Annotated in this window: 100 protein-coding genes, 1 pseudogene and 1 riboswitch (1 of these 102 running past the window's edge); of the genes and pseudogenes, 63 read left to right on the forward strand and 38 right to left on the reverse strand. The window is 70.7% G+C overall.

Annotated elements, in window-relative coordinates; translation table 11 throughout:
• The 4 genes from ASH01_RS05750 to ASH01_RS05765 all read right to left on the reverse strand — a co-directional run.
• A partial coding sequence (locus ASH01_RS05750; protein ID WP_156415458.1) for a tyrosine-type recombinase/integrase occupies positions 1-836 on the reverse strand: 836 nt, incomplete at its 3' end.
• Positions 833-1,978 carry a tyrosine-type recombinase/integrase gene (locus ASH01_RS05755; protein WP_082619439.1) on the reverse strand — a complete coding sequence of 382 codons (1,146 nt, stop codon included), beginning with the start codon at positions 1,976-1,978 and terminating at the stop codon, positions 833-835. The genes ASH01_RS05750 and ASH01_RS05755, both read right to left, overlap by 4 nt.
• A gap of 146 nt (positions 1,979-2,124) precedes the next feature.
• Entirely contained in the window at positions 2,125-2,736 is a 612-nt protein-coding gene (locus ASH01_RS05760; RefSeq protein ID WP_056773025.1) for a hypothetical protein, read from the reverse strand.
• 117 nt (positions 2,737-2,853) lie between these two features.
• On the reverse strand, positions 2,854-3,423 hold the full coding sequence (locus tag ASH01_RS05765) for a GNAT family N-acetyltransferase (RefSeq protein ID WP_200961761.1): 570 nt from the start codon (positions 3,421-3,423) through the stop codon (positions 2,854-2,856).
• A 444-nt stretch (positions 3,424-3,867) separates the two neighbouring features.
• Between ASH01_RS05765 and ASH01_RS05770 the strand changes: the two genes are divergently transcribed.
• Positions 3,868-4,578, forward strand: coding sequence for an NADase-type glycan-binding domain-containing protein (locus ASH01_RS05770; RefSeq protein ID WP_056772798.1), 711 nt, complete (start codon positions 3,868-3,870; stop codon positions 4,576-4,578).
• Positions 4,579-4,642: 64 nt separating this feature from the next.
• Here ASH01_RS05770 and ASH01_RS05775 read toward each other — a convergent pair whose 3' ends face one another.
• On the reverse strand, positions 4,643-5,197 hold the full coding sequence (locus tag ASH01_RS05775; protein WP_056772801.1) for a hypothetical protein: 555 nt from the start codon (positions 5,195-5,197) through the stop codon (positions 4,643-4,645).
• A 561-nt stretch (positions 5,198-5,758) separates the two neighbouring features.
• Between ASH01_RS05775 and ASH01_RS05780 the strand changes: the two genes are divergently transcribed.
• On the forward strand, positions 5,759-6,037 hold the full coding sequence (locus tag ASH01_RS05780; protein WP_056772803.1) for a hypothetical protein: 279 nt from the start codon (positions 5,759-5,761) through the stop codon (positions 6,035-6,037).
• Between the two features lie 83 nt (positions 6,038-6,120).
• On the opposite strand, the gene ASH01_RS05785 is transcribed toward ASH01_RS05780, so the two are convergent.
• Positions 6,121-6,777: an alpha/beta hydrolase gene (locus ASH01_RS05785; RefSeq protein WP_056772807.1), complete on the reverse strand. Its 657-nt coding sequence runs from the start codon at positions 6,775-6,777 to the stop codon at positions 6,121-6,123.
• A 17-nt stretch (positions 6,778-6,794) separates the two neighbouring features.
• Positions 6,795-7,370, reverse strand: a complete 576-nt coding sequence (locus tag ASH01_RS05790; RefSeq protein ID WP_056772809.1) for an NADPH-dependent F420 reductase — start codon at positions 7,368-7,370, stop codon at positions 6,795-6,797.
• 203 nt (positions 7,371-7,573) lie between these two features.
• Between ASH01_RS05790 and ASH01_RS05795 the strand changes: the two genes are divergently transcribed.
• Positions 7,574-7,996, forward strand: coding sequence for a MarR family winged helix-turn-helix transcriptional regulator (locus ASH01_RS05795; protein WP_056773028.1), 423 nt, complete (start codon positions 7,574-7,576; stop codon positions 7,994-7,996).
• A 140-nt stretch (positions 7,997-8,136) separates the two neighbouring features.
• Here the strand turns inward: ASH01_RS05795 and ASH01_RS05800 are convergent, their stop codons facing one another.
• On the reverse strand, positions 8,137-9,348 hold the full coding sequence (locus tag ASH01_RS05800; RefSeq protein ID WP_056772812.1) for an amidohydrolase: 1,212 nt from the start codon (positions 9,346-9,348) through the stop codon (positions 8,137-8,139).
• Between the two features lie 430 nt (positions 9,349-9,778).
• Here ASH01_RS05800 and ASH01_RS05805 point away from each other — a divergent pair, with 430 nt between their 5' ends.
• Positions 9,779-10,300, forward strand: a complete 522-nt coding sequence (locus ASH01_RS05805) for a hypothetical protein (RefSeq protein WP_156415459.1) — start codon at positions 9,779-9,781, stop codon at positions 10,298-10,300.
• A 656-nt stretch (positions 10,301-10,956) separates the two neighbouring features.
• Here the strand turns inward: ASH01_RS05805 and ASH01_RS23835 are convergent.
• The 6 genes from ASH01_RS23835 to ASH01_RS23840 form a co-directional block, all read right to left on the reverse strand.
• Positions 10,957-11,079 carry a hypothetical protein gene (locus tag ASH01_RS23835; protein ID WP_255358395.1) on the reverse strand — a complete coding sequence of 41 codons (123 nt, stop codon included), beginning with the start codon at positions 11,077-11,079 and terminating at the stop codon, positions 10,957-10,959.
• 52 nt (positions 11,080-11,131) lie between these two features.
• Positions 11,132-12,232 carry a cation diffusion facilitator family transporter gene (locus ASH01_RS05815; RefSeq protein ID WP_056772821.1) on the reverse strand — a complete coding sequence of 367 codons (1,101 nt, stop codon included), beginning with the start codon at positions 12,230-12,232 and terminating at the stop codon, positions 11,132-11,134.
• Positions 12,229-12,615, reverse strand: a complete 387-nt coding sequence (locus ASH01_RS05820) for an ArsR/SmtB family transcription factor (protein ID WP_056772825.1) — start codon at positions 12,613-12,615, stop codon at positions 12,229-12,231. Before ASH01_RS05820 ends, ASH01_RS05815 begins: the two co-directional genes overlap by 4 nt.
• A 73-nt stretch (positions 12,616-12,688) precedes the next feature.
• A complete protein-coding gene (locus ASH01_RS05825) occupies positions 12,689-13,423 on the reverse strand; it encodes a GAF and ANTAR domain-containing protein (protein ID WP_056772827.1) in 735 nt (244 codons plus the stop codon).
• 64 nt (positions 13,424-13,487) lie between these two features.
• Positions 13,488-14,165 carry a GAF and ANTAR domain-containing protein gene (locus ASH01_RS05830; RefSeq protein ID WP_156415460.1) on the reverse strand — a complete coding sequence of 226 codons (678 nt, stop codon included), beginning with the start codon at positions 14,163-14,165 and terminating at the stop codon, positions 13,488-13,490.
• Positions 14,166-14,684: 519 nt separating this feature from the next.
• A complete protein-coding gene (locus tag ASH01_RS23840; protein ID WP_156415461.1) occupies positions 14,685-15,038 on the reverse strand; it encodes a GNAT family N-acetyltransferase in 354 nt (117 codons plus the stop codon).
• A 282-nt stretch (positions 15,039-15,320) separates the two neighbouring features.
• On the opposite strand from ASH01_RS23840, the gene serA reads away from it, so the two are divergent.
• The 7 genes and pseudogenes from serA (at position 15,321) to ASH01_RS23980 (ending at position 26,279) form a co-directional block, all read left to right on the forward strand.
• Entirely contained in the window at positions 15,321-16,523 is a 1,203-nt protein-coding gene (gene serA, locus ASH01_RS05835; RefSeq protein ID WP_056772833.1) for a phosphoglycerate dehydrogenase, read from the forward strand.
• A 195-nt stretch (positions 16,524-16,718) separates the two neighbouring features.
• Positions 16,719-17,390 (forward strand): response regulator transcription factor, encoded by a 672-nt coding sequence (locus ASH01_RS05840; RefSeq protein WP_156415462.1) that lies wholly within the window; start codon positions 16,719-16,721, stop codon positions 17,388-17,390.
• 77 nt (positions 17,391-17,467) lie between these two features.
• Positions 17,468-18,736 (forward strand): sensor histidine kinase, encoded by a 1,269-nt coding sequence (locus ASH01_RS05845; protein ID WP_056772837.1) that lies wholly within the window; start codon positions 17,468-17,470, stop codon positions 18,734-18,736.
• 534 nt (positions 18,737-19,270) lie between these two features.
• Positions 19,271-20,302, forward strand: coding sequence for an AfsR/SARP family transcriptional regulator (locus ASH01_RS05850; protein ID WP_056772840.1), 1,032 nt, complete (start codon positions 19,271-19,273; stop codon positions 20,300-20,302).
• Positions 20,303-21,764: 1,462 nt separating this feature from the next.
• A pseudogene (locus ASH01_RS05855) lies at positions 21,765-25,409 on the forward strand (peroxidase family protein); the annotation flags it as partial.
• A gap of 112 nt (positions 25,410-25,521) precedes the next feature.
• Positions 25,522-25,809 (forward strand): fibronectin type III domain-containing protein (locus tag ASH01_RS23570; protein WP_235509545.1); only part of this gene is annotated, 288 nt, incomplete at its 3' end.
• Positions 25,810-25,952: 143 nt separating this feature from the next.
• A complete protein-coding gene (locus ASH01_RS23980; RefSeq protein ID WP_369793481.1) occupies positions 25,953-26,279 on the forward strand; it encodes a fibronectin type III domain-containing protein in 327 nt (108 codons plus the stop codon).
• Positions 26,280-26,521: 242 nt separating this feature from the next.
• Here ASH01_RS23980 and ASH01_RS05860 read toward each other — a convergent pair whose 3' ends face one another.
• Positions 26,522-28,273, reverse strand: coding sequence for a copper resistance CopC/CopD family protein (locus tag ASH01_RS05860; RefSeq protein ID WP_056772845.1), 1,752 nt, complete (start codon positions 28,271-28,273; stop codon positions 26,522-26,524).
• Positions 28,274-28,410: 137 nt separating this feature from the next.
• Here ASH01_RS05860 and ASH01_RS05865 point away from each other — a divergent pair, with 137 nt between their 5' ends.
• Complete coding sequence (locus ASH01_RS05865) at positions 28,411-28,980, forward strand: hypothetical protein (protein ID WP_056772848.1); 570 nt, start codon at positions 28,411-28,413, stop codon at positions 28,978-28,980.
• 2 nt (positions 28,981-28,982) lie between these two features.
• A complete protein-coding gene (locus ASH01_RS05870) occupies positions 28,983-33,674 on the forward strand; it encodes a multicopper oxidase domain-containing protein (RefSeq protein ID WP_056772850.1) in 4,692 nt (1,563 codons plus the stop codon).
• A gap of 7 nt (positions 33,675-33,681) precedes the next feature.
• Here the strand turns inward: ASH01_RS05870 and ASH01_RS05875 are convergent, their stop codons facing one another.
• Positions 33,682-34,917 (reverse strand): helix-turn-helix domain-containing protein, encoded by a 1,236-nt coding sequence (locus ASH01_RS05875; RefSeq protein ID WP_056772853.1) that lies wholly within the window; start codon positions 34,915-34,917, stop codon positions 33,682-33,684.
• 86 nt (positions 34,918-35,003) lie between these two features.
• Here ASH01_RS05875 and ASH01_RS05880 point away from each other — a divergent pair, with 86 nt between their 5' ends.
• The 4 genes from ASH01_RS05880 (at position 35,004) to ASH01_RS05895 (ending at position 40,418) form a co-directional block, all read left to right on the forward strand.
• Entirely contained in the window at positions 35,004-36,143 is a 1,140-nt protein-coding gene (locus ASH01_RS05880) for a ferredoxin reductase (protein WP_056772855.1), read from the forward strand.
• Between the two features lie 42 nt (positions 36,144-36,185).
• Positions 36,186-37,349: a fatty acid desaturase family protein gene (locus ASH01_RS05885; RefSeq protein WP_056772858.1), complete on the forward strand. Its 1,164-nt coding sequence runs from the start codon at positions 36,186-36,188 to the stop codon at positions 37,347-37,349.
• Positions 37,350-37,584: 235 nt separating this feature from the next.
• Positions 37,585-38,886 (forward strand): COG4705 family protein, encoded by a 1,302-nt coding sequence (locus tag ASH01_RS05890; protein ID WP_156415464.1) that lies wholly within the window; start codon positions 37,585-37,587, stop codon positions 38,884-38,886.
• 62 nt (positions 38,887-38,948) lie between these two features.
• Positions 38,949-40,418, forward strand: a complete 1,470-nt coding sequence (locus ASH01_RS05895; RefSeq protein WP_056772863.1) for a sensor histidine kinase — start codon at positions 38,949-38,951, stop codon at positions 40,416-40,418.
• Here ASH01_RS05895 and ASH01_RS05900 read toward each other — a convergent pair.
• Complete coding sequence (locus ASH01_RS05900) at positions 40,370-41,068, reverse strand: response regulator transcription factor (protein WP_056772865.1); 699 nt, start codon at positions 41,066-41,068, stop codon at positions 40,370-40,372. The two genes, ASH01_RS05895 and ASH01_RS05900, sit on opposite strands and share 49 nt — an antisense overlap.
• Positions 41,069-41,239: 171 nt before the next feature.
• Here ASH01_RS05900 and asnB point away from each other — a divergent pair, with 171 nt between their 5' ends.
• From asnB to ASH01_RS05920, 4 genes are read left to right on the forward strand one after another with little or no spacing between them, the layout of a single operon-like run.
• Positions 41,240-44,143, forward strand: a complete 2,904-nt coding sequence (gene asnB, locus ASH01_RS05905) for an asparagine synthase (glutamine-hydrolyzing) (RefSeq protein ID WP_235509540.1) — start codon at positions 41,240-41,242, stop codon at positions 44,141-44,143.
• Positions 44,140-44,859, forward strand: a complete 720-nt coding sequence (locus ASH01_RS05910) for a phosphatase PAP2 family protein (RefSeq protein WP_056772868.1) — start codon at positions 44,140-44,142, stop codon at positions 44,857-44,859. Before asnB ends, ASH01_RS05910 begins: the two co-directional genes overlap by 4 nt.
• Positions 44,856-45,743 carry a polysaccharide deacetylase family protein gene (locus ASH01_RS05915; protein WP_235509541.1) on the forward strand — a complete coding sequence of 296 codons (888 nt, stop codon included), beginning with the start codon at positions 44,856-44,858 and terminating at the stop codon, positions 45,741-45,743. Before ASH01_RS05910 ends, ASH01_RS05915 begins: the two co-directional genes overlap by 4 nt.
• Positions 45,740-47,059, forward strand: a complete 1,320-nt coding sequence (locus ASH01_RS05920) for a YVTN family beta-propeller repeat protein (protein ID WP_235509542.1) — start codon at positions 45,740-45,742, stop codon at positions 47,057-47,059. Before ASH01_RS05915 ends, ASH01_RS05920 begins: the two co-directional genes overlap by 4 nt.
• A gap of 267 nt (positions 47,060-47,326) precedes the next feature.
• Here ASH01_RS05920 and ASH01_RS05925 read toward each other — a convergent pair whose 3' ends face one another.
• The 3 genes from ASH01_RS05925 to ASH01_RS05935 all read right to left on the reverse strand — a co-directional run bounded on the left by ASH01_RS05925 (position 47,327) and on the right by ASH01_RS05935 (position 49,677).
• Positions 47,327-47,941 (reverse strand): maleylpyruvate isomerase N-terminal domain-containing protein, encoded by a 615-nt coding sequence (locus tag ASH01_RS05925; RefSeq protein WP_056772871.1) that lies wholly within the window; start codon positions 47,939-47,941, stop codon positions 47,327-47,329.
• Positions 47,942-47,993: 52 nt separating this feature from the next.
• Complete coding sequence (locus ASH01_RS05930; RefSeq protein WP_056772872.1) at positions 47,994-48,491, reverse strand: pyridoxamine 5'-phosphate oxidase family protein; 498 nt, start codon at positions 48,489-48,491, stop codon at positions 47,994-47,996.
• 106 nt (positions 48,492-48,597) lie between these two features.
• Positions 48,598-49,677, reverse strand: coding sequence for a fatty acid desaturase family protein (locus tag ASH01_RS05935; protein WP_082619444.1), 1,080 nt, complete (start codon positions 49,675-49,677; stop codon positions 48,598-48,600).
• Between the two features lie 421 nt (positions 49,678-50,098).
• On the opposite strand from ASH01_RS05935, the gene ASH01_RS05945 reads away from it, so the two are divergent.
• On the forward strand, positions 50,099-51,796 hold the full coding sequence (locus ASH01_RS05945) for a SulP family inorganic anion transporter (RefSeq protein WP_056772880.1): 1,698 nt from the start codon (positions 50,099-50,101) through the stop codon (positions 51,794-51,796).
• Positions 51,797-51,830: 34 nt separating this feature from the next.
• Here the strand turns inward: ASH01_RS05945 and ASH01_RS05950 are convergent, their stop codons facing one another.
• The 3 genes from ASH01_RS05950 to ASH01_RS05960 form a co-directional block, all read right to left on the reverse strand.
• Positions 51,831-52,250 (reverse strand): DUF7144 family membrane protein, encoded by a 420-nt coding sequence (locus ASH01_RS05950; protein ID WP_056772882.1) that lies wholly within the window; start codon positions 52,248-52,250, stop codon positions 51,831-51,833.
• A 115-nt stretch (positions 52,251-52,365) separates the two neighbouring features.
• A complete protein-coding gene (locus tag ASH01_RS05955; RefSeq protein ID WP_056772884.1) occupies positions 52,366-52,599 on the reverse strand; it encodes a hypothetical protein in 234 nt (77 codons plus the stop codon).
• A gap of 104 nt (positions 52,600-52,703) precedes the next feature.
• The gene (locus ASH01_RS05960) at positions 52,704-55,235 is read right to left on the reverse strand and encodes a LuxR C-terminal-related transcriptional regulator (RefSeq protein WP_156415465.1); all 2,532 of its coding nucleotides are present in this window, start codon (positions 55,233-55,235) and stop codon (positions 52,704-52,706) included.
• Between the two features lie 297 nt (positions 55,236-55,532).
• On the opposite strand from ASH01_RS05960, the gene ASH01_RS05965 reads away from it, so the two are divergent.
• From ASH01_RS05965 to ASH01_RS06000, 8 genes are all read left to right on the forward strand, one after another.
• On the forward strand, positions 55,533-55,730 hold the full coding sequence (locus tag ASH01_RS05965; RefSeq protein ID WP_235509543.1) for a hypothetical protein: 198 nt from the start codon (positions 55,533-55,535) through the stop codon (positions 55,728-55,730).
• 38 nt (positions 55,731-55,768) lie between these two features.
• A complete protein-coding gene (locus ASH01_RS05970; protein WP_056772890.1) occupies positions 55,769-56,380 on the forward strand; it encodes an SHOCT domain-containing protein in 612 nt (203 codons plus the stop codon).
• Between the two features lie 108 nt (positions 56,381-56,488).
• Positions 56,489-58,027, forward strand: a complete 1,539-nt coding sequence (locus ASH01_RS05975; RefSeq protein WP_056772893.1) for an arylsulfatase — start codon at positions 56,489-56,491, stop codon at positions 58,025-58,027.
• 27 nt (positions 58,028-58,054) lie between these two features.
• On the forward strand, positions 58,055-58,990 hold the full coding sequence (locus ASH01_RS05980; RefSeq protein ID WP_056773046.1) for an HAD family hydrolase: 936 nt from the start codon (positions 58,055-58,057) through the stop codon (positions 58,988-58,990).
• Positions 58,987-59,976: a formylglycine-generating enzyme family protein gene (locus tag ASH01_RS05985; RefSeq protein ID WP_327191908.1), complete on the forward strand. Its 990-nt coding sequence runs from the start codon at positions 58,987-58,989 to the stop codon at positions 59,974-59,976. The genes ASH01_RS05980 and ASH01_RS05985 overlap by 4 nt, the downstream gene beginning before the upstream one ends.
• Positions 59,977-60,099: 123 nt before the next feature.
• Positions 60,100-61,698, forward strand: a complete 1,599-nt coding sequence (locus ASH01_RS05990; protein ID WP_056772896.1) for a phytoene desaturase family protein — start codon at positions 60,100-60,102, stop codon at positions 61,696-61,698.
• A complete protein-coding gene (locus tag ASH01_RS05995) occupies positions 61,695-62,141 on the forward strand; it encodes an SRPBCC family protein (protein WP_056772899.1) in 447 nt (148 codons plus the stop codon). The genes ASH01_RS05990 and ASH01_RS05995 overlap by 4 nt, the downstream gene beginning before the upstream one ends.
• A 137-nt stretch (positions 62,142-62,278) precedes the next feature.
• Positions 62,279-63,208, forward strand: coding sequence for a hypothetical protein (locus ASH01_RS06000; RefSeq protein ID WP_056772901.1), 930 nt, complete (start codon positions 62,279-62,281; stop codon positions 63,206-63,208).
• A gap of 27 nt (positions 63,209-63,235) precedes the next feature.
• Here the strand turns inward: ASH01_RS06000 and ASH01_RS06005 are convergent, their stop codons facing one another.
• Positions 63,236-64,525, reverse strand: a complete 1,290-nt coding sequence (locus ASH01_RS06005) for a hypothetical protein (protein ID WP_056772903.1) — start codon at positions 64,523-64,525, stop codon at positions 63,236-63,238.
• 112 nt (positions 64,526-64,637) lie between these two features.
• Complete coding sequence (locus ASH01_RS06010) at positions 64,638-64,937, reverse strand: hypothetical protein (protein ID WP_056772905.1); 300 nt, start codon at positions 64,935-64,937, stop codon at positions 64,638-64,640.
• Between the two features lie 55 nt (positions 64,938-64,992).
• A riboswitch (SAM riboswitch) is annotated at positions 64,993-65,105 on the forward strand.
• Positions 65,106-65,351: 246 nt separating this feature from the next.
• Between ASH01_RS06010 and ASH01_RS06015 the strand changes: the two genes are divergently transcribed.
• From ASH01_RS06015 to ASH01_RS06045, 7 genes are all read left to right on the forward strand, one after another.
• Complete coding sequence (locus ASH01_RS06015) at positions 65,352-65,909, forward strand: cysteine dioxygenase (RefSeq protein ID WP_056772908.1); 558 nt, start codon at positions 65,352-65,354, stop codon at positions 65,907-65,909.
• Positions 65,906-67,132: an LLM class flavin-dependent oxidoreductase gene (locus ASH01_RS06020; RefSeq protein WP_056772911.1), complete on the forward strand. Its 1,227-nt coding sequence runs from the start codon at positions 65,906-65,908 to the stop codon at positions 67,130-67,132. The genes ASH01_RS06015 and ASH01_RS06020 overlap by 4 nt, the downstream gene beginning before the upstream one ends.
• A 13-nt stretch (positions 67,133-67,145) precedes the next feature.
• Complete coding sequence (locus ASH01_RS06025) at positions 67,146-68,570, forward strand: NtaA/DmoA family FMN-dependent monooxygenase (RefSeq protein ID WP_056772914.1); 1,425 nt, start codon at positions 67,146-67,148, stop codon at positions 68,568-68,570.
• Positions 68,567-69,175 carry an NAD(P)H-dependent oxidoreductase gene (locus ASH01_RS06030; protein ID WP_056772915.1) on the forward strand — a complete coding sequence of 203 codons (609 nt, stop codon included), beginning with the start codon at positions 68,567-68,569 and terminating at the stop codon, positions 69,173-69,175. Before ASH01_RS06025 ends, ASH01_RS06030 begins: the two co-directional genes overlap by 4 nt.
• Positions 69,176-69,313: 138 nt before the next feature.
• On the forward strand, positions 69,314-69,976 hold the full coding sequence (locus tag ASH01_RS06035; protein WP_056772919.1) for a Type 1 glutamine amidotransferase-like domain-containing protein: 663 nt from the start codon (positions 69,314-69,316) through the stop codon (positions 69,974-69,976).
• A gap of 78 nt (positions 69,977-70,054) precedes the next feature.
• The gene (locus ASH01_RS06040; RefSeq protein ID WP_056772923.1) at positions 70,055-72,106 is read left to right on the forward strand and encodes an MDR family MFS transporter; all 2,052 of its coding nucleotides are present in this window, start codon (positions 70,055-70,057) and stop codon (positions 72,104-72,106) included.
• Between the two features lie 150 nt (positions 72,107-72,256).
• On the forward strand, positions 72,257-72,817 hold the full coding sequence (locus ASH01_RS06045; RefSeq protein ID WP_056772925.1) for a dihydrofolate reductase family protein: 561 nt from the start codon (positions 72,257-72,259) through the stop codon (positions 72,815-72,817).
• Between the two features lie 125 nt (positions 72,818-72,942).
• Here the strand turns inward: ASH01_RS06045 and ASH01_RS06050 are convergent, their stop codons facing one another.
• On the reverse strand, positions 72,943-73,866 hold the full coding sequence (locus ASH01_RS06050; RefSeq protein WP_056772928.1) for a hypothetical protein: 924 nt from the start codon (positions 73,864-73,866) through the stop codon (positions 72,943-72,945).
• A 275-nt stretch (positions 73,867-74,141) separates the two neighbouring features.
• Between ASH01_RS06050 and ASH01_RS06055 the strand changes: the two genes are divergently transcribed.
• The 7 genes from ASH01_RS06055 to ASH01_RS06080 all read left to right on the forward strand — a co-directional run bounded on the left by ASH01_RS06055 (position 74,142) and on the right by ASH01_RS06080 (position 80,326).
• Entirely contained in the window at positions 74,142-74,786 is a 645-nt protein-coding gene (locus ASH01_RS06055) for a TPR end-of-group domain-containing protein (RefSeq protein WP_056772932.1), read from the forward strand.
• A 41-nt stretch (positions 74,787-74,827) separates the two neighbouring features.
• The gene (locus tag ASH01_RS06060; RefSeq protein ID WP_056772935.1) at positions 74,828-75,361 is read left to right on the forward strand and encodes a GNAT family N-acetyltransferase; all 534 of its coding nucleotides are present in this window, start codon (positions 74,828-74,830) and stop codon (positions 75,359-75,361) included.
• 138 nt (positions 75,362-75,499) lie between these two features.
• Positions 75,500-76,072, forward strand: a complete 573-nt coding sequence (locus ASH01_RS06065; RefSeq protein WP_056772938.1) for a mycothiol transferase — start codon at positions 75,500-75,502, stop codon at positions 76,070-76,072.
• 151 nt (positions 76,073-76,223) lie between these two features.
• Positions 76,224-76,634, forward strand: coding sequence for a 4a-hydroxytetrahydrobiopterin dehydratase (locus tag ASH01_RS23890; protein WP_327191909.1), 411 nt, complete (start codon positions 76,224-76,226; stop codon positions 76,632-76,634).
• Positions 76,631-76,930 carry a VOC family protein gene (locus ASH01_RS23895; protein ID WP_327191911.1) on the forward strand — a complete coding sequence of 100 codons (300 nt, stop codon included), beginning with the start codon at positions 76,631-76,633 and terminating at the stop codon, positions 76,928-76,930. The genes ASH01_RS23890 and ASH01_RS23895 overlap by 4 nt, the downstream gene beginning before the upstream one ends.
• A 232-nt stretch (positions 76,931-77,162) precedes the next feature.
• Positions 77,163-78,251: a glycerophosphodiester phosphodiesterase family protein gene (locus ASH01_RS06075; protein WP_056772941.1), complete on the forward strand. Its 1,089-nt coding sequence runs from the start codon at positions 77,163-77,165 to the stop codon at positions 78,249-78,251.
• Positions 78,252-78,310: 59 nt separating this feature from the next.
• Entirely contained in the window at positions 78,311-80,326 is a 2,016-nt protein-coding gene (locus ASH01_RS06080) for a phosphocholine-specific phospholipase C (protein WP_056772943.1), read from the forward strand.
• 115 nt (positions 80,327-80,441) lie between these two features.
• Here the strand turns inward: ASH01_RS06080 and ASH01_RS06085 are convergent, their stop codons facing one another.
• Genes ASH01_RS06085 through ASH01_RS06105 form a run of 5 tightly spaced genes read right to left on the reverse strand, consistent with a single transcriptional unit; the run spans position 80,442 to position 88,605 of the window.
• Positions 80,442-81,680 carry an MFS transporter gene (locus ASH01_RS06085; RefSeq protein ID WP_056772946.1) on the reverse strand — a complete coding sequence of 413 codons (1,239 nt, stop codon included), beginning with the start codon at positions 81,678-81,680 and terminating at the stop codon, positions 80,442-80,444.
• Between the two features lie 28 nt (positions 81,681-81,708).
• Positions 81,709-82,458, reverse strand: coding sequence for a respiratory nitrate reductase subunit gamma (gene narI / locus ASH01_RS06090; RefSeq protein WP_056772947.1), 750 nt, complete (start codon positions 82,456-82,458; stop codon positions 81,709-81,711).
• Entirely contained in the window at positions 82,455-83,141 is a 687-nt protein-coding gene (gene narJ, locus ASH01_RS06095) for a nitrate reductase molybdenum cofactor assembly chaperone (RefSeq protein WP_056772950.1), read from the reverse strand. The genes narI and narJ overlap by 4 nt, the downstream gene beginning before the upstream one ends.
• Positions 83,138-84,829, reverse strand: coding sequence for a nitrate reductase subunit beta (gene narH / locus ASH01_RS06100; RefSeq protein ID WP_056772953.1), 1,692 nt, complete (start codon positions 84,827-84,829; stop codon positions 83,138-83,140). Before narH ends, narJ begins: the two co-directional genes overlap by 4 nt.
• Positions 84,829-88,605 (reverse strand): nitrate reductase subunit alpha, encoded by a 3,777-nt coding sequence (locus ASH01_RS06105; protein WP_056772956.1) that lies wholly within the window; start codon positions 88,603-88,605, stop codon positions 84,829-84,831. Before ASH01_RS06105 ends, narH begins: the two co-directional genes overlap by 1 nt.
• Positions 88,606-88,863: 258 nt before the next feature.
• Here ASH01_RS06105 and ASH01_RS06110 point away from each other — a divergent pair, with 258 nt between their 5' ends.
• The gene (locus tag ASH01_RS06110) at positions 88,864-89,631 is read left to right on the forward strand and encodes a helix-turn-helix transcriptional regulator (protein WP_056772958.1); all 768 of its coding nucleotides are present in this window, start codon (positions 88,864-88,866) and stop codon (positions 89,629-89,631) included.
• A 79-nt stretch (positions 89,632-89,710) separates the two neighbouring features.
• Positions 89,711-89,995, forward strand: a complete 285-nt coding sequence (locus tag ASH01_RS06115; RefSeq protein WP_056772962.1) for an ANTAR domain-containing protein — start codon at positions 89,711-89,713, stop codon at positions 89,993-89,995.
• Between the two features lie 52 nt (positions 89,996-90,047).
• Here ASH01_RS06115 and ASH01_RS06120 read toward each other — a convergent pair whose 3' ends face one another.
• A complete protein-coding gene (locus tag ASH01_RS06120; RefSeq protein WP_056772964.1) occupies positions 90,048-90,284 on the reverse strand; it encodes a hypothetical protein in 237 nt (78 codons plus the stop codon).
• Positions 90,285-90,324: 40 nt separating this feature from the next.
• The gene (locus tag ASH01_RS06125) at positions 90,325-90,771 is read right to left on the reverse strand and encodes a hypothetical protein (protein ID WP_056773051.1); all 447 of its coding nucleotides are present in this window, start codon (positions 90,769-90,771) and stop codon (positions 90,325-90,327) included.
• Positions 90,772-90,952: 181 nt separating this feature from the next.
• Here ASH01_RS06125 and ASH01_RS06130 point away from each other — a divergent pair, with 181 nt between their 5' ends.
• The 3 genes from ASH01_RS06130 (at position 90,953) to ASH01_RS22850 (ending at position 94,189) form a co-directional block, all read left to right on the forward strand.
• Complete coding sequence (locus tag ASH01_RS06130; RefSeq protein ID WP_056772967.1) at positions 90,953-93,298, forward strand: molybdopterin cofactor-binding domain-containing protein; 2,346 nt, start codon at positions 90,953-90,955, stop codon at positions 93,296-93,298.
• An 11-nt stretch (positions 93,299-93,309) separates the two neighbouring features.
• A complete protein-coding gene (locus tag ASH01_RS06135; RefSeq protein ID WP_056772970.1) occupies positions 93,310-93,786 on the forward strand; it encodes a (2Fe-2S)-binding protein in 477 nt (158 codons plus the stop codon).
• Between the two features lie 220 nt (positions 93,787-94,006).
• On the forward strand, positions 94,007-94,189 hold the full coding sequence (locus tag ASH01_RS22850) for a hypothetical protein (RefSeq protein ID WP_156023350.1): 183 nt from the start codon (positions 94,007-94,009) through the stop codon (positions 94,187-94,189).
• 149 nt (positions 94,190-94,338) lie between these two features.
• Here ASH01_RS22850 and ASH01_RS23335 read toward each other — a convergent pair whose 3' ends face one another.
• Positions 94,339-96,129 (reverse strand): serine/threonine-protein kinase, encoded by a 1,791-nt coding sequence (locus ASH01_RS23335; RefSeq protein ID WP_056772973.1) that lies wholly within the window; start codon positions 96,127-96,129, stop codon positions 94,339-94,341.
• Positions 96,130-96,333: 204 nt separating this feature from the next.
• Between ASH01_RS23335 and ASH01_RS06145 the strand changes: the two genes are divergently transcribed.
• From ASH01_RS06145 to ASH01_RS06160, 4 genes are all read left to right on the forward strand, one after another.
• A complete protein-coding gene (locus tag ASH01_RS06145) occupies positions 96,334-97,356 on the forward strand; it encodes a YihY/virulence factor BrkB family protein (protein ID WP_056772976.1) in 1,023 nt (340 codons plus the stop codon).
• A gap of 82 nt (positions 97,357-97,438) precedes the next feature.
• The gene (locus ASH01_RS06150; RefSeq protein WP_056772978.1) at positions 97,439-98,653 is read left to right on the forward strand and encodes an FUSC family protein; all 1,215 of its coding nucleotides are present in this window, start codon (positions 97,439-97,441) and stop codon (positions 98,651-98,653) included.
• 372 nt (positions 98,654-99,025) lie between these two features.
• Positions 99,026-99,421 (forward strand): MerR family transcriptional regulator, encoded by a 396-nt coding sequence (locus ASH01_RS06155; protein ID WP_056772981.1) that lies wholly within the window; start codon positions 99,026-99,028, stop codon positions 99,419-99,421.
• A gap of 75 nt (positions 99,422-99,496) precedes the next feature.
• A complete protein-coding gene (locus tag ASH01_RS06160; RefSeq protein WP_056772984.1) occupies positions 99,497-100,534 on the forward strand; it encodes an aldo/keto reductase in 1,038 nt (345 codons plus the stop codon).
• A gap of 51 nt (positions 100,535-100,585) precedes the next feature.
• Here ASH01_RS06160 and ASH01_RS06165 read toward each other — a convergent pair whose 3' ends face one another.
• The gene (locus ASH01_RS06165; protein ID WP_056773055.1) at positions 100,586-102,355 is read right to left on the reverse strand and encodes a hypothetical protein; all 1,770 of its coding nucleotides are present in this window, start codon (positions 102,353-102,355) and stop codon (positions 100,586-100,588) included.
• A 169-nt stretch (positions 102,356-102,524) separates the two neighbouring features.
• Here ASH01_RS06165 and ASH01_RS06170 point away from each other — a divergent pair, with 169 nt between their 5' ends.
• The 6 genes from ASH01_RS06170 to ASH01_RS06190 all read left to right on the forward strand — a co-directional run bounded on the left by ASH01_RS06170 (position 102,525) and on the right by ASH01_RS06190 (position 107,471).
• Entirely contained in the window at positions 102,525-103,178 is a 654-nt protein-coding gene (locus ASH01_RS06170; RefSeq protein WP_056772985.1) for an MBL fold metallo-hydrolase, read from the forward strand.
• A gap of 22 nt (positions 103,179-103,200) precedes the next feature.
• Complete coding sequence (locus ASH01_RS06175) at positions 103,201-104,007, forward strand: ABC transporter ATP-binding protein (RefSeq protein WP_056772988.1); 807 nt, start codon at positions 103,201-103,203, stop codon at positions 104,005-104,007.
• Positions 103,983-105,554 carry a hypothetical protein gene (locus ASH01_RS06180; RefSeq protein WP_056772991.1) on the forward strand — a complete coding sequence of 524 codons (1,572 nt, stop codon included), beginning with the start codon at positions 103,983-103,985 and terminating at the stop codon, positions 105,552-105,554. Before ASH01_RS06175 ends, ASH01_RS06180 begins: the two co-directional genes overlap by 25 nt.
• Positions 105,555-105,679: 125 nt before the next feature.
• The gene (locus ASH01_RS22855; protein ID WP_156415467.1) at positions 105,680-105,853 is read left to right on the forward strand and encodes a hypothetical protein; all 174 of its coding nucleotides are present in this window, start codon (positions 105,680-105,682) and stop codon (positions 105,851-105,853) included.
• Positions 105,850-106,542: a cytochrome b N-terminal domain-containing protein gene (locus tag ASH01_RS06185; protein WP_235508620.1), complete on the forward strand. Its 693-nt coding sequence runs from the start codon at positions 105,850-105,852 to the stop codon at positions 106,540-106,542. The genes ASH01_RS22855 and ASH01_RS06185 overlap by 4 nt, the downstream gene beginning before the upstream one ends.
• Positions 106,539-107,471 (forward strand): hypothetical protein, encoded by a 933-nt coding sequence (locus ASH01_RS06190; RefSeq protein ID WP_056772994.1) that lies wholly within the window; start codon positions 106,539-106,541, stop codon positions 107,469-107,471. The genes ASH01_RS06185 and ASH01_RS06190 overlap by 4 nt, the downstream gene beginning before the upstream one ends.
• Positions 107,472-107,551: 80 nt before the next feature.
• Here ASH01_RS06190 and ppgK read toward each other — a convergent pair whose 3' ends face one another.
• A complete protein-coding gene (gene ppgK, locus ASH01_RS06195) occupies positions 107,552-108,310 on the reverse strand; it encodes a polyphosphate--glucose phosphotransferase (RefSeq protein WP_056772997.1) in 759 nt (252 codons plus the stop codon).
• Between the two features lie 109 nt (positions 108,311-108,419).
• A complete protein-coding gene (map, locus tag ASH01_RS06200; RefSeq protein WP_056773000.1) occupies positions 108,420-109,295 on the reverse strand; it encodes a type I methionyl aminopeptidase in 876 nt (291 codons plus the stop codon).
• 112 nt (positions 109,296-109,407) lie between these two features.
• Between map and ASH01_RS06205 the strand changes: the two genes are divergently transcribed.
• A complete protein-coding gene (locus ASH01_RS06205; RefSeq protein ID WP_056773001.1) occupies positions 109,408-109,617 on the forward strand; it encodes a hypothetical protein in 210 nt (69 codons plus the stop codon).
• A 61-nt stretch (positions 109,618-109,678) separates the two neighbouring features.
• Here the strand turns inward: ASH01_RS06205 and panB are convergent, their stop codons facing one another.
• Positions 109,679-110,569 (reverse strand): 3-methyl-2-oxobutanoate hydroxymethyltransferase, encoded by an 891-nt coding sequence (panB, locus tag ASH01_RS06210; protein WP_056773003.1) that lies wholly within the window; start codon positions 110,567-110,569, stop codon positions 109,679-109,681.
• Between the two features lie 278 nt (positions 110,570-110,847).
• Between panB and ASH01_RS06215 the strand changes: the two genes are divergently transcribed.
• From ASH01_RS06215 to ASH01_RS06225, 3 genes are all read left to right on the forward strand, one after another.
• On the forward strand, positions 110,848-113,175 hold the full coding sequence (locus ASH01_RS06215; RefSeq protein ID WP_235509544.1) for an immune inhibitor A domain-containing protein: 2,328 nt from the start codon (positions 110,848-110,850) through the stop codon (positions 113,173-113,175).
• Positions 113,176-113,330: 155 nt separating this feature from the next.
• Complete coding sequence (gene glnA / locus ASH01_RS06220) at positions 113,331-114,668, forward strand: type I glutamate--ammonia ligase (protein WP_056758289.1); 1,338 nt, start codon at positions 113,331-113,333, stop codon at positions 114,666-114,668.
• 64 nt (positions 114,669-114,732) lie between these two features.
• Positions 114,733-115,343, forward strand: the 5' portion of a protein-coding gene (locus ASH01_RS06225) for a bifunctional [glutamine synthetase] adenylyltransferase/[glutamine synthetase]-adenylyl-L-tyrosine phosphorylase (protein WP_056773009.1). 2,422 nt of this gene lie beyond the right edge of the window; 611 of the gene's 3,033 nt are visible here — the first part of the coding sequence; the start codon lies at positions 114,733-114,735; the stop codon falls past the right edge of the window.

Here is a 115,343-nt window from a genome sequence, read left to right on the forward strand (position 1 = left end):
ATGCCGCGGTTGATGGCTTGGGTGGCCAGGGTGTGCCGGAGCTGGTGGGGGTGGATGTGGCCGAGGCCGGCCGCGGAGCCGGCTGTGTTGATGAACCGGGTGACGGCGTGCCGGTCCAGGGCCCTGCCGTTTTCGTAGGGGATGAGCAGTGGGTGTCCGGGTGGGACGTGCGCGGCGCGGTAGGTGTCGATGAGCTCGACGATGCGTGGGTGCAGCGGCAGGTAGCGGTCTTCGTGGAGCTTGCCGACCGGGACGTGGAGCCAATGGGTGTCGCCGATCAGGACGACCGCGTCGCTGGCCAGGGCCGTGTATTCCCCGACGCGTAGGCCGGTGCGTAGGAGGAACTCGACGGTGACCCCGACGAGCATCCGCTGGTCGGCTTGCGCGGCGCGCAGCAGCTTGGCTGCGCTCGGGTCATCGAGGGCCTTGGGCAGGGCGTGCTGTTGTCGGGGCACGTCGCCGAGGAACATCGGGACCCGGGGTGGGGCGTCGTCCCAGCCCCATTCATCGATCCGGGTGAAGAACACGCGCAGGGTGCCGAGGCGGTGGGCGATGGTGGCCAGGGTGACGCGAGCCTTGTTCTGTCCGGGCCTGGCCGCCACCCACGTCTTGAAGCCCTCGACCTGGGGACGGTCGATGTCCCGAACGCGTTGCAGGGCAGGGTGTTCCGCGGCGAGGTAGGTGGTGAAGGAGCGCAGCGCGAGGTCAGCGCCGGTGACGCTGCCCGGGCGTAGGACGCAGGCGACCTGGGCCAGGTAGGTGCGCATCGTGGCCACCACCTGCGGGTGGGTCGCCTCGAGCTGCTCCCAGGTCGGCAGCAGCAGCGGGCCGCTCACCGCAGCCTCCGGAACCCCGGGACCGGGGCTCGGTCTTGCCGGTCTGGATGGTCCCGAAGATGCGGCGGCACGAGTGGGACGGTCGACGCGCTCGGGCCTGTCGACGCAGGGGACGTGCCGGCGAAGACCTGGGCGTCGATGACTTCCGCGGCGCGGCGGTACTGGGAGGCGAGCCAGTCGTCGGCCAGGTGCAGATAGATCCGGGTCGACTCGATGGCGTGTCCGGCTTGGGCCTGGACGGCCTCCAGTGGCATCCCGGCCTCCCGCAGCCGGGTCAGGCAGGTGTGGCGCAGCTCGTGACAGGACGCGTGCGCCAGCCCGGCCCGGGTCCGGGCGCCGTCGAGGACCTCGTCGAGGCCGTACGCGCTCAACGGCCGGCCCCGCCGGGGGCGTTTGAGCACGAGGAACACGGCGTCGGTGTCGGCGTCCTCGGGTCGCTCCTGCTCGAGGTAGGCGCCCAGGTGCTCGAAGAACCGGGAGGAGATCGGCACGAATCGTTGGTGCCCGCCCTTGCCCTCGGCGATGAACAGCCGCCGCTCCGCGGCCCGGACATCCTCCAGGCGCAGCCCGAGGACCTCGCAGCGCCGCAGCCCACCGAGCAGCATCGCGGCGACCATGGCCCGGTCCCGGTGGGTGCGCAACGCGGTCGTCAGCGCGTCGACCTCGACCGGGGTCAGGATCCGCGGCAACGTCCGTCGCGGCGCCCGGATCAACGGCACACCCTGGGACGGCCGGTGACGTTCCCGCCGGGTCGGCAGCCCGCGTGGGACTGGGTTGACGGGCACGTCGCCTCGGGCGGTCAGGAACGCGTACAAGCCTGCGACCGTGGACAACCGGCGACGCACGGTCCGCAGCGACACCCCGACCATGTCACCGCCGACAGGGCCGAGCAGCGGGTCCGGAAGGTGCGTGGCGCCGCTGCGCTGGGCGGTGATGAACCCCAGAACGTCCGTCGCCGTCACCGCCTCGATCGGCTTGGCCACCACACGGAAGAAGACCGTCAGGTCGAACCGTGCAGCCAGCACCGAGTTCGGCCGACAACGCCCCGACAAGAACTCCAGGTAGGCATCCAACAGCGGATCACCGAACAGCTCCTGCCGAGGCGCAGCGGACGGAATCAGACACGACACAACGCTCGACATACGGGGCCTCCTCGAGGAGAACGGACACCCCAACGTAGGAGCGCCGGCGACCCCGAAGGATCACCCACATATCAAGCATGCACACCAATCCGTACCTGTCCTGAGTCTTCGCCGGCGAGGGGGGTACCGCCTCCGGATGGTGGTGGTCAGCGCGCAACTACCGTTCCGGGCCGCTCGAGCCATTGACCGAAGGGGTCGCCTTGCGGACCCTCTGTCCGGGTCCACTGGTCGGCAACCGCTTGAAGACCGAGTGCCACGACTCCGGTCTCGGCTGGAATGATGTCCCACCTTTCACGGCACCACGAGCGATAGGCAGCCAACCCCGGGTCGTCATCCTCCGGAGGACTGGCCCAGTCCTCGTTCCAACACGGCTCTGGGTAGCCGACCGCCAATAGGCGTAGGACGTGCAGGGCGGAGGGCAGCACCGCGAAGAGGATTGACCCCGAACCCGACCCGTGGTGGACCACCTGTTGCTGCCCCTGGTCATCCAGCCACAGGCACACTGAAGACCCATCTCCGCCCGTTCGGAGGACGAACCACAGTCGGTCCGGGCCGGTCAGATACCCGCTCCAGCCGACGCGAGCAGGGTCGCCGATCTCGACGAGCGAACGCCCGTCCTGGCCGGGGTCGACCAAGGAGCCGTAGCCGTTGCGCACGTACCTGACCCGCTCCGCCCACTCGGCGAGCTCCAGGAACTCCATCGGCATCTCGAAGTGCGCTGGCATTCCGGCCACGAGGTCCAATGCGGGCTGAGTCATGAGCACATCTTGGTGGTTCGAGTATGCCGATTGTCCGGTATTGACGACTGTCTGGCTGCAGGGTGGGACGTCCGTCCTCAACGCGGCTACATGAGCGTGCACCTGTTGAGCCCCGACTCAGCGAGTGTGAACCGGCTCGGAGGAGGGCTGCCAGTCCCGCCTGAGCAATCCGAAGACCCAGGAATCAGAGACCTCGCCATTCACGACGCAGTCTTCACGCAACCGCCCTTCGCGCACGAACCCGAGCTTCTCAAGCACACGGGCGGATGCGATATTGCGCGTATCTGCCTCAGCCTGGACACGATTCAGGTCCAGCGTGTCGAACGCCCACCCGAGCAGAGCACGCGCGGCCTCCATCGCGTAGCCGTGGCCCCACGACGCCTCGGTGAAGCAATAGCCCAGTGAGGCGCTCCGGTAGTCCGGATCCCACTTGCTCAGGTGGCACCACCCGATGAACGCTCCGTCGGAGTCGCGGTCCACGGCTACTCGCGCCCCCGTACCCTCTTCGGCCATCTGCCGGCAAGCCTCGATGAAACGCTCGGAACGCCCGCGATCGCTCCAGGGCGGTGAGTCCCAGTGGCGCAGCACAAACGCATTGCTCTGCAACTCGAAGAGGTCGTTGGCATCCGTGTCGTCGAAGGGACGCAGTCGAAGGTGACGAGTCAGCAGCGTCGGGGTCGGCAACATTTGCGTCAGGTCCCTCTCCGGTCGTTGGGCCAGTCCACCCAACATCTCGGGATGCCCGTTCGCAACGCATTTTCCCGGCCCAAGACAACGAGAGCGCTCATCGGAACGACCGATCGGCGGCATAAGCGCGTGTCTCGCCGTTGCAAGCAGATTTGCGTTGGCTGCGGGGCGTCCCGAGGCGTTCATGTATGGACTCGTTTGAGGCACATCGACACTACATCGGCATCTGAGAGGTGTCTGCATTACTCATGCGGGCCAAGACGCTGGCCCTGTGCACCTCACGACTGCATGCAAACGTGTCCGCGTTGATTCGTTCGTTCTGAGCGAGAACGAGCATCCCGATGCCAAGGTCTGCAGCACGCCGGATCGTGGATCCTCGAAGTTCGCGCAAGGTCGTTCGCCGCGTGCCATCCTGAGATAGGACCGGTTCCGAGGGATCATCAAATGGCCGAGGACAACCGCACGTGGCTCGTGCGAGCGATCGTGCAAGGGGTATTCATCACGCTCCTTGCCACCGCATTGGGCGCCGTCTTCAGCGCCAGAGTGACGGAGGCCATCGCTCCACCGACCTGCGATGCGACCAAGGACCTCGCTAGCCTCCGCCCAGCTGACCAAGAAGCGAGCTCGTCGCGCGACCCCGAACATGACTCGCAGGGACGAGAACTCACCTACGGAGCCGACCGGGTTGTCGATGGTGACACTGCGACCGGTTGGGCTGAGGGTGCCCCAGGGCTCGGGCTGAACGAGTCTCTAACCTTTCATTTCGACCATCCTGTGGCCTTGTCTCTGCTGTGCATCGTCAACGGATACGGGCAGTCCTGGCCCCTCTACACCCGCAATCCACGAGTTCGCGCCCTCGCCGTCACCGCGTCACAGGACGAGGATGTCCTTGCGGCCGCACCGGGACAGCAACGCGTGCTCCGAAACGTCCCAACCCAGGGTGGCGACACGACACCGGACGGCGCGGCGAACCGTCTGCTGACGCTCACCGATGCTGGGACTCAAGATCACGTCGCCGTATTCCAGACGGCGGAAGTCGACTTCACAGACGTGCGGACACTCACGCTGCGGATCGTGAGTGTCTACTCGGGCGTGACCGTGGACCGCTTTCCTGACACCTCGATCTCCGAGATCGAGTTCTGGGGATCGCCATGAAGGGCCCATGCCGGCAGACCGGGTGATTTTCAGAATAGGACGATCAGCAAAATCGAGAGCGCCATCACGCGGTGACGTGCGACCTGAGGTCAGCAAGAGCGGCTGGATTCGACTCCATGCCTCGGTCGAGGCGAATACTTCGAATCTGTTGCTCCAATGAGCGAGGGTAAGGCCTGAGGGCTTCCTTCCGTGCGCGCACCTTCTGGAACTCTTCGATAGCGCCGTCCACCTCCGCCGCCAGTTCCTTCGGAAGCACATTGGTGCGGTGGCTCGCGTGCATATGGTCCATCGCTCGACGCAGTCTCACCAAGACCTGCCCGTAGTCGCTGGCCAAGGCCGCGGACTGCTTCGAGCATTCTGCGTAGCCTGCCGTGCTGGGCCACATGGCCAGCCCGGCCGAGGCGACGGCCATCGCCGTGACGACGAGCTGAGCCACCACACCTTGCGACTCGCTCAACGTCGTCCACACAGCGGCGCCGGTCAGCGCACTCAGCAGTGCTGCCGCGAGCGCGAAACGGTTCGCGCGTCGCGCCATCTCACTGCCGTAGCCGCCGAGTCGCTCGCTCCAGAACAAAGCGCTGTGAATCTCGTACTCGATCGTCGTTGAGATCTGGCTCATCAGGATTCCTCCTGCCTTCCATCTCCATTCTCTCGCGGTAACAGTTCGTGGACCCTGTCTCGTTGGTCACGACATCTCCGTGAGCATGTCGCTGCTCCAGCGGTCATGACAGCGTCAGAGGCGGGGCGATCCTCGTCGACGCACGGCATGGTCGGAAGGGCGTCCTCAACTCGGCATCACCGGAAGACCTCCATCCGCGACGAGAAGTGGGCGAGCGGGCCTGGGTCGTGTGAGTGGCGGGGGAGTGCGCGACCCCGTCCCGTCCCGTCCCGTCCGAATCTAGTCCGCAAAAGTCCGCAACGTCTCCGAGCAGGGCCCTGACGAGCCATCGCACCCAACAGTGCCAAAAGCACGTTTGCGCAGGTCAGAGGCTTGGGACGCCACACGCAGCACGAAGCGATGGGGCCGTCTCAATCACCGGCGTATCGGCCGACTCATCCACTTTCGGCCTCTGACCTGCGGTGACGTCTCCGCAAATAGCGGAGGACTCCGGCCGTGGCTTTCGCCTCCCGACAGGGGCAAGAGGCATCCGGCCCCGGACTGCGGCCGCTACGTTGGCGTATGGCCACCTTCTACAGGTACAGCGACCGCATCGGCGAGATCACCGGCTACGCCATCTGGGCCCCGGCCTACCGACCCGAATTCGAGGTCGACGCCGGGGCCGCCGCCCAAGCACTGGACGTCGTCATCGGATCAGATCCGAGCGGTCTCTGCGCCATCTCCCCGGGCATGTTCCCTGGCTCGGCGCACGGCGAATGGGGCATCTGGGTGCCCGAGCAACTGCACCCAGCGTTCGAGACCGAGCTGGCGAAACACGGGCACGACGTCGTGGACGGCTGACACTGAGGGAGCCCATCTGCGGTTGGGCGTCCAGGGGCACGCAAGCCGCGCCTCGACGTGGAGGGTGGGCGCGCCGCCGTGGCTCACTCCGAAGGGGCTTCGGAGGGGTCATCCATCAGGGTGACCAGCCAGTCACCCAGGGCCGCCAGCGTCTCCTGGGTGATGGTGTGGCCCCCCGCGTCACGCCGGGAGACGACCACAGCGCCGGACTCGCCGTGGAGGTAGGCCCACGTGCGGTCGAGGAGGTCCCTCGGGATCACGAAGTCCTGGTCACCCTGCGCGACGAAGATCTGTGTCCCGTCGAGGCCGTGTGCGGTCACGGGTACCCCGGCCTCGAAGGGCAGCGTCCCGAGGAGGATCGCTGCCCCCGCGTACCGGCGCGGGTCGGACAGCACGAGACCGCCGGCGAAGGCGGCCCCGCCGCTGAACCCGACGAGGACGACCGGGCGGCCTTCCGGCGCGACGGAGTCCAGCCACGCGGTGAACCAGGTGAGGGTCTCGGAAAGCGACTCCGCCACGGGCCGGCCGATCCCGCGGTTGGCGAACCAGGCGAAGCCTCCGCCCTCCACGATCGGTGCCCGGACCGCGGCGTAGGTGGGACCGGTGGGTAGGTAGGGCACCAGCGAGAGGATCGAGGACTCGTCCGAGCCTCGTCCGTGCAGGAGCACGACGAGCGGTGCGTCCGGGTCTGCGGAGCCTGTGGTCACCGCGACGGGACGGCCGAACTGGGTGGAAGGCATCGTCTGTCGGAGGTGGGTCAGGCGATGACGGCGAAGCCGGCCGACCAGGAGACCTTCTCGCTCGCTGCGAGGGAGATCTGGAGGAAGCCGAGGGCCTCGAGCTCGCGGGCGCGGGCCAGTGAGCCGGCGTCGATCGCCTTGAGGCCACCAGCGGCGATCGCGTCGGAGAGCTCGGACTTCGCGTCGGCGTCATCCCCGGCGATGAGAACGGTCGTCGTGTTCGGCCCGACGACACCCGAGGCCAACGTGCCAGCGAAGGTCGTGTTGAACGCCTTGAGCACCGTTGACCGGGGGAGTGCCCGTGCGATCTCGGCGGTCGCGGAGCTGTCTGCCGGGACGACGAGGGAGTCGAACGTCTCGAAGTTCACCGGGTTGGTGATGTCCACGACCGTCTTGCCCGCGAGGCTCTCGCCACGCTCGGCGACGATGGCCGGCACCGCGGCGTAGGGCACCGCGAGGACGACGATGTCGCCGGTGACGGTCGTGGAGCCGTCGCTCTGGCCGAGCAGCTGTACGGAGTGGCCGCCCTTGCCGAACACGCCGGCGATGGCCTGACCCATGTTGCCGGTCCCGATGATGCTGATGTGCGCCATGGCTGTCTCCTGAAGTGATTGGTTGATGCTTCAACCAAGATGACAGTGATTACTTCATGTGTCAAGTAATCGGCTATGCTCGGTTCATGCGATCCCCATCGAGCTCCGAGGCCCAAAGCAGCCTCCTGCCCTCCGGGGGGCCCCTCTCGACGGGTTCATGGCTCGACCCCGAACAGCTCGTGGCCTGGAAGCGCCTCGTCGCCATGGTCGAGCTGATTCCGGGAGTGCTGGATGCTCAGCTGCGGCGTGACTCGGGGCTCACGCACTTCGAGTACTTCGTCCTCGCCATGCTGTCCGAGGCGCCCAGCTGGACCCTGCGCATGACCGCCCTGGCCCAGCAGACCAACGCGTCCCTCACGCGTCTGTCGCACGTCGTACGACGACTTGAGGAACGTGGGCTCGTGACGCGGTTTCCCTGCCCCGAGGACGGCCGCGCCACGAACGCGCGGCTCACCGACGACGGCCACCAGGTGCTCGTCGCTGCGGCGCCGGGGCACGTCTCCACCGTGCGTGAGCACGTCATCGATGCCCTGACTCCCGAGCAGGTCTCGGAGCTGTCCGAGATCGCTGGTGCGATCCTTCGTCGCCTCGACCCTGCCGGCCGGCTGGCCATCGCGGCCGGTTGAAGAGCCTGGACCACGCGCCATCTCGTGGAGAGCGACTGAGCCAGGGGGCTCTGCGTCAGGCGCTGCTCTCGACGACGGGAGCCGGCTCACTCGGTGTACGGCTGCTCCCTCTGGGCCGCGGAAGCCTTGGTTCAGCCGGGCTACTTCGCGAGATAGGTCAGGGCCGCGACGACGAGCGCAGACGTGCCCGTGTCGAGCGTGGGCTGGATCAAGGGTGCGAAGTAGGGGGAGTGGTTCGGTGGCGCTGCGGAGGCGTCGGCGAACCCACCGACGCCCCAGTAGGCATACGGCGTCCCGAAGGCGTCCGGGATCCGGCTGAAGTCCTCACTGGCCGTCACCCGTCCGAGGTCGACCACCCGGTCGGCGAAGTGCTGCTCGAAGGCGCTGCGCACCCTCGCACCGACCCGGTCGTCGTTGCTCGTGAGGGGGTACTGGTCGTAGTAGTCGAACGTCGGTGCCTGCGGGGATCCGGCAGCGTCGCACTCCGCCCGCACGATGCGTTCGATCGCCGCAAGCACCTGAGCGCGGACGTCGTCGTCGTACGTGCGGACGTTGAGCAGCAGCACGGCTCGGTCGGCGATGACGTTGCTCTTCGTGCCGGCGACGCTGCTTCCGACCGTCACGACGGCGAACTCTCCGGGTCTGGTCTCACGGGCCACGATGGTCTGCAGCCTGACCACGATGGATGCTGCGAGCACGACGGGGTCGACGCTCAGGTGTGGCATCGAGCCGTGTGAGCCGACCCCGGAGACGGTGATCCTGATGCTGTCGCCTGCTGACATCACGGGACCGATGGTCGTTGCGACGGTCCCGGCCGGGAGGTCCAGGACGTGCTGGGCGAAAGCGACGTCGGGTCGTGGGACACGTCCGGTCAAGCCGGCATCGAGCATTCCTTGCGCGCCCGAGGCCGTCTCCTCGGCCGGCTGGAACAGGGCGATGAAAGTGCCGTGCCACAGGTCGCGTCGACTCGCGAGCAACTGGGCAGCACCGAGGAGGCAGGTGACGTGGACGTCGTGTCCGCAGGCGTGTGAGACCCCGACCGTTGCTCCGGTCTCGTCCGTGGCTTTGGCCGTGGACGCATACGGCAGGCCGGTCAGCTCGGTGACCGGCAGCGCGTCCATGTCGGCCCGGCACAGCACCGTCTGTCCGGACCCGTTCGGCAGCACGCCGACCACTCCACCACCGAGCTCGTGGATCTCGAAGCCCCACCCGGTGAGCCGCTGGGCGACGGCCGCGGCTGTCTCGGACTCGCGTCCGCTGAGCTCCGGATGGGCATGCAGGTCGCGGTAGAAGTCCTCTTGCCAGGCACGCGTGTGGTGCAGCTCGGCCAGCACCTCGTCGGCGGATGTCATTCGGCGTCACCCCTCGTGGACTTCGAAGTGCCGGTCCCACGGCGAGGTGACCGTACCCACCCACGCTGTGAGATGGCTCCGAGGGCCACTCGCCCGCTGTGAGTGGCCGCTGTCTCCGACGGTTCCGCAGACCCCTGGGCGCGGGTACGTCCTCAGTCCGGCCATGACTTCATCCCTCCGCGGCACGGGAACTGATCGTCCTCGGGACATGACCAGCGCCATGCGCAACCGACCCCTAAATCCCTTGACCCATAGGGGAATCCACGGGCGGGAGTCCCGTCCGGGCGGCTCTGACCGCCTCGGCGCCTACGTGCTCGGAAGAGCCGAAAACAGAGCTTCCCGAGTCATTGACAGCCGACTATGCCGTCGAAAGGATGACCTCGTCGCCGCGCCCGGTCAGGGCGTCGGGACAACAAGACGGGGAGAATCTGTGGACGTTATCAGTGGTTCACGCAAGGGCCTGATGGCCAAGGGGCTCACCCTGCTGCTCGCGGTTCCCGCGGCAGCCGTGGTGACGGCTCCGTCCAGCTACGCCGCCTGTGCGGAGGTCGGCAATGTCTACTACACGACGACTCAGTCGCCCACCTACCGCGGCGACTCGGACACCCGGACGTACGGGCGGAGTGGCGGCACCCTGACCATCGCTCTCGGCGAGTCGGTGACCACAGGGGGATCCATCACCGGAACCACGTCGGCAGAGGCGGGCGTCATCTTCGCGAAGGCAAGCGTGTCGGTGGGCGTCACCATCAAGAAGGACTGGACGAGTTCGGTGACCCGTTCGTACTCCTGGAAGGTCCCCTCGACGCAGTCGACCGGCTGGATCGAGGCGGGGCACCACGCATACAAGGTCAGCTACACGAAGAAGACCCTCATCGCTCCGTGCACCCTCCGCACCGACAAGACCGGGACGATCGTGGGCAACACCAGCGCCATCGAGTTCACGCACTCCTGAGTCGTCTCGGTGGTCCAGACACACATCATCACTGCAGCCCCGGCCGGACCGACCGGGGCTGCAGTGCCCTCGTCACGACCCGAGCGAGGACGGTCACGGCGCGGGGGATACCTCTCGGTTCTCGTGGCTGTCCTCGTCGCCTCTACCGCGGCGTGCTCGACCAGCCCGACGCCGGCCACGGGCAACGGACCGGCTCGCGCTTCCGTCGGGGCAACGAGCGTTGCCCCGAGTTCGAGCGGTGCGTCGACCCCCGGCACGCCGGCCGTCGCTGCGGCGCCTACTGACCCGATGAATGATCTGAGGGACAAACATGGGCCCGCGGTGGGCCCCAGTCCGCTGTTGTCCGAGCGCGGGACGACGACGGCGACGTACTCGTTGAAGGCGCCACCGGGCTCCGAAGCCTTCGTCTCAGTGAGCTGTCCGGGTCCGGGTCGATACACCGTCACTGGTGACGATGAGGTCCTCATCAGCAGCGTGTGTGCAGGAGCAGCCGCAGCAGACATCAGACTGCCGCTCGCGAGCATCGGCACAACGCTCTCTGTGCAAGCTCCGGGACCCTTCTGGCTGGTCATCGCACCTGTCGACTGATGTGCCTCGGACGCACTTTCGCTGCTCGGCAAGGACCCACACCCTGCGTGAGGGTCCGTCGGCCGACACTACGAACGCGGCTGCACCGACACCGGACCGGCGTCGGCGGACATGACGCGCTCCTCGAACCATTGCAGGGTCAGCAGAAGACCGAAACCCAGGACGGGCGCAGTCAGGGCCAGGGCAATCACGGCGAGCTCCTCGCATAGGGAAGTCGTGCCGACACGCCGCCCCGCCGACGCATCACACTGGTCCGTCACCTACCCGGAACAGCCCCGTCTGCGACACACGTTCTCGTGACCCGCCCTCCTGGTGCGCCGGGTAGGCGTGGACCACAGCCGTCGTGAGCCTGGCCGTGGTGCGCACGAGCTCGGCCTCGGCGCGGTGGGCGACGGCGTGGGCAGCGACCAGGCTCGTCGTCGCCTCGACGTCGAGCTCGGCCTCCGCGTGGATCTCGTGGCCGATCCAGCGCATCCGCACGCTGCGCACTGCGGTCACGCCCGGTACGCGGGAGAGGGTGTGCTCGGCCGACTCGACGAGCGAGGGGTCGATCCCGTCCATGAGCCGACGGAGGACGTCTCGGGCCGCGGTGCGCAGCACCAGGACGATGGCGACGGTGATGACCAGGCCGATGACGGGGTCGGCCCAGTTCCAGCCGACCGCGACCCCGCCTGCGCCCACGAGCACCGCGAGGGAGGTGAAGCCATCGGTCCGTGCATGGTGGCCGTCGGCCACGAGGGCCGCCGAGCCGATGGCCCGGCCCTCGCGGATGCGGAAGAGCGCGACGGTCTCGTTGCCGATGAAGCCGACGAGTCCCGCCACGGCGACCCATCCCACGTTGTCGACCGGCGCCGGGTGCAGGAGGCGGTCGACGGCCTCCCATCCGGCGAGCACGGCCGACAGGGCGATCATGGCGATGACGAAGAGTCCGGCGAGGTCCTCGGCGCGGCCGTAGCCGTACGTGTAACGGCGGGTGGCGGCGCGCCGGCCGAGCACGAAGGCGATCCAGAGCGGCACCGCGGTGAGCGCGTCGCTGAAGTTGTGGATCGTGTCGGCGAGCAGCGCCACCGACCCGGAGACATAGACGACGCCCAGCTGCGCGAACGCGGTGACGCCGAGGACGACGAGGCTGATCTTCACCGCGCGGATGCCGCGGGCGCTCGACTCCAGGGCCGAGTCGATGGAGTCCGCGGCGTCGTGCGAGTGCGGGGTGACCGCGTGGCGCAGCCGAGCCCACGGGCTCGCGTGCCCATGGGCGTGCCCAGGGTGCGGTCGGGCGCCGTGCCGGTCGTGCGGGTGGTCGTGCTCGTGGTCATGCTCGTGGTCATGGGGAGACGTGTTCACCGGGACTGCTCGTTCCTGCCGATCGGGGTGATGCTCGAGCCGGCCGACCGGTGGTGTGCGGGGACGCCGTCCGACGCGTGCTCGGCGTGGTGGATCGCGTCACGGACGAGGCTCGCCACGTGGTCGTTCTCGACCCGGTAGAAGACCTGGTTCCCCTCGCGCCGGGTGCGCACCATGTGGGCCATCCTCAGCTTGGCGAGATGCTGCGAGACCGAGGGCGCCGCCTTGCCGAGGGCCTCGGCGAGCTCGTTCACCGGACGCTCGACGTCGCGCAGCGCCCAGAGCAGCCGGATCCGCGTGCCATCGGCCAGCATCCGGAAGACCTCGACGGCCAGCTCGACCTGGTCGTCGGGTAGCGCATCAGTCTGCCTATCTGCATCCATACGCAGATTGTAACGCTGCCTCCACGGACCGGGAGGGGGGAGGGCCGACAGGCTCGCGGGGTCGACCCACCGGTCACCTCGGGGGTCTGGTGAGCGTGGGGTGGCGGTCGGGCTCGTTGACGACCTCGCTCGCGACGGCGCTCAGACCGAGGCCCGCGCCTCGTGCGTACGAGCGCAGGAGGGAGAAGGCGTCGTCGACGCCGATGCCGTGGATGCGCGAGAGGATGCCCTTGGCCTGCTCGATGCTGATCCGGCTGACCAGGGCGTACTGCAGCTGCTCGGTGAGGACGCCGCTGGCCCGGATGGAGCGCTCCTGCAGGATGCCGATCGTGGCGATGTCGGCGACGGCCTGCACGACGCGTACGTCCGCGTCCTCGAGGGGATGCGCGTGGACGCTGAGCAGCGTCAGTGCACCGATCGCGGTGCCCTGGTGCCGCAGCGGCAGCGCGTGAACCGACTGGTAGCCCAAGGAGGTGGCGAGCCTCGCGAACGCCGGCCACCGGCGGTGTGCCTCGGTGTCACGCAGGTCGGTGTTGACCACGGGCCCACCGGTGTGGAAGCAGTCCTGGCACGGACCGCTCTCGCTCTGGACGGCAAGCGCCTCGAGCAGCCGGACCGACTGCTCGGAGGCTGCCACGAACTGGAGTCGCCCGGTCGGGTCGCCCAGGACGATCCCGGCCGCGCTGGCCGCGCTGATCGTCGCTGCCTTTTCAGCGACGAGCTCGAGGAACTCGATGATGTCGAAGTCGGCGACGAGGGTGTCGGCGACGGCCACGAAGACGTCGGTGAGCTTGTCGAGGGCGATCACGAGCGGTCAGCTCCTTTCGGCAGGCGCGCGTGTGGGCGCATGGTCCGCAGACGGTGTCGAGGCGTCATGGGTGCTCCCCGGGATCGTGAGGGGGAAGGTCCCGCTGCAGATGGAGTATGCCGTCGATGACGTCCCGGGCCACGGCAGCGATGTCCTGGCCGGCCGCGAAGGCGTGTCCGCGCAGGCGTGCCATCGCCTCGGCGGGCTTCACCCCCAGGTCGACCATGACCATCCCCTGCGCCTGGTAGACCTCCATGCGGTGGGCGAGGACGTCGTCCAGCCCCTCCGGAGCCCGGCCCTCGGAGGCCCCAGCCTGCTCCTGGAGCAGCAGCCGGAGCGCGACCTCGGCGAAGCCGTAGCCCGACGCCAGCGCCTCGGCGGAGAGCGGACCGGGCTGCCTGCGGTAGATGTCGAGCACCCCCACCCGCGCCGAGCCGATCTGCAAGGGAAAGGCGAACACCGCGCCGACTCCGAGCTCGGCCGCGCGCGGGCCGTAGATCGGCCAGCGGTGCGACCCGGCTCCCACGAGGTCGGGCTCGAGCATCGGCCGGCGCGAGGCATGGGCGTCCAGACAGGGACCCTCGCCCAAGGTGAACTGCAGCTCCTCGAGACTGCGGCTACGAGGACCCGCCGCGGCGGCGATCCCGGCCGACCCGTGTCCCTCACCGACCAGGCTGATGCCTGATCCCGACGCCGGGAGGTGACGCACCAAGGCGGCGCACAGCCGGGTCAAGGTGCTCACGAGTCCGTCCGCTCCCGCCGGGAGAGGCTCGTCGGCGAGCTGCAGCAGGATCCGAGCCACTGCTGGGTCCGGCCGGGACGTCGTCACGGGCAACCTCGGTTCTGGGGCATGAACCACAAGCCCGCCGCCGAGGTCCGGGGTCGACCGGCCTGAGATGGCTCCACCCTACGCCTCGTCCGCCGGACGACCGTCGTCCTGACGAGGCAGGAAGGCGCAGCCCGCTCGGGTGGGGTGAGCGGGCCGCGCCGGGTGCACCAGCAGCAGGGGGGTTGCTGCTGGGGCGTGGGCGCGCCCGCCGAGACAGGGGAGCATCGACGGGCGCGCGAGAGTGAGAGTGCCACAGCAGGCTGAGCGAATCCTGCACGCCACGCCGACGGGAAAGCGCGTCATGATCCGGGCTCTCGATCGTCTTCCTGATGACGACGGTTCACCCCGAGTTGCCGACGTCAGGGGTCCCGGGTCTGCTCATGGAGGGGTGCCTGGGACCCCATCCCTCGCAGGTGCCGGGCCATCGCGACGTCAGGTGCGCAGCTCCATCGGGCGCTCCGGCGGCTCATCGATCGGCCACCCCTCCGGGACTCCGGTGTCGACGAACCCGGCCCGTTCGTACGCCGTCCGCGCCCGGACGTTGTCGTTGCGGACCATGAGATAGGTCGACATCCCCTGGGCCGCAGCCCAGTCCGCCACCGCGCTGATGAGGTGACCCGCCAGTCCGGGGCATCGACCCAGTCGGCGTACCGCGAGCCGAAGGCTTCCGGTGACTCGGACAACGACGCGAGCCGCGCCGATCGGAACCGCTCCCAGTCGTCTGCTCCGATGCGCGTGATCTCCACGCGGCGAACCTAGCAAGTGCGCCGGCGCCCACGCGGTCATGGCGTATGCGTGGCGCTGGCTCCGGGGTGACGGCCCGTCACCTCGTCGCTCGGGTCCATCGCAGAAGCCCGTTCCGGTCTTGCGTCCGAGTCCTCGGGACTGGCGACTCCCTCCTCCACCATGCGCATGACCTCGAGGTTTCCAACTGGTGGCCACGTGAGCCCGACCGGAGCATGCGTGACACCATCGAGTCGGTCGACCCCGGTGTGGCAGGCGCGCTCGAGCCGCAGCCCACCGACCCGCTAGCACCACAAACCGTCCTGCCCGGACAAGGAGGCGCCCGTGAAGGTCCTGCTGCTGGAGAACGTGCACCCCGTCGCCGTCGAAGCGTTTCGAAGCAACGGCCACGACGTCGAGGTCCGGTCCGGATCCCTCACCGAGGGCGAGCTCATCGACGCTCTGGTCGGAGTCTCGCTCCTGGGTATCCGGTCCAACACGAAGGTCACCCAGCGGGTGCTGGCAGCGGCCGACGACCTCCGCGCTGTCGGGTGCTTCTGCATCGGGACCAACCAGGTCGACCTCGCCGCGGCAGCCGCGCACGGGGTCCCGGTCTTCAACGCCCCCTTCTCGAACACGAGGAGCGTCGTCGAGCTGGTCATCGGCGAGATGCTCGCCCTCGCCCGTCGTCTGCCCGAGAAGACCCAGCGCATGCACGACGGGATCTGGGACAAGTCCGCGCGCGGGAGCCACGAGACGCGTGGTCAGACCCTCGGGATCGTCGGCTACGGCAACATCGGCACCCAGCTGTCCAACGTCGCCGAGGCCATCGGCCTCCACGTCGTCTTCTACGACACCGCGGACCGACTGGCACACGGGAACGCCCGGCGCCTGAGCTCGCTGGAGCAGCTGCTCGCCGAGTCCGACATCGTCAGCCTCCACGTCGACGGTCGACCCGGCAACGCGGGCCTCTTCGGCGACGAGCAGTTCTCGCTCATGAAGCCCGGCTCGGTGTTCATCAACGCCTCGCGCGGCATGGTGGTCGACGACCAGGCGCTGCGCGCGCACATCCTCTCCGGTCACCTCTCCGGTGCGGCCATCGACGTGTTCCCGTCCGAGCCCAAGGCCCAGGGCGACCCGTTCGAGTCGCCGCTGCGAGGTCTCGACAACGTCATCCTCACCCCGCACGTGGGTGGCTCGACCCAGGAGGCGCAGGAGGAGATCGGGTCCTTCGTCGCGGCCAAGCTGCTCGGGTTCGTGCAGTCCGGTGTCACCTCGCTGTCGGTGAACCTGCCCGAGGTGTCGGCGCCGCCGGCCGACGGCGGCGGCTTCCGGGCCGGCTACCTCCACCACAACGTGCGCGGGGTGCTGGCGTCGATCAACCAGACGCTCTCCGAGGCAGGTGCCAACATCACCGGGCAGTCGCTCTCGACCCGCGGTGAGCTCGGCTACGTCATCACCGACACCGACGTGGCCCTGTCGGACGAGACCCTGGAGCGGCTGCGGCAGCTCGAGGAGACCGTCTGGCTCCGGACCTGGGCGACCTGACGGACGGCTCCGAGCCGGGGCCACAGAGCTCGGTGACTCCGGCAGCCTCAGAGACAGAACGAACTACCGTCCCAAGTGCCCGAATCGTCCCGGTCTGAGCCTCTGACCTGCGGATTCGTGAGACGCGGGCCCCTGCCGTCCGCATAATTTCTCAGTGAGGGGCTCGGGGGAGCCCGGAACGTGGGGGTGGGGACGATGAGCGTGACACTGGGAGTGGGGCCCGGGGTGGGGGCACTCGAGGACTACGTCCGCGTGCTCGTGGTGGACGACCACCAGGCCGTGGCGTCGGCGATGGCGCTGGCGATCGGCCTGCAGGCCGGGCTCGAGTGCATCGGATCGGCGAACTGCGCTTCAGAGGCGCGCGCGTCCGTCGCCGCTCTGCGTCCCGACGTCATCGTCATGGACGTCAACCTCGGTGACGGGGACGGCATCGAGCTCTCTGCCGAGCTCATCCGTGAGGACCCGCGACTGCGTGTCGTCGTGCTCACGGCCGACGTCGACCAGACCCTGCTGCGCCGCGCGGCCGATGCGGGCGCGAGTGCCCTGCTGCTCAAGGACGGCACGCTCACCGAGCTCTTCGAGGCGTTGCGCGGCTGCAAGGGAGACGGGTTCGTCGTGCATCCGCGGGTCCTGCGTGACCTCCTTCGCTGCCCACCTGTCTCGAACCACACGCCGCTGACGGTCCGGGAGACCGAGGTGCTGATGCACCTCTCGGAAGGACACAACGTCGCGACGATCTCCGGACGTCTGGGGATCACGCGCCTCACGTGCCGTGGCTACGTGAAGAACATCATGGTCAAGCTCAACGCGCACTCGCAGCTCGAGGCGGTCGTGACTGCTCGACGGTTCGGACTGATCGGCTCCTGACCGTGCGTCTGCGACCCCGAAGGTGGTCGATGGGGGACTCTCGAACCGTCCGCGGCCGAGCCGTTCGACGCTTCCTGATGTGGAGCCTCATCGCGTTGACGGTGTGCGCCGGCGGCGTGAGCCTCGCCGTCAAGGCGGCAGCCCGCGACATCGCGGTCCGCGACGCCAGCACGCACGGGATCTCCTTCGCGCGCGACGTCGTCGCGCCGCTCATCAGTGCGGCCGTCCGCCGGGGCGACCCCGGCTCCGACCGCATCCTCGACGCCGTCGTGGGCAGCCCGCTGCGTGACGACTCCCTGGTGCGGATCAAGGTCTGGGGCGTGGGCGGCCAGGTCATCTGGTCCGATGTGCACGAGCTGCACGGCGAGACCTTCACCCTCGAGCCCGAGGAGGTCGCCCTCTTCGGGACCACCTCGTCGGTGGCGTCCCTCTCGGACCTCTCGAAGGAGGAGAACCAGCACGAGCAGGGGTACGACGAGCTCCTCGAGGTGTATGCCGGGGCCGTCGACTCCGAGGGCAAGCCGATCCTCGTCGAGTCGTACTGGAACAGCGACCGGATCGTCCGCGACGAGATCGTCATCTCGACCCGCATCCTGCCGCTGGCGATCGGCGCCCTCGTCCTGTTCATCCTGACGGTGATCCCGTTGGCCCTCTCCCTGGCCCGGCGCGTCGACCAGGCCCAGGCAGAACGGTCGTCACTGCTGCGCCACGCGCTGGCCGCCTCCGACGTGGAGCGCCGCAAGATCTCGCGCGAGCTGCACGACGGGCTCATCCAGGACCTGACGAGCCTCGGCTACTCGCTGCCCGCTGTCGCGGCGGAGCTCCCGGCCCAGTCGACCTCGGCCCGCGGGGTGCTCGAGTCGGTGGGCCGTCGGCTCCAGAGTGACATCGCCTCGCTGCGAGGGCTGCTCACCGACCTCTACCCGGTCGGTCTGGCCCGCGAGGGGCTCGAGGCCGCCGTCGAGCAGCTCGCGCAACCCGTCCGTGCCGAGGGGGTCGACGTCACGATCGACGTCGACGGACGCCTCAAGGAGATCTCGGCCGAGTCCACCCAGTTCGCCTACCACGTCGTGCGGGAAGGCCTGCGCAACGTCGTGAAGCACGCCCACGCCCGGACCGTGTCCGTCGTCGCCACGGTCGACGGCAGCGACGTCGTGGTGACGGTCGACGACGACGGGGTGGGAGGCCCCTTCCCGGCGCCGGCGAAAGGCCACCTCGGACTGCGCCTGCTGCAGGACGACGTCGCCGACATCGGCGGCGAGGTCAGCCTGAGCGCCCTGCCGGGTGGGGGATCGCGGCTGCGAGCCCGCTTTCCGCAGAGGTTCGCCTGGTCCTGGGCACCCTGAGGGCGTACGCCCCCGGGTCGCGGGCTGCCGGTCAAGGTGCACCCCCCAAATAGGGGGTTGACGGCACCCCCAAGGAGGGTCGCGCGCAGCCCCCTCTTCGGCACTGTTGTGGCACAAGGGTGCTCAGCACCATGGATGCATGGGGAAAGAGCAGTTCGGGTGGGGGCACCGACAGGGGAGCGGACGACGTCGACGTGTCGCGGACGACACGTCGCCGATCCGGCGGCGGTGCGCGTGCCGACCCGATCTCGCGAGGGAGTGCCCAACCATCACCGAGGAGTCGGTGCCGTCGTCGGCGGTCGCCGTTCTCCTGTTCGTGACCGCGGGCGCGCCCGCGGTCAGAGTCGTGACTCTCACGGCAGACGGCGTTGCGACGACAGACGGCTCGAACTCCCCCGTCCGTCCCGGGCGTGCCGGTCACGTCACGCACTGCGCCGATGCAACCCCCTCGTGGGAGTCCCGCGGCGGCCGGTCAGGTCGGCGGTGTGGCCGTCGGCCTGACCGTGCCGCTGTCACCGTCGACGAGGCGCGGACATGAGCATCCACGTGGCGCGCACCGTCACGGTGGCGCCGACCGGCCGACGTCCGGGCACGGCCGCGGTGCAGGTCAACCTGCTCGGCGGCCTGCACGTGCGCGTCGGAACTACAGTCCTCGGACCGCGTCAGCTCGGCGGCGTCAAGCCCCGCCACCTGCTCATCGCGCTCGCGGTCGCCCGCGGCGTCCCGGTGTCGAAGGAGGCGCTGGTCTCGATCCTGTGGGGCGACGACCGGCCCACGGCGGCGACGGCGACCCTCGAGTCCTACGTGTGCGTGCTGCGCAAGCACCTCCAGGTCCCGGGCGCACCGCGGCAGGGGACGATCATGACCCGCGCCGGGTGCTACTCGCTGGACCTGGACCAGGTCGACCTCGACGTCGCGACGCTGGCCCGTGACGTCGGACGAGTCCTGCACCCGAGCGTCCGACCCGAGGTGGCACTGCCCCTGCTGCGCCGGACCCTTGCCGTCGCCAGGACCCCATTGCTGCCGGACGAGGCGAGCGCCCTCTGGCTGGACGCGGCGCGCGCAGAGCACGAGCGGATGACGAGCGAGTGGCTCGTCGCCGCGGCCGAGAAGGTCGTGGACCTCGCGCCCGGCGACGCGACCCGCTGGGCCCGTCAGGCCATCGAGGCCGACCCGCTCGACGAGGGTGCCTGGTACGCCTACCTGCACAGCAAGGACGTGTCCGGGCACCATGCCGAGGGCCTCCGGGCGTATGCCCGGTGCCGCAGGGTGTTCGCCGACGAGCTCGGGTGTGCGCCCGGGCCGCGGCTGCAGGAGATGTACGGGCGGTTGCTCGGAGGCCCCGACACGGGCGACTCCGAGCTCGAGGGCCTCATCGATGCCGTCGTCCGCCTTCACCGGGTCTCTCGCGGCGGGTTCGCCGTCGGGGACGTCCCCGACTCCGGCCCCGACTCCGGGACCGGCAGGCGGGGCCCGGCTGCCGACGAGGCCCGACGCACGCTCGCCGCACTCGTGCGGTGCGCGTCCTCGGCGCCATCACGACCGATCCGTTCGGCCAGCGCATGACGCCCGGGAGCCCCGGGCTGCAGCGCTCTCCGGGAGTCACGCCGAGCCGGCACGCGGTGCCGACACGGCGCACTTCCAACCCGTTCCACACGCACTCATCGGGTCTGCACAGGACCACGTCGGGGACACCAACAACAACTCACGAGGCAGGTGTGCAATGAAACGCTCAACCGGCAAGTCTCCCGGGCGGATTCACGCCCGGATCTTTGACGTGGACGCTCGTCGGTCCGCGCACCGGGCGGGGCCGCAGTCACTAGCGGTCCGGTTCCGGTGGGTGGCGGCGAGCGTCGCGTTCGTCGTGCCCTTCGCCATGGTCGTGCCGCTTGCGGTCACGTCCGCGCAGGCAGCGCCCGCACCCGCGGGCAACGGCTTCGTGGTGACGGCCTCCGACATCGCCTACATCCTCAAGCAGATCAAGATCGCCGAGGCGCACTCGGCGACGCAAACCCCGGCGAACCGCTGCGGCACTCTGGTCGGCCCGGGTGTCGACCAGGTCCCCGACCGGCTCACCTCGTACGGTCTTCGCACCGTCGACGGCTCGTGCAACAACCTCTTCACCAACCGGGAGACGTTCGCGGCGGCCGACCAGCCCTTCCCGCGGTTGACGACCCCCGACTTCCGGGCGGCCGAGACCAACCCGTCCCTGTTCGGGCCGCCGGTGGCGTCCTCCTACGCCCAGAAGAAGGGCAACGTCTTCGACACCCAGCCGCGCTTGGTCAGCAACCTCATCGTCGACCAGACCTCGACCAACCCTGCCGCCATCCAGGCAGCAGAGTTCCCGCTGCGGGCCCAGGGCGGCAACAAGGTCATCGCCTGCACGACCGACCCCACCCCGGCAGTCCCCCTCGGGGTGCCGGCGAACTGTGTGCCTTCGCACAAGACGCTCTTCATCGAGAACGTCACGACGGACGTCGGGCTCTCCCCGCCGTTCAACTCGATCTTCACGTTCTTCGGCCAGTTCTTCGACCACGGAGTCGACCAGACGGTCAAGGGCGGCGGCAACGTCTTCGTGCCGCTGCGTGCCGACGACCCGCTCCTCACGGTGGGTCCGGACGGCATCGCCGGCAACGGTGACGAGGTCCCGGCGAACCAGGCCTTCATGGTGCTCACCCGCGCCCAGAACCAGCCCGGACCCGACGGGATCCTCGGCGACAACCCGGCAACGCCGGCGGACGAGTCGGCGGATGACGTCCAGAACGCCAACAACACCGACAGCCCCTGGGTCGACCAGTCCCAGACGTACACCTCGCACAGCTCGCACCAGGTCTTCCTCCGCGAGTACACGAACGTCGGTGGACGGCCTGTCTCCAACGGCCGCTTCCTCGATGGTGGACCGGTCGGAGAGGCCTACCCGGGCTCGCCCGACGGCAGCGGCGGTCTCGCCACGTGGGCCGGCATCAAGAAGCAGACGGCCGACCTGCTGGGCATGCGCCTGGTCGACAAGGACGTCTTCAACATCCCGATGGTCGCCGCCGACCCCTACGGCAACTTCCTGCCGGGTCCGGCCCGAGGGCTGCCGCAGTACGTGACGACCACCGGTCTCGTCGAGGGCTGCCGCGCCGCGACCGTCGGATGCACGGGACCCGTCCCGGTGCCGGCCAACGTGCTGCACTTCGACACGCCGTTCCTCACGGACATCGCGCACAATGCCGAGCCCACGGGTGCACTGACGCCCGACACGGACACCGTCCCCTCGGCCGACTTCGCGAACCAGCCCGCCGGCACCTACGACGACGAGCTGCTCAACTCGCACTTCATCTGCGGTGACGGCCGGTGCAACGAGAACATCGCCCTGTCGTCCATCCACCAGGTCTTCCACTCGGAGCACAACCGCCTGGTCGACGACATCACCAACACGCTGAACAACAACCCGTCCCTGCTCGCTGACTACCTGGCCCCGCACACCGTGGGTACGGCAAACATCAGCTACGGGTTCGGCGGTCGCCTGTTCCAGGCCGCGCGCTTCGTCACGGAGATGGAGTACCAGCACCTGGTGTTCGAGGAGTTCGCACGCAAGGTGCAGCCGGGCGTCCGGCCGTTCCACGTCTACTCGCCCGACATCAACCCCGCCGTCCAGGCGGAGTTCGCCCACGCGGTCTACCGTTTCGGGCACTCCATGCTCGATGACCAGGTGGCGCGCACGACGACAGACGCGGCGGGGGTCAAGACCGACAACTCGCTGCCGCTGCTGACCGCCTTCCTCAACCCGCCGGAGCTGTTCGCCAAGACGCACGGGGCGAGTCCGACGTTCTACACCGCGCAGGAGGGCGCGGGGGCCATCTTCATGGGCTCCTCCGACCAGGCCGGCAACGAGATCGACGAGTTCGTCACCGAGACCCTGCGCAACAACCTGCTCGGTCTCCCGCTCGACCTGCCGACCATCAACATGGCGCGTGCCAGGGACGCGGGCATCCCGCGGCTCAACGACCTGCGCCGACAGATCAACGCGCAGACCAATGACGGCCAGCTGGCTCCCTACACCGACTGGACCGACTTCGGCCAGCACCTGAAGCACCCCGAGTCGCTGGTCAACTTCGTGGCCGCCTACGGTCTGCACCCGTCGATCACCGGCGCCACGACTGCAGCCGCCAAGCGTGCGGCAGCACGTGCGATCGTCAACCCCGCCGTCGGGGACGTCCCGCCGGCAGACGCGGGCGACTTCATGTTCGGCACCGGCGCCTGGGCCAACGCAGGCGGACGCACCATCACGGGCGTCGACGACATCGACCTGTGGGTCGGTGGCCTCGCCGAGATGACCAACCTCTTCGGAGGCCTGCTCGGCTCGACGTTCAACTACGTCTTCCAGACGCAGCTCGAGAGCCTGCAGGACGGCGACCGCTTCTACTACCTGCTCCGGACTCCCGGGATGAACCTCCGCACCCAGCTCGAGGGCAACTCCTTCTCCGAGATGATCCAGCGCAACACCGAGGGGACGAACACGCTCAAGGCCGACGCCTTCGCCACGGCTGACTGCAAGTTCCAGATGTCGTTCCTCAACAACCCGCTGAACGCGCCGAACACGCTGGTGCGCGCAGCGACTCCCGACGTGCCGGCAAGCCTGACGGGCCCCGGAACGGTCAAGGACGACCCGAGCACGGCCGACTGCGACGAGAACCTCTTGCTGCTGAAGAAGGCCGACGGCGCTATCGCCTACCGTCAGATCAACACCGTCGACCCCTCCGGCATCAACGGACAGTCGGTCTACAACGGCACCGCCGCCGTGGACCGGATCATCGGTGGCAACGACAACGACACCTTCTGGGGTGGCCTCGGCAACGACGTCATCGAGGGCAACGGCGGAGACGACGTGGCGCTCGGCGGCGAGGGCGACGACATCCTCACCGACCTCGGTGGTGCCGACGTTCCCAAGGGTGGTCCCGGCGACGACGCCATCGACGCCGGCATCGGCGACGACATCCCGATGGGCAACGACGGTCAGGACTTCATCAACGGCGGAGCCAACGACAACGAGACCTTCGCGGGCCCCGGCAATGACTTCGTGATTGCCGGCCAGGGTGCCGACGCCGTCTTCGGCGACGGTGGCGACGACTGGATCGAGGGCGGCTCGGGGCAGGACCTGCTCCAGGGCGACCACGGTGCACCGTTCTTCGACGACCCGGCCCAGACCGCACCCGGCAACGACATCTTCGTCGGCCAGGTCGGTGAGAACGACTACGACGCCGAGGGCGGAGACGACCTCATGTCGCAGAACGCGGCCGTCGACCGCAACGCTGGCGCCGGCGGCTTCGACTGGGCCTTCCACCAGTACGACACCGTGGGCGGTGACGACGACATGGAGATCAACAACAACCTCGTCGGAGTCCCGATCCAGCTCGTCGTGAACCGCGACCGTTGGCAGGAGACCGAGGCCGACTCGGGCTCGAACTTCAACGACGTCATCAAGGGTCACGAGGTCGCTCCGTCGACCTTGGGCGGTGCCGGGTTCACCGGGTGCAACGCACTCGACCCGACCGGTGTCGCACGCATCGGCGGACTCAACCGCCTGGTCTCGACCTTCCCGAGCCAGCTGGCACCCATCGTCGCGGCCTCCGCCGCCGGCTACTGCCCACTCACCGGACAGGCCGGCACGGTTGCCGGAACCGGGACGGTCTGGGCCGAGGGCGACATCCTGCTCGGTGGCGGTGGCAGTGACACCATCACCGGTCGGGGCGCCGATGACATCATCGACGGCGACCACGCCCTGTCCGTGCGGATCAGCTACCGCACCAACCCGGCCGACCCCACCACCCAGACCGGCACGACGGACCTGATGGAGAACAAGGCGGTGCCCGCGACCACCACGAACCCGTGGGGAACCGGCACCACCGGCATGACGCTCCAGCAGGCGGTCTTCGCCGGACTGGCCGACCCGGGCAACCTGGTCGCGGTCCGTGAGATCACGGGCATGGGCACCACAGCAGCCACCGGCGCCGCAGGTGACTGCGCCCTCGGAGCTGCCGCGGTCAACTGTGACGTCGCCGTCTTCACTGGGACGCTGGCGTCCTACACGATCACGCCGAACGCCAACGGCAGCATCACCGTCGACAGCAACGGCGGAGCCGACGGCATCGACACCGTGTGGAACGTCGAGCGCCTGCAGTTCAGCGACGCGAGCCTGCCTGTGGCAGTGCCCGCCGCGCCCAGCATCACGAGCCTGGTCGCAGGCAACGCCTCGGTGACGGTCAACTTCACCGGGCCTGCCACCGCGACGAGCTTCACGATCCGGGTCTTCACCGGGACGAACACCACCGTCGCTCCGGTCCAGACCATCACCGGGATCTCGCGCACCGCGACCTCCCGCCTCGTCACCGGTCTCACCAACGGCACGCTCTACACCTTCCAGGTGGCCGCGGTGAACCAGTTCGGCACCGGTCCGTCGGCATCGGGGACCGCGACACCTGTCGCCCCGACCGCACCGGCTGCCCCGACGATCGGCACGGCCACACCGGGCAACGCCTCGGCCACCGTCCGATGGACTGCGGGAACCAACGGAGGCTCGCCCATCACCGGGTTCTCCGTGCGGGTGGTCAACGCTGCTGGAACCCAGGTGGGTGCCCTTCGCCCAGCGGGTGCGGCGGCGACCAGCCTGGTCGTCACGGGGCTGACCAACGGGACGGCGTACCGTTTCCAGGTCGCTGCGGTGAGCGGGTGCGGCGGCGACCAGCCTGGTCGTCACGGGGCTGACCAACGGGACGGCGTACCGTTTCCAGGTCGCTGCGGTGAACGCCGTCGGCACGAGCGGCTTCTCGGCTCTGTCGAACTCGGTCACGCCGGCGACCGCACCGGCTGCCCCGACGATCGGCACGCCCACCCGAGGCAACGCCTCGGCCACCGTCCGGTGGACTGCGGGAACCAACGGAGGCTCGCCCATCACCGGGTTCTCCGTGCGGGTGGTCAACGCTGCTGGAGCCCAGGTGGGTGCCCTTCGCCCAGCGGGTGCGGCGGCGACCAGCCTGGTCGTCACGGGGCTGACCAACGGGACGGCGTACCGTTTCCAGGTCGCTGCGNCCAGGTGGGTGCCCTTCGCCCAGCGGGTGCGGCGGCGACCAGCCTGGTCGTCACGGGGCTGACCAACGGGACGGCGTACCGTTTCCAGGTCGCTGCGGTGAACGCCGTCGGCACGAGCGCCTTCTCGGCTCTGTCGATCGCGGTGACGCCGGCAACCGTTCCCGGCGCTCCCGTCATCGGGACCGCCACGGCCGGAGTCGCCGGTGGTGCGATCAACGCGACAGCGCGGTGGACGCCTCCGGCAGCGACTGGTGGTTCGGTCATCACCGGCTACCGGGTCTCGGCGCTGCGCATGAGTGCAGCGGGAGCGGTCCTCGCGACCACCGTCTCAGCGGTGCAGCCGAGCACGGCCCGGTCGCTCGTGATGACACTGCCGGTCGCCGGTAACTACCGGTTCACCGTCCAGGCCGTCAACGCGGTGGGAGGCGGGGCCCAGTCGGCCCGGTCGAACCTCGTGGCCGGCCGGTAGTCCGGTAAGCAAGCAGGAGGGTGGTGGCCCCGCAGGGGTCACCACCCTCCGTCGTGTGGGGGCGTGAGTGGTCCACGCGATGTCGTGCCGCCGGCCCGGCCGACGCCGCGACTGCCCACCGAGGGCGTATGCCGTCCGCCGGGCTCCCCGGTGCCGGTGCCGGTGCCGGTGCCGGTGCCCGTGCCGGTGCCGGGGGGCGGGTCGGGGCCGGTCGGCGCCGGTCGGCGCTGGGGCGCCGGGCCTCAGGCGTCGGCCGCGATGGGCACGGTGAAGACGACCGTGGTCGGTGATCCCGAGGTCGGGGTGAGCACCAGACGGACCGACCACGGGCCGACGTCGTCGAAGGTGAGGCCGACCTCGGTGGCGCCGTCGGCGCCGGACCCCTCAGGGCTGACCGGGAGCCGGACGGCGGCCGCGGTCACCCCGGGACGGCTGACCGATCCCGTCACCGACGAGATGGAGCGGCGGCCACCCGGGGCCGCGACCGTCACGAGCGCGACCGTGTCACCGACGCGGGGGCGGGGCAGCTGCACCGAGACCGTCGCGCCGTCGGCCGTGATCACCCTGCTCCACGGCTCGACGTAGTCCGAGCGGGCCGGGACGATGACGACGAGCGCCGTGGTCAGGCCGAGCACGACGCCGGCCGTGAGTGTCTCGCCGGCGAGCCCCGCCCGCAGGCCCCTGGCCCCGACGGCGGCCGCCGGGACCGTGGACTCCGGAGCCCCGGCCTCTGCTCGAGGAGGCGTTGGTATGCGGTGTCGCTCGACCCACACCCGCGCGCTGTTGCCGAGGGCGACGAGGACGAGCACGCCGCCGACCTTCGCGAGGAGCACGCGTCCGTAGGCGGTGGGCGTCAGGGCCGAGACGGTGCCCACCTCGGACCAGGCCAGCAGGACTCCGGTGACCACGAGCGTCGCGACGCACGCGAGGGCCACCGAGGAGAAGCGGGGGAGCGCCCGGGCGAGGGCCGCCTGCTGTTCGGGCTCCCCGGACCCGACGAGCAGGCCGACGAGGCCACCGAGCCAGACGACCATGGCGAGCAGGTGCACGACGTTGAGCGCCACGGTGAGCGCGGGGTGGGTCGTGGCCGCGGAGTGCCCGGCCAGCGGCCACGTCACGGCGAGAGCGAGGGTCACGGTGACGGCGGCGGACCGCAGGCCGAGCAGGAGGCGCCCCGTCGCTCGCGGCCCGAAGCTCAGGGCGGCCACGAGCAGCGCGACGAGGGCGACGAGGAGGAAGGCCCGCACCGAGTGGACCGTGTCGAAGGTCCGGGAGTGGGTGTCGAGGGAGCCGGGGTCGGCCCAGAGCGCACTGAACGGCTCGCCGCTGGCATAGACACCCTGCACGACCATGCTCCCCACGGTGGCCGCAGCGAGCAGGCCCGCACCGATGCCGAGGAGGCGACGGGTCCGGGGTGACGAGAGCCCCTCGGGCCACAGCCACAGGACCATGAGCAGCAGGCCGGGGGCGAGGACCATCCCGGCGTACCCGAGCCAACGCAGGGGGCCCAGCACCGCTCCCGCGAGGTCGTTGTGGCTGTCGTCGGGTGGAGTCCCCTGGACCGGGGTCGGGGCGCCGACGGAGAAGCGGAACGACCCGGTCACGGGATGGGTGTCGGCCGAGCTCGCCTGCCACACCACGACATACGTGCCCTTGGTCAGTCCGGGTCGCAGCGGGACCCGGAGCGAGTCCGACGTGCCCTCGACGGCGAGAACCTGACCCTGGTCGACGCGTTCGTAGTGGTCGTCGTAGACGTGCGCTGCCCCGTCCGCGGCCGCCACGGGCTCGGCGAAACGCAGCGTCACCGCCGTGGGCGCCGTGGCGACGACCGAGCCGGCAGACGGGTCCGAGGACCGAAGGCGCGTGTGGGCGCCGGCCGGGCCGGACGTGACGAGGACGACGGCAAGGGTCAGGAGGGCGACGAGCGCTCCGCGCCGACGTCGTCCCGGGCTCCCTCCGAGGCCCCCGCGCGAGCGGGGCCTGCCCAGCGTCATGGTCCGAGAGTAGGCGGGAGCTGTTGCGCCCGGGGGAGATTGGAGTCGGTCGCCCGTGAAAGGCGTGGCCGTGCTGTGCAGTGGGGGCGGTGGCGGACCCCAAGGTAGGTCGAAGGTCGCCCTGCGACGCTGGTCGGATGAGAAGCCTGCGCCCGGAACCGCGTCGGGGACGCACCATCGTCCTCGCGCTGCTCGTCGCCGTCGGGCTGGTCCTCGGGGGGTGGCACACCCGTGCCGTCCTCGCCGGGCCGCCCGACCCGACGGTCCTCACCGTGGGTGGGGTGTCGTTCAGGGTGACGGGCGCCGAGGAGGTGACCGGCCTCTCCGACGCCGACCTCGGGGGGATGTCCCACGGGGTGAACGGGCTCGTCACCAGCGACAAGGCCCTCGTCCGGGTCGTGCTGACCGTGACGGCGGGCGACGTCGACACGACGTACGACGCGACCGCCCTCAGGGCGATCGCCTCGGGACAGCCGTCCGGGGCGGCCCCGCTGGCCGGGTCGCTGCCGCTCCGGGGCCGTCTCGCGGCCCACGCCCACCTCGAGGGGTCGCTGTCCTACGTCCTGCCCCGTGACGGCTCGCACGTCGTGCTCGGCGCCGGCCCGGGCACGCCACGGGTGCCCCTGCTCTACATGTCGACTGCCGGCGGCTCGCCGGGCGACACGCACGACTCGCACGTCGCGCCGAAGCCTTCCCAGAAGGAGTGACCATGGCCATCCCGTCGCCCACCACCCGAGCGAGCGCGAAGCGGCACGTCACCGTGGCCGACCTCGTCACGGCGCTGGCGATGGGGGTGGTGGGCGGGCTCTGGCTGTCCTGGCTCGACCTGCACGACGTCGGAGCGGGCGTCGTCCAGGGACCGGTGGGTCACTCGACCACCGTCGTGGCGTTCACCGTGCCCCTCGTGCTCGTCGTCCACCCCGTCCTGGCGGCGTCGCTGCGCCGAGGGCTGCGCGAGTCGGCGGTCCTGGCACGGTGCATCCTCGCGGTGGCGGCCTCGGTCGCGGTGGGCAACCAGCTGCGGCTCGTGGCCCTGGACGAGCCCCGGGGCGGCCTGCCGGTGATCGGCCTCTTCGGGGACGCGACGACGGTCCTGATCGTCGTCGTGCCCGTGGTCGTGGTGGCCTCGTCGCTCCGGTCCCTCGCCGGGACCCGGCGCCACGGGGGCCTCTCGCGGTCCCACCGTCGTGCCCACGGGGCACGTCTGCTCGCGGTGGTTACCGGGGTCATCGGCGTCGTCGCCGTGCTCGCCCTCGCACCCGTCGCCGAGGCGTCGTCGCCCACCGTGGCCCTCGCCGGGACGCCCGGATGCCTGGACGGGGGGACCGTGAACCGCTCGTACGACGTCACGGCCATCGACGTCAACATCCCGCTCAACCGGTTCGGCGACCACGACCCCAAGGGCAAGATGTACGTCCTCACCTCTCGGCTCGCCGCGGTCCGGGCCCAGGAGACCTCGCAGAAGGTGTCCGTGGGCCTGCGCGACGACGCGATCCAGCCCCTCGTCATCCGGGCCAACGAGGGTGACTGCGTCTCGATCCGGCTGACCAACGCGGCATCGGGCGGGCCCTACGGCCTGCACATCGACGGGCTCGAGTTCGACATCAGCTCGTCGGGCGACGAGGTGGGCCAGAACGACCCGTCCGACGTCGCGGCGGGGCAGAGCCGCACCTACCGTTTCGCCATCCCGCTCGACCGTCGCCTCGAGGGCGGCCACTACATCCACCCCGGGCCCGGCTACCGCGCCGCGGTCGCGCACGGGCTCTTCGGCGCGCTCGTCGTCGAGCCGCCGGGGTCGACCTACTGGAACGCCTCGGTCGCCGGTCGCCAGCTGGAGTCCGGCTGGGAGGCCATCATCAAGCCGGCCTCACCGAGTGCCGCCTGCGTCCCGACGAGCGCGATGCCGACGTGCGGCTTCCGCGAGGGCGCCCTGCTGCACCACGAGATCGGCAACGACAACGAGCTGATCAAGAACGCCGCCGGCGCCGACATCCCGCTCGTCGACTCGACGACCGGCTCCTACCGGCCCGGCGCCTTCGCGCTCAACTACCGGTCGGAGCCGTTCCGCAACAGGCTCCTCGCCTTCCCGAAGGAGAAGTCTCACGCGTACAGCTCGTACACCTTCGGCGAGCCGGCGACGCCGATGATGCGCGGCTACCTCGCCGACCCGACGAAGATCCGGCTCATGCACGTGGGCAGCGAGAAGTTCCACGTCTTCCACCTCCACGGCGGGGGTGACCGGTGGCGCTTCAACCCGGTCGCCGACACGTCGTTCAACTACGCCGACACAGGACTTCGCAAGGACCCGCCCACCGTGCTGTCGCCGTCGCAGCGTCTCGACTCCCAGTCGATCGGCCCCGGTGAGTCCTACGACCTCGAGATCGAGGGCGGCGCGGGCGGCGTCCAGCAGTCCGCCGGCGACTTCCTCTTCCACTGCCACATCGCCAAGCACTACAACTCCGGCATGTGGGGCCTGTGGCGCGTCTACGACACCCGCCAGCCCGACCTCGTGCCGATCGCCGACCGAGCACTCCCGCCGACCGCCGTCGACTCGCGCGGCCTCATCGGGCGCACCATCAACGGCACCCTGATCACGGCCACCAACCTCGACTCCTGGGTCCGCCCGCAGCTGCCGCCGGCCGGGGTGCCGCGCAACGGACAGGACGCGACCGTCTGGAACTGGAAGGTGACGGGCACGGGGTCGCAGCAGCTCTACCTCGGAGCCCCGGCCGACCCCACGGTCTTCGCCGACTCCCCGAAGGTCGTGTCCGGCCAGCCGAACCTCCTCGCCGTCGACGTGGGGCGCATCGTGACGGGACGACCGACGATCCTGTTCAACCCGCGCAACGGTCGCCCGGCCTACCCGCTCTTCCGCACGAACATCGGTAAACGACCACCCTTCACCCCAGCCGGTCACAGCGGGACACCATGGCTCGGGGCGACGACGGGCCAGACCTCCGCGAGCACCAGTCCGTGGACCAACCGCTCGGATGCCTTGTGCCCCAAGGGGAGACGGGTCCGCACCTTCAACGTCGTCACCATCGGCAAGTCGATCCAGCGCACGCCGACGCAGGTCGACCCGGACGGCAAGCTGTTCGTCCTGGCCAAGGACAAGCAGGCAGTCGCGAGTGATCCGCGCCGGTCCGACCCGCTCGCGATCCGTGCCAACCAGGGCGACTGCGTCGCGATCACGCTGACCAACGAGATCCCCGACGCGTCCGCCTTCGACAACTTCTCCAAGAGCTCCATGCACATCCACCACGTCCAGTTCGACGTGCAGGGGTCCGACGGGGTGAGTGCGGGCTACGCCTTCGAGCACTCCGTCCGGCCCTACCGTGTGGTCGACCCGCGCCTCAGCACGGCGGCCGCCAAGGGGTCCCGGACGCTCGTCCTCAGCAGCGTGGCCTCGCTCGTCGGCGTCGACGCCGGCGGCAAGGCCACGAGACCGTGGATCGCCGTCGGTGAGGGCCTCGAGTCCATCGAGACCCACCAGGTCGTCGCCGTCAACCAGACGACCCGCACCGTGACCCTCGACTCGGCGCTGGTCGCCGCCCACGCGTCCGGGGAGTATGCCGGGAGCGAGTTCATCCAGTACCGCTGGTACCCCGATGCCCTGCTCGACAACGTCTTCTGGCACGACCACGTCGACGGGATCCACGGCTGGGGCCACGGCCTCGTCGGCCAGCTCGTCGTCGAGCCTCCCGGCTCGACCTACCATGATCCCGTGACCGGGGCCGAGGTGGACTCGGGCACCCTCGTCGACATCCACACGACGAGCGCCCTGTCCCCGGGACTCGTCAACGGCAGCTTCCGTGAGCTGGCGCTCTGGACGATCAACGACAACGACGCAGGGGCGTACTCCACGCTCAACCTCAAGGCGAACCCGCTCGCAGACCGCCCGGACACGGCGCACCAGTTCAGCTCCTGGACCTACGGCGACCCGGTGACACCCCTGCCCCGGCTCTATCCCGACGACCCGCTGGTCGTGCGCACCATCAACGTGTCACCGACCGTCGACACCCTGCACCTGCAGGGGGGCCGCACGCTGCTCGAGCCGCGCTACACCCACGACGACGGGTCGGGCCCGAGCCCGGCCGGATCGATCATCGACACGATCCACTACGGCGTCAGCGAGAAGTTCACCCTGGTCTTCAACGGCTCGGCGCCCGACATGCGGATGAGGCCGGGTGACTACCTCTACGCCAACGGCGTCGAGAAGCACACCCAGCAGGGCGCCTGGGGCGTCGTGCGGGTGCTGCCCGGAACCGTCGACGACCTCCAGCCCCTCCCGGGGGTGGCGCCGCCGAGCACCGCCTACGTGCCACCGGTCGCCACCGGTGGACCGCCTCCGGCAGCCGAGCCCCAGGACAGCCCGTGCCCGCCGACGGCGCCGACGCGCAGCTTCAACCTCAGTGCCGTCGACAAGTCGCAGACCCTCAACGGTGCCCGGACGGCGTTCGTCCCCGACGGTGACGTCCTCAGCATCAAGAAGGGCCTGAAGAGCCCGGTACCGCTCGTGCTGCACGTCGTCGCCGGCGAGTGCGTCTCGGTCCGCCTCACGAACACGCTGACCACCGCAGTGGGGTTCTCGGTGGGCAAGCTCGACCGCGCCTCCGACTCGGGCGGCGTCGACGTCGGCTTCGCGCCGGAGCAGAACGTGGCTCCGGGGGCCGTAGGCACCTACACGTACTACGCCGCCACCGACCGGCTCGGCACCGCCGTCATCTCGGACCTGGCCTCGCCGGGCTCGGCCAAGAACGGTCTCTACGGCGCGATGGTCGTCGCCCCCGCGTCGAGGGTCGACGGTCTGCGCACCGAGTTCAGCGACCCCGTCACGGGACTGGCCAAGGACATCGGCGCCCAGGTGATCGTGCACGTACCGGGCGGCGACGTCACCGACTACCGCGACTTCACGGTGCTCCTCGCCGACGACGACACGCAGATCGGGCAGGACTTCATGCCCTACCCGACGAACGCCCGGGCGGGACGGTCGCTGCTGAACTACGCGGCGGCTCCGGCCGGTGACGGTCCCGGCGCGTTCCGTGACCCGGGGCAGGTGCCCCTGCTGACGGCGTACGCCGGCGACCCGGAGGTCGTGCACGTGGTCGTGACGCCCGGGAGCGAGAGCGCCCACGTCTTCGGCCTCGGCGGGCTGCACTGGCCGCAGGACCCTCACATCGGTGACTCGGACTCGACGACCGCGCAGGGCATGGGGCCGTGGGAGTCCTTCGACCTCGACGTCGTCGGCGGCGCGGGCGGCACGAGAGTGGCACCCGGTGACTACTTCTACGGCGACCTCAGGAGGCCGTTCACCGCAGTCGGGGTCTGGGGCCTGCAACGGGTGCTGCCTTACACGTCCCCGACGTGTCCGATCCTCCGCGTCGACGGGAGCACGTGCTGACGGGGGCTCAGGACCCGTCCGCGGTGGGAGCCGAGAGCGCCACGACGAGCTCGCGCACCGCGGACGGGTCGAGGAGCCGGTCGCCGTAGAGCTCGCGCACCTGGCCCATCCGGTAGCGGACGGTCTGCGCGTGCACGTGCAGCTCGGCAGCGACCGCGTCCCGACGTCCCTGGTGCAGCAGCCACGACAGGAGCGTCTCCGCCAGCCGGTCGCGGGTGCCGGGAGGCAGGTCGGCGAGGGGAGCGAGGACGTGGTCGCGAAGGTCGGCGAGCGCGTCCGGGTCGGCCGTGAGGACGAGGTCGGTCAGGTGCCGCTCCGTGTCGACGGGGGCCCCGCTGCGTGACGGCCGGACGAGTCGCGCCGTCCGCGCGGCGCGGTCGTAGGACGCGCGCGCGTCGTCCCACGGGCGCGGCGGCCCGACGACGGCATGGCGGCCGGCGAGCACCCGCAGCACGTGGACGCGGCCCGGCCCGTCGGCGTCCGGCACGAGCAGCAGCGTCAGCGGGTGGTCCGGGTCGACGTCGTCGATGCCCGGCAGGTCCTCGCCGACCTGGAGGGTGTCGGCCCCGAGCGAGGCGAGGGCGCGGCGTCCCTGCGCCGCCGGCAGCAGGACCGCAGTCAGCGTGGCCGGGGGAGCCCACTCGGCGCGGGCGGCCGCCGCGGTCAGCGTGTCGATGCCGGCTCGCGCCAGCAGGTGCTGACCGAGCCGTTCGCGGTAGCGGTCTCGCACCCGGCCACTCGTCGTCAGCTCGTCGGTGTGACCCGCGACGCTCGCGGCCGACAGCTCGTCGATGTAGGCGAAGAGCAGCTCGGCGAACTTCGCCATCGTCGCCGCCGGCAGCCCGGCGTCTCCCGCGGCCCGGGCGAGCTCGCGCCACGACACGCGGGCACCGACCCGGTATGCCGCGAGCAGGCTGTCCATCGACCGTCCCCCGCGCGCCTCGCCGCGTCCGAGGGCGTAGGCCCCCTCGCGGGTCGGGCCGAGCGGGGTGCTCGGATCGACGTCGCTCCCGCTGCCCGCGAGCTTGAGGAAGCCGGCGATGGCCATCTGCACGGCGCGCTCGATCGTGTCGCCGGCGACCCCGCCGAGGGCGCCGCGGTAGTCGGGGACCTCGTCGACGACGGCGGTGACCGTCGTGGACGCGATGGCGGGGAGCCGCTCACGCAGCACCCTGAGGACCGCGTGGTCCAGCTGCAGGTCAGCCGCGCCACGGACCGTGGCGCTCGTTGCCTCTGAAGCCATCGACTGTTCCCTCCGCACAAGAGTTCCCGAACACTTCACGCCCTGTGGTCAGGATCTTACCCTTGGGTGTCAGTCATGCTGGGGGCATGAGCCTGACCGCGCCCTCGAAACCCTCGACCCGAGCCGCCCGCCCGTCCTTGCGACGCCGGTTCCTCCAGCTCGCCGAGCGCGCGACCTCCCCGCTGCTGCCCGCCGACTACCTCGACCTCTTCGACCCGTTGCGCCCAGGCGCCGACCTGCGCGGACGCATCGTGGACGTCCACCCCGAGACGGCCGACGCGGCCACCATCGTCATCCGCCCCGGCGCCGACTGGGCCGGCCACGTGCCGGGACAGTACGTCCGCATCGGTGTCGACGTCGACGGCATCCGCCAGTGGCGGGCCTACTCCCTGACCCACGGCCCGCGCGCCGACGGGAACATCTCCATCACCGTGAAGGCCGTGCCGGACGGGCTCGTCAGCACGCATCTCGTGCGCGAGTCGCGACCCGGCACCCTCGTGCACCTCGAGCAGGCCCAGGGCGAGTTCGTGCTCCCCACCGACGGCGGGAAGTTCCTCTTCGTCACCGCGGGGTCCGGCGTCACCCCGGTCATCGGCATGCTGCGCAACCTCTTCCCCGTGGCCGACGACGGCGTCGTGCGCCTGGCCCGCTCGGCGGCATACGACATCGTCGTCGTGCACGTCGCCCCGAGCGAGCCCCACTCGATCTTCATCGACAACCTCCGCGCCCTCGACGAGGCCGGGCTCATCCGTCTCGTCGCCCGCTACGACGACGAGCACGGTGTCCTCGACGTCGCCGACCTCGAGGCCCTCGTCCCCGACCTGCCCGACCGGACGACGCTCGCGTGCGGTCCGGGCGGGCTGCTCGACGCGCTCCAGCGCCACCACGACGAGCGCGGGCTCGACCTGCTCACCGAGCAGTTCCGCGCCACGACCCTCGTCGTCGGCGAGGGCGGCACGGTCGACTTCACCGGCTCGGGCACGACCGTCGACGCCGACGGCGCCACCCCCATCCTCGACGCCGCCGAGGCCGCCGGCGTCCTCATGCCGTCCGGCTGCCGTATGGGCATCTGCTTCGGCTGCGTCCTGCCCCTGCGCGAGGGAGCCGTGCGCGACCTGCGCACCGGAGCCGTCACGACCGCGACCCCCGGCGAGACCGAGGGCCAGGGCGTCCCGATCCAGACCTGCATCTCCGCAGCCGCCGGCGCCTGCGTCATCGACCACTGACCTGATCCACAGACCCCAGACCCCCTGACCAGAGGAGTCATCATGACCGTCCTGCAGAAGAAGTCCCACAACCCGATCGGGCACCTGACGCCCGAGGACGTCGAGCAGATCGGCGTCGAGCTCGACGCGATCCGCCAGTCCGTCATCGACACCCGCGGCGCCGACGACGCGGCCTACATCCGCAAAGTCATCGCCACCCAGCGCAAGCTCGAGCTCGGTTCTCGCGCAGTCCTGCTCGTCTCGATGTTCCCGCCCGCCTGGGTCGTCGGCACCGCCGGCCTCGCGGTCGCCAAGATCATCGAGAACATGGAGATCGGGCACAACGTCATGCACGGTCAGTGGGACTGGATGCGCGACCCGAAGATCCACTCGACGACGTGGGAGTGGGACAACGCCAGCCCGTCGGAGCAGTGGAAGCACTCGCACAACGAGCTGCACCACACGTACACGAACGTCATCGGCAAGGACAACGACCTCGGCTACGGCATCATGCGCGTCGACGAGGACCAGCGCTGGGTGCCGCTCTACGCCGCGCAGCCGCTGTGGAACTTCGTCAACGCCTGCTTCTTCGAGTACGGCATCGCGGCCTACGACCTCGAGCTCGGCAAGAACCTCGCCACCAAGGAGCGCCGCCAGGACCCCGACTTCCGGGCGCGCGCCAAAGTGACGCTGAAGAAGATCCGCAACCAGATGACGAAGGACTACGTCATCCACCCGCTGCTCTCGGGCCCGTCGTTCCTCAACACGCTCGCCGCGAACGCCACGGCCAACCTCATCCGCAACCTGTGGACCCACTCGGTCATCATGTGCGGCCACTTCCCCGAGGGCGTCGAGACCTTCGAGCGCCGGTCGATCGTGGGGGAGACCCGCGGCGAGTGGTACCTGCGCCAGATGCTCGGCTCGGCCAACATCAGCGGCAGCAAGGCCATGCACTTCATGACCGGCAACCTCAGCTTCCAGATCGAGCACCACCTCTTCCCCGACCTGCCGAGCAACCGCTACCAGGAGATCGCCCCGCAGGTGCAGGACCTCTTCCGGCGCTACGGCCTGACCTACACGACCGGCTCGCTGCCGCGCCAGGTCGCCTCGGCCTGGAAGAAGGTCGTCCGGCTGTCCCTGCCGAACGACTTCCTGGGCCGCAACAAGGGCGCGTCCGTCACGGACCTGCCGACGCCGGAGCCCGCACGGGAGCACGCGGCCGCCTGAGGTCTCGCCGTCTCGTGTCGACGTGCGAGCACGAGTGATCCTTCTCAGCGTGTGCTCAGTGCCGCTGCGACATCGTCGTGAGGCCGGGAGACCCCCTCCCGGCGTCTCGACGTCCTGACCCGCGCGGCCACCGACGGCCGCGTCACCCGCTCCACGAGGGCCGACCGACGGCGCCACGCCAGGTCACCCGGGCCGGCAGGACGGTGGAGGCAGCTCTCTTCGTGGAGGATCCTGCATGTCTGACGCCCTGACGTCCACCGTCCCGGGGACGGTGGCGCACGACGCGCGCCCCCCTGTGGCCGCCCAGCTGCTCAACAAGGTGCCGGCCATCACGGCCACCTTCTGGCTCATCAAGATCCTGTCGACGACGATCGGCGAGACCTTCGCCGACTACCTCGCCGTGCAGGTCGGCCTCGGGACGCTCGTCACGGACGGGGCCATGATGACCCTCCTGGTCATCGCCCTCGTCGCCCACCTGCGCACGCGGCGCCTCGTGCCGTGGCTCTACTGGCTGACGGTCATCCTCGTCAGCATCGTCGGCACCCAGATCACCGACTTCTTCACCGACACGCTCGGCGTCAGCCTCTACGTCAGCACTGCGGTGTTCGCCCTGGTGCTGGCCGCGGTCTTCACGGTCTGGTGGCGCCAGGAGCGCACCCTGGCGATCACCGCGATCGACACGCCCCGACGCGAGCGCTACTACTGGGGCGCGATCCTCACGACGTTCGCCCTCGGCACGGCGGGCGGTGACCTCGCCACCGAGGCGCTGTCGCTCGGCTTCCGCAACGGCGCGCTGATCTTCGGCGGCCTCATCCTCGCCGTGTGGGTCGCCCGTCGTGGCGGCCTCAACGCGGTCCTCGCGTTCTGGATCGCCTACGTCCTGACGCGACCGCTCGGCGCGTCGCTCGGTGACCTGCTCACGCAGAGCCGGGCCTTCGGTGGGCTCGGCCTCGGCTCCAGCCTCACGAGCCTCGTCTTCCTCGCCGTCATCGTCGTGCTCGTCGCCCGCGAGCAGGTCAACGTCAACCGCCACGGCATCCGCGCCAAGGGCGAGGCCCCGGCCGTGCACCCGCGCCGCGACTACGCGTGGGCCGCCGCAGGTGCCGTGGCCGTCGTCTCTGCCGCGACGGCCCTCGCGCCCTCGCCGACTCCCGCAGCGGCCGTTTCCACCAGCACGTCCTCCGGCGCGTCCTCGGGTCCCGCGGGCAGCGCCACGCGGGCCAACCCGTTGGAGACGGACGCCACGTCCCCCATCGGGGACCTGCGGCCGTTCGCTGTCATCGTCGACGACGTCGCGGCGAAGACCCGGTCGGGCGACCTGTCCGCAGCGACGACGCGCATCAAGGACCTCGAGGTCGCCTGGGACGACGGAGAGGCCGCGATGAAGCCGGCATCCCCGGATGACTGGCACACGATGGACTCCGCGATCGACGGTGCGCTGACGGCGCTGCGGTCGACACCGCCCTCCAAGGCGGACAGTGCCGCCGCGCTCCACGCGCTCCAGTCGACGATCGGCTCGCTGGAGAAGAAGGCGTAACAGCCCGATCGGGCAGAATCGTGGTGGCACCGACCGTGCCTCCTCGGACCGGAAGGAGACCGATGACGGCCCGCTTCCGACTGCCCACGGGAGTCCGGGGGCAGGCGACGGTCGCCGCCGCAGCCGTGGTGGCCGTCGCCCTGCTCCTCGGCAGCGCCGTGCTCGTCCTCGTGCTGCAGGGGGCACTGACCCAGACGCTGCAGGACAGCGTCACCTCCGTCGTCGACGAGGACGCCGCGGTGCTGTCCGTCGACGGCACCGCGGGTCTCGCGCGAAGCGAGCGCGACGAGGGTCCCGACAACGTCCTCGTCCAGGTCATCGGGTACGAGGGGGGAGCGGCGCACGTGGTCTACACCTCGAAGGCGTCGCGGACCGAGCCGGTCACCGACGCGCGGCCTGCGGCCGGCCAGACCGTGGTCACCGGTCGCTCCTCGCTCCCGCTGCCGCTCGACCTGCGGGACCCGCTCGTGGTCGCTCGCGGGGTCGAGGTGGGCGGTGACACCTACGTCCTCGCGGCGCAGGCGTCCCAGGAGGCGCGTGAGCAGGCCGTCCGGACCACGGCCATCCTCCTGGCGGTCGCCCTGCCGTTCCTCGTGGCCCTCACCGCCATGATCACGTGGTGGCGGGTCGGGCGCGCCCTCAGCTCCGTGGAGGCGATCCGCTCCCACGTCGAACGCACGAGCGCCTCCAGGTTGCAGGACCGCGTGCCCGTGCCGCCCACCCACGACGAGATCGCGCAGCTGGCCGTGACGATGAACTCGATGCTCAGCCGACTCGAGGTCTCGCAGCGCGCCCAGCGCCGCTTCGTCTCCGACGCCAGCCACGAGCTGCGGTCGCCGCTCGCGACGATCCGGGCGTCGCTCGACGTCGTCAGTCCCGACGATCCCGAGACGTCGTGGGAGCAGCTCGACCCGATTCTGCGTGGCGAGTCCGAGCGGATGAGCCGGCTCGTCGACCACCTGCTCCTGCTGTCGCAGGCCGATGACCACGCCCTCACGGTGAGCCGCCGCGACGTCGACCTCGACGACCTCGTCGACCGTGAGGTCCGGCGACTGCGCCGGCTGACCCCGTTGACCGTCCGTCTGACGAACGCCGCCGTGCGGGTCCGCGGCGACGAGCACCAGCTCGAGCAGGTCCTGCGCAACCTGCTCGACAACGCCGCCCGGCATGCGGTGGGCACCGTGGACGTCACCGTCGAGCGGGGTGGCGGCAGCGCCGTGGTGCGGGTCGAGGACGACGGACCCGGCATCCCCGTGGCCGACCGAGCGCGCGTGTTCGAGCGCTTCGTGCGGCTCGACGAGAGCCGGTCACGCCACTCCGGGGGAGCCGGCCTCGGTCTCGCCATCGCCCGGGAGCTCGCTGTGGCACACGGCGGGACGCTCTCGGTGCGCGAGTCACCGTCCGGTGGCGCCTGCTTCGAGCTGACGCTGCCGCTGCCCTCCTCGGCGCCGGAGCCACCGACCGGCGGGTCCGGGGCCGGGGATCAGGCCGGCTCGACCGGCGCGACCGGCTCGGCCTCGAGCATCCGGTAGCCCACGCCCCGCACCGTCTCGATGCTCGCCTCCGCGAACGGGGCGTCGATCTTGCGGCGGAGGTAGCCGACGTAGACCTCGACGATGTTGACGTCGCCGTCGTAGGCCGGATCCCACACGGCGTCGAGGATGGTGGCCTTCGTGACGACCTCACCCGCGTGCATCATGAGGAAGGTCAGGAGCGCGAACTCCTTGGGGGTCAGGGCGATCTCCGATCCGTGTCGCAGCACGCGCCGTCGCACCGGGTCGAGCGACAGCGAGCCGTTCGTGAGGACCACAGGACGTTCCGGGGCGCCCCGTCGGATGAGTGCCCTGAGCCGGGCGACGAGCACGACGAAGCTGAACGGCTTCGTGAGGTAGTCGTCCGCACCGAGGTTGAACGCCTCGGCCTGGTCGTGCTCACCGTCGACGGCGGTCAGCATGAGCACGGGCGTCCACACGCCCGCCTCGCGCAGTCGTGCGATCACCTGGTAGCCGTCGAGCCCGGGCAGCATGATGTCGAGGACGATGACGTCGTACGCGGACTCGGTGGCCGCCCACAGCCCGTCCTGGCCGTCGTGCATGACGTCGACGACGAAGCCTTCGCGTGTCAGACCGCGTCGGACGACCTCCGCGAGGGACGTCTCGTCCTCGACGACGAGCACGCGCATCCCTCAGGCCTGCCGGGCGTCGAGGCCGGGGCCTGCGGGTTCGCGGATGGCGCTCATGGCTCCGAGGGTAGGTCGGCGAGCCTGAACAGCGGCTGAGAACCGGCCTCAGGGTCCTCTCAGCGGCGTCGTCGCACGATGGCGGGTCAGACGACCGTCGTCGGAGGGATGCGCATGTGTGGAATCGCCGGGTACTTCGGCCTCGAGGAGGACCGTGGGCTGCTGGACCGGATGAATGCGGCCCAGCGCCACCGTGGGCCCGACGACTCGGGTACCCACGTCGACGGCCCCGTCGGGCTCGCCCACCAGCGCCTGTCGATCATCGACCGCGAGGGCGGGAGGCAGCCGATGGCCACGCCGGACGGCAGGTACGTCCTCGCGTACAACGGTGAGGTCTACAACTACCGCGCGCTGCGGGACGAGCTCGCTTCGGCGTCACGGACGTTCGTGACGCACAGCGACACCGAGGTCGTCCTGCAGGCGTATGCCGCGTGGGGACGTGAGGCGTTCGACCGCCTCAACGGGATGTTCGCGATCGCGGTCTGGGACCGCGACGAGCAGACGCTGACCCTGGCCCGCGACCAGTTCGGCATCAAGCCGCTCCACGTGAGCCGGGTGTCGGAGGCGCACGGAGGCCGAGGCGGCCGCGGAGGCTCATGGCTCTTCTCGAGCGAGATCAGGCCGATCCTCGTCAGCGGCCGCCACGACCGAGCGCCCAACGAGCGCAGCCTGTTCCGCTATCTGCGCCATCGGGTGCACGACGACGGTGCCGAGACCTTCTTCGAGGGCATCGAGCGCCTGCTGCCCGGTGAGATGGCGACGATCAGCGCTGACGGGTTCGAGCGCCGGCGCTACGGCACCCTGCAGCACGACCTCGAGCGCGCTCGTCCCGCCGCGACCGGTGCGGGCGCGGAGGAGGTCGCGGCCCTGCGCGACGGGCTGACCGACTCCATCGCGCTGCGGCTGCGCTCGGACGTGCCGGTGGGAACGTCGCTCTCCGGTGGGCTCGACAGCTCGACCATCGCCGTCGGGATCGACCGGCTGCTCACCACGCACGACACGTCGGCCGAGGCCGTCGGGCCCCGGCAGCAGACCTTCTCTGCGGTCTTCCCCGGCTACCGCAACGACGAGGAGCGCTGGGTGGATGACGCCGTCGACGCGTGCTCGGGTCCCGTCCAGTCGCACCGGATCCGGCCGACCTCCGACGACCTGCTCGCCGACCTCACCGACTTCGTGCGCACCCAGGAGGAGCCCGTCGTCTCGACCGGACCGTACGCGCAGTACCGCGTCATGAAGGAGGCGAGCCGGCACGTCACGGTGATGCTCGACGGACAGGGCGCGGACGAGATGCTGGCGGGATACGTCCCCCAGACCGTCACGCACCTGCGCAGCCTCGTCTCCCGGGACCGACGCGCCGGCCTCGCGGAGATCATCGCCAACCGTGACATCCTCGCCGGCCAGGTCCGCTCGCGGCTCCGGACCCGGCTGCAGGGCGGGGGATCGGTGAGCCTGCTCCTCCGACGGGACTTCAGGGCCGCCCACGCCGAGGACACCTACGCCGTGGAGGGGGCGACCCTGCGACAGCGCCTCGTCCACGACCTCTTCGTGGCCTCGTTGCCGGCCCTGCTGCGCTACGAGGACCGCAACTCGATGCGCTTCTCCGTCGAGGGCCGGGTGCCCTTCCTCGACCCCGACCTCGTGCGCACCGTCTTCGCGATGCCCGACGACGCGATCATCCGGGACGGCTGGAACAAGCACGTCCTGCGCGATGCCGAGGAGCACGTCCTTCCGGCCTCGATCACCCGACGGCGCAACAAGATCGGCTTCACGACCCCGCAGAACGAGTGGTTCCACGAACAGCGCGAGTTCATCTACCGGGTGTTCCTCTCCGAGTCGTTCGCGAGCCGCCCCTACTTCGACCGGACCGAGGTCCTCAACGCCTTCGAGCAGTGGCTGAGCGGCCGGGGCTCGCTCGACTCCATGGCCGTCTGGCGCATCCTCAACGTCGAGCTCTGGCTTCGAGAGTTCTTCGACGCGCCAGCCGAACCCGCCGCCGACGACAGGTCCGACGCCCGGTCCGACCCGGCCGACGACGCGAGGTCGGGCGCGGCCGGCCCCACGGGCGGAGCGGTCCGTGGGGCAGGCTCCCTGACCGCCCCCGCCACCAACGAGGGGAAGGACCTCGACATCGAGCTGCCCGACGGCACACGGGTCCGTCGCCTCCCGGTGCGCACCCCGCAGGTGGCGGACACCGACGACCTCGTGGCCCTCGTCGTGGACCGGGCCCGCGCGCACGTGCACGCGCTCGGTGACGGCCGATCCGTCGCAGGAACGGGGTTCAGCCGCTGGTACGTCTTCGTCTCGGAGAAGGTCGTCGCGATCACCCAGCACCGCTCGTTCTTCATCTGGGACATCCCCGTCAGCCGAGCCGCGCGCGTGCTGAGCCGTCACGTGACGCGGACCCCCGCGGGCATCGGTCTCGGGTCACCGTTCACGATGCAGCTGGCGATCGACGAGGCGGGTCTCCCGCGTGTGCTGCTCGCCGCGGCCGCGGGAGCCGCGGGAAAGCTCGTCGGACGCCGGGGCCTCTTCTACACCGTCGTCGGGGGCGACGTGCGCGCCATCGACGGGCCGACCGAGTACTCGGTCCACCCGGCCAACCTGTCGGCCAAGCTCGCCCCCGAGGATCCTGACCGCGTCTGCGCGACGATCTCCGCGGCGATCCGGACGGCGCTGCCCCAGGGCCTTGCCGACACCTTCGGCGGCACCGTCGTCATCGACGCGAACGACCTCGGCTGCAACGTCCTCGGGACCGATGCCGCGGGCGACCGGACCCGGATGGAGCAGATGTTCGCAGACAACCCCTTGGGCCAGGGGTCACAGCGCACCCCGGTGGCGCTCGTCCTCGACGACCTCAGACTCCTGGACCCGAGCCCGCCGACGAGCCCCGACACGAGCGCCGACACGAGCCCGGCCACGAGCCCGGCCACGGACCCGGCCACGGACCCGGCCACGGACCCGACGCCGCTCGTGACGGCATACGCGGCTCCCGCCCGGGCGAGCGGACGGTCCGCATGACCACCGTCGTGACCTCCGAGCCGGCCTCGGCGGAGCGCCGGCGGGCACGTCGGCGGGCCTGGGTGGTCTGGGGGATCGCGCTCCTCGGCGTCGGTCTCGCCTTCGGCTTCGCGGTGACGGCTGCCGGCGCCTCCCGCACCGGCGAGCTGGGGCTGGACGTGCTCCTCTCAGGGCACCGGGACCGTCTGCTGACCGCGGCCGCCCAGGTCGTCGACGTCGGCCTCGGCACAGGCATCGCCCCGGTCCTGCTGCTCGTGGGCTGCGGACTCGTCTGGACGAGAGACCGGTTCGCCGCCGTGACCGTCGGGGTCCTGACGGTCGTCGGCTGGCTCTCGGTCGAGGTCGGCAAGGTCCTCGTCCACCGGCCCCGGCCCCCGGCCGCCGCCGTCCACGCCCTCGTCGCGGAGACCGCCGCTGACAGCTACCCGAGCGGACACACCGCGTTCGCCGCAGCGACGGTCTTCGCGGTCGTCGCGGCACTGGTCCTGACCGGTCGGTCCACCCGGGTCGCCTGGGTCGTCGGCCTGCCCATCGTGGCCGTCGTCGCCCTCTCGCGGCTCTACCTCGGGGTCCACTACCTCACCGACGTGGTCGCCTCGGTCGTCTTCGCCGGCGCATCCGTCCTCGTGGTGACGGCTCTCGCCGCGCCCGCACTGCCGTCGCTGCGGACACGGCTGCGTCCTCGCGCCGGCGAGTCGGAAGGGAGGGATGCATGACTCCACAGGAGCCGGCCGCCGACCGGCCCGACGTGGTGCCTGCCTCCCGCCGTGGCACGTCTCGGAGAGCCGTGCTCGCCGCGGCCGCAGGCGCTCTGGGGACGGCCGGTGTCGCCGCGTGCTCGCCGGCCCCGGAGACCCCGCCGCCCGCGGCGCAGGGAACGCTCCGGGCGACCCACGCACCCACGCCGACCTCCGGCGTCCCCGGCTCGGCACCTCCGGTGGCGACCGGGTCATCGCCGGCTCGCACCACGTCGACCGAGGCCGACACGGTCCTCGGGTCCGTCGGCCCCGACATCCGGTCGGGCTCGTCCGGCCGGCACGAGGTCGCTCTGACCTTCCACGGCGCCGGACCTGCCTCCCTGACGGCGACCGTCCTCGACATCGCCCGCGCCCACGGAGCCCGGGTCACCGTGTTCGCCGTGGGCCAGTGGCTCCATGCCAACCCGGCGCTGGGCCGCGCGGTGCTCGCGGGAGGCCACGACCTGGGCAACCACACGTGGAGCCACCGACCCATGCGCAGGCTCACCGCCGCCGAGGCCGATGCCGAGGTGAGCCGAGGGGCGGCCGAGGTGGCTCTCGTGCGCGGCTCGGCCGGGCTGCTCTTCCGGCCGTCGGGGACTCCGACGAGCACCGCCGTGATCCGGGCGGCCGCGCGCGCCTGCGGCTACGCCCGCTGCATCTCCTACGACGTCGACCCCCAGGACTACCTCGACCCCGGGACGGCCGCCGTGCGCGAGCGGACGCTCGCCGACGTCCGGGCCGGGAGCATCGTCAGCCTCCACCTTGGTCACGCCGGCACCGTGGCCGCACTGCCCGGCATCCTCGCCGGAATGCGTGCCCGTGGCCTCCGGGCGGTCACGGTCAACGAGCTCCTGGCGTGAGCGCGTCCCGCGCTCGTGTCGCCGTGGGACCGCTTCGCGGCGTCGTGGTCCTGCTGGCCCTCACGGTCACGACGAGCGCGCTGCTGGCCGACTGCTCGACGTCCCGGACCGCCGCGGCCGGTGCGCCGAGTCCGTCGTCGGGGGTCGTCGCCGCCCTCGGACCGGGCCCGACGGCCCCTGCGCCGACCTCCTCGGGGTCACCCTCGGTGCGTCCGTCGGGGACCACGCCGCGGGACGCCGGGACGATGCAGCCGTATGCGTTCACCGGCGCGGGGAGACTCGCCGCGGAGGCCCGCCGGGCGCGTCCGCTCGTCTACGTGCCCGAGCAGCTCGCCGGGACGGTGCAGGTCATCGACCCGAGGACGTATGCCGTCATCGCAACCCGACGCGTGCCGCGTTCGCCCGAGCACGTCGTGCCGTCCGCGGACCTGCGTCGCCTCTGGGTCAACAGCGACGCGGGCAACGCCCTGACGCCCATCGACCCGCGCACCGGTGCCGTCGGCACCCCCGTCCCGGTGCGCGACCCCTACAACCTCTACTTCACCCCCGACGGGAGGAGCGCGCTCGTCATGGCCGAGCGGCTCCGTCGGGTGGACGTCCGTGACGCTCGCACCATGGCCCTGCGGCGTTCCCTGCCGGTGCCGTGCGCTGGGCTCAACCACGCCGACTTCACGGCCGACCTGACGAGGATGCTCGTCAGCTGCGAGTTCAGCGGTGACCTCGCCGAGCTCGACGCGTCCGCCACCCGGGTCGTCCGGATCGTCGACCTGAACCACGTCCGGACCCCGGGAGCGACCCGCCCGGCCGATGCCCGGTCGATGGGCGGTCCCGCGGCCATGCTCGCGTCGGGCGCGACGTCGATGCCCCAGGACGTGCGTCTCTCTCCGGACGGCCGGTCCTTCCTCGTCGCCGACATGCTGCGCAACGGCATCTGGGTCCTCGACGCGACGACCTTCCACGTGACGCGGTTCGTCAGGACGGGCCTGGGCGCGCACGGCATCTATCCCGCCCGGGACGCGCGACGCGTCTTCGTGAGCAACCGGGGTGAGGGGAGCGTCAGCGTCCTCGACGGCGGCACCCTGCGCCGGCTCGCTACGTGGCGGATCCCCGGCGGGGGATCCCCCGACATGGGAGGGGTGACGGCCGACGGGAGCGAGCTGTGGTTCTCCGGTCGCTACGACTCCTGCGTCTACGTCCTCGACACCGTGACGGGCCGTGTCACCCACCGCATCCGGGTGCGACCGGGGCCACACGGCCTGCTCGTCTGGCCGCAACCGGGCCGCTTCTCGCTGGGTCACACGGGCAACATGAGATGACCTCGTGGCCCGACGTCGCGCGGTCCGGAGATCCGCTGAAAAACCGTGTCATGAAAACGCAGGCCGATCGTCTACAGGGGGAAGGGACGCCCCCGGGCGTCCTGGCAGCAGCCTCGGGTGTTCGTGGAGGGGTACCCCAGGCTGGCCCGTCGGGGACGGGCAGCACCGAACAGAGCCCCCGCTCGCCCACCTGAGCGGGGGCTCTGTGCTGCCCCGGCTCTCGGGTCCACCTGCGGCGCGGTCGGCGACTCGAGCGACTCGAGCGACTCAGCTTCGCACCGTCGGGTCCCAGCGCCACGTCTCGAGACGGGGCCGGTCCGCGAGGGCGCCGCGACCGCAGCACCACAGCAGGACCTCCGTCGGGTCCCCGTCAGGTGCCTGCGGGAAGAGTCGCGCCAGCGCGCCGGCCGTGAGCTCCTGGGGCGGCACCCAGTCGAGCCCCAGCCCGCGGGTGACGTCGTGGGTGTGCACGAGCACCTCGACGACGCCCATGGCCGCGAAGCCCTCCGCGTCCGCGACGCCGGCCGGGTGCCAGGCCCGCAGCCCGGCCGGCGCGGCCCGGCAGGCCAGGTGGAGCAGCTCCGCGCACGTGACGACCGAGGCGACGAGACGGTCGGGCGTCGCGGCGTCCTCGACCACGAGCTCCATCGGCAGGTAGGCCGCGTCCGGCTGCGCGACGACCTGGCCGGCATACGAGAAGAGCACGTCGGCCACGTGCGCCGCGGTGCGCCGGCACGACCACTCGAGGTCACCGGCCGGCATACTCCACTTGCGGTCGACGGCGGCGTCGAGGACGCGGCGGCACTCCGCCGCCACGGAGGGGATGAGATCGGTGATCGGGCGCGGATCGGTGAGAACCCCGGGACTCGTCGCTGTGGTCATGACCCGACCGTGCCACCAGATCCGGACGGTCCCCGACCGGGAAGGCACGGACTCAGGCGCGTTGCCGGCGCTCGCGCTCCAGGACCAGCTCCTCGACGGCGCTCGGCAGCGTCGTCTCGAAGTCGATGAGCTTCGCCCACGTCGGGGTCACGACGATCCGGACCATCCCGTCGTAGAGCGAGCGGACCTCCGCCTCCCACCCGACCCGCTGCTCGGGCGTCATCGTGTACGTGCCGTTCATCTGGAGATACTCCTCCGGGATGCCGTCGACGACATCGAGCTCGGCCGTGCCGCGGACGAGCAGCATCGTCGGCGGGTGCACCTCGGTGTCGATGGTGAGCGCGACCACGGGGTCGCGACGCAGGGCAGGCAGCTTCGGGGCGTTCTTCGTGGTGCACATGACCAGCTGGGTCCCGTTCCAGGTGAAGGCGATCGGGATGACGCGCGGTGTGCCGTCCGTGGCGACGTAGGCCAGGCGGGCCACATCGCGCGTGAGCATCTGCTGGCTCCCGGGCCGGTTCAGGACCTCGGTGATCTCGTTCGGTTGCACGGTCGACCTCCGTGTTCAGGTGGGCCTCCGGGGTGGCTGCCCGTCACGGGTGGGACGGAGCCGGCCCGCGGGTCTCGACATCGGACCGCTGGCGAGACCGTGACCGTCAGGTGGCATCCGTCACGGTCACCGCCCGTCGGCTCGCGACGAGCGGGCACAGGAAGGGGTCGTTGTCCTTGAGGCCGACGGCATTGAGGTGGCTGATGACGCTTCCGTATGCCGTCCAGAGCGTCGTCTGCGTGTAGCGCACTCCCTCGGCCGCGCAGTAGGCGACGACGAGCGGCTGCACCCGCCGCAGGTGGGGCCGCGCCATCGACGGGAAGAGGTGGTGCTCGGTCTGGTGGTTCAGCCCACCGAGGAGCACGGACATCCACCGGCCGCCACTGATGTTGCGGCTCATGAGGACCTGGCGGTTGAGGAAGTCGAGCTTGAGCCCCGGCGCGACGAGGGGCATGCCGATGTGGTTCGGGGCGAAGGAGAGGCCCATGTAGAGGCCGAACAGCGCGAGCTGGACGGCGAGGACGGCGACGACCTTGGCCGGCGACATGACGAGGAGCAGGAGCACCGGCAGCCCCGCGAGGCGGGTCGTCAGGAAGGCCAGCTCGACCCACCGGCGCTCGACCCGACGACGGCCGGCGACCCGGTGGATGCCCTCCCAGTGCAGCGACAGTCCTTCGAGCAGCAGCAGCGGGAAGAAGTACCAGCCCTGGTGGGCCACGAGCCAGCGCACCAGTGGTCGATGGGAGCGGCGGCCCTGCTCGGGGGTGAAGGCGAGCACCCCCGGCGCGATGTCGGGGTCGTAGCCGACCTTGTTGGGGTTGCCGTGGTGACGGGTGTGCTTGCTCTGCCACCAGCCGTAGCTGATGCCGACGAGCAGGTTGGCCACGACGAGACTCACCCAGTCGTTGAGGCGTCCGGAACGGAACATCTGGCGGTGCGCGGCGTCGTGGCCGAGGAAGGCGATCTGGGTCATCAGCACCGCGAGGACCGCAGCGGGCGCGAGCTGCCACCAGCTGTCACCGATCCACACGACGATGAGCACCCACCCCGCCATCGCCACGACGGCGCCGACGAGTCTGGTCCAGTAGTAGGCGTACCGCCGACGCATCAGCCCGAGGTCGTGCACCTGGCGGGTGAGCGCCGTGAACGTGCTCCCGGTGGTCTGGTCATGGTGGGTGCTGGTCACGGCGATCGATCTCCTTGGGCCACGGTGTTTCCCGTGTCTCCGGGCGTTCGCGAGAACGGCACGGGGGTGCACGGGCATGTGAGGAGTGACCGGCGCGGAGACGGCGGTGCCGGACGATGCGCGACGTCACGTTCACGGGAGGGACGCGACCGGGGTCCAGGGACTCGCCTACCAGCCCGAGTGTACGCGTCCGGAGCGGCCGGCCTCGCGGTCGACCACCCTGTCGCTCGTCATGTCGAGTGACGCCACGACCTCACACGGGGCGGATGAGCCGGAGCCGGTGGGCCCGGGGCTGTGAACGCGTACGCGGCTCGCGACGCTCACCCCGAGGAGGTGGTGTCCCGGGAGAGTCCCTTCGGTACAACGGAACGAGCGCTGGGGACAGCGTCCCGTGAGACGTGCTGGAGCGAGAGGGTGGCGGATGGCGAGGACGCTGGTGCCGGGGCTGACCCGGGAGAACGTCGGGTCCGAGGCGCTCGCCGGGGTGACCCTCCTCGCGATCGCGGTGCCACTCAACATCGGCTACGCCCAGATCGCCGGGTTGCCTCCGACGGCAGGGCTCTACGCGCTCGTGCTTCCGGCGGTCCTCTATGCGCTGACGGTGTCCTCCCGGCAGCTCGTGGCCTCGCCCGATGCCGCCGCAGCAGCGCTCGTCGCCTCGTCCATCGGCGGTCTGGCTGCGGCGGGGAGCCAGTCCTACGCGTCGCTCGCCCTGGCCCAGGCGATCATCAGCGGCCTCCTCTTCGTCGCGTTCGGACTCCTGAAGCTGGGCTTCATCGCCAACTTCCTCTCCAAGCCGATCCTCATCGGCTTCGTCGGCGGCCTCGCCCTCGACATCCTCGTCAGCCAGGTCGCCAAGATGCTCGGGGTCAAGATCGACAGCGGTGGGGAGTTCGTCGAGAAGGTCGGCGACCTCGTGACCGGGCTGGCGAAGCTCAGCGTGGTGTCGGTCCTGCTCTCGGCGGTCGCTGTCGCCGTCCTCATCGGTGGTCGACGCCTCGCCCGGACGGCGCCGTGGGCCCTCATCGTCCTCGTCGTCGCGACGGTGGTCACGGTGCTGGCTCACCTCGACGAGCACGGTGTCTCGGTGCTGGGAGAGGTGCCGGCGGGACCACCCACCTTGACGTGGCCCGAGCTCGATCTCGGCCAGTGGTTCGCGGTCGTGCCGTCGGCCATCGCCCTGACGCTCGTGACGACGGCGGAGGGGCTCCTCGTGTCACGCAGCTACAGCGAGCGGCGGGGCTACCCGATCGACGCGAACCGCGAGCTCGTCGCGTTCGGCGTCGGCAACGTCTCGGCCGGACTCACGGGCGGCTTCGCCGTGGGGTCGTCGACCTCGCGCACGGCCTTCATGGACTCGGCGGGGTCGCGGACCCAGCTGCCGAGCATCGTGGCCGCGGTCTTGACGCTGCTGCTCCTGCTCTTCGGCACCGGGCTGCTCGCCGACATCCCGTCCCCGGCCATCGGGGCCATCGTCGCCGTGGCCGTCGTGCCCCTCCTCGGGATCGGCGAGCTGCGCAGCCTCTGGACGAAGGACCGGTTCGAGTTCGGGGTGGCGGCTGCCTGCTTCCTCGGAGCCCTCCTCCTCGGCCCGATCCCCGGAATCCTCATCGCCTTCGTGCTCGCGCTCGTGAACCTCACCCGACGCGCGGCCAACCCGGCAGTGGAGGTGCTCGGCACCACGGGCGACCCGGATCAAGCCCTTCCCGTCCTCGGCGACGCCACGGAGAGCGAGCCCGGAGTCATCGTGCTGCGCTTCTCCGCCCCGATCTTCTTCGCGAACGTCGGCCTTCTGCGCGACCGCGTGCATGCCGTCGTGGAAGAGGCGGAGTCCGCGGGCTCGGGGGCGTCGAGACCCTCCGGGGAGGTGTCGGGTGCGGAGCCGTCACCGGTCGTGCGCCACGTGGTGCTCGACATGGAGGGCGTCACCGACATCGACGTCACCGGTGCCGAGGGGCTCGAGCAGCTGAAGTCGTGGCTCGAGGGTCGAGGCACGCGCGTGCACTACAGCCGGCTCCGCCCGGCCGTGGCCGACCGGCTGCACCACTTCGGCCTCGACGAGGGGACGTCGGCGTTCGGCACCAACCGTGCAGCGCTCGAGGCACTGAGGCCGCGATGACTGATCGACGTGTGCCCGAGGGGCGCGGCCGGCGTCAGTAGGTGACGTCGTCGGCGAAACCGGCGGTGCAGAGCGCCCAGAGGACGATGGCGTTGAGGGCCAGCAGCACGATGGACCAGAACGGGTAGAGCGGTATCGAGGCGAAGTTGAGCACCATGGCGAGGGACACGGGGACCAGGCCGAGGATCCGGCCGATGGGGCGCTCTGCGAGGATGAGTCCGCCCACGACGACCAGGACGATGCCCCAGACGAGGTGGATCCAACCCCATGCCGTCGTGTCGAAGGCGAAGATGTACTTGGGTGTGCTGACGTAGAGCGTGTTGTCGAAGAGTGCCGACAGGCCCCGGAGGAACTCCAGGATGCCGGAGATGAGCAGCACCGTTCCGGCGAAGAGCACGGTGCCGTACCTCCAGCCGTGCGGGCGGGTCGGAGCGGTGATGGGCGAGGTGGTCATGCGTCCTCCCGTGCTAGGCGATGCCTCATCGTCGGTCGGGCGGGTGTCCACCGTCGTCACCCGGTCGGCATGAGATCGCCAGGTCGGCGAGGGGCTGCGCGGAACGGGACGTTCGTCAGACCACGGCCAGGGTGGAGGCACCCTCCCGGTCGACGCGACGGACGCCGACGAGCTCGAGGGCGAGCGACTGCACCTTCAGCAGGATGCCGAAGAGCGCCGACTGGTCCAGCTCGCCCTCGAGGGAGGTCCGGCTGCCCTCGGTCGCCGTGATGGTCATCCCTCCGAAGGCGGCCCGTGCCGCCGTTCCGAGACGACCTTCGACCGTGATGACGTATCGCACCGGCTTCACCTCGGGGGCCTCCTGCTCCGCGCTCTGGGCGAGCGCCGAACTGCGCTGCGCGCCTCGGAAACCATACGTACCCGCCCGCGTCGCGGATCGGTCCGAGGCGCGCCTCACAGCAACCGGAGCTCGCGCCCCGTCGCCACGGCGTCACGTCGTCGCGCGACACCGAGCTTGCGGTAGACGGCCGCGACGTGCGTCTTGACGGTGTTCGTGGAGACGCACAGCTCGTCGGCGATCTCGGCCACCGACATCATGGTCGTGAGCCAGCGCAGGACCGACAGCTCACGATCGGTGAGCGACTCGGGAAGGCCGGTCCGGGGCGTCGGGTGTTCGGCGGCCCTGTCGTGCAGCGGGACCGGCCACCGCTCCGCGAGCGTGTCGTGGCGGGTGATGAGGGAGAAGAGCCGGGGAGCAGCCTCGACGAAGGGCAGCACGACGTCCGCGCTCCGGCCGAGGTCGATGGCGTACACCGCCTGTTCGACGGCGCGCCTCTCGTCGCCGGCCGCCAGGGCCACCTCGGAGCCGACGAGCACGGCCTCGACGAGCGCCGGCAGCGCGGGTGCCGGCGCGCTGGCGGTGATGACCCGACGCACGAGGCGTTCGGCGCTGCGGAGGTCCCCGTCGGCCAGCTCCGCCCGCGCTCGGGCGATCTCGAAGAGGTTCGACAGGTGCTCGTTGGGGTCGGTGGCGGCCGGGTCCGAGGGTCGTTCCGGCCGCCCGGACAGACTGGCCAGCTCCGCCGCCATGGCCTGGGCGACGGCCACGAGGTTGAAGGCGCCGGGTGACGACAGGGACCGGTCTCCGACGAGGAGCGACCGCGCCGGTCCGTAGCGACCGGCCGCCTGGAGCGCCTTGGCGCGCAGGAGCGTCACGGTGCCCCACAGCGCGGGGTCGGCCTCGGGGTCGAGCGCCCGCGTGGCGCGGTCCGTCGCCACGTCGAACTCGTCGATCCGACCGCGGGTGACGGCGACCTCGGCGGCGGCGACGAAGTGCGCCGCCGTGTGCCGACCGGTCAGTCGTGGGTGTTCCCGAAGCAGCCGGTCGCCGTATGCCACGTGGTCCTCGGCCCTGGCCACGCGACCCAGCGAGCAGTGCTGGATCCCGAGCAGCCCCGTGCACTCCAGGGCGAGGGGCGTCATGCCGAGACGTCGAGCGTCCACGAGGGCGGCTGTCAGGTGCTCGACGGCGGCGTCCTCGTGCCCTCGCCAGACGGCCGACGCTCCGATCCGGCTCCGGGCGAAGACTCCGAAGGGCCCGTCCGGGTCCGTCGCCAGCATCCGTCCGGCCACCACGTCGGCGGTGTCGACGTCCCCGTCGCACGTGGCGAGGACGAGTCTGGCGAAGTCGGCCAACAGGTCGGTGTCGCTGGTCACCTCCGCCGGATGCCAGGGCCCGAGCATGGCCCTCAGTGAAGCCACGTCGCCGGTGGCGGCGGCGACGGCGGCCCGGGCCGCGGCCTTCGAGGAGCCGGCAGGGCCGTCGTCCACCGGCTGAGACCACGGGGCGCGGAGGAGGCCGTGGAGGTCGCCGATGGAACGTTCGCCGTCGCCGAGGAACAGCCGCGCAAAGGCCCCGCGACGCAGGAGGTCGGCCGCGAGCGACCAGTCGTGTGCCCGGAGCGCGTGGTGCATGGCCTCGATGACGTTGCCCTCCCCGTCGTGCCATCGTGCGGCTCGGGCGTCCACCAGTCGCCGCGCATCGAGGGTCTCGCTGGACAGGAGATGGACGAGGACCTCGCGCATGAGGGGGTGGTACCGGTACCAGCCCACCTCGTCGGGCAGCGGGGACACGAACGAGTTGGACTGCGCGAGCCGCTCGAGGACCAGGGCGCTGCCCGCCTCGGCACAGACGGCGTCGGCCAGGGAGCCACAGATCACCTCGCACGCACTCGTGCGGATGAGGAGGCGTCGGGACCGGGCGTCGAGCGTGGCGAGCACCTCCTCGAGGAGGAACTCGCCGATGCTGCCGCGGTCCATGGCGAACGCCGTCACGAAGGCCTCCGGCTCCTCGGCGGCCTCCATGCGGACCATCGAGAGGCGCAGTGCCGCCACCCAGCCCTCGGTGCGCTCGACCAGGAGCGTTCGGGCGGACGGGGCGATGTCGAGGGCGTGCGTCCGCAGCAGGTCGTCCACCTCGCTGACGGTCATGGCCAGGTCGACGGCGCGCAGCTCGGACAGTCGTCCGTCCATCCGGTACCGGTGGAGCGGCAGGATGGGGTCGCTGCGTGCGGCCAGGAGGATGTGGAGCCCGGGAAGCGGGTGGCGGACGAGCGCGTCGAGCTGGCCGATCAGGCCCAGGTCGGCGAGGACGTGGGCGTCGTCGAGCACGAGGTACAGCGGCTCGCGGTCCGACACGGTGGCAGCGAGCAGCTCGCGCACCTCGTCCGCCGGCGGTCTCTGCACGCCGGCCGAGCCCGGTTGCCCGGCGAGACCGACCTCCTCGAGCGACTCACCGACGAGCGCCCAGAAGGCCGCAGGGGTGTTGTCGTCGCGTTCGAGCGACACCCAGGCCGTGCGTTCCCCACGATGTCGGACCCATTCGCTGAGCAGCACCGTCTTGCCGGACGCCGCTCCGGCGGCGACCACTGTCAGCGGTCGCTCGAGGGCGGAGTCCAGGGCCGAGACGAGGCGTGGTCGTGGCACGTGTCGGGAGGGGAGGGGCGGCACGACGAACCTGCGCGCCCGAAACTTCGAGTACAACCCACCACCCCCGACCCTGTGTTGGTGGACACGGCGCAGCCGGTGGCACGACCGGTTGCCTGTCAGCAGCGTAGGCCACGCGGCGCCGTTCGGCCCGTCGAGAGACCTCCCGCAGTGGCCGCGGAACCGGCGGCTCATGCCGCAAGGGTGAGCCGGTCGGGGCTGCGCTGGTCCACGCTGACAGGTGCGCGACGTGGAGGAGGTCGAGCCGTGGGTCTGTCCAAGGACTACGAGGTGCGCGTGGCCGGCACCATCGGGCCGGCAGCACGCGAGGCCTTTGCCGACCTCGAGATCACGGTGGAGCCCGGATCGACCGTGCTGGCGGGCGAGCTGGACCAAGCAGGTCTGCACGGCGTCATCGAGCGCATCGCCTCGCTGGGCCTCGAGCTGGTGGACATCCGGCGAAGAACGGCCGACGGCGAGTTCCCTTGGCCCTGAGACCCGCTCGCGGGTCGTCACACGAGAACGAGGACAACATGGGACCGATCCACTATGTGATGGTCGCGTTCGACCAACCAGACTTCCACGGCCGCCTGGCGCAGGAGCTCGCCGTGCTCGTCGACGCCGGGGCGGTGCGACTGCTCGACCTCGTCTTTGTCAGTCGCGCCGCCGACGGCGCGGTGTCGATCCTGGAGGTGGATGCGCTCCCGGTCGACGCAGACGCGTACGACGATGTCGAGGGCGAGTTCGGTGGCCTCGTCAGCGACGCGGACCTCGACGAGGTGGCCGACCTCCTCGAGCCGGACACCGCCGGTGCGCTCCTCGTCTGGGAGAACACGTGGGCCGAGCGGTTCGTCTCGGCTCTCGCCGAGACCGGCGGCGTCGTCGTCGACGAGGGCTTCGTCCCCGTCGAGACGATGGAGACCGCACTGATGCGCCGCCGGGCCCGGATGGGCCAGCAGGAGCAGGAGGCCGGCGCCTACGAGGCACAGGCGATGGCCGCCGCGACGCCGCCACCTCCCGTGTCGCCGACCACCGGCGCGCCGAGCCTCATCGACCAGCTCCGCGAGCTCGGGCAGCTGCGGGACGACGGCGTGCTGACGGAGGAGGAGTTCGCCGTCCAGAAGGCTCGCCTGCTCAACGCGTGATCGGTCCGCCGCGTCGACGAGGGCGCCTCATCCCGGTCGGGTGAGGTGGCGGGTGCGACGCCACCGGATCGTGGTCACAGGTCATCCATCAGCCGAAGGAGTGCCGCCATGCCCGACTCGAAGCCGAACATCCTCGTCATCTGGGGTGATGACATCGGGATCACCAACCTCAGCTGCTACAGCGACGGGCTGATGGGCTACCGGACCCCCAACATCGACCGGCTCGCCGACGAGGGAATGCGCTTCACCGACTCCTACGGCGAGCAGTCCTGCACCGCCGGCCGGGCGGCCTTCATCACCGGGCAGAGCGTCTACCGCACGGGCATGAGCAAGGTCGGCGTCCCGGGCGTCGACGTCGGCCTCGCGGCGGAGGACGTCACGATCGCCGAGGTCCTCAAGCCGCTGGGCTACGCCACGGGTCAGTTCGGCAAGAACCACCTCGGGGACCTCAACAAGTACCTCCCGACCGCCCACGGCTTCGACGAGTTCTTCGGCAACCTCTACCACCTCAACGCGGAGGAGGAGCCGGAGCTGCCCGACTTCCCGAAGGAGGAGGACTTCCCCCGGCTCTACAACCTCCAGCTCCCGCGAGGCGTCATCCGCTCATCGGCCACGGACGAGGACACCGGCGAGGTCGACCCGAAGTTCGGTCCGCACGGCAAGCAGCAGATCGAGGACACCGGCCGACTGACGAAGAAGCGGATGGAGACGATCGACGACGAGACGGCGGACGCCTGCATCGACTTCATCCGGCGCCAGCACGAGGCCGAGACGCCCTTCTTCGTCTGGATGAACTTCACCCACATGCACCTGCGCACCCACACCAAGCCGGAGAGCATCGGTCAGGCGGGGCGCTGGCAGTCGCCGTACCACGACACGATGATCGACCACGACCGCAACGTCGGCCAGCTGCTCGACCTGCTCGACGAGCTCGGCATCGCCGACGACACGATCGTCATCTACAGCACCGACAACGGCCCGCACGGCAACACCTGGCCCGACGGAGCCACGACCCCCTTCCGCAGCGAGAAGGACACGAACTGGGAAGGTGCCTTCCGGGTGCCCGAGCTGATCCGGTGGCCCGGGCACATCCCGGCCAGTGTGGTCTCCAACGAGATCATCCAGCACCACGACTGGCTGCCGACGTTCGCCGCCGCCGCAGGTGAGCCCGAGATCGTCGAGAAGCTCAAGCAGGGGCACGACCTGGGCGGGACGACGTTCAAGGTGCACATCGACGGCTACAACCTGCTGCCCTACCTCACGGGCGAGGTCGACAGGAGCCCACGCCAGGGCATGATCTACTTCTCGGACGACGCCGACGTGCTCGGCATCCGCTTCGACAACTGGAAGATCGTCTTCATGGAGCAGCGGGTGGGCGGCACCTTCGCCATCTGGTTCGAGCCGTTCACCGAGCTGCGCATCCCGAAGCTGTTCAACCTGCGCACCGACCCATTCGAGCGGGCGGACCAGACGTCCAACACGTACTACGACTGGTTCATCGACCACGACTTCATCGCCGCCTACGGCACGGCCATCGCGACGGTCTTCCTCGAGACGTTCAAGGAGTTCCCGCCGCGGCACGAGCCCGCGTCGTTCACCATCGACCACGCCGTCAAGAAGCTGCACGCCTTCCTCGGCAGCAGCTGAGCGCGCCAGGACCCGGTGGGAGTCGACGTGCCCCTCGAGAGCTGGCGTGACGGGACGGCCCGGTCCGCGATCACGGACTTCGTGGACCGGGTGACGACACAGGGGGGTCCCGACTTCGTCGAGCCCGCTGCGCGCGTGGCCGTCTTCGACAACGACGGGACGCTCTGGTGCGAGAAGCCGATGCCGATCCAGCTCGACTTCACGATCCAGCGACTGGGTGAGATGGCCGAGGAGGACCCGTCACTGCGCGACGAGCAACCCTTCAAGGCCGCCTGGGAGAAGGACGTGCACTGGCTCGGCGCGGCGATGGTCAAGCACTACCACGGTGACGACGGGGACCTGCACCTGCTCATGGGTGCGGTGACGCGGGCCTTCGACGCGGTCACCGTCGAGGAGTACGACGCGCGGGTGCTGTCCTTCTTCGACCGGGCCAGCCACCCGACCCTCGGGCTGCCCTACCGCGGCTGCGCCTACCAGCCGATGGTGGAGCTTCTCGAGCACCTCGAGGAGCACGGGTTCACGACCTACATCGCCTCCGGCGGTGACCGGGACTTCATGCGCCCCGTCGCGGGCGACCTCTACGGCGTGCCGCCGGAACGTGTCATCGGCAGTGCCCTCGGGCTCACCTACGTCCCCACGGGCCCGACGACGAGTCTCGTCTACAAGGCCGCGATGGACTTCTTCGACGACGGCCCCGAGAAGCCGGTGCGCATCTGGAGCCGCATCGGTCGTCGCCCGATCCTGTCGGTCGGCAACTCGAACGGTGATCTCCCGATGCTGGCGTTCGGCGGCACGGCCGAGACGTCAACGCTCCGGCTGCTCCTGCTGCACGACGACGACGAGCGGGAGTTCGACTACGTCGCAGGCGCCGAGCAGGCGCTCGAGACGGCCAGGCAGCAGGATTGGACCGTGATCAGCATGAAGGACGACTGGGCCGAGGTCTTCGCGGGAGCCGGCCCGTGACGGTGGATGTGGAGATCGGGCTGTCCTGGGTCCCGTCCCAGACGTATGCCATGGGCTCAGACGAGCACTACGCCGAGGAGGCGCCGTCCCACCCGGTCACCGTCGACGGTTTCTGGATCTCGCCGACCCAGGTGACCAACGCGTCGTTCGCCGCGTTCGTCGACGCGACGGGCTACGTCACCGTCGCCGAACGACCGCTGGACCCGGCCGACTTCCCGGGCGCACCGCCGGACAACCTGCGGGCCGGGTCGATGGTCTTCACCGGGACCCCGGGCCCGGTGGACCTGCGGCACATCAACCTCTGGTGGACCTGGACCCCGGGCGCCTGCTGGCGGCGGCCCGACGGGCCCCACTCAGGTCTGGACGGACTCGAGGACCATCCGGTGGTCCACGTCGCCCACGAGGACGCGGAGGCGTATGCCGCGTGGGGCAGTTCGGCGCTGCCCACCGAGGCCGAGTGGGAGGCCGCGGCCCGCGGCGGTCTGGACGGCGCGCGTTTCGTGTGGGGGGACCAGCCCGAGCCGGCAGGGGAGGCCCTGGCCAACTACTGGCACGGGGACTTCCCTTGGCGCGCTGAACCGGGCTACGGCACGACCCGACCGGTGGGCTCCTTCGCGCCCAACGCATACGGCCTCTACGACCTGGCTGGCAACGTGTGGGAGTGGACGTCTGACTGGTACGCGACGGGGCACGCCGGTGAGCCGGACCCGAAGCCGTGCTGCGTGCCGCGCAACCCGCGCGGGCCCGACGTCGAGGCGAGCTTCGACGCGAGGCAGCCGCAGTTCCGCATCCCACGCAAGGTGATCAAGGGCGGCTCGTTCCTCTGCGCCGACTCCTACTGTCTGCGCTACCGCCCGGCGGCACGGCGGCCGCAGATGGTCGACACCGGCATGAGCCACATCGGCTTCCGCGTGGTTCGGCGTCAGCCGGCTGTCCCCGAGTCCGGACGGGCGATGCTGCCGCTCGCAAGCCCGACGGCGCCGTGAGGGTGGCCGACGTGGCCCCGTGACCTCGTCCGGTTGGGCCGGTGGTGCGCCGGTCCGTGCCCGACTCGGGTTCGTCGGGCCCTGCACGGGGTACGACGAGCAGGAGGCGGACGAAGGGGCAGCGTGACGACGACGGATGCAGTGGTCATCGGCAGTGGACCCAACGGGCTCGTGGCGGCCAACCTCCTCGTCGACGCCGGATGGTCGGTCGTCGTGCTCGAGGAGCAGGACCGGCCGGGGGGAGCGGTGTCCAGCGACGACGCCGTCGCGCCCGGACACGTGCACGACACCTTCAGCTCCTTCTACCCCCTGGCCGCTGCGTCGCCGACGATCCGCGGGCTCCGTCTCGAGGAGCACGGGCTCGAGTGGTCGCACGCCCCGTCCGTCCTCGGCCACTCCTTCGGTGACGGCCGGTGGGGGGTGCTGCACCGGGACCGGGCGGCCACCGCCTCGGCGCTCGACGAGGACGCACCCGGCGACGGCGAGGCGTGGCTGGCCCTCTGCGAGACGTGGGACCGTGTCGGCGACGACGTGCTGCGTGGACTCCTCAGCCCCTTCCCACCCGTGCGCGGCGGCGCGGGTCTGGCCCGTCAGGTGCTCCGACCGGGCGGCCTGGAGCTGCTGCGCGAGATGACGATGCCGGCCCGCAGCCTGACCGAGCGGCTCTTCCGCGGGGAGGCGGCACGGATGCTCGTGGCCGGCAACGCCGGACACGCCGACATCGGTCTCGAGTCGCCGGGTTCGGCGGCCATGGGCCTGCTCCTCGCGCTGCTGGGCCAGTCCGTCGGCTTCCCCGTCCCACGCGGCGGGGCCGGCCGCCTGGCGACGGCCATGGTGGGTCGGCTCGAGTCGCAGGGAGGCGAGCTCTGCCTCGGCGAGCGAGCCGAGGGCGTACGCGTTCAGGGCGGTCGCGCGGTCGCGGTGCGGACCGCGTCGCGCGAGATCCACGTACGCCGCGCCGTCCTCGCCGACGTGTCGGCGCCCGCCCTCTACGGGGGGCTCGTGCCGTGGGGTGTCCTGCCGTCACGACTGCGCCACCGGATGGCGCGATTCGAGTGGGACCCCTCCACCGTCAAGGTCGACTGGGCGCTCGACGGACCGGTCCCGTGGCAGGGCGCACCTGCTGCGGCTCCCGGCACGGTCCACGTCGCGGACTCGATGGATGAGATGACGCTGACCGGGGGACAGGTGGCTGCCGGGCTCGTGCCCGACAAGCCCTTCCTCCTCGTCGGCCAGATGGGCGTCGCCGACGCCTCGAGAGTGCCGACCGGGGGAGAGGCTCTCTGGGCGTACACCCATGTGCCCCAACGGGTTCGGGGTGATGCGGCAGCCGGCCGGCCTAGGGTCCGCGAGGTGCGCGGCACGTGGGACGAGGGTGACCTCGAGGCGATGGCCGAACGCATCGAGCAGCGCATCGAGGACCGGGCACCCGGGTTCCGTGACCGCATCACGGCGAGACGGGTCCTCGGCCCGCGCGAGCTCGAGGCCCGCGACGCCAACCTCGTCGGGGGAGCCATCAACGGCGGCACTGCGGGACTCCAGCAGCAGCTCGTCTTCCGGCCCGTCGCCGGCTCCGGACGTGCCGAGACACCGGTCAAGGGCCTCTACCTCGCGTCCGCCTCGGCCCACCCGGGCGGCGGCGTCCACGGTGCCTGTGGCGCGAATGCCGCACGGGCCGCCCTGTGGCACCACAAGATCCAACTGCCCTGGAGGCGCACATGAGCACCACGACACGGACCGTCCACGGCACACCGGAGGCGGTCTTCGACGTCCTCGCCGACGGGTGGAGCTACAGCCAGTGGGTCGTCGGCGCCTCCCGCGTGCGCGACGTGACTCCCGGCTGGCCGGCACCGGAGACGCACATCCACCACTCCGTCGGCGCCTGGCCGCTCCTCATCGACGACACGACGACGGTGCGGCGCTGCGAGCGGCCAGACCTGCTCGAGCTCACGGTGCGTGCGTGGCCGTCCGGTGAGGGCGTCGTGCGGATCACCTGCCGCGCGAGCGGGGCCGACACCGAGGTGACGATGGAGGAGGACGCGACGAAGGGGCCCGCGCTGCTCGTCCCGAAGCCGGTCCGTGACGTGCTGCTCGACCGCCGCAACCGGGAGGCGCTCCGGCGTCTGGCGATCCTCGTCGAGCGAGCCCAGGCCGACCCTGCCTGACGGTTCGGGGGGTTCGGCGTGGGGGCAAGAGGGTGTTTTGCGAAACTTGCGGCAATCTTGCGAAACGCCTGCGCGAGTCTTGAGCAATCCGGACAATTCGGAGGGCTGGTCCCCGCCCTTCGTCCCGGAGCTCTCACATGTTCAGCACCCCTCGTGCCCGCGCCACCCGCCTCGTCGCCGCGGCTCTCGCACTGGCGGGCTCGGCTGCCGCGCTGGTCGCCATGGCTCCCGTCGCCGCGGCAGCTCCCCAGGCCGGGACGGTGACCGCCGTCGCGTCCGCGGCCCAGGACACTCGGGCCATGTGGGTGTGGGACACGAGCACCCCTGCGGCCACCGTCGACCTCGCCGTGAGCGCCGGCATCGACCAGCTCTTCGTCGCCGTCCCGCCGAACCTCACCACCTCGAGCCAGCTGCCGAACATCAAGGCGCTGAGCGACCGGGCCCGCGCTGCCGGCATCCGGGTGGACGCGCTCGGGGGCGACCCCGGCTGGGTCTACAACCCGACGTGGGTCGTCACCTACTGGCTCAAGCCGGCCAAGAGCTCGGGCCTCTTCACGGGCATCCACGTCGACGTCGAGCCCTACTCGACCTCCGCCTGGGGGACCGACCAGGCCACCGTCGTCAGCAAGTACCTCACGCTGCTCGACAAGCTCAAGGCCAATGCCGGCACCTACCCCATCGAGGCCGACATCCCCTTCTGGTTCAACACGGTCCACGCCGTCGCCTCCACGGGGGCGGCCTCGACCCTCGACCGGGAGATCATGAAGCGCACGGCCGGCGTCACGGTGATGTCCTACCGCAACACCGCGGCCGGCACGGACGGGACTCTCGACGTCGCGACCCCCGCGCTCGCCGCCGGCGCCGCGCTCGGCAAGCCCGTGCGCCTCGGCCAGGAGACGAACTATCTCGGCGCGACGGCCGTCGACACGAAGCAGACGTTCTACGGCTGGACCCGCACCGCCATGGAGGCCCAGCTGGCCCAGGTGAACTCCGGCGCGAGCGCCTCTGCGACGTACGCCGGGCTGGTGATCCACGACGCCACCGGGTATGCCGCGATGGCCCCCTGACCGGGACCGGAGCAGGAACGCGACGGCTCAGCCGCCACCGATCCGGCCGGCGATGATGCTCGTGACGATGACCGACGTGATCGTCACGGTCGAGAAGCCGGCGACGATCATCTTGGGCAGGATCTCGTTCTCGATCGCGGCCACCTCCTCGGGGGTCTCTCCGGCTCCCTTGGCGGCCTCCTGGGACAGGATCATCGTGCCGGGGAAGCCGTAGAGCGAGGTGAGCCCGATCGCCACGGACATCGACACGCTGTAGCCGAGCAGCTTGCCGACAAGAGCCGAGAAGCTCGCGATCCCGACGATCCCGAAGGCGAAGGCGATGAGCAGCGGCACGGCCAGCGCTGACACGTCGCTGGGCTTCACCGTCGCCAGGGGTCCGAAGACGAGGATCATGATGGCGATCATCATGAGACCGAAGGCGTCGATGCCCGACAGGACCGACGGCTTGAAGATCCCCGTCGTGCGCAGGCCGATGCCGAAGAGCAGGGCCACGACGAACGTGTTGAGGATGCCGTCGGTGACGTTGTTGATGCCCAGACTGATGAGCACGACGACCCCGACGATGAAGAGGGTGCCGGCCGTCGTGCGGAGGGCGCCGGGCAGCTTCGTCTCCGGCACGGGCTCGGCGGGCGGCGTGGCGCCGTCCCCGCTGCTGCCGGCGTCGCCCTTGCTGCCGCCGCCATCGCCCCCGCCGCTGGCGGCGGCGGCCCCCGCGGCCACCACCGGCGCCAGCGTGCCCGCTCGGTACTCCTCCTTCAGCCGGGCGGCCTCGCGGCGCAGGATGATCGAGGTGAGCGGGAAGCCGATGAGCCCCTGGAGCGCGGCGATGAGGACGGGGAAGACGGCGATGCTCGTCAGGCCGACGCCGAGGGCCGCCTCCTGGACGATGAGGACCGAGATGGTGCCCCCGCTCAAGGCGCCGGTGCCGGCGATCACGAAGTCGAGAGCCTGCGCATAGCCGTCGGCCGCGGAGCCCGTGATCCGAGGCCCGAAGATGAATCCGGCCAGCAGCAGGGCAAGTCCGATGCCGATGACAGTGGCGATGCCGACGAGCAGCGTCTTCCACTGCTTCTTGAAGTCGTCGAGGCTGATCATGGTGCCGAGGTGGACGATGACGAAGCCGACGACGACGCCGGCGAGCGCGAGCAGGCTCGAGCTCGCGAGGAGGTCCTCGGGGAAGATGTCGGTGAGGAAGCCGACGAAGAAGATGATCGAAGCGACGAAGAGCGAGGACAGCAGCGACCTCGTCTTCTTCGCGACGAGGTCGCTCACGGTCCAGACGAGCATGACGATGACGAACGCGAGCACCGGGTTCACAGCGGCCTCATCTTCCTCGTGGTGGCGGGCTGGTCGTCTCCCGATCGTGCCGGGGGAGCGGGGCGTGCCGATTCCCCCTCCGTGGGTGATCGGCACCGATCTGCAGACCCCCTCAGCCCTGCTGCCAGGCGGGGTCGCAGGAGAGCTCGACGTTGATCCAGGTGGCCACACTCAGGTGGCGCAGCCGCTCGGTGACGGCCTGACGGGCCGGGTGCTCGATCTCGGGGGGAGGCCTCATCTCGAGCAGCTCGCGCAGCATGGTCCGGACGAAGCCGACCGGGGCCGGGAGCACCATGAGTGACACGACGATGACGAGCACCGGGTCGACGAGTTTTGACGCGGTGTCCTTGACGTCACCAGCGGGCAGCACCGTCACGACGAGGAACCCGACGGTCCGTGGCCTCGGTGGCATCTCAGGGAGTGGTCGCCCGCTATCCCTACCAAATAGGTATGTTATCTTCTCTGCAGGTCATGAGTCCCAGCGACAAGCCCCGGCTTGCTGGGCGGCAACCCTCCTCCGCGGTGGGGTGCCCCGGGTGAGGACCAGGCGTCGACCCCTCGGTCGACGCAAGCGCGGGCTCGACGAGGGCCCCACGGACACAAGGGTTCCCATGACGCACACCACCGAACGGCGATCCCGCGGCCACGCCCTGTGGGCTCACCGCCGCCGGCACGTCGACCTCTCCCGGGTGAGCAGCGCCCTCTGTCGGGACTGACGACCAGACGACCGCATGCGCAGTGTCGGCAGCCCCACTGGGTCCTGCTGTGGCGCGCGGCGTCCCCGTAGTCCGTCTCGACCCACCCGCACACCTTCAGGAGCCTTGCCATGCCTCTGCGCACCCGCCCCGACCGGACCACCGCCCTCACCACGCTCTCTGCGCCCGGCACCGGGACGCCATCGACGTTCGCACCACGGACCGCCGTCAACCTCGCGGAGACGGCTCGGCGCCTCGCGGGCGACCGTGCCCTCTGGGCCGGCCTCGTCGACTTCGACCCCATCAGCCGCTACTACGCCCGGATCGCCGCCGAGCCCGACCACGAGGCCTGGCTGCTCACCTGGCTCCCCGGCCAAGCGACGGAGTGGCACGACCACGGGCAGAGCGCCGGCTCGTTCGTCGTCCTGCAGGGACAGCTGAGCGAGCGCGTCGCCGATCTGGACGGTCCCGACCGGACCCCGCAGGTCGGTGTGGACGTCGGCCGGCTGCGGCCCGGCCAGCAGCGCACGTTCGGACATCGCTACGTGCACCACGTGAGCAACGAGGGCCCGGACCCGGCGGTGAGCCTGCACGTGTACTCCCCGCGCCTCACCGAGATGACCACGTACGCGCTCACCGGCACGAACCTCCGGCCGATCGAGCTGCAGCAGAAGGGAGTCGACTGGTGACTGGCCTCACTCCGAACGCCACGCCGATCCACCTCGCCGTCGCCCTCGACGGTGCGGGATGGCACCCGGCAGCGTGGCGCGAGCCTGGTGCGCGGCCGGACGACCTCCTCACCGCCCGCTACTGGGCCGACCTCACCACCACGGCCGAACGCGGCCTGCTCGACTTCGTGACGATCGAGGACAGTCTCGATCTCCAGTCGGCGGACCCCTTCTCCGACGACGTCGACACGCGCACCGACCAGGTGCGCGGGCGGCTCGACGCCCTCCTCGTCGCAGCCACGGTCGCGCCCCTGACGCGGCACGTCGGCCTCGTCCCGACCGTCACGACGACCCACACCGAGCCGTTCCACGTCTCCAAGGCCGTCGCCACCCTCGACCACGTGAGCCACGGTCGTGCTGGCTGGCGGGTGCAGGTGGGTGGCACACGCGGCGAGACCGGCAACGTCGGTCGTCGCACCCTCCCCCCGATCCGACGGGACCTCGCCTCCAGTCCCGAGGGCCGCGCTGCCGTGCGCGAGCGCTTCGACGAGGCTGCCGACCACGTCGAGGTCGTCCGGCGGCTCTGGGACAGCTGGGAGGACGACGCCGAGATCCGCGACGTCACGACCGGGCGGTTCGTCGACCGGGACCGGCTGCACCATGTCGACTTCGAGGGCCGGCACTTCAGCGTCCGAGGCCCGTCGATCACGCCGCGACCACCACAGGGGCAGCCCGTCGTCACCGCCCTGGCGCACCAGACGATCCCGTACGAGCTGGCGGCCCGGTCGGCGGACGTCGTCTTCGTGACGCCGCACGACGACGAGCAGGCCGCGAGCATCCTCGGCGAGGTCCGAGGGGCAGAGGCGCGGGTCGGGCGCAACGCCCGTCCCCTCACGGTCTTCGCCGACCTCGTCGTGGTCCTGGGGAGCACGACAGACGCAGCCCGGACCCGGCGACGGCGGCTCGACGAGGCCGCGGGGTCGCCCTTGACGTCCGATGCCCACGTCTTCACGGGCACCGCTGCCGACCTCGCGTCGCTCCTGCTCCGTTGGCACGACGTCGGCTACGCCGGCTTCCGGCTGCGTCCGGCCGTCGTCGTGGGCGACCTCACCGCGGTCGTGGACGAGCTCGTGCCCGCGCTCCAGCGCGCTGGGGCCTTCCGGACGGCATACGACCCCGGCACGCTGCGCGAGCGCCTCGGCCTGTCCGTCGCCGTGAACCGCTACGCCGCCGCGTCGGCGTGAGAAGGGAGCTCCCATGACGCAGCACCGCAAGCAGGTCATCCTCGGCGCCCACTTCCCGGGGGTCAACAACACGACGGTGTGGAGCGACCCGGCCTCGGGCAGCCACATCGACCTGTCGTCGTTCACCCACTTCGCGCAGACGGCCGAGCGCGGCCGGTTCGACTTCCTCTTCCTCGCGGAGGGGCTGCGGCTGCGAGAGCAACGAGGTCGGATCCACGACCTCGACGTCGTCGGCCGGCCCGACACGTTCACCGTCCTCGCCGCGCTGGCTGCGGTGACGCAGCACCTCGGTCTCGCCGGCACGATCAACACGACGTTCAACGAGCCCTACGAGGTCGCGCGCCAGTTCGCGACCCTCGACCACCTGTCCGGAGGACGCGCCGCGTGGAACGTCGTGACGAGCTCCGACGCCTTCACGGGTGAGAACTTCCGGCGCGGAGGGTTCCTCCCGCACGCCGAGCGTTACGAGCGCGCCGAGGAGTTCATCGCGACGGCCCGCGAGCTGTGGGACTCCTGGCCGGTCGACGCGGTGCGGGCGGACGGGGCCGACTTCCTGTCCGATGCCTCCGCGGGGACCTTCGAGCACCGCGGCAAGCACTTCGACGTCGCCGGCCGCTTCACCGTGCCCCGGAGCCCACAGGCCCATCCCGTCGTCCTGCAGGCCGGCGACTCGAGCGACGGCCGCGAGCTCGCAGCGCGCAGTGCGGACGCCATCTTCAGCCGCCACTCCACCGGGGACGGCGCGCGCGAGTTCTACCGCGACGTCAAGGGACGGCTCGAGCGCTACGGCCGGCGGCCGGACGACCTCAAGATCCTCCCGGCTGCCACGTTCGTGCTCGGTGACACCGACGCCGAGGCCGTCGCCCGGGCGGCCGAGGTGCGGCGCCAGCAGGTGAGCCCGCAGACGGCGATCCTCCTGCTCGAGCAGGTCTGGAACCGCGACCTGTCCGACTACGACCCTGACGGCCCGCTGCCGACCGTCGACCCGATCGTCTCCGACGCGTCCTCGATCGTCCGCGGCCGCGCCCGGCAGGTCGGTGACCCCGCTGCCGAGGCGGCCCGCTACCGAGCCGTGGCCGAGGCCAAGGGGCTCAGCATCCGCGAGGTCGTCATCGAGCTGACCGGTCGCCAGACCTTCGTCGGCTCACCGGAGACCGTGGCCCGCGCCCTCGAGCACGCCGTCGCGACCGAGATCAGTGACGGCTTCATCCTCGTCCCGCACATCACCCCGGGCGGACTCGACGAGTTCGCCGACCGGGTGGTGCCGCTGCTGCAGGAGCGCGGCGTCCTGCGCCGCGACTACGCCGAGGGTGCCACCCTCCGGGATCACCTCGGCCTGGGGCCAGCGCGGCCCGCATCCGACTGGGGGACAGGGGTGTCGGCCGCTCACGGTGCGTCGGCCGAGCCCCTGCGGACCGGCGTCAGGGCGAGCGCGTGACGGCGACGCCTGCGGCCGCTGGCACGGTGGTCGAGGTCGTCGAGCTCGTCGGCAACCCGCGGGTCGGCTCGCGCACGCGAGCCCTGGCGGACCTCGTCGTGCGCTCGCTAGCCGAGACGGTGGAGGCGGACGGACGAGCCGCGCCGGACGGCATACGCCTGGGGGTGCCCGTCGTCATCGAGCTGGGCGACGCGGTCGGCGTCACCTTCGGGGCCGAGGTGGCGCGGGCCTCGGCTCCCGTCGAGGACCCGTTCGGTGTCGTGAGGCGCGCCGGGCTGCTCGTCGTGGCGACCCCGACGTACAAGGCGACCTACAGCGGGCTGCTCAAGCTCTTTCTCGACCACCTGAGCCAAGGCGACCTCGCGGGGGTCGCGGCGGTGCCGGTGGCGATCGCCAGCGCCCCCGCTCACCGCGACGCCGTCGCGACCGCGCTGCGCGACCTCCTCGTCGAGCTCGGTGCCGACGTGCCCACGCCCACCGTTGCGCTGCTCGAGAGCGAGGTCGCCGACCAGGAAGAGCACGTCCGCCGCTGGGTGGGGACGTATGCCGCCACGCTGGGTGCCAGCCTCGCCCGCGCGTCCGAGCCGGTCGGCGCGCAGACGTGAGCGGAGCGGGCGTCACCCTGCACTGGTTCCCGCCGACCGCCGGTCTGTGTGTACGGTGTCAACACCCGTCAACGTCCGGGGCGCCTCCGCCGGCCCGTCCGTTGTCCCGAAGTCCAGCCACACCAAGGAGCCCCAGCGATGAAGCTGCTTCTCACCTCGGGCGGCGTCACGAACACCAGCATTCGCGATGCGCTCGTCGGCATGTTGGGCAAGCCGATCTCCGAGTCTGCCGCGCTCTGCATCCCGACCGCCCAATGGGGGCACCCCATGTGCGGGCCGCGGTCGGTGCACCGATTCGTCACGGGCGGGGACCCGGGAGACGCCATGACCTCGCTGGGGTGGAAGTCCGTGGGTGTCCTCGAGCTCACCGCCCTACCCACCATCGGCACGGAGCGATGGGTCGAATGGATCCGTGAGGCCGACGTTCTGCTCGTCGACGGCGGCGATGCCGCGTACCTGTGTCACTGGCTGCGGCAATCCGGCCTGGTCGACCAGCTGTCCTCCCTGACCGACACGACCTGGGTCGGAGTCAGCGCCGGGAGCATGGTCATGGCGCCCCGCATCGGTTCGGACTTCGTCAAGTGGCCGGCGGCAAGCGACGATCGGACTCTGGGGCTCGTGGAGTTCGCGATCTTCCCTCACTTGAACGCTTTTCCGACGAACACCCTTGCGGACGCGGAGCGGTGGGCCACTGAGATCGGCGGCCCGGCCTATGTCATCGACGAGCAGACCGCCATCAAGGTCATCGGCGACTGTGTCGAGGTGGTTTCCGAAGGCGAGTGGCACACGTTCGGGCTGTAGAGCATCGGTCAACCCCGGGGGGGCAACGGTGGCTTCGATGGAGGGGCGGGCCCGGTGGTTCGGGCCTAGTGTGAGCAAATGAGCCAGGTGGAGGCGTCCGAGGACGATCTGACCGAGGTCGGCGACCCGCCGCTGCTGGGCTCGTCGGAGCGCAACGTCGCCTTCGCGCTGATCATGGGCGGGATGCTCTTGGCGGCGCTCGACGGGACGATCGTGGCCACTGCTCTGCCGACGATCGTGGGCGACCTGGGTGGTGCGCAGCACATGAGCTGGGTGGTGACGGCGTACCTGCTGACCCAGACCATCGCCACGATCCTCGGTGGCAAGTTCGGGGACCTGTTCGGCCGGAAGTCGATCTTCATCGGCAGCATCGTGCTGTTCACCGTCGCCTCGATGCTGGCCGGGCTCTCCCACTCGATGACCTGGCTCATCGCGTCACGCGCCCTGCAGGGCATCGGTGGAGGCGGCCTGACCATCACCGCCACGGCCATGATCGCCGACATCATCCCGTTGCGTGAGCGGGGCAAGTACCAGGGCGCGATGGGCGCGGTCTTCGGGGGAACGACGGTGCTCGGGCCTCTGCTCGGCGGCTTCTTCACCGACCACCTGTCGTGGCAGTGGGTCTTCTACGTCAACGTCCCGATCGCACTCGTCATCATCCCGTTGGCTGTCAAGTTCCTCCCGTCCGTGCCGACCTCCGGGCGCCCGATCTTCGACACCTTCGGCATCGTCTTCATCTCGCTCGGGTCGGCCGCGCTGATCCTTGCGACGAGCTGGGGCGGGTCTGAGTACGGTTGGGGATCGCCGACCATCATCGGGCTGGTCCTCGGGGGCGTCGTGTTCCTGGGCTGCTTCGTCGTGGCCGAACACCGAGCGGCCGAGCCGATCCTTCCGCTGAGACTGTTCCGGCGGAACGTGTTCAGCGTGAGCTCGGTTCTCAGCTTCATCGTCGGCTTCGCTCTGCTGGGCTGCATGACGTTCCTTCCGACGTACCTGCAGTTCTGCCAAGGCGTCAGTGCCACGGTGTCCGGGCTGCGGACACTGCCGATGGTGCTCGGGCTCATCGTGGCGTCGGTGGGTGCCGGCAACGTGGTCAGCAAGACCGGCCGCTACCGGGTCTTCCCGATCGTCGGCTCGGTGGTGATGGCGGTCGGGATGTGGTTGCTCTCGCGGCTCGACCAGCACTCGACGACCCTTGAGACGTCCGGCGCGATGCTCGTGCTCGGTGTCGGCATCGGTCTGTCGATGCAGGTGTTGACGATCATCGTCCAGAACACGGTGGAGTACCGCGACCTGGGGGTGGCGACGTCGGGAGTCACCTTCTTCCGGACCATGGGAAGCTCGTTCGGGGCGGCCGCGTTCGGCACGCTGTACGCCAACCAGCTGGCTCCCAACCTGGCCAAGGCCGTCGTTGCCACCGGCGCGGACCCGACACAGGTCACCTCGCCCGCGGCTGTCCAGGGCCTGCCGCCGGCTCAACAGGCTGCGGTCGTGGCGGCTTATGCCGACACGCTTCAGTACGTGTTCGCCTCCGCCATCCCCGTCGCCGTGCTGGCCTTCGTGGTCGCGTTGTTCCTCAAGCAGGTCGCGATGCGCGGGCTGACTCAGCCAGGGGCTTCCGAGATCGGACCGGCCTTCGCGATCCCGGACCAGCGCTCGGCGCAGGAGCAGCTCGAGGGCCAGGTCGTGCGGATCCTGCGGACTCGGTTGCCCGAGGCCGCCGAGAGGCTGCTGCTGTCCTCCCAGTCCGGGCTCGACGGCGTCCAGGTCTGGACCCTGCGCCAGGTCGCGATCCAACAGATCCATGTGCACGGCCCGGCAGACCCCTACGACATCGCCTCCTCCCACCGGGTGCCGATGGCCCTGATCCAACCGGCGCTCGACGACTGCGTCATGCGCGGGCTGCTCCAGGCGGTGGACAGTCGGATGGAGCTGACAGACCGGGGTCGCGAGCAGTTCCGAGCCTTCGTGCGAGAGCTCTGGCAGTGGCTGGTCGTCGAGGTGGAGCTCGCCAACGGAGAGCCGCTCGACGAGCAGGGCCGCGAGGATCTGCGCACCATCGCCCGACGTCAGATGCTCTCCGACGACCCCGTCACCGAGCCGAAGGAGCTTGCGCAGGCCGGCGCCTGACTGTCGGCACTCTCCATCGGCCCCTGTGTACGGCGAATCCGATCTTGGCGGCCGAGCAAGCGGCCCCTGAACCTCGTCGGTGGCCCGGCCGGGGGAGTTTGAGTACGGTCCGGTGAAGACGCGCTGCGCGCCTCAAGGGAGAGCAACGAGATGAGACCACTTCGATACTCGATCAACGTCACACTCGACGGCTGCTGCCATCACGAGGCGGGGCTACCCCCCGACGAGCAGTCGATGCGCTACTGGACGGCCGAGCTGGAACGAGCCGATGCCCTGCTGTTCGGCCGGGTGACCTACGAGATGATGGAGTCGGCGTGGCGGCAGCCGGCCACGGGCACGTGGCCTGACTGGATGGATGAGTGGCAGATCCCGTTCGCCGAGACCATCAACCGGACGAAGAAGCACGTCGTGTCGAGCACGCTGAGCGGGGTCGACTGGAATGCGGAGCTGGTGCGAGGCGACGTGGGGCAAGCGGTTCAGCGGCTCAAGCAGGAGCCAGGCGAGGGTCTGTTCGTGGGTGGCGTGACGCTTCCCCTGGCGTTGGCAGATCTGGGACTGATCGACGAGTACGCGTTCGTCGTGCAGCCGGTCCTTGCCGGACACGGGCCGACCTTGCTCGCCGGTCTGCGCGAGCGCGTCCAGCTGGAGCTCGTGGATCGCCAAGAGTTCCGGTCGGGGGCGGTCGCCCTGCGATACCGGCCCAGGCAGTAAGGGCTTCACGTGATGTGGCCGCCTGAGAGCCAGTGAAGCCGGTCGAGCCGTCGTGATCCCGCTGCTCTGGGAGGACGCCGGAAGTCGCCGTTCAGACGTCTCGGTGACGCGCACCCGTCTCTGGGTCAATGCGTCCCCGACGGCCCCCGTGGTGCGCCAGCCCGCGACTTCCCGGTGAGCAGTGTGACCGCGGCGAGGAGACACAGCACGGTGCCACCGATCGCGGGGGCCGAGGCCCACGTGGCCGTGCCGATCCCGGCGTTCGACTGGAAGCCTCCGCCCACCTCGAGGACGAGCAGGTAGGCGGCGGCAGAGACGTTGGCCGCCGCAGCGAGCACGGCGCCCCAGGGGCGGCAGAGCCACAGCAGGACGCCGGAGAGGAGGAAGGCCGGCGCGAGAACGCCGAGGTCGAGGGCGTAGACGAGGTGGACCGCCTGCGGTGGCATGACGTCGACGGGCAGGAGGCCGGTCACGGCGAACCGGACCGACAGGGTCCCCCAAGCGGCGACGAGCCCCGCCCCGAGCAGCATCGTGAAGGCCGCGACCAACCGTGCTGGCGGGCCGGTGCGGATCCGAGCAGCCGTGGCTTCGACCCGGAGGCTCGACCCGAGCAGGATCAGGGCGTACGTCGAGGCCGAGAAGGCGGCGACGTGAAGGAGGAAGACGTCGCTGAACGCGGCGCCGAAGGCGTAGTAGGCGTAGTTGTAGATCCCGTAGAAGAGCAGGCCGAGCCACACGGCGACCGACGTGGCCGAGGCGCGGGTTGCGCTGAGGTACAAGCTCAGCGCGAGCGCGGGCACGACGACTGCCAGCGTCACGAGGTCGTTGCCGCGTAGTGCGGCTATCGCCCAGGCCTGCTCGGGGTAGAGGCCGGGCACGAGCAGTCCCAGAAGAGACTGGACGAGCATCAGGGCGAGGACCAGGACCGAGAGCACGCGGGCAGCGGTCAGTCGCGGGCCCGCGCGCAGCAGGGCGATCGCGCCTCCGGGGGGTGATCCCGTGCCCCGGACCCTGTTCTCGACCCGACCGGCGACGCGCTGGGCAGCCATGGGCTACCAACCTCCTCGGCGACGAGGCGTGCGCTCGAGCGGCGCCCCTCAGCGCGCTCCGCGCACGCCTCTTGCTCCACGGTAGCCCGTGGGCGAGGCAACTCGAGCCGCCCTGTCGGCAGCCTCACACGAGGCACGGATACCCGTCATGCGACTGCCGATGAGCGGCTCCGGCAGAGCGAGTGACCTGCGGTTCCCGCAACCTTCCGGAAGCCGACCGTCCTGAAGGGCCCGTAACGTGGCAGGCAACGCTCGCCATGCGAAGGAGCTGGGCCATGACCGGCTACGCAATCGCCCACCTGGATGAGATCGATGAGTTCAGCGACGCAGGGGCCCACTACCGACCTGTCCGCCACCACCTGGGCATCTCGGCCTTCGGGGCCACGGTGTGGACCGCCCGCACGGCGGGTGACGTCCTCATCAACGAACACGACGAAGACGACCCGGCCGCTGACCAGGAACTGTTCCTCGTGCTGCACGGTCATGCGGTGTTCGAGGTCGACGGGGACCGGGTCGACGCGCCGACCGGCACCCTGGTCTTCGCTCCTCCCGGCACCGGGCGCAAGGCCTCAGCCCTCGAAGGCGACACGACCCTCCTGGCGATCGAGGGCACGCCAGGAGGGGCCTACGCGGCCCGAGGTTGGGAACTGTGGGCTCCACTGGCCCCCCGGTACCAGGCGGGGGAGTACGCCGAGGTCGCCGCCCGTCTAGCAGCGTTGGTCCGTGCCAACCCGCAGTACCCCATGTTGTTCTTCAATCTCGCCTGCTGCGAGAGTCAGTGCGGTCGGACGAGCGAGGCACTCGAGCACCTCCAGCACGCCATCGAGCTGTCGGACGAGTTCAGGGAGTCGGCAAGGAACGACTCCGACCTGGATCCGATTCGAAACGAGCCGGTGTTCACGGAACTGATGCGGCCCTAGCACCCCCGCGACCGACTCGGGTCGTTCGCTAGGTTGCGCCCATGCGGACCATCACCTCGGCGCGACTGGTTCTCAGACCATGGGAAGCCGGCGACGCCGACTTCCTCCTCGACCTCGAGGGCCGTTGGGAGGTCGTGCGCTACCTGGGGGCCGACCCCACGACCATGACCTCCCGTAGCCAGGCGCTCGCCTCGATCGAACGCCGACGCGCCATCAGCGAGCACCCCGTCCACGGCATCTGGGTCATCACCGACCAGGCCGGCGCGCGGCTGGGAAACCTTCTGCTCAAACCCATTCCACTGTCAGCAGGGGAAGATCCATCCGACCCCGCGGACGTCGAGATCGGCTGGCACCTGCATCCGGACACGTGGGGCCACGGATACGCGACCGAGGCTGCGCGCGCCGCATCCGTCGACGCGGTCGCGCGCGGCCAGAGCCGGATCATCGCCGTGACCCATCCCGACAACCACCCCTCGCAAGCCGTCTGCCGGCGCATCGGCATGCGCCACCTGGGCGCGACCACCCGCTACATGGACACGTCCTGCGAACTGTTCGAGCTGACCCGGGACGGCTGAGCGCTCCTGCCGCCCGGAGGCGGTCGCCGAGCTCTCGGCACGACGTATGCCGTCTCGGCCTCGCCGGGATGTCGACCACTTCGCGGTCGACCGGGTTTGCGGACGTCTCTCGTCCGGATGCCTTTCTAGTGTGGACGTATGACGAGCACCTTCGGCTTCACGCCCGGCCAGCCACCAGAGTGGGACGTCGAGCGCTTCATGCGCGGCGACGAGGTCGACACGGCCGTGATCACCCTGGAACGAAACCGGTTGACCTTCGCGTGGAAGTGCGCGGACGTCGCCGCCGCGGGGATGAGTCTTCGGCTCGGGGCGTCCTCGGTGACGCTCGGCGGTCTGCTCAAACACCTGGCCTGGGTCGAGGAGCTCTACTTCCAGCACCGGCTCGCCGGTCGTGCGTTCATGTCGCCCTTCGACGCGCTGGACCTCGAGAGGGACTGGGACGACTGGGCCTGGGCCACGGCGGCCGACGACACCCCTGACGCCCTGCGTGCGCTCTGGGTCGAGACCGTGCACCGCTCCCGGGCGTCGCTGACGGAGGCGTTGTCGCGCGGCGGCCTGGACCAGACGACCCACGACGGGATGAGCCTGCGCCGGTTGCTGGCCGACATGATCGAGGAGTACGCCCGCCACACCGGACACGCCGACCTGCTCCGCGAGCACGTCGACGGGGCGACCGGCGAAGGCGCTCCGAGCGACTTCCCGGTGCCCTGAGCCCCGCGGCTCGGAGTCGGCCACCGCTCACAGCGATGGTGGCGGCGTCCGGTGTCGACGGGACCCAACCGCGAACGGTTGCGACGACGACGGAAACGGACCGATGTCTCCGAGCCGTCAACCGTGGTGATCGCAGCTATGGTCCCCGTCTATGGACATGCTGAGGGGCGCACAGATCGCCGAGGCCGACCTGACCGACTGGCGCAAGCTGGCCCAGGGACTGCACGCCCGATACGTGGTCGACGGGTTCGGCACCGGCGTCCGGTTCGTCGCCGCCGTGGGCGAGGCGGGTGACACGCTCCAGCACCACCCGCACGTGTCGATCGGCACGGAGTGGGTCGACCTCAAGCTGGTCAGCGACGACGCCATCTACCGCGACGACGAAGGCACCGAGCACGTCGTCGAATGGGTGACGCAGCAGGACGTCGACCTCGCCCGACGGATCACCGAGATCGCCGCCGACCACGGCTCCGGGCCGACCCGGCGTCGGTCAGCGACATCGAGCTCGGCCTCGACACCGCGCGCTCGTCGACCATCGCCCCGGTCTGGGCCGCCCTCCTGACGGGGAGTGCCGAGTCCCAGGGGCGCGGCACGCCCGGTGACGAGATCCGGGACGCCACGAGGCGCGTGCCCAACCTGTGGTTCGGGGACGCTGACGAGCAGCAGACCACGGGTCAGCGGTTCCACGTCGAGGTCTACGTCGCGCCCGAGGCGGCCGCGCAACGGATCGCCGCCGTCCTCGCCGCGGGCGGGACCGTCGTCGACGACAGCGATGCACCCGCGCTCACCGTGATCGCCGACCAGGACGGCAACAGGGGAGTCCTCTGCGTCGATGCGTCCGCGGTGAAGCAGGACTGACGCCCGAGCCCGGATGACGGGCCGCCGGGGGAGGGAGCGTCGGGGCGACGGCAAGCAGGTCCCTGCGGCGCGGGCTGAAGGCGCTGGTGCCGGTTTCGGCGGACGTGCGCTGGGCGTCCGCTTCGTCCGTGTTCGGCCAGGGTTCACGGAAGCGCCACGTCGAGGGCACCACAGCCCTGCGGGACGTCCCTAGCGTCGAGGGGCCAGCCCAGCCCCGAGCGAAGGATCTCCCATGCACGTACGCCGTCTCCTGGTCAGCCTGGCCCTGACCGGCCCCCTGGCAGCACTGACCCTCGGCCCGAGCGCCGCCGCCACCCCGGTCGCCGCCACAGGCTCCCACGCCGTCCTGCCACAGCAGACCCACTTCGACCTGCAGGCGCACCGCGGGGGGATCGGCATGACGACCGAGGAGTCCCTCGAGGGCTTCGCCAAGGCGATGCGCCTCGGCGTGACGACGCTCGAGCTCGACACGCAGGTCACCAAGGACGAGAAGGTCGTCGTCAACCACGACCGTCAGGTCAGCGTCCAGAAGTGTCGCGACACGGCCCCGGTCACGGCCGGTGACCCGATGTACCCGTACGTCGGCAAGTACATCAAGGACCTGACCCTCGCCCAGATCCGGACGATGGACTGCGGCTATCAGCAGCTGCCCGGATTCCCTGAGCAGGAGCGGGTGCCCGGCTTCCGGATGGTCGAGCTGGGGGACGTGCTGAACCTCGTGAAGTCCTACCGCGCCAAGCAGGTGACCCTCAACATCGAGACGAAGGTCGAAGCCGGCGCGCCCGAGCAGACCGCGCCGCGAGAGCTCTTCGTGCGCCGCGTCTACGAGGAGATCCATGCCTCGGGCATCGAGGACCAGGTGACGATCCAGTCCTTCGACTGGGGCGCCCTCAACGTCATGCACCGGCTCGCGCCGACCTGGCCGCTCGTCGCCCTGACGAACCACGACTTCCTCCAGGTCGGCAAGCCCGGCGCGTCACCGTGGCTCGGCGGTGTCGACGCCGACGACTTCGCTGGTGACTTCGTTGCGACCGCCGCGGCGGCGGTTCCCGGGCTCACGGCTCTCTCGCCGAACTACGGCTTCCCGCAGAACGGCACGGTCGCCGACCCCGGCTTCCGCTTCTACCCCGACCGGGCCATGGTCGACGCCGCCCACGCCCGGGGGCTCAAGGTCATCCCTTGGACCTGTGACGACCCGGCCACGATCAGCGCCCTCATGGACCTCGGCGTCGACGGCGTCATCACCGACTACCCGAACCGCGTCCGCACGATCATGGCCGACCGCGGCATGCGCCTGCCCAAGGCGTACGCGCCGCGCTGAGCCACCCGGCATACGCCATCGCTCACCCTGCCCGAATCCCCACACCACCAGGAGTTTCCATGGTCGACCTCGACCGTCGCCGCTTCCTCAAGATCGCCGGTGGCGCCGCCGCCGCGACGATGCTCGACGAGAGCATCGCCCGCGCTGCCGCCATCCCGGCCAACCGGGCCACCGGGTCCCTCAAGGACGTCGAGCACATCGTCGTGCTCATGCAGGAGAACCGGTCCTTCGAGCACTACCTCGGCAGCCTCCGCGGTGTCCGCGGCTTCGGTGACCCGCACCCGGTCCGGCTCCCGAGCGGCAAGGACGTGTGGCACCAGTCCGACGGCACCCGCGACGTCCTGCCCTTCCACCCGAGCGTCGACGACCTCGGCGCCGCCTTCCTCGAGGGCCTGCCGCACAGCTGGACCGACGGGCAGGCCGCCGTCAACCGAGGGCACTACGACGGCTGGGTGCCGGCCAAGGGCACGACGACGATGGCCTACCTCGAGCGCCAGGACGCGGCCTTCCACTACGCGCTGGCCGACGCCTTCACCGTGTGCGACGCCTACTACTGCTCGTTCATCGGCAACACCGACCCGAACCGCTACTACCTGTGGTCCGGGTGGACGGGCAACGACGGCAAGGGTGGCGGCCCAGTCCTCTACAACGACGAGCTCGGCTACGACTGGCGCACCTACCCCGAGCGGCTCGAGCAGGCAGGCGTGTCGTGGAAGGTCTACCAGGACGAGGGCACCGGGCTCGACGCCGCCGGCTCCTGGGGCTGGACGTCGGACCCCTACATCGGCAACTACGGTGACAACTCGCTGCTCTACTTCAACCGCTACCGCAACGCCGGGCCGGGAGACCCGTTCTACGAGAAAGCCCGTCGCGGCACGAGGGCGCGTGACGGGCAGGACTACTTCGAGCCGCTGCGCCGGGACGTCGAGGCGGGCACCCTCCCGTCGGTCAGCTGGATCGCGGCTCCCGAGGCGTTCAGCGAGCACTCGAACTGGCCGACGAACTACGGCGCCTGGTACATCTCCAAGGTCCTCGACACCCTGACCTCGAATCCCGAGGTCTGGGCCAGGACCGTCCTGCTCATCACCTACGACGAGAACGACGGCTTCTTCGACCACCTCGTGCCCCCGCACGCGAACTCGCCTGTCATCCCTGGCGCCTCGACGGTGTCGACGGCCGACGAGTTCTACGACGGCGAGCACGGCCCCGGCGCCTACGGCATGGGTCCACGCGTGCCGATGTTCGTCGTGTCGCCGTGGAGCACGGGTGGCTGGGTCTCATCGGAGACCTTCGACCACACGTCGGTCATCCGGCTCATGGAGACGCGCTTCGGGGTCAAGGAGCCCAACATCACGCCCTGGCGACGGTCGGTCGCCGGCGACCTCACCTCGGCCCTCGACTTCTCGAAGACCGTGGAGAAGGTGCCCGCACTGCCGAGCACGACGAGCTGGAAGCCGTTCGACGACCAGCGACACCCGTCGTACCGGCCCACGCCGCCCGCTGAGGGGAAGATGCCGTCGCAGGAGCCGGGGACGCGCCCGGCGCGCCCGACCCCCTACGACCTCGTCGTCCGTGAGCAGCAGACCCGCGGGGCCGTCACCGTCGACCTCGACAACCGCGGGCGCCGAGGCACGCACGTCCAGGCACGGCTCGTCGAACCGGCCGGGCCACCGCACAGCTACACGGTGGGTGCCGGCGACGAGCTGCGGGCGACGTGGCCCGTCAACGGCGACTACGACATCCACCTGCACGGGCCGAACGGCTTCTTCCGGCGCTTCGCGGGTGACACGAGGACGGACCGCATCCGCGTCGAGGTGACCCGGGTCGGGCGCACGCAGCGCCTGTCGGTCACCGTCGAGGCGCCGCGCGGAGTCCGCGTCACGGTCGAGGACGCGTACGGCGCCCGCACCACGGTCGGCCGTCGACCCGTCGTCGTCGACACGTCGACCAACGGCGGGTGGTACGACCTCACCGTCGTCGCCGAGGAGGGCACCTTCCTGCGAGGCTTCGCGGGGCACCTCGGGACGGGCCGTCCGTCCATCAGCGAGCCGGCGCTGGGCCACGCCGACGGCTGACCCCACGGCTGGCGTATGCCGGGTGCCGGGCACCCCGGGTCGAGCACCCCGGGTGCCCGGTGACGCCGCTGGCGTCGCCGGCGTCGCCGGCGTCCCCGAGCGACCGTGCCTGCCGTCAGGCCGTGCGCCGACGGTCGCCGGACGAGCGGATCCCGACCTGCGAGAAGACGAGCGCGCAGGCGGCCACGAGTGCGAGCAGGGCGAGCCCGAAGCCGTACTGCGGGAAGACCTTGTCGTAGGTCGCCCCGAGGACGAGGGGCGGGAAGTAGCCGCCGAGGCCGCCGGCGGCGCCGACGAGGCCGGTCACGCTGCCCACCCGCTCCGGCGGTGCGAGGCGCGCGACCCAGGCGAAGACGCCGCCGGTGCCCAGCCCGAGGAAGAAGGCCATGGCGACGAACGACAGGCCCGCCGCCACCTCGAGGGGCGGCCGGAATGCCAGGACGACCGCGAGAACGGTCGTGCCGGAGAGCGAGATGGCGAGGACCGCGCGCGGCCCGATGCGGTCCGACAGCACCCCACCGATGGGTCGCGCGACGACCGCCGCGACGGCGAAGCCGGCCGTGCGCGTACCCGCTGCCGTGAGGTCGAAGGCGTAGACGTCCTTGAGGAAGGTCGGCAGGTAGGTCGAGAAGGCGACGAAGCCGCCGAACACCACGGCGTAGAGGAACGACATCTGCCACGTCACCGGCAGCCTGATCGCGGCCGCCAGCTTGGGGACGACGGGGTCGGTGTTCGGCGTCCAGGCCGGTGAGTTGCGCATGGCGGACCAGCACAGCGCGGCGGTTGCGACGAGCAGGACGGCGATGATGACGTGCGTCAGCGTGTAGCCGAACCACGTCACCATCCGCGGCGTCAGGGCCGATGAGAGCGCCGTCCCGCCCATCCCGGCGCCGAAGACGCCGGTGGCGAACCCGCGCCGGTCCGCCTGGTACCACGCGTTGACGAAGGGGACGCCGACCGCGAAGGTCGTGCCCCCGATGCCGAGGAAGAAGCCGAAGAGGAGCATCAGCGGGAACGACCCGAGGTTGCCGGCCAGGGCGACGAGGAGCACGAAGGGCACGGTGAGCAGGGTCAGCACCGGGAACATGACGCGACCGCCGTAGCGGTCGGTGAGCGCGCCCACCGGGATGCGCCCGAGCGAGCCGACGAGCACCGGTGTCGCGACGAGCAGCGCCTTCTGGCTGCTGCTCAGGTGCATCTGCTCGGTGTACCTCACCCCGAGCGGCCCGATGAGGTTCCACGCCCAGAAGGTCACCGCGAAGGCAAAGGTCGCGAGGGCGAGGTTCCGGCCCTGACCGCTCAGGCCGACCTGCGGCGGGGACGGCGTGGACGCGGTCGGTGCGCTGGTGCTCATGGCTCTCCTCGAGGCAGGGTCGGTCGGGTCAGTGTCTGCGGTCGCGGTCGGAGGTGCCGACGCCGCTCCAGCCGGGCCGGCTGGAGCGGTTGCCGGAGGTCCGGCCGGCGCGCGACCGGTAGACGATGTAGGGCCGGAAGAGGTAGTGCAGCGGGGCCGTGAAGGCGTGCACGAGCCGCGTGAAGGGCCACAGCGCGAAGAGCAGCATCCCGACGATCGCGTGGACGTGGAACTGCACCGGGGCCGCCGCCATCGCCGTCACGTCCGGGCTCAGCAGCAGCACCGACCGGAACCACGGCGAGACGGTCTCGCGGTAGTTGTGTGCCTCGCTGCCCGCCCCGACGCTGACGAGCGTCGTCCAGAGGCCGAGGACGATGGCGCCGACGAGCAGGACGTACATCAGCTTGTCGTTCTTCGTCGTCGCCATGAAGACCGGCCCGGTCGTGCGGCGCCGGTAGACGAGGATGAGGATGCCGGCCAGCGTGCAGACCCCCGCCAGACCGCCGAAGAGCAGCGCGTTGACGTGGTAGAGCCCCTCGCTGACGCCGACGGCCTCGGTCCACGACTCGGGGATGACGAGTCCGCCGACGTGGCCGACGAAGACGAGCAGGATGCCGAAGTGGAAGAGCGGCGACCCGATGCGCAGCAGGCGCGACTCGTAGAGCTGTGAGGACCGGGTCGTCCAGCCGAACTTGTCGTAGCGGTAGCGCCAGACCGTGCCACCGACGAGGCTCGCGATGCAGAGGTAGGGGAGGATGCCCCAGAGGAACGTGCTCATGACCCTCCACCCCTCGGTGCCCCGGTCGAGGCCGGTTGCAGCGGAAGGAGCCTCGGGTCGTAGGGCTCGAGCCCGACCGTCTCCGTCGGGTGCGGTCCGCTCAGCCCGACCATCTCCATGACCGCGGCGCGGTCGGGCGGGGACTCCCCGGGAAGGGTCGCGCACACGGCGACGACGGCGGCGGCATACGCGCTCTTCTTCTCCTGCAAGGCGATCCGCAGCAGCTCGAGGCTCGCGCGGTACTCCTGGAGCAGCGCGACGCCGGCCTCCGGGTCGACGCGTGCGGTGAACTCGAGCACCATCGGGAGGTAGTCGGGCAGCTCTCCGTGCGTGTCGACGACAGCGCCACTGCTGCGGTATGCCGTCTTGAACCGTCCGAGCACCTCGCCCCGCCGGCGCGTGTCGCCGTCGGTCCAGTAGGACAGGTAGAGCGCGTGCTTGCGGCTGAGGTCGAAGGTGTCGACGTAGGCGCGCTGGAGATCGGCCAGAGGGGCTCCATCGAGGTGGGCGACGAGACTCGCCAGGGGCGTGGCGGCGGCCGAGTCGGCCTGCTCCGCAAGTGCATCACGCATCGAGGGAAGCCCGGCGACGAGCTCGGCGGTCGGGTAGTCGAGGCAGCGTCCGGCGACGAGGTGCACGACCCGGTCGTCCCGTGGTGCCGCCCGCCGGCGCAGGCCGATCACGGCGCGTCCCCGTCCGAGCGGCCCGGGAAGAGACCCGGGGGAGCGCCGTTGCCGTCCCAGTTGAGCAGGTTGACCCGCCCGGTCAGGGAGCCGGACTCGGTCGTCGCCATGGCCGTGTCGGAGGTCTGCCGCTGCTTGAGCGCGTTGAACGTCTCGACGGCCACCGGTGCCGGACGTCCGCTCGCCTCGCCGAACGGACCCGACTCGTACATGCCCGGCCCCTCGTCGAAGTCGAGCGAGCAGCCGATCTCCTCGAGCTCGTGGGCCCGCTCGACGTGCGCCGTGGGGATGACGTAGCGGTCGGCGTACTTCGCGATCGCCATGAGGCGGTACATCTCGTAGAGCGACTCCTCGCTCATGCCGACCGCCGCGGGGATCGCGGGGTCGCCGTCGCGGCCCAGCGACACGTCGCGCATGTAGGCGCGCATCGCGGCGAGCTTCTGGAGCACGCCGGTGACGATGTCGGTGCGGCCGGCCGTGAAGAGCTCGGCGAGGTAGTCGACGGGGATGCGCAGCGCCTCGATCGCTCCGAAGAGCACGGTCCGGTCCTCGGCGTCGTGACCCTGCGACGAGAGGACGTCGACGATCGGCGACAGCGGTGGGACGTACCAGACCATCGGCATCGTGCGGTACTCCGGGTGCAGCGGCAGGGCCACCCGGTAGGTCTTGGCGAGCGCGTAGACGGGCGAGCGCCGCGCCGCGTCCATCCAGTCGTCCGGTATGCCGTCACGCCGGGCCGCGGCAACGACCTCGGGGTCGCTCGGGTCGAGCAGGAGGTCGAGCTGCGCCTCGTAGAGGTCGCCCTCGTCGGGGGTCGCCGCCGCGGCCGTGACGCGGTCGGCGTCGTAGAGGAAGAGGCCGAGGTAGCGCAGCCGCCCGACACACGTCTCGGAGCAGACCGTCGGCAGCCCCACCTCGACGCGGGGGTAGCAGAAGGTGCACTTCTCGGCCTTGCCGCTCTTGTGGTTGAAGTAGATCTTCTTGTACGGGCATCCCGTGATGCACTGCCGCCATCCGCGGCACCGGTCCTGGTCGACGAGGACGATGCCGTCCTCCTCGCGCTTGTAGATCGCGCCCGACGGGCAGGACGCCATGCACGACGGGTTGAGGCAGTGCTCGCAGATGCGCGGCAGGTAGAACATGAAGGTCTTCTCGAGCTCGAAGCGGACCTTCTCCTCCGACTCGCGCCGCACCGAGGCGTTGAGCTTCGCGACGATGGGGTCGAGGTGGCCCATCTCGCTCGCGCCGCCGAGGTTGTCGTCCCAGTTGGCCGACCACGTGATCTTCGTGTTCTCGCCGGTGATGAGCGACTTCGGCCGGGCGACCGGGAAGTCGTCTCCGAGGGGTGCCTCGATGAGGGTCTGGTAGTCGTAGGTCCAGGGCTCGTAGTAGTCGGCGAGCTTGGGCTGCACGGGGCTCGCGAAGATGCCGAGGAGCTTCTGCACCCGGCCACCCGCCTTGAGCTTGAGGCTGCCGCGGTGGGTGAGCGTCCAGCCGCCCTTCCACGTCTCCTGGTCCTCGTAGCGGCGCGGGTACCCCTGTCCCGGGCGGGTCTCCACGTTGTTGAACCAGACGTACTCGGTGCCGGCGCGGTTGGTCCACGCCTGCTTGCACGTGACCGAGCACGTGTGGCACCCGATGCACTTGTCGAGGTTCATCACCATGCCCATCTGGGCCATGACACGCATCAGTACGTCACCTCCTGCGATCGCTTGCGCACCGTCGAGACCATGTCGCGTTGGTTGCCCGTCGGTCCGAGGTAGTTGAACGTGTAGGACAGCTGGGCGTAGCCGCCGATGAGGTGGGTCGGCTTGACGAGCAGCCGCGTCACCGAGTTGTGGATGCCGCCGCGGCGACCGGTCGCCTCCGACTTCGGCACGTCGATGGTGCGCTCCTGCGCATGGTGGACGTAGACCACGCCCTCCGGCATGCGGGGGCTGACGATCGCCCGGCCGACGAGCACGCCGTTGGTGTTGAGGCACTCGACCCAGTCGTTGTCGGCGACGTCGATGGAGCCGGCGTCCTGCGGACTCATCCACACCGTCGGGCCGCCGCGTGAGAGCGAGAGCATGAGCAGGTTGTCCTGGTACTCCGAGTGGATCGACCACTTTGAGTGGGGCGTCAGATAGCGGACGGTGACCTGCTTCGACCCGTCTGGCCCGAGCTTCGGCTCACCGAAGAGGCGGTGCATGTCGAGGGGCGGCCGGTAGATGGGCAGCGCCTCGCCGAGGTCCTGCATCCAGTCGTGGTCGAGGTAGAAGTGCATCCGACCGGTGAGGGTGTGGAAGGGCTTGAGGCGCTCGATGTTGACGGTGAAGGGCGCGTATCGCCTCCCGCCGGTCTCGGAGCCCGACCACTCGGGCGAGGTGATGACGGCCACCGGTGCGCTCTGCGTGTCGGCGAAGGTGACGTGCTTCTCCTCCGAGCCCTCGGCGAGGTCGACGAGCTTCTTGCCGACCCGCTCCTCGAGGGTGCGGAAGCCCTGCACCGCGAGGTGACCGTTCGTCGTGCCGGAGAAGGTGAGGATCGCCTCGGCCAGCTTCGCGTCGGTGTCGATCGCCGGACGGCCGTCACCGGCGCCCCCGAGCATGACGCCGTTCCTGGCGGCGAGGCGGGCCACCTCCCCCTCGACCCGGTAGGTGACGTTCTTGACCGTGAAGCCGAGGCTGTCGGCGAGCGGGCCCACGGTGGCGAGCTTCTCGCTGATCGCGGTGTAGTCGCGCTCGACGAGCTGGAAGACCGGCATCGTCCTGCCCGGCACGCCAGGGTGCCCCGTGGCCCGCCAGTCGACCGCGCGCCCACCGGGTTGGGCCGTCTCGCCGGGTGTGTCGTGCATGAGCGGCACGCTGACGAGGTCCTTGCGGACTCCGAGGTGGGTGCGGGCGAGGTCCGAGAGCTTCTCGGCGAGGAGGTGGAAGAGCTCGAAGTCGCTCTTGGCCTCCCACGGCGGGTCGATGGCGGGCGTGAAGGCGTGCACGAAGGGGTGCATGTCGGTCGAGCTGAGGTCGTGCTTCTCGTACCACGTCGCTGCGGGCAGGACGATGTCGGAGAGCAGCGTCGTCGACGTCATGCGGAAGTCTGCCGAGAGCAGCAGGTCGAGCTTGCCCTCCGGCGCCTCGTTGTGCCATTTCACCTCGGACGGCCTGGGTGCCAAAGGGTTCTCGCTGCCCAGGACGTTGTGGTGCGTGCCGAGAAGGTTGCGCAGGAAGTACTCGTTGCCCTTGGCCGAGGACCCCATGAGGTTGCTCCGCCACAGCACGAGGGTGCGTGGCCAGTTCTCCGGAGCGTCGACGTCCTCGATCGCCGAGGTCAGCGTGCCGTCGTGCAGGGCGTCGGCGACGTAGGCCGCTGGGCTGGCGGCGGTGCCCGCGTCGACGGCGGCCTGGGCGTTCTCCGCCACCTGGAGCGGGTTCGTGCCGAACTGCGGGTAGAACGGCATCCACCCCATCCGGGCGGACTGCGCGATCGTGTCGGCCGTGTGCTTGCCGGCCAGATGCCCTCTGGCGAGGGGCGAGTTGAGCGAGTCGGCGGAGTAGCCGTCGTTGCGCCACTGGTCGGTGTGCATGTACCAGTACGACGTGCCCGTCATGGTCCGGGGCGGCCGGCCCCAGTCGAGGGCGTTGGCGAGGGAGATCCAGCCGGTGATCGGTCGGCACTTCTCCTGGCCGACGTAGTGCGCCCAGCCGCCGCCGTTCCGACCCATGCAGCCGGTGAGGATCAGCAGCGAGAGGATCGCCCGGTAGGTCGCGTCGCCGTGGAACCACTGACAGATGCCCGCGCCCATGATGATCATCGAGCGCCCTTGCGACTGCTCGGAGTTCGTGGCGAACTCGCGAGCGATGCGGATGCACTGCTCCGCGGGCACGCCGGTGATCTCCGCCTGCCAGGCAGGCGTGTAGGGCGCGGTGACGTCGTCGTAACCCGTGGGCCAGCTGCCCGGCAATCCTTCTCGCTCGACGCCGTACTGCGCGAGCATGAGGTCGTAGACGGTCGTCACGAGGTGGCCGCCGACGCGCCGGGCGGGAACTCCTCGACGCAGCACCGAGCCGGTGCCGTCGGGCTCGACGAACGCCGGGAGCAGCACCTCGACGGCCTCGGCGGCGCCGCCCGTCATCGTCAGGGCGGGGGCCACGCCGTCGAGGTCGAGGTTCCATCGGCCCTTGCCGGAGTCCGCGTAGCGAAAGCCCATCGAGCCGTTCGGCACGACCGGCTGTCCAGTCACCTCGTCGAGCAGCACCGTCTTCCAGGCATCTTCGTCGGGAACGGCGGCGCCATCAGCCGAGAGGTCGGACGCGGTGAGGAACTTGCCGGGCACGAAGGGGGCACCGGCCCCCTCACCCGACGCGGCGGCATACGGCTCCTCGGGTGCCTCCAGACGGATGAGGAAGGGGAGGTCGCTGTAGGTGCGCACGTAGTCGGTGAAGAAGGGCACCTCACGGTCGACGAAGAACTCCTTGAGGAGCACGTGGCCCATGGCCATCGCGAGCGCTGCGTCCGTGCCGGCCTGGGCGGGCATCCACTCGTCGGCGAACTTCGTGTTGTCGGCGTAGTCGGGGCTGACCGTGACGATCTTCGTGCCGCGGTAGCGGACCTCAGCCATCCAGTGCGCGTCGGGCGTGCGGGTCACCGGGACGTTGGAGCCCCACATCATGAGGTAGGTCGCGTCCCACCAGTCGCCCGACTCCGGCACGTCGGTCTGGTCGCCGAAGACCTGCGGGCTCGCGACGGGCAGGTCGGCGTACCAGTCGTAGAAGCTCGTCATGACGCCGCCGATGAGCTGGATGAAGCGGGTGCCGACGCAGTGCGACACCATCGACATCGCGGGGATCGGCGAGAAGCCGGCGACGCGGTCGGGGCCGTACTCCTTGATCGTGTGGACGTGCGCGGCGGCCGCGATCTCGACGGCTTCGCCCCACGACGCGCGCACGAGGCCGCCCTTGCCGCGGGCGCTCTGGTAGCGGCGGCGCTTGTCGGGATCGGTCGTGATCTCGTGCCAGGCGGCCACCGGGTCGCCGAGGCGGCCCTTGGCCTCGCGGTACATCTCGAGGAGGACGCCACGCACGTAGGGGTAGCGCACGCGGGTGGGGGAGTAGGTGTACCAGGAGAAGGCCGCGCCGCGCGGGCAGCCGCGGGGCTCGTACTCCGGTCGGTCGGGGCCGACGGACGGGTAGTCGGTCTGCTGCGTCTCCCAGGTGATGATCCCGTCCTTGACGTAGACCTTCCACGAGCAGGAGCCGGTGCAGTTGACCCCGTGGGTCGAGCGAACGACCTTGTCGTGGCTCCACCGGTCGCGGTAGAAGACGTCGCCCGCTCGCCCGCCCTCGCGGAAGACGGCACGCCCGTCGTCGGACTCCTCCCAGCGCGTGAAGAACCGACCGGCGCGGAGCAGCGCGGCCGAGGCCGGGCCGTCGACCCCACCCCTGGCCGTGTCGGTGCTGCGGAAGGCCGCGCTCACGGGTGCCACCCCGGTCGGGCAACGCGGTGGGGCAGGAGAGGCATGAGTCCTCCAAATCGACGATGGGGGGTGCATCGAAGCGATCGGTTGCGCGGGTTCGACGACCGCCGTGGCACGGCCCCGGTGTCCCCGAACTGAGCGCAACGCTACTGCTCCCAGCGGGTTCCGGCGCGGCAAACGGCTATCGGGCCAACGGCATTCTCGATCCCGCTTTTCGCTGAGGCAGGCTCTGGCTTATCCTCCAAATCAACGAAAAGGAGGATCGGCGTGCCAGGTGCCATCCGCTGCGACGTCCAGACGTCGCCCATGCGTCGGGCCGTCCTCGACCTGCTCGCCGACTCCGGCGACCCGGTCGGGACCCACGACGCCTCCGCCGGGACGCGCGGCCGCGAAAGAGGCGGGCTCAGCGCCTCCGAGGTCGGTGCCGCCCTCGGCCTCCACGTCACCACGGCCCGCTTCCACCTCGAGCGGCTCGTCGGCGCCGGGCTGGTCGCGACCGTGCAGCGGCGCGGCGCCGTGGGTCGGCCCCGCAAGATCTACGTCGACGCCCGGAGCACGCGGCCGGGCCTCGCGAGCCAGGAGGCCCTGCATGCCTTCACCGAGCTGCTGACGAGCGCCTGGTCCGACGCGGCGGACGGCTCGCCCGGCGACCCCGAGGGCGCCGGAGAGCGCTGGGTGCGTGGACGGCGCGAGGAGCCCGCGCCGCCGCCGGCCTCGACCCCGGGTGGCTGGCTCGGCAAGGTCGGCATGGCCGTCGACCTGCTCGACGAGTGGGGCTACCGGCCCGAGCTGGCCACCTCCGAGGGTGGCCGTACCGTCGAGCTCACCCTCAACGACTGTCCCTTCCTCGCGATGGCGCGGGCCCACCCGGAGGTCGTGTGCGCCATCCACCGGGGGCTGATCCGCGGCACCATGACCGCCGTCGGCGAGGAGGGCGCCGAGGTCGAGCTGCAGCCCTTCGTCACCGATCGCACGTGCTCGGCACGTCTCACGACGCCAGCCACCTTCGGTCGCGAGCGGCCCGCTCGGGCCTGACGCCGCACGGTCAGGTCGGGTCCGAGCCGGCTGGTGGCCGCGGTGAGAGGACCGGGCACCTGCCGGGTATGGGTGCGAGGTGAGCACGTCGTCAGCGCCCGGAGCCCCGCGCGGCCGGTCAGAGGGCGCCAACGGCCGGAACGTCGGCCGGACCCTCGACCGGTCCTCGGCGACCTCAGGGCGGTCGGGTCCGTCCGACGGCATCGACCTCGCAGTGGCCGTCGACCTCGTGGTGGTGCGCCGCGGCCTGACCGCCGACGAGGCCCACGCGCTGCTGTGCAGGCACGCCGAGGCAACCGGCCGCGACCTCGACGACGTGGCGAGCGACGTCATCGACCTCGGGACCTCGCGCCTGCCGCGCTGAGGGGCAACCGCGGGATCTCGCGCCTCGTCGGCGAGTGGCTCGCCGACGTCGGCTAGGGCTCGGGGGGAGCCTCGCCATTGGCCACGGTCTCGACCCAGTCGACGGCGGCGTCCGAGAGCTCCAGCCCGTCAGGCCCACGGCCGGCGACCCACCAGGCGTCGGGGTCGACGGGACCGCTGACTCGCGTGATGTCCTCGACGACGTCGAGCGGGAGCGGTTCGCCGTTGTGGGCGACGATCCAGTCCCTGGTCTCGGGTCGCACAGCGGACCACCACGTCTCGAGTGACATGAGCCCACTGTCGCAGCCTCGCGGGCGCACGTCGAGGGCCTCAGCCCGCAGGCGCCGGAACCCGCGACGGAGGGGCGAGCAGCCGGCGCACGACGAGCCGGCTCAGCAGGAGCGTGAGGATGAGCAGCGTCACCGACACGAACCCGCCGAGGCTGACGCTGTCGCCGAAGACGAGATCGATGGTCTTGAGCACGACGAACTTGCTGCCGACGAGGACGCCCCACAGGAGCAGCCCGGCGCCGACCTTGCCCACGGCGCTGCGCGCGGCGGTGAACCGGCCCCTCGCCCGCTTCTTCACCGCGACGACGACCTCGAGGACGCCCTTGAGCAGGACCGCCGTGAGCAGCGACAGCGTGAAGGTCTCGCTGATGACCGCTGGGACGTACTCGATGAAGAGGTTGAGCACGACGACGTAGACGAAGACGTCGACGACGTCGGCGGCGCGCCCGGTATTCGATCGGGGCGTCGGATCGACCTGACTGGGCACGGAACCCACTGTATGGGTGCCATCTCGCGGCGCCCGTGACATCGCGCCTCGTCGGCTCGTTGGGGCAGGGCAATCCGGATCCGCCTCTGCGGCGAACCACGGAGGCACCACCACGTGCGACCCGCCCCCACCCCACGGCACCCCGGACGCACGTGCACGTTCCGAGAAGGGACCCCAGTCAATGACGACGACGCCCGGCCACCCGCACGCCCAGAGCTCCGTCCGAGCCCATGGCTCACCAGCCGACGGCATCAGCCGTAGGCGCTTCATCGGCTTCGTCGTCGCCGGGGCCACGCTCACCGTCGCGGCGGAGGTCGGCGGCGCCGCTCCTGCCTCGGCCGCGGTCCCCAGTGCGCCGCAGGTGCCCGAGCTCTACGACCTCGGCGACCTCCAGACCCACTCGGCGCTCCCGACGTCGCAGCTGATCACCATCACCGTCGACGACCACGGCCTGGCCCACTTCGCGATCCCGCGGATGGAGGTCGGGCAGGGCATCACGACGGCCGCGGCCATGATCATCGCCGACGAGCTCTCGATGCGCGTCGAGGACGTACGCGTGACACTGGCCCCCGCGCGCCCCGAGCTCGTCTTCAACCAGCTCACCGGCGGGTCGAACACGATGCAGTCGATGTTCACCCCGATCCGGGTGGCCGCCGCGGTGGCCCGTGGGGCCCTCCTGGAGGCCGCGGCGGCCGCGCTCGGCGCCACCGTGGCCTCGCTCGTCGCCAAGGGCGGTGTCGTCACCGCTCCGGACGGCGGCACGCGAACGTATGCCGAGCTGTCGGGCGCCGCCGCGAGCTCGACGACGACGGCCGTGGACGTCGAGCTCACGGCGACGAGCTCGTTCGACGTCATCGGCACGCCCCGCAGCCGGATCGACGCGCTCGATGCCGTGACGGGGCGCAAGCGCTTCACCATGGACCTCGACGTGCCTGACGCCCTGCCGACGATGGTGTGCCGCCCGCCCACGCTCAACGGATCGCCGCGCAGCGTCGACAACCTCGCGGCGGTCCGGGCCCTGCCCGGCGTCACCGACGTCGTCGTCGTCGACACGGGTGTCGCCGTGCGGGCCGAGACGTTCGGCCAGTGCATCGACGCCGTCCGCGCCCTCCGGGTCACGTGGGACGGCGGCCCCGTCGAGGGCGAGTCGGACGACTCGGTGCTGCGCCGGCTCAAGGCCGCCGAGCTGCCCATGACCGTGCCCAAGGTGCCGCTGCTGGCGCAGACCGTCGACCTGCGCTTCGAGTTCATGTTCCGCAGCAGCGCGGCCCTCGAGCCCAACTGCGCCATCGCCGACGTCCGCGACGACCGAGCCACCGTCTGGGCCGGCCTCAAGGCTCCCATCGTCGCCCAGCGCAACATCGCCAAGGCCCTCGGCCTGCCGATCGCCCGCGTCGCCGTCAACGTCGTGACCGGCGGAGGGTCCTTCGGGCACAAGCTCTTCGGTGACGCGGCGATCGAGGCCGCGAAGATCTCCCGGGCCATGGGCAAGCCCGTCAAGCTCATGTGGCACCGGGCCGACGAGCCCCGTCAGGGGCGCACGCACCCGATGGCGACGTCACGGATCCGCGCCACGCTGCTCGCGGGTGAGGTGCTCACCTTCGAGCAGCGGCACACGAGCATCAAGACCGACTTCTCGCACGGCCTGGGCGAGCGGCTGACCGCGATGGCGTCAGAGCTCCCCGCCGGCCTGGGCAACCTCGGTCTGGCCGAGTCGATCTTCACGCTGACCCAGGAGCTGCCCTACGACTTCGGGGTCGTGACCCAGCTGCTGGGCGAGGTCGACATGGGCTTCAACACCGGCAGCATGCGCAACATCTACTCGCCCGACGTCGCCTGCGCCAACGAGCTGTTCATCGACCAGCTCGCCAAGAAGCTGCGCAAGGACCCGCTCGCCTTCCGCCTGGCGTTCCTGCGCAACGAGCGCGTCAAGGCCTGTCTGCGCAAGGTCGCCGAGGTCGGGCAGTGGGGACGGTCGATGCCGTCCGGCACCGCCCAGGGGATCGCGATCCACTCGGAGTACAAGGGCGCGACGGCGGTCCTCGTCGAGATCGACTGCCGCCCCGAGACCGTGAACCGGCAGGTCCGAGACGCTGTGACCGGTCCCCGCGTCACCAAGGCCGTCATCGCCATCGACGCCGGGCTCGTCGTCAACCCGCGCGGACTCGAGGCGCAGATGATGGGCGGCGTCTCCGACGGCATCGCGCTCGCCCTGACGAGCAGCAACCACCTGCAGGACGGTCACTTCCTCGAGGCGAGCTGGGACAACTACTTCTACACGCGCCAGTGGAACGTGCCCCTGACCTTCGAGTGCATCGTCATGCCCTCGGACGCCGAGCTCCCCGGCGGCGCAGGGGAGGCCGGCGTCGCCGCCTCCGTCGCCGCCACGGCGTGTGCCTACGCCCGCGCCACCGGCACCGTCCCGACCCGGTTCCCGGTGAACCACGGGACCGTGTCGTTCACCCCGAAGACCTTCGTCCCCCCGGTGCCGCCGTCGCCCACCGACGGCCTCGCCCACACCTACTGAGGAGCACCCCCATGGCACAGCACACCTTCCGGGTGAACGGCGAGTCCGTCACCGTCGACGTGGCCGACGACGTGCGGCTCCTCTGGGTCCTGCGCGACGTCCTCGGCATCACCGGACCCAAGTACGGGTGCGGCATCAACGTCTGCAAGGCCTGCACCTCGCACCTCAACGGCAAGGCCTTCAACCCCTGCTCGGTGCAGGTCAAGGACGTCGGCCCCGACGACGAGATCACGACGATCGAGGGCCTGCCCGACACGGTCGGCGCCGACCTGCATCCCATGCAGGAGGCGTGGCTGCAACGGGACGTCGCCCAGTGCGGCTACTGCCAGCCCGGCCAGATCATGGCGGCGGTGGCGCTGGTGCGCAAGGTCAGGGCCGAGGGTCGCGCCATCACCGACGACGACCTCGACGGCATCCGCAACGTCTGTCGGTGCGGCACGTACACCCGCATCCGCGAGGCGATCCGGGACGGCGCGGAGCGCATGTAGCTCCGGCGCCGGCCGTCGACCAGCGGTCGGTCGACGGCCCACCGACGGCCGCGCGCCCTTCTGGCCGCGGCCGTCGGCTGACCATCCCTTGCACGTTTCTTGAGACTTTCTTGCAGAAAGTCGGGCAATAGGGACGTATCCGCCCTTTGCGGCTGGTACACCTACTCCTGGGACACCGGCCACAGGGTAGAGCCGGGTGCCGCGACCAGGGAGAACCACGATGAGTGCAGTGACGGCGGCCGACGACGAGACGTTCGCGACCGTGATGACCGGCAGCGAGCGGGCAGCGATGCTCGAGCGTCTCGCGCAGGCCTGCACGACGAGCGTGGTGGCCCCGGTCGGCGCGGCGCGGAACCGAGCAGGGCACTCCGCTCGTTCACTGGTCATGTGGCGTTGCCCCTGACGGGATCCCCCGTCACCGTCGAACCACACCCCGAGCACCCCGCCGTCCGCGGCGCCCCGCCCCAGATCTGAGGCACGGCCACCCGAACGCGGTCGGCGGGGGCTCGACACACCTCGACCCACCTCGGCGCGTCGCCGAGCCGTTGCCCGTCAGAGCTGGCGACTGCTCAGCACCGACGAGCGGTCGATCTTGAGGATCCCGCCGTCGTCGACGAGGGAGTATGCCGTCCGCTCCTCGAATCGACGCCCGTCGTCGAAGGCGTAGCGCAAGGTCGCCACGACCGACCGCGGTGCCGACCCGGTCGCCTGGCGGACGTCGACGGAGGAGACGGAGCCCCAGAAGCGCTCGTAGGTCGCGCGGCTGCCGGACGTCGTGGACCGGTAGCGGTCGGTCAGGCGCGCCCACCCCGCGTCCGTGTTGCCGGGGAGCAGCGCGTAGTAGTCCCGCACGGCACGGGCGAGCTCGGCGTCCGTCGGGCGCCCCGACACCGTCGTGGACGGAGCCGTCGAAGGAGCCGTGGACGGCGTGTTCGACGGGGTCGCCGGGCGCGTGCTGGTCGGAGCGGTCGGCCGGGGCGAGGGCGACTCGGCCCGCGACGTCGTCGGCGACGTCGGCGGTCGCGTCACGCTGGGCGTCACCGGGCTGGTCGACGCGACCGGCGGCGCAGCCTGGCCGCCGGGGTCGGTGGTGTCGCGCTGCAGGCCCCAGATGGCCAGGCCGGCGCCCGCGAGCACGAGCAGGGCCACGACGAGGAGCACGGCGGAGCGGCGGCGGCCCGGGGCCTCGCCGTCTCGGTCCCCGTCAGCGCCACCCACGCCACCCTCGTCACCGTCGTCGCCGCCGCCCTCGAGCCGCGTCGCGTCGGAGGGTGGAGTCGCGATGACTCGGGCCGGCGCGTCGGTGGCGCCGGACGCCCCCGCCGCCGGCAGTCGGCTGGTGTCCGAGGTGTCGCCGCCCAGGTTGTCGCCGGCGACCGACGCTGCGCCGCCCGCGGCCGCTGCGCCGGCCGCGGCCGCTGCGCCGGCGGTCCGGGCCGGCCCGCCCACGGGAAGAACCCGCGTACGGTCGGGCCGGAGGTCGGTCCCGGCACCGGGAGGTGGCACGGGGCCCCGGGGCGGACGTCCGGCGGCGACCTCGGCGAGGTCGGCCGAGACGTCCTGCATCGAGGGACGGTCGTCGGGAGACGCGGCGAGCATCGCGAGCAGGACAGGGGCGAGTGGACCGTCACCGGGCGGGGTGATCGAGCCGGAGGCCACCCGGTGCAGCAGCGCCATCGGGTTGTTTCCGGTGCCGAACGGCGGCGAGCCCTCGACGGCGGCGTAGAGGGTCGCGCCGAGGGAGAAGACGTCCGAGGCCGGGCTCGACGGCGCCCCGCGCGCGACCTCCGGGGCGAGGTAGGCCGGGGTGCCGGTCACCATGCCGGTCGAGGTGAGGGACACGTCGCCGACGGCGTGCGAGATCCCGAAGTCGGTGATGCGGGCCGTGCCGTCCTCGGCGACGAGCACGTTGCCGGGCTTGACGTCGCGGTGCACGATGTCGGCGCGGTGCGCGGCGGCGAGGGCCGAGCCCAGCTGGGCGCCGAGCTGGGCGACCTCGCGCACCGGAAGGGGGCCGCGCTCGGCCAGCACGGCGTGCAGGCTCCGCGACGGGAGGTACTGCATGACGAGGCACGGCTGGCCGTCGTGGTCGACGACGTCGAAGACGGGCACCGCGTTGGGGTGGTGCAGTCGGGCCGTGTTGCGGGCCTCCCGCATGGCGCGTGCGTGGGCGACGCGAGCGTCGGCCTCGTCGAGGCCGACGGGGGAGTGCAGCTGCTTGACGGCCACGGCGCGGCTCAGTCGCTCGTCCCAGGCCAGCCACACGTGACCCATGCCGCCGGAGCCGATCCGGTTCATGAGCCGGTAGCGCCCGGCGATGAGGTCAGGCTGTACGTCCACCATGCGCGGCCTCTCCCTCCGGTTCGTGTCGGCGCGTGCCGACGTGCGGTCAGTGGTGCCCGCCGTCCGGAGGCGACCACCTGCCCTGTCGGGCGACGCGTAGTGCTTCGTACCCACAGCAGCGCCCCATGCTGCCATTGCCCGAAGACCAGCCGGGACCGGCCCCCGTCCCGTGCGGTCGTCCCACCCACTGGGTACGGGCAGGGAATGGCACCAGCAAGCGACCCCTCACGCAGCAGCCGCAGCCAGGCACAGTCCGACACCCCCGACAGTCCCTCCGACCTGCCTCGGTCCTCGCTCGTCGCGGCCGTCAAGCGCGCCCGGGTCGAGTTCAAGCGGGACAACCTCACTGACCTCGCCGCCTCGTTGACCTACTACGGCCTTCTCTCGATCGCCCCGGCTCTCGCCGTGCTCGTCGCCGCGCTCGGACTGATGGGCCGCGACGCCACCGCGCAGGTGGTCAGCCAGGTCCAGGCGATCGCACCCGGTTCGAGCGCGGACTTCGTGCGCACGCTCATCACCCAGGCACAGGCGAACCGGACGAGCGCCGGCTTCGGGGCGGTCCTCGGGCTGCTCGTGGCGCTCTGGTCGGCCTCGGGCTACGTCTCGGCGTTCATGCGGGCCTCCAACGTCATCTACGACATCCCGGAGGGGCGTCCGATCTGGAAGACGGTGCCGATCCGCGTCGGGGTGACCCTGTTCGCCGTCGTCGTCATGGTCGCCAGCGCGGTGATCGTCGTCGTCAGCGGGCCGGTGGCCGAGCAGGTCGGCAACCTCATCGGTGCAGGGGACACGGCCCTTCTCGTGTGGGGGGTGCTCAAGTGGCCCGTGCTGCTGGTCCTCGTGTCGGTGCTCTTCGCCGTGCTCTTCTGGGCCAGTCCCAACGCGAAGCAGGGAGGGGTCAAGTGGGTCAGCCCCGGCGGCGTCATCGCCGTGCTGATCTGGCTCGTCGTCTCGGGGCTGTTTGCCGTCTACGTCGCGCTGTTCTCGTCGTACAACAAGACCTACGGGTCCCTCGCCGGTGTCGTCATCTTCCTCGTCTGGCTGTGGCTGACGAACATCGCGATCCTGCTCGGCGCCGAGGTCAACGCCGAGCTCGACCGGAGCCGCGCGATCGCCGAGGGCGTCCCGGAGGACCTCGAACCGTTCGCGGTGCCGCGGGACACCCGCGCCATGGACGACATCGACAAGCGGGCCGTCGAAGAGGCCTCGGAGCGCAGGTCCCCGTGAGCGCCCCCGCCAGGAGGCCGGGCGCGGGTGAGCGGGCACCAGGGGCGGCCGGTCCTCCGGACGCGGCGGCGGGTGACCGCACATGAGCCAGTGGCGGGACGACACCAACCAGAGGCTGCGGGCCCTGCGTCGGGCGCTGCACCAGCCCGGGCCGGAACGCGACGCCCTGCTTCTCCTCGTCAAGGCGGCGGTCGCGACCGTGCTGGCGTGGCAGTTCGCCGTGCGGGTGCTCGACAGCCCGGTCCCGTTCTACGCGCCGATGGCCGCCCTGCTCGTCGTCGACCGCACCATGGTGCGTTCCCTGTCGGCCAGCGCCCAGCGCATCGCCGCCGTCGTGCTCGGGCTCAGTGTCGCGTGGGTCGTCGCCACGGTCTTCGGGGTCACGTGGTGGACGATGTTCGGGGTCATCCTCGTCGCGCTCGTCATCGGGCGGTGGTCGCGTCTGGGGGAGCACGGCATCCAGGTGCCGGCCATGGTGCTCCTGTCGCTCATCACGGCCGGTGGCACCGACGAGCAGTTCACCTATCTGACGATCGTCGAGACGGTGGCCGGCGGCATCATCGGGGTGGCGACCAACGCGATCGTGCTCGCACCGCTCCACCTGACCAAACCGCGTCAACGGGTGTCGGCGCTCGCGCGACAGGTGCGTGAGCTCCTCGAGGAGATGGCCACCGGGCTCCGCGGTGACTGGGACGTCCAGTCGGCACGTCGGTGGTACCGCCGCGGGGGCGAGATCGGCGACAAGGCGCCGTACGTCGTCGACGACATCCGCACCGGTCGCGAGAGCATGCGCTTCAACCTGCGAGACAACATCCGTCCCGCAGACGTCGACTGGGACGGCTACGAGCGCACCGTCACGACGCTCCGCCGGACCGTCTGGGAGGTCACGGGCATCGGCCGGACCCTCGTCGATGCCGCTGACGAGCGACGTCGACGGCCCGCGCCCTCCGACACGTTCCTCGCGGAGTACGCCGACGCCCTCGACGGCATCGCGCAGGCCGTCTCACAGCTGGGCCGACACGACGACGAGGCGACCCGGAGGTTCGACGAGGGCGCGGCCAGGGCTCGGGAGGTCCTCACCTCGCTGAGTGAGCAGGTGCGCACGACGCCCCTCGAGGACCCCGAGCAGTGGCCTGTCTACGGCTCCCTCATCAGCGACTCGCTGCGGGCCGTCGCCGAGCTCGAGTCCGCGCGCGAGGCGGCGGTCGTCCCGGGTGACACCGGGTCGCTGCGGCTCCCGCCACCCACGGCGGGGCTGTGGTCCCGGCTCCGAGGTCACGGACAGCCCCGTCACTGATGTCGGCCGGCTACCGACGCGTAACCCCGGGGGGTGTCACGTCGTTCCCAGAGCACGCGGCCACGAGGTGCGCGTCCAGCGCGGTCGTTCCGCGGGGCCGGCGAAGGGGGCCGGGGGACCCGCCCCGTTCGGTCGCCTGCCGAGGAGAGAGGAGCGACCGTGCCGGCACCCACCCCACCTGACGCCGCCGGCTGGGAGTGCTGGACGTGGCCGGACGCCCAGGAGCGACGCCGCGCGTCCACGCGCGGCGTCGGCCGTCGTCGCCAACGGCTGCTCCGCGTCACCGTGTGCCGGCCCGTGTCGGGTGGACGGGAGCACGGCAGCCGCCCTCCCGCTTGACTTCGAGTGTGCTCGAAGCGTCAGCATGGTCCCGTGACCGTCATCGCACCGCCCCAGGGGCTGACCATCGCCGAGGCCTCCGAGCGCACCGGCCTGACCACGCACACGCTGCGCTACTACGAGCGCGACGGGCTGATGCTGCGCGGCGTCGGCCGCACGAGCTCGGGTCACCGCGTCTACACCGAGCGCGACCTCACGTGGGTGCGGATGCTGACGCGCCTGCGCGCCACGGGAATGCCGATCCGCGAGGTCAAGGCGTATGCCGCGCTCTGCCGGCAGGGAGACGGCAACGAGACCGAGCGGCTCGCGCTGCTCCAGAACCACCGGGCGCGGGTGCTGTCCCAGCTCGCCGAGGTCACCGAGCACCTCGGCGCCATCGACAACAAGATCGGGATCTACCAGTCCGCGCTCGAGCGCGCCGAGACCTGAGGTTCCAGCACCGGCGCGCGGCGGCGCGGTCGACTGCTTGACTTCGAGCGCGCTCGAAGCGTTTCACTCGATCGCATGACCCAGATCCCCGAGACCACCACCCCTGCAGGAGACCGAGCACCGCTCGGCACGCGCACCCTCGGCGCGGCGTCACCACTGACCGTCTCGACCATCGGCCTCGGCTGCATGGGGATGTCCGAGTTCTACGGCACGGGTGACGAGGCCGCCGCCGTCGCGACGATCCACCGCGCCCTCGACCTCGGCGTCACCTTCCTCGACACGGCCGACATGTACGGGCCGTTCACCAACGAGAAGCTCGTCGGTCGGGCCCTCGACGGTCGCCGTGAGGGCGTCGTCCTCGCCACGAAGTTCGGCAACGAGCGAGCCGAGGACGGCACCCGGCTCGGCATCAACGGCCGCCCCGACTACGTCCGCCGCGCGGCCGACGCCTCCCTCCAGCGGCTCGGCATCGACCACATCGACCTCTACTACCAGCACCGCGTCGACCCGAACGTGCCGATCGAGGAGACCGTCGGCGCCATGGCCGAGCTCGTCGAGGCCGGCAAGGTCGGCCACCTCGGTCTCTCGGAGGCCTCGCCCTCGACCATCCGGCGCGCCCACGCCGTCCACCCGATCACCGCGCTCCAGACCGAGTACTCGCTCTTCACCCGCGACGTCGAGGACGAGATCCTCCCGACGCTGCGCGAGCTCGGCATCGGGCTCGTGCCCTACTCGCCCCTCGGACGCGGCATCCTCACCGGGGCCATCACCTCACCCGACGACCTCGAGGCCGGCGACTCCCGCCGCACCGCCTACTTCCCGCGCTTCCAGGGCGAGGCCCTCGAGGCGAACCTGGCCCTCGTCGCGCGGGTGCGCGAGATCGCCGAGTCGAAGGGAGCGACCGCCGGACAGCTCGCCCTCGCCTGGGTTCTCGCCCAGGGTGACGACGTCGCGCCGATCCCCGGGACGAAGCGGGTGCGCTACCTCGAGGAGAACGTCGGGGCCGCATCCGTGCAGCTGACCGCCGAGGACCTGGCCGCGATCGACGCAGCCGTGCCGAGGGCCGCGGTGCGGGGTGCCCGCTACGGCGACATGTCGAGCATCGACGCCTGAGCCCGGATGTGGCGATGGTGGATCCGGCGCGCCCGTGTTGCCGCGCCGGGTCTACCGTCGCAGGACGTCGCGCAGGTTGACGACGAGCACGACCACAGCCACCGACACGAGCACCCAGTACGTCACGGGTTGCCAGTTGCCCGCGAACTCGGCCACGAGCGCGACGACGCCGAGCACCGCGACGACGCGGACGGCATACGCCAGGAAGTAGCCGCGGGTGAAGGCCTCGACCCCGAGGACGAGCACGAGCAGCACGGCGGCGCCGAGCGGCCGGTCGGTCACCTCGGGCTTGAAGAAGCCGGCGACGAGGTAGAGGACGAGGGGCGTGCTCACGACGGCCCAGACCGCGAGCAGGCGGTCTCGCGAGCGATCGCTCGCGGTGATCGGCGTCCGACGACGGGACAGGTGTGCGTGGGGTGTTGCCGTGGGGAGTCCGTCACGCAGGGCACGCTCCATCCGGGACCGCTCGTCGCGCAGTCGCACGGCATCCATCCGGAGGGACGTCAGCTCCCGCTCGTCGGACGCCAGACCCCGCACGTCGGGGCTGTCGGGGCCGAGACCGGCGGCGCGCGTCGTCAGGGAGTGGACCCTGGCGTCGGACTGCTCGGTGAGGTCGGCGAGCTGCTGGTCGATCTCGTCGATGCGATCGGCGACGAGGGCCGCCTCGGCCTCCGGGCTCGGGGCGACCTTCGCGAGCGCGGCCCAGCCGACGGGGTCTCCCCACGACAGCCGGACCGTGGCGTTGCGCTCGTAGCGCGGGCCGGCAGGCCCTCGTTCACCTCCGAGACGGTCCTTCGTGTCGTGGCCCCAGAGCCCGCGGTAGTCGCGCACCCACGGGGTCCGGTCGTCGATGACGACAGGACTCCAGGCCAGCTCGGCCGACGGGCCGATGGACGGGCCGTCCCCGCGGGCGTAGTCGATGTAGGGGATGCCCAGCCCGGCGCCCTGGGCCGCTCGCGCCCACGGGGCGAAGAGCTTGGCGAGGCGGCGCACGGCCGGGATGACACCGCCCCAGGACGGGGGTGCGACGGTGATGAGGTAGTCGCCGGGAAGGTAGGCGCCGGAATGGGATCCGGCCCCGGCGAAGACGACGGGATGGCGTCCGTCGACCGTTGCGAGGTCGGGGTCGTCCCAGCGGCGCCGCAGGTCGTCGCCCGTCTCGTCGTGGGCGCTGAAGACGACCCAGCGGGGTGGCGGCAGGCCGTCGTCGCCGAGCGTGCCCGTGCCGTCGAGGAAGACCGTCACCTGCTCCCAGTCGGCCTCGTGCTCGTTGACCCCGGAGAAGCCCGAACGCCAGTTGTTGAACGCGTAGAAGAACCAGTACTGGCACACGACCCAGCCGTCGCTGCGCACGACGCGGCCGTAGTAGGTCGGGCGGTCGGGGGAGAGGTGCGCCTGCTGGACGGCGTACGCGGTCGCGGCGCTGCCGCCGGGCACCGATCCGCGGAGCAGGAGCGAGAGCCGGCTCAACGTGTCGATCGTCCGGCCGAGCAGGCCGACCTGCGCGAGACGGCTGCCGGCGCGGAAGCTCGGGCGGGCGCCCGGCAGCGCGCGACGCAGGCGTTCTCGGAACGACCGCGGCTCGGTGATGCCGGACAGTGACAGGCCGGGCCCGTCGTGGTCCGCACCGTGGGCAGCGAGCGCGGCCAGGTCCAGGGTGCCCGTCGGCGTGAGGACCGTGGCCGACCCCGCCTCGTCGCGGATGAGGCTCGCGTGTGCCACGTAGGCGTCGACGGCGACCGGCAGGAAGTACTCGCCGCGGGTGAGGCGCACGACGGGCTCGTATGCCCGGAGCAGGCGCAGGTCAGCGTCGTGCGCCACGGTGTCCACCCGTCGTCACCCCGATCCGGCCGAGCCAGCACGCGCCGGTCCACGGTGCGACCGGTCCTGCGGTGAGTCTGGCACCCGGCAGCGACGCGTGCAGAACGTTGAGGCCCCGCGTGTGCTGTGTCTCGCGGTTCGGTCGAGGGGACCGTGATTAGGTGGTGGCATGCGTGTGACTCACCTCGGACATGCCTGCCTCCTCGTCGAGGCCGCCGACCGCCGCATCCTCATCGACCCGGGCAGCTTCTCGACGGGTTTCGAGGACCTGACCGGCCTCGACGCGGTCCTCGTCACCCACAACCACGCCGACCACTTCGACCCGGAGCGGGTCAGCGCCCTGATCCGCGCCAACCCCGGAGCGACGGTGCACACCGACCCCCTGACGGCCGAGAAGCTGCGCGACGAGGGCCTGCCGGCGGTGCCGTCCCGGCAGGGCGAGGACTTCGCCGTCGGCGACGTCACGGTCACCCCGGTCGGCGAGCTGCACGCCTTCAACCACGCGGCGATGCCGCGCATCCCCAACGTCGGTGTCGTCCTGCGGGCCGACGGCGAGCCCTCCCTCTTCCACCCGGGCGACGCGTACGACGGCGAGCCCGGCCCGGTCGACGTCCTCGCCCACCCGCTCAGCGCGCCGTGGGCCGCGAGCCGGGACTCGATCGCCTTCGTCGGTCGCATCGCCCCGAAGGTCTTCATCCCCATCCACGACGCGCTGCTCAGCGACGTCGGGCACCGGATGTACTCCGGCCACATCGAGCAGTTCTCCGGTGTCGACGGCCTCACGTACACCCCGCTGCGCGACGCCGAGTCGGCGATCTTCTGACGCTCGATCTCGGGGCTGTGACATGAGCGACGTGACCGATCTGCCTGCACCCCAAGGCGATCCGACTGAGGGTCCGGCGATCGCGTTGCGGGGGCTGGGCAAGCGATTCGGCGACCTCATCGCGGTCAAGGGGATCGACCTCGACGTGCCGCGAGGCTCGTTCTTCGGGCTCGTCGGGCCCAACGGCGCCGGCAAGACGACGACGCTGTCGATGGTGACGGGACTGCTGCGCCCCGACGCCGGACAGGCGTTCGTCCTGGGTCGCGACGTCTGGGCCGACCCCGTCGCCACCAAGCGGCTGATCGGCGTGCTCCCGGACGGGCTCAAGGTCTTCGACCGGCTGACCGGGCTCCAGCTGATCACGTATGCCGGCCTGCTCCGTGGGATGCCGCGCGAGCTCGCGTCGGAGCGGGCTGCAGAGCTCGTCGCCGCGCTCGGCCTCACCGAGGCGCAGGGCAAGCTCGTCGTCGACTACTCGGCGGGCATGACGAAGAAGGTCACGCTCGCCTCGGCGCTCGTCCACGGTCCCCGCGTCCTCGTGCTCGACGAGCCGTTCGAGGCGGTGGACCCGATCTCGGCCGCGACGATCCGCCGCATCCTCGCGGGCTTCGTCGAGTCCGGCGGCACCGTCGTCCTCTCGAGCCACGTCATGGACCTCGTCGAACGCATCTGCACGCACGTCGCCGTCATCTCCGACGGGCTCGTCCTCGCCGCGGGGGAGCTCGACGACGTCCGGGGCGACCGGTCGCTGGAGGAGCGGTTCGTCGACCTCGTCGGCGGGTCCACCGAGGTGGTGGGGCTCTCGTGGTTGCGCACCTCGTCCGACTGAAGCTCACCCTGCTGCGCAACATCTTCCGGCGCAGCCGGGCCCAGGCGATCGGCGCCGTCGTCGGCATCGTCTACTTCGCCGTCCTCGTGGCCGGGCTCGCCGTCATCCTCGCCTCCTTCCGCGGGTCCCTCGACGCGGCGCGCGTCGTCATCCCGCTCGCCGGCGCCGCCGGCATCGTGCTCTGGACCGTCGTGCCGCTCTTCTCCTTCGGCTCCGACCCGACCCTCGACCCGGGTCGCTTCGCCACCTTCGCCGTCCCACATCGCGACCTGACGATCGGCCTCGTGGCCGCCGCCCTCGTCGGCCTGCCGGCGATCGCGTCGATGGTGCTGTCGGTCGGGGTGGTCGTCGCCTGGTCCCACACGCTCGCCTCGACGCTCATGGCCGTCGTCGCGACGGCGATCGGTCTGCTGACGGCGATCACGACGAGCCGATGGGTGTCCGCGGTGATGACCCAGGCGATCTCGAGCCGTCGCGGTCGTGACGTCATCGCGGTCCTCGGCCTGCTCCTGCTCGTCGTCATCGGTCCGGCGATCTCCGTCGTGGCCAACCTCGGAGCGAGCCTGCGCGACGTCGCCACGACAGCCGCCGTCGTCGTCGGCTGGTCGCCTCTCGGCTGGGCCTGGGCCGCCCCGGGTGACGTGGCGGCGGGCGACATCGGCACCGGGCTGGTGCGCCTGGCCCTGGCCGCGGGACTGCTCGTCGTCGTCTTCCTGCTGTGGTCCCGGGTGCTGCGTGACGAGGTCGACAACCCGCGCGCGGTCTCGCGCTCCGACTCGGGCACCTCGTCCGGAGACGACCTCGGCCTGCTGGCCCGGCTGCCCGGTACGCCGCTCGGCGCCGTCGCGGCGCGCGTCCTGACCTACTGGCGCCGTGACCCCCGCTACCAGATCAGCATGGCCATGACCCCCGTCGTGCCGCTCGCGCTGCTCATCCCGTTCGTCACGGGCGACGTGGCGTGGACCCCGCTGCTCATGGGCCCGCTCGTCGCGTTCCTCCTCGGCTGGAGCGAGCACAACGCCGTCGCCTACGAGTCCGACGCCCTGTGGCTGCACGTGGCGTCCGGCACGTCCGGGCGGGACGACCGTCGCGGACGCCTCCTGCCTGACCTCCTCCTCGCCGCCGTCCTCGTCCCCGTCTACGTCGTCGTCGGGGTCGCGGTCGCCGACCGCTGGGACCTGCTCCCGACTGCGCTCGGACTCTCCGTGTCCCTGCTCGGAGCGGGGTATGCCGTCTCGAGCGTCATGAGCGTCGTGCTGCCCTACCCCGTGGCGGAGTCGGGCGAGAGCCCCTTCAACGCGCCGCCGGGGGCTGCCGGGATCACCATCGCCGCGCAGTCGATGGCGAGTCTCGGCACGCTGCTGCTCGCCTCGCCGACGATCCTGCTCGCCTGGTGGGCCTGGCAGGGTTCCGTCGCCGCCGGCTGGGGGGCGGGCATCGTCGGGGTGCTGCTCGGCATCGTCGTCGGGATCGTCGGGGTGGGCGTCGGCGCCCGGCTCTACGAGCAGCGGGCGCCCGAGCTGCTCTCGGCACTGCGGCGTTCGTAGGCCCCGGGGGCGCCGAAGATCACATTCGGGCGCCGGTGCAGGCCGCGCAGATCTACTCTTACGGTGTGTAGTAGATCTGCGCCGGGCAGGAGGACTCACAGCTTCGCACTCCCCGGAGGCCAGAGATGATCACCCAGTTCCTCGCCGCGTCACAGCCGGTTCCTGCAGGTCCTGTCGTCCAGTGGGGATGGCTGACGATCACGGTCGCCAACCTCCTGGTCATCCTGCTCATGGTCGTCGTCTTCGTGCTCGCCCTCCTGCTGCCCTTCCCTGCTCCCCGTGAGGACGAGGACCAGTGAGCGGGCCCTCGACGTCCCTGCGGTCGGAACCAACCGAGCCGCAGACGCGCCACGCCCACGACACGTGGACGGCCGCCCTCACCCGTTGGGTCGAGGGCCTCGTGCCTCGCGGGCAGTGGCTGCCCGACCGGCAGCCCGTCTACGTCGCCTCGTGGATCTACGTCTTCGGCGTCGCCTGCCTCGCCAGCCTCGTCGTCATCATCGTGTCGGGCCTGGTCCTGTCCCTCGGCGGGGTGGCCTGGTGGCACGTGAGCACGCTCGGACACTTCGTCAACTCCGTGCACCTCTGGAGCGTCGAGCTCTTCTTCGCCACCATGGTCATCCACCTCTGGGGCAAGTTCTTCATGGCGTCGTGGCGCGGCAACCGCGGACTGACTTGGGCGACAGGCGCGCTCGCCTTCTTCGGGTCGCTGGGGACGGCCTTCACCGGCTACCTCATCCAGACGAACTTCGACGCACAGTGGATCTCGACCCAGGCCAAGGACGGGCTCAACGCCGCGGGGATCGGGGCCTGGTTCAACGTCATGGACCTCGGCCAGATGATGCTGTGGCACGTCTCGCTGCTCCCGCTCGTCGTCGGGGCGATCGTCGTCGTGCACATCGTCCTCGTGCGCCGACGCGGTGTCGCGCCACCCATCGGAGCCACCGAGCCGGCACCTCCTGTCTCGCGCACCGAGGTGGGGTCATGAGGCGCGGGACGGGCGGGTGGGGGCCCACGCCCGACTCGCACGCCTTCCCGACTCGCCGCTACGACCTCGTCAAGGAGTTCGTCATCGCGCTCGGTGTGGTCTCGGTGCTGTCCGTCGTCGCCGCCCTCGCCTTCTCGTCTCCCGACGAGCCCGCGATCTCCTTGCAGCAGTGGGCGCGTCAGGCGCCGGCGGACGTCGTCGCCACCGCTACGGGAGAGCTCGCCGGTACGACGACCAGCGCCGGCTACGGCCCGCCCTACAACACCGCCGGGGAGGGGCAGAGCCTCGGCCCGGTCAACCTCCAGACGCTGCCCGGGGTCACCGTCCCCGTCGACTCCGCGAAGGACCTCGTCCTCGACCCCGTCCGCAGCCTCACGTCGGACCCGGCCGTCGTCGCTGCGGTCCACGCCTGGGACGCGGCGTCAGCCGACCGGCAGCAGGCGTGGTCCGCGGCCTACGCCGACGCCCTGGCGGCCGCGCCGGACGGAGACCCGGCCAAGGTCGCGAGCGGTGACTACGGACCGGTCCCGATCATCGCGGCAGCCGAGCTGCGCCTGGCCGACGGCGGCGCGCTCGAGGGTCTGCTGACCTCGCGCACGACCTTCTTCGGTGTCGACAGCACGCGGGCGCTGCTGCTGCTCGCCGACGGGACGCACCTCGAGGACGCGGCCCGCGCCCAGAACCTCGGGGGCGACCAGTGGGGGATCATGAACGAGACCGGCAACTACCCGGGTCAGCCGTGGCTCTGGCTGTACTCGCTGTGGTACCAGGTCCCGCCGTTCTCGACGTCGGAGAACGCCGACATCGCCGTCTGGTCCCTCATGATCCTGCTGAGCATCGGCTTCATCTGCATCCCCTGGATCCGCGGTCTGCGCACGCTGCCGCGGCACCTCGGGGTGCACCGGCTCGTGTGGCGGACCCGACGCTGACGCGGGACGGCGGGAGGGGCTGCCCGGCGACCGCCGGGCAGCCCTTCCCGCTGCTCAGACGGGTGCGCTCGGACAGGTGGTCAGGCGAGGTCGGCGGCGAGGTGCGCGGCGCCGATGATGCCGGCCTGGTTGCGCAGCTGGGCCGGGACGATCGGGCAGCGCAGCTTGAGCGCGGGCAGGAAGTCGTCGCTGTCCTTGGAGATGCCGCCACCGACGATGATGAGGTCGGGGGAGAAGAGCTTCTCGATGGTGTCGTAGTAGGTCTGGAGGCGTTCGGAGTACTCGTCCCAGGACAGGCCCTCGGCGTCCTTGACGGATGACGCGGCCCGGTCCTCGGCGTCGTAGCCGTCGATCTCGAGATGGCCCAGCTCGGAGTTCGGCACGAGCCGCCCGTCGTGGATCAGCGCGGTGCCGATGCCGGTGCCGAGTGTCGTGAGGATGACGAGGCCCTGCACGCCCTTGGCGGCGCCGTAGTACATCTCGGCGAGACCGGCGGCGTCGGCGTCGTTGAGGACGGTGACGGCGCGACCCGTGTGCTCCTTGATGAGAGCCTCGGCGTCGGTGTTGATCCACGAGGGGTCGATGTTGGCCGCCGAGAGCACGGTGCCGCGGATGACGACCGCCGGAACGGTCACGCCGATGGGGGAGTCGCCCGTCACGTCGGCGAAGTGGTCGACGATCTGGTCGACGACCTCGGCCACGGCGTCGGGCGTGGCCGGCTTGGGCGTCAGGATCTTCAGCCGCTTGCCGGCCAGATCGCCGGCCTTCAGGTCGACGGGGGCGCCCTTGATGCCGCTGCCGCCGATGTCGATGCCGAGGGGCTTGCCGTGCTTGGCCATGGTCCGTACTTCCTTGTCGAGGACGTGGTCGTGGGGTGTCAGCTGGTGGTGCGGGGTGACGCGGTGGTGCCGCTGCGGCGAAAAGGACGACGTGGGTGGCCGCCCCCGCTCAGGGGGCGTCCGCGGGGAGGGTGAGGATCTCGTGTCCGTCGTCGGTGATGAGGATCGTGTGCTCGAACTGGGCCGAGCGCCTGCGGTCACGGGTGACGACGGTCCACCGGTCGTCCCACATGTCCCACTCGGGGGTCCCGAGGTTGAGCATCGGCTCGATGGTGAAGGTCATGCCGGGCTCGATGACGGTCTCGTAGTGGGGAGCGGCGTCGTAGTGCGGCACGATGAGCCCGGAGTGGAACTCGAGCCCGATGCCGTGGCCGGTGAAGTCGCGCACGACGCCGTAGCCGAACCGCTTCGCGTAGCTCTCGATGACGCGGCCGATGACGTTGATCTCGCGGCCCGGCCGGGCGGCCCGGATGCCGCGCATCATCGCCTCGTGCGTGCGCTCGACGAGCAGGCGGGACTCCTCGTCGACGTCGCCGACGAGGTACGTCGCGTCGGTGTCGCCGTGGACGCCGTGGATGTAGGCCGTGACGTCGATGTTGACGATGTCGCCGTCCTCGAGCGGGCGCGCGTCGGGGATGCCGTGGCAGATGACCTCGTTGACGCTCGTGCACACGGACTTCGGGAAGCCCTTGTAGCCGAGGGGCGAGGGGTAGGCGCCGTGGTCGAGCATGTACTCGTGGGCGACCGCATCGAGCTCGTCGGTCGTGACACCGGGCGCGATGGCCTTCGAGGCCTGGACCATGGCCGTGGCCGCGATCCGCGACGCGATGCGCATCTTCTCCACGGTCTCGGCGTCCTTGATGCGCAGGTCGCCGTCCTCGCGCGGGTTGGGCACGTCGACGTAGTGCGGCCGCTCGATCGAGGCGGGCACCGGTCGTCGCGGACTGAGGGGGTGTGCTGACACCCGCGGCTGGAGCAACGGCATACGGTGGAGTCTAGGTCGTCAGCGGGTGCCGTCCACGAGGGGCGTTCACGAGGCGGACCCGCTCGAGCCGGATGACAAGTCGGAAGAGTCCGAAGAGAGAAGGAGTGCGCACGTGAGCTTCTGGTACAACGTCGACACGGGTCGGGTCGAGACCGACGAGAACCGCAGCCGGGGTGAGCAGGTGCTCGGCCCGTACGCCACCGAGGCGGAGGCCCAGGCGGCCCTCGACACCGCCCACAAGAAGACCGAGCAGTGGGACTCCGAGGACCGCGACTGGAACCAGCGCGGCGGCTCGTCCGCGGCCGGCGACAGCGACGCCTGACCTCTGGCAACCCCCAAGCAGTGCCCCGCCCGACCGGTCCGACCGGTCGGGCGGCGGCGTCTCAGGACTCGAAGGAGTGCTCGGCGTCGGGGAAGGCACCCGACTCGACGTCGGCGGCATACGCCCGGGCGGCGTCGAGCAGCGTGCCGCGCAGGTCGGCGTACTTCTTGACGAAGCGCGGGGCCTTGCCACTGCGCAGGCCCGCGAAGTCGCTCCACACGAGCACCTGGGCGTCGGTGCCGCTGCCGGCGCCGATGCCGATGGTCGGGATGTTCAGGACCTCGGTGACCCGCGCCGCGACGGGCGCCGGGACCATCTCGAGGACGACGGCGAAGGCGCCGGCGGCCTGCAGCGCTCGGGCCTCGTCGACGAGCGCGTCGGCGGCGTCGCCGCGACCCTGCACGCGGTAGCCGCCGAGCTGGTGCTCGCTCTGCGGCGTGAAGCCGACGTGCGCCATGACGGGGATGCCGGCGTCGGTGAGGGTCTTGACGAGCGGGACCATGGCCGTGCCGCCCTCGAGCTTGACGGCGTGGGCGAGCCCTTCCTTCATGAGCCGCACGGCACTCGCGAAGCCCTGCTCGACCGACCCGCCGTAGGAGCCGAACGGCAGGTCGGCGACGACGAGCGCGCGGCGGGCGGCCGTCGACACGGCGCGGACGAGCGGGATCATCTCGTCGAGCGTCACGGGCACGGTCGTCTCGTAGCCGTAGACGTTGTTGCCCGCCGAGTCGCCGACGAGCAGCACGGGGATCCCTGCCTCGTCGAAGATCTGGGCGGCATACATGTCGTATGCCGTGAGCATCGCCCAGCGGCGTCCCTCCGCCTTGAGGGCGTGCAGGTGGGGGATGCGCACCTTCCGTGGGGACGGCGCGGTGCTCGCGGCCGCGGGGGCGTCCTGGGCCCGGCTCCCGGATCCGTAGGGACTCTGCTCCTCGGGGGCGTCAGTGCTCATGGCCGGAGCATATCGGCGCCTCGAGGGATCGCCCCGGTGGTCGATGGCGGGCTTCGCGGATGCCTCTGTGACAGATGGGCTTCTCTATCCGAGACCGGGGTGGTCTGGGAAGGGTGGACGCCCGTCTCTTTACGAAGATTTTACGTTCTTTGCGATGAACTGCCTTGCAGCACAAGTTTTTTCGATTCCTCTGGCACAGAGCGCCACATTGTCTGTGTTCTGTGTTCTTATACGCGAGGTGCCGGATTTGCGGTGCCTTGTGACCAGGAGGACAGATCGTGAACAAGCGCCATTGGAGTGCTGTCTCGGGATTGGCCGTGGGGGCGCTCGTCGTCACCGGGCTCGCCCCGATGCAGGCTCAGGCCACACCCGTCGCCAAGGCCCCGGTGAGCGGAGACCCCGCAGCCGCCCAGGCGTCGCAGCCCGACAACCTGCCCAACCCCCTTGCCGACGCCCAGGCGGCCGAGCGCAAGGACGCCGTCGCCAAGCTCCTCAAGGGCGAGGCCACGACCAAGACCATCAACGGCAACCGTGTCATCGAGGTCAAGAGCAAGGGCAAGGGCAAGGACGGCAAGCCGGCCAAGTCCAAGTACGTCAACTACCCCGTGAACCGTGAGGAGGACATCTTCACGATCCTCACGGACTTCGGCACGCAGACGAAGTCGCCGTTCAACACGACCCTCGGACCGGTGCACAACCAGATCGCCGCGCCCGACCGCACGTGGGACGGCAACGCGACCGACGACAACTCGACGTACTGGGTCAAGGACTTCAACCGCGACCACTACCTCGAGATGATGTTCGGCACGGGTGAGTCGTTCAAGGACTTCTACCTCAAGCAGTCCAACGGCCGCTTCCTGGCCAAGGGTGACGTCTCCGACTGGGTGACCGTCCCCTACAACGAGGCCCGCTACGGCGCCAAGAACGACGCCGACGGCTACTGGAACTACGTCAGGGACACCGCGACGGCCTGGTACAACGCCCAGAAGGCGGCCGGCAAGAGCGACGCCGACATCAAGACGTACCTCGCGCAGTTCGACAAGGTCGACCGCTACGACTACGACGGCGACGGCAACTTCAACGAGCCCGACGGCTACATCGACCACTTCCAGGCGATCCACGCCGGCGAGGGCGAGGAGGCCGGCGGCGGTGCCCAGGGCACCAACGCCATCTGGTCGCACCGCTGGTACGCGTTCTCCAACCAGGCTGGCGTCACGGGCCCGTCGTTCAACAAGCTCGGCGGCGTGCCGCTCGGCACCTCCGGCATGTGGATCGGCGACTACACGACCGAGCCCGAGAACGGCGGCCTCGGCGTGTTCTCGCACGAGTTCGGCCACGACCTCGGTCTGCCCGACCTCTACGACACCAACGGCGGCGACAACAGCACCGCCTTCTGGACGCTCATGAGCGGTGGCTCGTGGCTCAACCGCGGCGGCGACTCGATCGGCACGACGCCCGGCTACATGGGTCCGTGGGAGAAGCTCCAGCTCGGCTGGCTCGACTACACCACCGTCCCCTTCGGTGAGGACACCTCGGTCAAGCTGAGCCAGGCCGACCTCGCCACGAAGAGTGGTTCGGTCCAGGCCCTCGTGGTCCCGCTCCCCGAGCGCACGGTGACCTCCGACCGCAACACGCCGCACTCCGGCAAGGCGGAGTGGTGGAGCGGCTTCGGTGACAACCTCAACTCGACCCTCACTCGCACGGTCGACCTGACCGGTGCCAAGACCTCGGCCTCGATCAGCGCCTGGGTCCAGGGCAACCTCGAGAAGGACTACGACTACCTCTACGGCGAGGTCTCGACCGACAACGGCGCCACCTGGACGCAGGTCGGCACGCCCGTCAACGGCGTCTTCGGCTGGGCGCAGAAGTCGTTCGACCTCTCGGCCTACAAGGGCCAGAGCGTCCAGTTCCGCTTCCGCGTCGCCACCGACGGTGGTGTCTCGAGCGAGGCCTTCGTCGACGACGTCGCCGTCACGACCGACGGTGTCGCCGGCACGGTCGACGACGTCGAGTCGGGCGCCGGTGCCTGGGTCGCCAAGGGTGGGTTCTCCATCATCGACGGCACCACCTCGAAGCAGGTCCAGGACTTCTACCTCGCCGAGAACCGCGTCTACAGCGGCTACGACGCGACGCTGAAGACCGGCCCGTACAACTTCGGCTGGGGCAACAGCAAGCCCGACTGGGTCGAGCGCTTCCCGTACCAGAACGGCATGCTCGTCTGGTTCGCCAACGGTGAGTACGGCGACAACAACACGATCGACCACCCCGGTGGCGGTGAGGTGCTGCCGGTCGACGCCCGTCCGGCGCCGGTCATGCTCAACAACGCCAACGGCACCACGACGATGATGGGCAACCGTCGCCAGCCGTTCGACGCCACCTTCGGGCAGGAGGCCACCGACGCGGTGACCTTCCACCGCAACGGTGTCGCGACGACGGTCCCGTCGTCGCCGGCGATGCCGACGTTCGACGACTCGGACGTCAACCGCTACTGGTCCTCGGCGAACCCGCTCGGCTCCACCAAGGTGGCCGGCTCGGGCACGACGATGACCGTGACGAAGACGCGTGACGGCGGCAACGAGCTGCAGGTCAAGGTCGCCTTCAAGTGACTCCTCCGATGACCGCGAGGTCATGAGTCCGAAGGGCCCCCGGGACACGTCCCGGGGGCCCTTCGCGTGCCCGCCCGGCGGCATACGACAGGGCTCTCGTCCCAAAGATCGTGTGTCGCAACATCCGTGAAACAGCCATGCGGCAGGATCGACACATGAACCGTCAGGAAGAGTTCGTGCTGCGCACGATCGAAGAGCGAGACATCCGGTTCGTCCGTCTGTGGTTCACGGACGTCCTCGGCACCCTGAAGTCGGTGGCGGTCGCGCCGGCCGAGCTCGAGGGGGCCTTCGCGGAGGGCATCGGCTTCGACGGTTCGGCGATCGAGGGATTCGCTCGCGTCTACGAGGCCGACATGCTGGCCAAGCCCGACCCCTCGACCTTCCAGATCCTGCCCTGGCGCGGTGACCCGCCCGGCACGGCACGCATGTTCTGCGACCTCCAGCTGCCCGACGGCACGCCGAGCTTCGCCGACCCGCGGCACGTGCTCCAGCGGGCCCTCGGCAAGGCCGCGGACCTCGGCTTCACCTTCTACACCCACCCCGAGATCGAGTTCTTCCTCCTCGAGCAGGGACGTGGCCCCGACGGACGGCCCGTCCCCGTCGACGATGCCGGCTACTTCGACCACGTGCCCCACGGCACCGGCCACGACTTCCGCCGCGCCGCCATCACGATGCTCGAGAACATGGGCATCTCGGTCGAGTTCAGCCACCACGAGGGTGCCCCCGGTCAGAACGAGATCGACCTGCGCTACGCCGACGCCCTGAGCACCGCCGACAACATCCAGACCTTCCGGACGGTCGTCAAGGAGGTCGCCCTGACGCAGGGGATCTACGCGACCTTCATGCCCAAGCCGTTCTCCGAGCACCCCGGGTCCGGGATGCACACGCACCTCTCGCTCTTCGAGGGCGACTCCAACGCCTTCTTCGAAGCCGGCGCGCCCTACCAGCTGAGCAAGGTCGGTCGGCAGTTCATCGCGGGCCTGCTGCGCCACGGCGCCGAGATCGCCGCCGTGACGAACCAGTGGGTCAACTCCTACAAGCGTCTCTGGGGCGGGGGAGAGGCACCGGCCCACCTCACGTGGGGCCACAACAACCGCTCGGCACTTGTCCGCGTGCCGATGCACAAGCCGAACAAGGGACAGTCGACCCGCGTCGAGGTCCGCTCGCTCGACGCCGCCTGCAACCCCTACCTCGCCTTCGCCGTCCTGCTCGGCGCCGGCCTCAAGGGCATCGAGGAGGGCTACGAGCTGCCGCCCGAGACCGAGGACGACGTCTGGAGCCTCACGGACTCCGAGCGCCGGGCCATGGGCATCAAGCCGCTCCCGTCCTCGCTCGGCCGCGCGCTCGAGGTCATGGAGGAGAGCGAGCTCGTCGCCGACGTCCTCGGCGAGCACGTCTTCGACTTCTTCCTGCGCAACAAGCGCCAGGAGTGGCTCGACTACCGTCACGAGGTCAGCCGCTTCGAGCTCGACCGCTACCTGCCGCGGCTCTGACCGGACCCGACCCTCCCGGACCCGACCCTCCCGGGGCCGACGACCACCGAGCGATTCGACACCGATGTCATCACGCACCAGCACGACCGAGGGGGCCCTGGCCCGGCTCGGGTTCGCCGACCCCGACCGCGCGGTCGGGCTCATCGACGACCGCGCGCTGCTGCCGATCCGCGCGGCTGTCGAGGACGGCCAGCTCGACCCCCTGGCCGCCGTCATGGGCGACACCGCCGACCCCGACCAGTGCCTGCTCGGGCTGGTGCGGGTCGCGGAGTCCCTCGCCCGTCTCGGGGACCCGCCCGACTGGGGCATCTCCGCTCTAGCGGCCGAGCTCGCGGCCCCGGGCGTCGGGCGCGAGCGCGTCCTCGGGGTGCTCGGTGCCTCGACGGCGCTCGTCGACGAGCTGGTCCGGCACCCCGAGCACTGGGTCGACGCCGCGCGTGCCGAGCGACGCCCGGGTGAGCAGGTGCGCAGCGACCTCGTGCGCGCGGTGACCGACGAGCGGGGGGAGCACACGCCGCTCGACGCCCTGCGCATCGCGTACCGCCGGGGGCTGTTGCGGATCGCCGCCCTCGACGTCACGTCCGCCGACCCGCTCGCCGAGATGCCCGCCGTCGGCGAGGCCCTCGCGGAGCTGGCCGAGGCGGCCCTCGAGGCCGCCCTCGTCATCGCGCGGGA

The sequence above is a fragment of the Terrabacter sp. Soil811 genome (assembly GCF_001429655.1).
Lineage (GTDB): Bacteria > Actinomycetota > Actinomycetes > Actinomycetales > Dermatophilaceae > Terrabacter.

Excerpts from the sequence above, each read along its gene's own strand:
- ASH01_RS05820 (WP_056772825.1), bottom strand. The coding sequence starts at position 12,615 with ATGGATGCAGATAGGCAGACTGATGCGCTACCCGACGACCAGGTCGAG.
- ASH01_RS06175 (WP_056772988.1), top strand. The coding sequence starts at position 103,201 with ATGAGCGACGTGACCGATCTGCCTGCACCCCAAGGCGATCCGACTGAG.
- ASH01_RS06160 (WP_056772984.1), top strand. The coding sequence starts at position 99,497 with ATGACCCAGATCCCCGAGACCACCACCCCTGCAGGAGACCGAGCACCG.
- ASH01_RS05915 (WP_235509541.1), top strand. The coding sequence starts at position 44,856 with ATGACTCCACAGGAGCCGGCCGCCGACCGGCCCGACGTGGTGCCTGCC.
- ASH01_RS06120 (WP_056772964.1), bottom strand. The coding sequence starts at position 90,284 with ATGTCACTCGAGACGTGGTGGTCCGCTGTGCGACCCGAGACCAGGGAC.
- ASH01_RS05875 (WP_056772853.1), bottom strand. The coding sequence starts at position 34,917 with ATGGCTTCAGAGGCAACGAGCGCCACGGTCCGTGGCGCGGCTGACCTG.
- ASH01_RS06130 (WP_056772967.1), top strand. The coding sequence starts at position 90,953 with ATGACGACGACGCCCGGCCACCCGCACGCCCAGAGCTCCGTCCGAGCC.
- glnA (WP_056758289.1), top strand. The coding sequence starts at position 113,331 with ATGAACCGTCAGGAAGAGTTCGTGCTGCGCACGATCGAAGAGCGAGAC.
- ASH01_RS06145 (WP_056772976.1), top strand. The coding sequence starts at position 96,334 with ATGGCACCAGCAAGCGACCCCTCACGCAGCAGCCGCAGCCAGGCACAG.
- ASH01_RS06170 (WP_056772985.1), top strand. The coding sequence starts at position 102,525 with ATGCGTGTGACTCACCTCGGACATGCCTGCCTCCTCGTCGAGGCCGCC.
- ASH01_RS05880 (WP_056772855.1), top strand. The coding sequence starts at position 35,004 with ATGAGCCTGACCGCGCCCTCGAAACCCTCGACCCGAGCCGCCCGCCCG.
- ASH01_RS05760 (WP_056773025.1), bottom strand. The coding sequence starts at position 2,736 with ATGACTCAGCCCGCATTGGACCTCGTGGCCGGAATGCCAGCGCACTTC.
- ASH01_RS06035 (WP_056772919.1), top strand. The coding sequence starts at position 69,314 with ATGAAGCTGCTTCTCACCTCGGGCGGCGTCACGAACACCAGCATTCGC.
- ASH01_RS05995 (WP_056772899.1), top strand. The coding sequence starts at position 61,695 with ATGAGCACCACGACACGGACCGTCCACGGCACACCGGAGGCGGTCTTC.
- ASH01_RS05790 (WP_056772809.1), bottom strand. The coding sequence starts at position 7,370 with ATGGCGCACATCAGCATCATCGGGACCGGCAACATGGGTCAGGCCATC.
- ASH01_RS23890 (WP_327191909.1), top strand. The coding sequence starts at position 76,224 with ATGGACATGCTGAGGGGCGCACAGATCGCCGAGGCCGACCTGACCGAC.
- ASH01_RS23840 (WP_156415461.1), bottom strand. The coding sequence starts at position 15,038 with ATGACCGCGTGGGCGCCGGCGCACTTGCTAGGTTCGCCGCGTGGAGAT.
- ASH01_RS05900 (WP_056772865.1), bottom strand. The coding sequence starts at position 41,068 with ATGCGCGTGCTCGTCGTCGAGGACGAGACGTCCCTCGCGGAGGTCGTC.
- asnB (WP_235509540.1), top strand. The coding sequence starts at position 41,240 with ATGTGTGGAATCGCCGGGTACTTCGGCCTCGAGGAGGACCGTGGGCTG.
- ASH01_RS06010 (WP_056772905.1), bottom strand. The coding sequence starts at position 64,937 with ATGCCACCGAGGCCACGGACCGTCGGGTTCCTCGTCGTGACGGTGCTG.
- narH (WP_056772953.1), bottom strand. The coding sequence starts at position 84,829 with ATGCGTGTCATGGCCCAGATGGGCATGGTGATGAACCTCGACAAGTGC.
- ASH01_RS05785 (WP_056772807.1), bottom strand. The coding sequence starts at position 6,777 with ATGCCTTCCACCCAGTTCGGCCGTCCCGTCGCGGTGACCACAGGCTCC.
- ASH01_RS06055 (WP_056772932.1), top strand. The coding sequence starts at position 74,142 with ATGACCGGCTACGCAATCGCCCACCTGGATGAGATCGATGAGTTCAGC.
- ASH01_RS05975 (WP_056772893.1), top strand. The coding sequence starts at position 56,489 with ATGCCCGACTCGAAGCCGAACATCCTCGTCATCTGGGGTGATGACATC.
- ASH01_RS06190 (WP_056772994.1), top strand. The coding sequence starts at position 106,539 with ATGAGGCGCGGGACGGGCGGGTGGGGGCCCACGCCCGACTCGCACGCC.
- narI (WP_056772947.1), bottom strand. The coding sequence starts at position 82,458 with ATGAGCACGTTCCTCTGGGGCATCCTCCCCTACCTCTGCATCGCGAGC.
- ppgK (WP_056772997.1), bottom strand. The coding sequence starts at position 108,310 with ATGGCCAAGCACGGCAAGCCCCTCGGCATCGACATCGGCGGCAGCGGC.
- ASH01_RS05765 (WP_200961761.1), bottom strand. The coding sequence starts at position 3,423 with ATGTTGCCGACCCCGACGCTGCTGACTCGTCACCTTCGACTGCGTCCC.
- ASH01_RS06025 (WP_056772914.1), top strand. The coding sequence starts at position 67,146 with ATGACGCAGCACCGCAAGCAGGTCATCCTCGGCGCCCACTTCCCGGGG.
- ASH01_RS06040 (WP_056772923.1), top strand. The coding sequence starts at position 70,055 with ATGAGCCAGGTGGAGGCGTCCGAGGACGATCTGACCGAGGTCGGCGAC.
- ASH01_RS05910 (WP_056772868.1), top strand. The coding sequence starts at position 44,140 with ATGACCACCGTCGTGACCTCCGAGCCGGCCTCGGCGGAGCGCCGGCGG.
- ASH01_RS06065 (WP_056772938.1), top strand. The coding sequence starts at position 75,500 with ATGACGAGCACCTTCGGCTTCACGCCCGGCCAGCCACCAGAGTGGGAC.
- ASH01_RS05945 (WP_056772880.1), top strand. The coding sequence starts at position 50,099 with ATGGCGAGGACGCTGGTGCCGGGGCTGACCCGGGAGAACGTCGGGTCC.
- ASH01_RS05795 (WP_056773028.1), top strand. The coding sequence starts at position 7,574 with ATGGTCGAGCTGATTCCGGGAGTGCTGGATGCTCAGCTGCGGCGTGAC.
- ASH01_RS06085 (WP_056772946.1), bottom strand. The coding sequence starts at position 81,680 with ATGAGCACCAGCGCACCGACCGCGTCCACGCCGTCCCCGCCGCAGGTC.
- ASH01_RS06080 (WP_056772943.1), top strand. The coding sequence starts at position 78,311 with ATGGTCGACCTCGACCGTCGCCGCTTCCTCAAGATCGCCGGTGGCGCC.
- ASH01_RS05755 (WP_082619439.1), bottom strand. The coding sequence starts at position 1,978 with ATGTCGAGCGTTGTGTCGTGTCTGATTCCGTCCGCTGCGCCTCGGCAG.
- ASH01_RS22850 (WP_156023350.1), top strand. The coding sequence starts at position 94,007 with ATGAGTGCAGTGACGGCGGCCGACGACGAGACGTTCGCGACCGTGATG.
- ASH01_RS05775 (WP_056772801.1), bottom strand. The coding sequence starts at position 5,197 with ATGAGCCAGATCTCAACGACGATCGAGTACGAGATTCACAGCGCTTTG.
- ASH01_RS06000 (WP_056772901.1), top strand. The coding sequence starts at position 62,279 with ATGTTCAGCACCCCTCGTGCCCGCGCCACCCGCCTCGTCGCCGCGGCT.
- ASH01_RS05970 (WP_056772890.1), top strand. The coding sequence starts at position 55,769 with ATGGGACCGATCCACTATGTGATGGTCGCGTTCGACCAACCAGACTTC.
- ASH01_RS06135 (WP_056772970.1), top strand. The coding sequence starts at position 93,310 with ATGGCACAGCACACCTTCCGGGTGAACGGCGAGTCCGTCACCGTCGAC.
- ASH01_RS05870 (WP_056772850.1), top strand. The coding sequence starts at position 28,983 with ATGGCCATCCCGTCGCCCACCACCCGAGCGAGCGCGAAGCGGCACGTC.
- ASH01_RS05780 (WP_056772803.1), top strand. The coding sequence starts at position 5,759 with ATGGCCACCTTCTACAGGTACAGCGACCGCATCGGCGAGATCACCGGC.
- ASH01_RS05865 (WP_056772848.1), top strand. The coding sequence starts at position 28,411 with ATGAGAAGCCTGCGCCCGGAACCGCGTCGGGGACGCACCATCGTCCTC.
- panB (WP_056773003.1), bottom strand. The coding sequence starts at position 110,569 with ATGAGCACTGACGCCCCCGAGGAGCAGAGTCCCTACGGATCCGGGAGC.
- ASH01_RS05890 (WP_156415464.1), top strand. The coding sequence starts at position 37,585 with ATGTCTGACGCCCTGACGTCCACCGTCCCGGGGACGGTGGCGCACGAC.
- ASH01_RS06060 (WP_056772935.1), top strand. The coding sequence starts at position 74,828 with ATGCGGACCATCACCTCGGCGCGACTGGTTCTCAGACCATGGGAAGCC.
- ASH01_RS06075 (WP_056772941.1), top strand. The coding sequence starts at position 77,163 with ATGCACGTACGCCGTCTCCTGGTCAGCCTGGCCCTGACCGGCCCCCTG.
- ASH01_RS05925 (WP_056772871.1), bottom strand. The coding sequence starts at position 47,941 with ATGACCACAGCGACGAGTCCCGGGGTTCTCACCGATCCGCGCCCGATC.
- ASH01_RS05800 (WP_056772812.1), bottom strand. The coding sequence starts at position 9,348 with ATGACATCCGCCGACGAGGTGCTGGCCGAGCTGCACCACACGCGTGCC.
- ASH01_RS05840 (WP_156415462.1), top strand. The coding sequence starts at position 16,719 with ATGAGCGTGACACTGGGAGTGGGGCCCGGGGTGGGGGCACTCGAGGAC.
- map (WP_056773000.1), bottom strand. The coding sequence starts at position 109,295 with ATGCCGTTGCTCCAGCCGCGGGTGTCAGCACACCCCCTCAGTCCGCGA.
- ASH01_RS06015 (WP_056772908.1), top strand. The coding sequence starts at position 65,352 with ATGCCTCTGCGCACCCGCCCCGACCGGACCACCGCCCTCACCACGCTC.
- ASH01_RS23335 (WP_056772973.1), bottom strand. The coding sequence starts at position 96,129 with ATGGTGGACGTACAGCCTGACCTCATCGCCGGGCGCTACCGGCTCATG.
- ASH01_RS05860 (WP_056772845.1), bottom strand. The coding sequence starts at position 28,273 with ATGACGCTGGGCAGGCCCCGCTCGCGCGGGGGCCTCGGAGGGAGCCCG.
- ASH01_RS06150 (WP_056772978.1), top strand. The coding sequence starts at position 97,439 with ATGAGCCAGTGGCGGGACGACACCAACCAGAGGCTGCGGGCCCTGCGT.
- ASH01_RS06050 (WP_056772928.1), bottom strand. The coding sequence starts at position 73,866 with ATGGCTGCCCAGCGCGTCGCCGGTCGGGTCGAGAACAGGGTCCGGGGC.
- ASH01_RS05950 (WP_056772882.1), bottom strand. The coding sequence starts at position 52,250 with ATGACCACCTCGCCCATCACCGCTCCGACCCGCCCGCACGGCTGGAGG.
- ASH01_RS05885 (WP_056772858.1), top strand. The coding sequence starts at position 36,186 with ATGACCGTCCTGCAGAAGAAGTCCCACAACCCGATCGGGCACCTGACG.
- ASH01_RS05850 (WP_056772840.1), top strand. The coding sequence starts at position 19,271 with ATGAGCATCCACGTGGCGCGCACCGTCACGGTGGCGCCGACCGGCCGA.
- ASH01_RS05895 (WP_056772863.1), top strand. The coding sequence starts at position 38,949 with ATGACGGCCCGCTTCCGACTGCCCACGGGAGTCCGGGGGCAGGCGACG.
- ASH01_RS06045 (WP_056772925.1), top strand. The coding sequence starts at position 72,257 with ATGAGACCACTTCGATACTCGATCAACGTCACACTCGACGGCTGCTGC.
- ASH01_RS22855 (WP_156415467.1), top strand. The coding sequence starts at position 105,680 with ATGATCACCCAGTTCCTCGCCGCGTCACAGCCGGTTCCTGCAGGTCCT.
- ASH01_RS05770 (WP_056772798.1), top strand. The coding sequence starts at position 3,868 with ATGGCCGAGGACAACCGCACGTGGCTCGTGCGAGCGATCGTGCAAGGG.
- ASH01_RS05845 (WP_056772837.1), top strand. The coding sequence starts at position 17,468 with ATGTGGAGCCTCATCGCGTTGACGGTGTGCGCCGGCGGCGTGAGCCTC.